This is a genomic window from Glaesserella parasuis, assembly GCF_017352235.1.
Taxonomy (GTDB): Bacteria; Pseudomonadota; Gammaproteobacteria; order Enterobacterales; family Pasteurellaceae; genus Glaesserella; species Glaesserella parasuis.
The window spans coordinates 1667500-1782842 of sequence record NZ_CP071487.1; the positions used below are offsets into that span (position 1 = coordinate 1667500).

The window sequence follows — 115343 nt, forward strand, 5'->3', positions numbered from 1 at the left end:
TGTACCGTCACCTGCTGCATCATTTGCTTTAGATGCCACTTCTTTAACCATTTGCGCACCCATATTCTCGAATTTATCTTCTAATTCGATTTCACGAGCAACGGATACACCGTCTTTAGTGATGGTTGGTGCGCCAAAGGCTTTGTCTAATACTACGTTACGACCTTTCGGGCCTAAAGTCACTTTTACTGCGTCTGCTAATATATTTACGCCCTTTAACATTTTTACACGAGCGTCGTTACCAAATTTTACGTCTTTTGCTGCCATTTTTTATTCCTTGTAGGGACACACTGCGTGTGTCCGTGATTAATTTGTAAAAATATTGAATGATTTAACCGCTTGTTGTAGTTGGACACACGCAGTGTGTCCCTACACAGTTATTCAACAATTGCCAAAATATTGTCTTCAGAAAGAATTAATACGGTTTCACCGTCAATTTTTTCTTCTTTCACACCATATTCATTGAAAATCACCACATCACCGACTTTCACATTTAATGGTAACACAGTGCCATTATCTAAAGTACGACCATTGCCAACGGCAATAACAGTACCACGAGTAGATTTAGTTGCCGCAGAACCAGTTAAAACGATACCGCCTGCAGATTTAGTTTCGATTTCTTCACGCTTTAAAATTACTTTGTCGTGTAACGGACGAATTTTCATTGAATAACTCCTCATTATTGTAATTAGAAATAACTATAGTAATAGAAAGTAATTATTAGATCTCTATCTGGAAATTTCAAGGGGGAAGAGAAAAATTTTGTTAATATAGTCTAGGAGATATTGATTGACGTACTCTCCGCTATAAAAGGCGAGAATTCCTACTAGCTCCTATTGTTCTCAATAGGCTACTTCGTATTGCTCATTTTACCAAGTCAACGCCCGATTAAACACAAAACGAGCAGAACCGCAGAACTGTTTAATTCTGCGGATTTGATGCCTGCCGCGGTAATGCGCCCATTTCGATTATTCGCCAATACATCAAGCAACAACAAACACCTGCTTAGTTAGGTTTGAAACGGCTCACACCGTTTGTGCCTTATATCTCCATCCTTCAGGACGGAGTTTGACGGCACAGTCCCGATAAATTAATAATAGCTCTAAGCCCTTTTCCACCCTTCACATTGTATACATTATCCATCGAAATATAGTAACCATGCAACTCTGCAATACGTCTTACAATCGACAAGCCTAAACCGCTCCCTTTTTCATTCTGCCCAGCAGGACGGTAAAAACGCTGCCCCAGTTTAGCAAGATCTGCCTCATCAACACCACCACCATTATCTTCCACGATAATACATTGTGGCTCTAATGTAATACGAATGGTCGTACCTTGAGGGCAATATTTCATTGCATTATCTACCAGATTTCGTAACATCAAGGAAAGAAGTAACGGCTGACCTTGTTTAACCGCAGGTACGCCTTTTTGTTCAAACTCAATTTCCATCTCTCGTTTCTGTGCTTGGAAATAAAGCTCCCCCACCAATGATGGAATTAATTTCTCCCAATGAATATCTTCTACACCTTCCAATTCCGTTAAATTATCTAAACGGGATAACGTAAGCAGTTGCTCGATTAATTGAGTTGCACGATTAATCCCTTGAGTAAGATTATGCAAGGCTTTCTCACGTAAAGCGGTATCATCTCCAGCTAATTGTGCAATTTCGGTTTGAATTTTCAGCGCGGCTAACGGACTGCGTAACTCGTGAGCAGCATCAGAAGTAAAGCGACGCTCTCTAAGCAACATTGTTGAAGTCCGATCAAAAAACTGATTTAAACTGCTGACTAGCGGTAAAATCTCTTTCGGAACATCAGTCGAAAGCGGACTATTATCATCAGGCGTTCGCTGTTGAACTTGCTCCCCCACACGTTGCAATGTCAATAGTTCACGCTTAATCACCCACACAATCAAGCCCAATAATAACGGCAAACTGGCGAACCAAATCCACATTTGGCTAAACACCATTCCTTGAACCAGATCATCTCGATAATCTTGCTCTTGACCGACCGCCACAAAAAAACGATCACCTATAGGTAGCCAAAAAATTCGCCACTCGTCTTCATCTTCGTGATTAAGTCGGGATTTGGTAAAACCACTGGCTCTTTTAAATGGAAAGTTTGCACCATTATGCCCGTCGCTCAATATCCTTTCCCCTTGGGCATTAAAGATAGCAAATGCCAGAGCATCATCATCGAAAGCGATCTTTTTAAAAGATTTTTTATGGTGTTCGCCGTTGAAAGTCCGTTGTGGCTTACGTTCCATCAATAATGTGCGTAAATCTGAAGAGGCCAAACGTTGAGCAAACAGCACCTGTTGAGCATCAAACACTTCATCAACTTCGTGACGAACTTGCACCCACGCCACTGCAGTGGATACAAGCCAAATAAGCAACGCCGTGCAAGAAATCACGATCATCAAGCGAAAACGCAAACTGGTATTTTTAAGCAACTTCATCGTTTTTTCCTAAGGCGTAGCCGACACCGTGTACGGTACGAATAAACTGTTTTCCGAGTTTCTGACGTAAATTGTAGATATGGACTTCAAGAGCGTTGCTACTGACCTCATCGTCCCAAGTATAGAGTTTCTCCTCAATGAAAGAACGGGTGAGAACACGATCTTTATTGTGCATAAATAACTCAAGCAAATTGTACTCTCGTGTGGTTAGCGTGACTTCTTGCTCCCGAAGAAACACTTTGCGTTGATTTGGATCGAACTTCACTAAACTATGTTCAATCACAGGGTTGGTATGCCCATAACGACGACGGATCAACGCCTGTAAACGAGCTACAACCTCTGCGAGAGCAAAAGGTTTACAGAGATAATCATCTGCACCACGTTGTAGCCCCATGATACGTTCATCAAGGGTATCTCTTGCAGTCAAAATAAGCACAGGCACATCTTGATTAGCCCGCCGCCAACTTTGTAACACCTCAAGTCCGTCCATTTTTGGCAGGGTGAGATCGAGAACTACGGCATCATAAGGTGCGGAACTTAACGCATCTAAGCCAGTTTTACCGTCCGTGAACCAGTCCACACTAAAGCCGGATTTACTCAACCCAAGTTTTAGCCCTTCTCCGATCAACGGATCGTCTTCAATTAATAAAATACGCATCTCAACCTCCAAATTCTAAAAGAGAAAAGTGGCATTTACTGCCACTTTCCTATTATCGCATTAATTTACCTTTTCAACACGATGAACATCAACTTCTGTACCGACTAGTGATTTATCAATTTCACCATAAAGTCTGATTTCATCATTTGGGGTAACATTTAGCCCTCTCCAAGCATCATCGTCAATATCCACCGTGATCTCACCGCTTGCGTCACGGAATGTGAAATTGTCTTTATCCAACTGCTTAACCAACTTGCCTTGTAATACGACATATTGATCATCGCTCATTGAAGATACTTGGCTGGCTTGAGTAACCGCTTGCTGACTATTAGTAAAACCACCATTTTGATAATAACCTTTGTCCGCAAATGCTGAAAGGCTAACGGTTGATAAAAGTAATGCTGAAAGTAAAGTAAGTTTTTTCATAAATTGCTCCTAGTGTTTATTAGTAAAAGCATTATTGCTTTGTTGAGTGTATTAAAACAGAGAAATCTTAAGAAAGTCTTAAGATAAAAAAATTTATTTTTAGACAAAATCTAATAAAAAAGCGGCAAGATTCGTAAATCCTACCGCTTAGATCACATTATGAAAAAATTAGAATCTATAGTTTGCCCCAATAATGTACTGACGACCAGGGTTTATATGTGAATGCAAACGTTGACTATGACTTTGATATCGTTTATTTCCAATATTATTAATAGCAAAGTCGAGACTTAAATCATCTTTGAGTAATCTCAGATTAGCATAAATATCGTGTACTCCGTAGCCAGCTTTACGAATTCTTTCATCGCCACTTCTAGTCGTAATCACAAAGGTTTTAGCTTCTGCATAACGCCCTCTATATCCTATCTCTAGATTTGGATTCTCAAATGTATAGGAAAGAGTTGTTTTCCATTGGCGACCTTTAGGTACAATATCCAAAACACCCCCCGAAAGTTTAAAGCCTTCAGGGGTAGCTCTTGAATAACTTGCTCCAACACCAACTTTTAGCCCTGCAATTTCATAAGATGCTTCAGCATCATATCCTTTAGTTCTAAGATTGCCAAGATTTGTTATAGTAGGAGCAGTAACTCCGGAGTAATAATTCGTTACTTTTTCATCAAAAAGGCTTGCTACAAGTCTAGCTCCTGAATGTTTCCATTCAAAACCGACTTCTGCTAGACGTGATTGTTCAGGTTTTAGATTACTATCAACATCTCTCCTTCCACGAACTTGTGCTAAATTTGCACGGTTATCTGTTATAGTATTAGTTGTGGCTAATGCTGGGGAACGGCTGGCATAATTCAATTTTGTCTTCAATGCCAAGTTTGAGGTGATATCCCAAATTACATTCAAGCTAGGATTCACTTTCCCCTCAGAAGCATGAATTTTAGTACTATTTGGTTTGCCTAATGTATTTAAGCTGAAATGGTCGTAGCGAACGCCTGTTGTTAAAGTAACTTTCTGAATTGCCCAAATAGCGACATTAAAACTCCTATTAGGTAAAAACCAAGTAAAACACTCAGAAACAATTATAAATAAGAATTGTTATCATTTCAAATAAAATTTAATAGAATACCGAGAAAATAATAGAAATAAAAAACCCAGCTTTCGCTGGGTTCTTAGTATAAGTAAGCAAATTATTTGATTTTGGCTTCTTTATAAACAACGTGTTTACGCACAACTGGATCAAATTTTTTGATTTCCATTTTTTCTGGCATATTACGTTTGTTTTTTGTTGTTGTGTAGAAGTGACCAGTTTCAGCAGTAGAAACTAATTTGATCTTCTCGCGATTACCTTTAGCTGCCATTTGTTAGCTCCTTAGATTTTTTCGCCACGAGCACGGATTTCAGCTAATACTGCATCGATGCCTTTTTTATCAATAATACGCATACCTTTCGCTGTTAAGCGTAAAGTTACGAAACGGTTTTCGCTCTCAACCCAGAAACGGTGAGTGTGAAGGTTTGGAAGAAAACGACGTTTAGTCGCATTCATTGCGTGTGAGCGGTTGTTACCAACTACTGGACGCTTGCCTGTTACTTGACAGACTCTAGACATTTTCAATTCTCCGATATTACTTAAGCTTAAGCTAAATGGTTCGGGCGTTCAGAAAGGCTCAACTCAATCTGACGACCTCGTCAGGTACATACACCCGACCCACAGACTATTTTAAAGACTGCGAATTATACTTGCTTTAGTTCATCTAAACAAGGGGAAAATTCGCTATTTTCTTGTTCAAACTTTTCTTCTTCGAACGAAAAATAGTCACCTTTGCCAACAATAATATGATCAACAAAGCGAATATCGACTAAATCACACGCCATTTCTATTTTTCGAGTCAAAAACCGATCTGCCTCACTTGGATTGCAGTTGCCAGATGGGTGGTTATGTGCAACTAAAATGGCGGCGGCATTACACTTCAAGGCTTCTTTAATGATTTCACGAGGGTGAACTGAGGCTTGGTTGATCGTGCCATAAAACATTTTTTCTGTTTTAATTAGCCTATTTTGGTTATCTAAAAAGATCACCATAAACACCTCTCGCTCCCAAGATTCTAATTCCGATTGAAAATACATTACCGCCAAATAGGGACTATCTACCATTTCATTGACTTTCATTTGTTGGGATAGATAGCGTTTCGTCATCTCTTTCGTAGCCTGAAGTTGAATGTACTGAATTTGCCCTAACCCTTTGATTTTACAAAAATCCTCTAATGTCGCTGACAGCAATCCTCGTAATGAGCCAAAGGCAGTTAATACACTTTCTGATAGATCCATTACAGGTATCCCTTTAATTCCTGTGCGTAAAAAGATTGCCAATAGCTCCGCATCACTTAAAGCTTCTGCCCCAAATTTTAGTAATTTTTCTCTTGGCATTAATTCATAAGAACTTTCATTCATATTTTTTGTTCAATTAGTTAAAAAGTGCAAACAGCATAAAAATCTTCCCTCCTTGATTCAAAAGGCTTTTTCTCTTTTTTCGACAAAGATCGCAAAAATAGGGCGTTGTGAGTGAGTACCTATTTGCGTAGAATAGCGAACAGAAAATCCATCATAAAGATGATTCGTTATGTTAAAAGATAAAAAAATCCTTATCGGCATTACTGGCGGTATTGCGGCTTACAAAACCATTGAGTTAATCCGTTTATTAAAAACAGCGGGGGCTGAAGTGAGAGTAGCAATGACCCCTGCGGCAGAGGCCTTTGTAACACCGCTGACTTTGCAAGCTATTTCAGGTAATGCAGTTTCAACTTCTTTACTTGATCCACAAGCAGAATTAGCAATGGGGCATATTGAATTGGCGAAATGGGCTGATTTAGTCGTGATTGCCCCTGCAACAGCTGACTTTATTGCACGGCTGCGTATTGGCATGGGCAATGATTTGCTTTCTACCATTTGTCTTGCGACCGCTTCACCAATTTTACTTGCACCAGCAATGAACCAGCAGATGTACAAGCGGTCAATTGTGCAGGAAAATTTGCAAAGTTTAATAGAGCAAGGCGTTTCGATTATTGGGCCTAACGCTGGCTTTCAAGCCTGCGGCGATATAGGCAAAGGCAGAATGTCTGAGCCGAGTGAGATTTTCCAAGCGATTGAAGATCATTTTACGCAATCGCAAGATCTTGCTGACTTAAGCGTGGTGATTACCGCAGGCCCAACGCGTGAAGCGATCGATCCTGTGCGTTATATCAGCAATCACAGTTCAGGCAAAATGGGCTTTGCGATCGCGGAAGCCTTCGCTAAACGTGGGGCAAAAGTCACCTTGATTGCAGGCCCTGTTAATTTAGCCACACCGCAAAATGTTAGCCGTATTGACGTGATTTCTGCACAACAAATGGCGGAACAAGCGGTGAGTTTGGCACAAAAAAATGCAATTTTTATCGGCTGTGCGGCGGTCGCAGATTACCGTGTGGAACAGATTGCGGAGCAAAAAATCAAAAAAACAGGCAATAATGATGAACTGACTTTAAAACTGGTAAAAAATCCCGATATTATCGCTACGGTGGCCCATCTTGCTCAAAATCGCCCTTTTGTCGTGGGCTTCGCGGCTGAAACGCAAAATGTAGCAGATTATGCGAAAGACAAGTTACAACGTAAGAATTTAGATCTAATCTGTGCCAATGATGTCTCTGGCGGACAGGTGCTCGGGCAAGATCAAAATTCACTTCATCTCTTTTGGCAAAATGGCGAGAAAATTTTACCGCTTGCAGATAAAGGAAAATTGGCGGAAGGATTAGTAGCAGAAATTGTGACAAGATATAAGGATAAAAAATGAAACAAATCGACTTAAAAATTTTAGATAAACGTATCGGCACAGAATTTCCTTTGCCAACCTATGCAACAACAGGTTCAGCAGGGTTAGATTTACGTGCATTGATTGAGCAACCTTTAACCGTAGAAGCTGGGCATACAGTGTTAATTCCAACGGGGATTTCGGTTTATATCGCTGATCCAAACTTAGCCGCGGTGATTTTGCCTCGCTCAGGGCTTGGACATAAAAACGGGATCGTATTGGGTAACTTGATTGGCTTAATCGACAGCGATTATCAAGGTCCATTAATGGTTTCCCTATGGAACCGTAGCGATAAGCCGTTTACTGTTGAAGTGGGTGATCGTATCGCACAGCTCGTGTTTGTCCCAGTGGTGCAAGCACAATTTAACATTGTAGAAGAGTTTACTGCGACAGATCGTGGTGAGGGTGGATTTGGTCATTCAGGTAAGCAATAGGATTGAAAATGACAGAACCTGTTATCAAAATGCCGAAAAAATCGGTAAAAGAACGCCAGCAACAAGTGCTAGAAGTCTTAATCGGGCTACTTAACTCGGAAGAAGGTATGCAACGTGTTACGACCGAAAGATTATCAAAAGCGGTCGGCGTATCTGAAGGGGCGTTATATCGTTACTTCCCAAGTAAAACAAAGATGTTTGAGGCTTTGATTGAACGGATTGAGATGACATTAACGAGCTATATCAATGCAAGTAAACGCCAAGAAAATACCGAATTGGCAGTAAAAGCGATTTTACAAACTATCTTAGAATTTGCACAAAAGAACCCAGGGGTGACACGCATTCTAACAGGACATGCATTAATGTTTGAAGATGAGTTACTCAAAGCTCGTGTCGCAAAATTCTTTGAAGGATTAGAACTGCAATTTATGAATTTATTGCAAATGCGTAAATTGCGTGAGGGCAGGGCTTTTGCTGATGAACGAGCATTGGCTGGTTACTTGGTGAATTTCTGTGAAGGGCAATTTTTACGCCTTGTTCGCTCAAATTTTGGCTTTAATCAACATCAACATTTTGAAAAACAGTGGCAACTGATTAAGCCATTGTTCTACTAGGAAAAAGATGATTATCCCTTGGCAAGAACTTGAAGAAAGCACCCTATATAATGTTTTAGATTCTTTTATTTTAAGAGAAGGAACAGATTATGGGGAGCGAGAACTCACGCTCGCAGAAAAACGAGAACGTTTATTAGCTCAGTTAAAAGCCGATAAAGTTGTAATTGTTTGGTCAGAATTGCACGAAAGCATTGATATTAAAGATAAAAAATCTTTCTTAGGGAATTTGTAAATTTATGCTAAAATTCTTGACGTAGTATTAAGCTATATCAACTATAAATGATTTATAGAGGTTTCTATGCAAGATGTTTCAATCTCAACCGCACAGCTTGAAGATGTCAGCCCATTACCATCCATTCACGATCCTTCGGTGGAATGGTTTTTAACTCACTGTCATATTCATCGTTATCCAGCAAAATATACTTTAATTCACGCAGGTGAAGATGCTGAATCACTGTTTTATATTGTCAGCGGAGCTGTGTCTGTCTTTATCAAGGATGAAGAAGGCAAGGAGATGTTATTAACCAATTTAGGACAAGGCGAATTTGTCGGTGAAATCAGCCTTTTTGAAGAAAAGGCTCAGCCTCGCACTGCTTGGGTAAGAACTAAAGGCAACTGTGAAATTGCTGAAATTTCTTATAAAAAATTCAAGCAATTAGTTCATCTAAATCCTGATATCTTAATGTATCTCTCAGCTCAGATGGCTCGCCGTTTACGAATGACATCAAGACAGGTTAGTAACCTTGCATTCCTTGATGTAACAGGCCGTATTGCTCAAACATTGATGAATTTAGCTAAAATGCCTGATGCGATGACTCACCCTCAGGGTATGCAAATTAAAATTACTCGTCAAGAAATTGGGCAAATGGTCGGTTGCTCACGAGAAACTGTTGGTCGTATTTTGAAAATGCTTGAGGATGAAGGGTTAATTTCTGCACATGGTAAAACTATCGTTGTGTATGGGACAAGATAACATATTAAAAATGCAAAGTGCTACGTTAGATTATCAAATCAATTAATCTAACTTAGCCTTAAAACATTAAGATTTCCCCCCAATTATTAGCCCCATAAAAACTTTTGTCTATACACCGAAAAAACCTCTCTAAACCTCCTGATTGCCTTGCTACACATCGTTCCGCTTGACTACCCCCCCTTAAAAAATACAATATATCCATTTTGGCAAACGGTTTCGGAATTCATTTTTCTTTGACAAATTAAGGTTTAACTATGCGCTCCTCTATTCCTTTATCACTCACTAATAAAACTCTTTCTGCGGCTTCAGGTAAAACTTATCATCTTGTTGATAAATCAGGAGAACCCCTTAAAGTCTTTTTCACTAAAATTGTTGATGAACAACTTGTTATTAGAAGAAATCAGGGATTGTTAGATATTATAACTTTAGTTGGGAATATGAAACGACGGAAGGTACCCGTCAATCGATTAAGGCTGATGCCCATAGGGCAGAACAAACATCCTTAGTAGTGGATGATGGTGTTACTCTACAGGTGCCATCAGGAGTGATTTCTATTGCCGCGACAGCTGTAAAAGGAAATACGAATGTTACCGCTATTGGCTCAGGTAGCTATGAATATACCATTGCAGTTGGATACAGCAAAGAAGCAGGCTTTATTCCTGATGTTGATCGATATGTGAGTATTGTTTAGCTGGTGTGTATTCCCCTCGCTAGCCCCCATCCCCCTCGCTAGCCCCCATCCCCCTCGCAAGCTCGGGGACTTCCCCCATAAATAGGGGAGGAATTTAAAATCCTTCCCCCGCAAGCGAGGAGACATCCCCCATAAATAGGGGAGGAATTTAAAATTCTTCCCCCGCAAGCGAGGATACATCCCCCATAAATAGGGGAAGAATTTAAAATTCTTCCCCCGCTTGCGGGGGAAGGTGCCCGAAGGGCGGATGGGGGACTCTTAGAAGTTTGTAAAACCATCCCTAAATAGAAATTTTCCTAACCAACTGCCGTACTAAATCAGGACCTTGATAAATCATCGCAGAATAGAGTTGTAATAAACTTGCCCCCGCGTTGATTTTTTCTTGCCCTGATTGCACCGAATGAATACCGCCACTGCCGATAATAGGCAGTTTGCCATTTAACTCTTGAAAAAGTTGCGAAATAAGTTGAGTGCTTAGTGCATTTAACGGTTTGCCACTTAGCCCCCCTTGCTGATCCGCAAAAGGCAAGCCTGCGACGCTATCTCGTGAAAGTGTCGTGTTGCCAGCAATAACACCGTCAATTTGGTGGCGGACAAGACTGTCCGCAACAGACGCGATTTCTTCGGCGGAGAGATCAGGGGCGATCTTCAAAACAAGCGGCTTGTACCCCCCAAATTTTTGCGAAAGTTGGGCTTGTTCGGCTTTAAGTGAGCGTAACAGATCGTCAAGTGCCTCGCCATATTGCAAAGAACGCAGATTTTTAGTGTTCGGCGATGAGATATTGACCGTCACATAACTGGCGTGTGGATAGACTTTGCGTAAGCAAATTTGATAATCGTCCAAGCTATGTTCAATCGGGGTGATTGCGTTTTTCCCGATATTGATCCCAAGAATGCCGTTATATTTTGCCTTTTTTACATTTTCAATCAGCACATCAACCCCAAGATTATTAAAGCCGTTACGGTTGATAATGCCTTCGGCTTCAAGAATACGGAACTGTCGTGGACGTGGATTACCGTCTTGTGCAACGGGGGTGACAGTGCCAACTTCAATAAAACCGAAACCTAATTTAGCAAAGCCATCAATCGCCTCGCCATTTTTATCCGCCCCTGCGGCTAAACCGATAGGGTTTTTGAAACGCAACCCCATTACTTCAGTCGGATTGTCGGGAAGCGAACAAGCCAAAGAAAACGGGGTTTTGCCGAATAATTTTAAAGATTGAATAGCAAATTGATGGGCGTTTTCCGCATCAAGATTAAAGAGTGCTTTTTTGATAAGTGGGTACATCATTTGTATGAATATAAAATTACAATTCTTCCCTCGTTTGAGGGAAAGAAAGAAAATTCTTCCCCCGCTTGCGGGGGAAGGTGCCCGAAGGGCGGATGGGGGAGAATTAAATATCCTTTTCCGCCCCATCCCCTTCGCTTCACGAAGGGACTTCCCCCATTTATGGGGGAAGAATTAATTTTTCTTTCTAAAAATCAATGCCATACATTAGAAATCAAAAACCCAATCTTTCGATTGGGCTTTTGATTAATGGCTGAACATTGCAGAAATAGACTCTTCGTTGCTGATACGACGAATAGCTTCTGCCAACATTCCTGATAAGGTTAATACACGCACTTTATTTAATGCACGGATCTCAGCCGAAAGTGGAATAGTGTCTGTCACAATCACTTCATCAAGCGCATCATTCGCTAAGTTTTTCGCCGCACTGCCGGAGAAAACGGCGTGTGTTGCATAAGCAAATACACGACGAGCCCCACGCTCTTTTAATGCTTCTGCGGCTTTAACCAATGTGCCGCCAGTATCGATCATATCATCAACTAAGATACAATCACGATCCGCCACATCACCGATAATGTGCATTACTTGAGCCACATTTGCTTTCGGACGACGTTTATCAATAATCGCCATATCCGCATCATTTAATAATTTTGCAATAGCCCTTGCACGCACCACACCGCCAATATCAGGTGAAACCACAATCGGATTAACTAAATCGGTTTTCTTTAAAATATCTTCGATTAACACAGGCGAACCGAAAACGTTATCCACAGGCACATCAAAGAAGCCTTGGATCTGTTCTGCGTGTAGATCGCAAGTTAATACACGATCCACCCCCACACTTGAAAGGAAATCAGCAACCACTTTAGCGGTAATCGGCACACGCGCTGAACGCACACGACGATCTTGACGAGCATAACCAAAGTAAGGAATTACGGCGGTAATACGACCTGCCGAAGCACGACGAAGTGCATCAACCATTACGATCAACTCCATTAAATTATCATTCGTTGGTGCACAGGTTGATTGCACAATAAAAATGTCCCCTCCACGCACATTTTCATTGATCTGCACTTGGATCTCACCATCGCTGAAACGACCTACTGTTGCATCACCGAGAGAAATATAAAGACGTTCAGCAATTCGTTTTGCTAATTCAGGAGTAGCGTTTCCAGCGAAGAGTTTAATATCAGGCATTTTGGATAAACCTCTAGATGTAGATTTTTAAGGATATAAATTGAGCGTTTTATGTAAAGGGGAAACATTTCTGCCTTGTGCCACAAAGCCCTCAACATTTTCAGGTTTTAACGCAAACACACGGCGAGCCTCATCTTCACAATCAAATTCAGCAAATACACAAGCACCAGTGCCTGTTAGCCGAGACGGTGCGTATTGTACCAACCAATTTAGTAGATCATCAACCTTTGAATACAGATCTCTGACAATTTTTTCGCAATCGTTTGCGAAAGGGGCATCAAGTAGCTCCGTTAAAGTACGTTTTGGCGTATCACGAGTTAAATCGGGGTGCTTAAAAATCGAAGCTGTTGCAATCGCCTCGTCGGGCTTTAACACCAAATACCACTTCTCTTTCGGCTGACAAGGCGTTAATTTCTCACCCACCCCCTCAGCAAAAGCCGCAATGCCTCGCACAAAAATCGGCACATCTGCCCCCAAGGTTAATCCCATTTCAGCAAGTTGCTCAAGGGAAAGCCCTGTTTGCCAAAGTTCATTCAACGCAACTAACACCGTCGCCGCATTTGATGAACCGCCCCCAACACCTCCGCCCATCGGCAAGCGTTTGGTTACGCCAATGTTCGCCCCTAACGAGCAAGCGGTTTTTTCTTGCAACAATTTTGCAGCACGATAAATCAGATTTTGCTCAACAGCCACACCATCAATCTGCTTGGTTAAGCAAATGGTTGGATCTTGGCGAAGTTCAATCTCAATATCATCACCAAAATCCAAAAACTGAAATAGCGTTTGCAATTCGTGATAGCCATCAGACCGCTTACCTGTAATATACAAAAAAAGATTAAGTTTCCCAGGACTTGGAAAAGTAAAAGTAGCCATATTAGTACGCCCAATGATCAATACGAATTTTCAAGGTTTGAGAACCATTTTCCAACACAATCAACTTAGGCAGATTTGGCGGGCGATCTTCGTGATATTCCACAAAACGAACTTTCCACAACGTCCCATTGACCGCATAATCAAATTGAGCCAACTGGCGTTTTTCATTGACAATATAGTTTGACTGTTGCTCAGGCTGCCCCTTCACCCAATAGGCAAATTGATCTATCGGGAACGAAACGCCGATAATTTCTTCCATTAACATAGCCACATCTGCTTCGGTACGAGAACGCCCCTCGCTGTCAGAAATCGTCATTCCATAAGCATTACGCTGTAATTTCAATGATTTGCTTGATAAATTTGAGGACATCGTTAGCCCAAAGTTCGTCGGGGTTTTATATTGCCAATCAAAATGGGAAGAAAAACGTTCCTCAGGGGAAATATAGCCAAATTGCCCTTTCGCCGAGTAGGCGTTGATTTGCGTTAATTGTGCAAGATGTTGTTGCCATTTTGCATCATTATGTGGAATTGTCACACTAGGTTGAGTGATTTCAGTCGGAGCATCCAGTACAGAATGACAACCAGCAAGGGCAAATAACAGAGTAAGGGATAGCAGTTTTGTGAGTTTTTTCATACAATCCTCAAATTTGAAAGTTATAATAGTCTCAATAATATACTATGAAACTACAATCAAATTATTTTAAGAAAATATTTGATATTTACTAAAAATGGTGTGAGATCTACCCGCTTGTTTTTAGCTTTCGCCCTGCTCCCCCGTCGGCTTTCTCCGTTTACCAATATTCTTGGTATCTTTGTGGCGGACTTTCACTTTTTTCTTCAAGCTCTCTTTTTTCTCTTCTTTCTTTTTCTTAATCCGCGCTTTCTCTTTTTTCGACACCGTATTCACCTCACCATCTTTTGGGGCTTTGGTGCGTGGTGCTAAGCCTTCAATAATACGCGGTTTTAACGGCTCTTCCGTATAGCGTTTAATTTTGCCAAGTAGCTTGTAATCGTGAGCTTCGACTAACGATACTGCGGAACCTTTCTTGCCTGCACGAGCTGTACGCCCGATACGGTGTAGATAAGTATCCGCACTATATGGCAGGTCAAAGTTAATCACAAAATCGACATCATCAATATCAATCCCACGAGCAGCCACATCCGTTGCCACCAACACATTTACCACGCCGTCTTTTAAGCGAGCAATCGCTTGATTACGTTGTGTCTGTGCCATTTCGCCTTCCAGATAAGTCGAACGAATACCACGTTTACGCAAGGTTTCGCTCAGCTCTCGCACACTTTCACGGCGACGAACAAACACAATGCTTCGCTCAATCTCAAATTCACTTATCAAACGGGCAAGTAATTTGGTTTTATGTTCAAGATTATCAGCGTGATAATACCACTGCTGAATTTTCTTACGCTCACGGCGACTTGGCTCTGCGTCAATCTGAACGGGATCATTTAAAATGCGTTCAGCAAAATCCACTAACAATTCGCCTTCCAAGGTGGCAGAAAAGAGCCAAGTATATTTACGCCAACGGGTTTCCGCTGCAATTTCTTCGGCATCTTGCCCGAACCCCATTTGCAACATACGATCCGCTTCATCAAAAATTAAAATCTCGACAGAACGGCAATCAAAATTTTCTTCTTGAATATACTGTTGCAAACGCCCAGGTGTCGCCACCACAAGATCTTGATTGGTGTTAAACACTTCGCCGTGGTTTTGATAAGCGACACCGCCTGTAATAGTGGCAATTTTCAAGTTGGTAAATTGTGCCAACTCTTCCGCTTGCTCAGCGACTTGCATCGCTAATTCACGGGTCGGCGTTAAAATTAAAATGCGTGGCGGACCAGGCTTACGGCGTGGGTGATCGAGCAAATGTTGTAACGCCGGCAGTAAAAATGCAGCGGTTTTTCCTGTGCCTGTTGGGGCAGAACCCAACACATCTCGCCCTTCCATTGCAGGCGGAATGGTTTCTTGCTGAATAGCCGTTGGGCGTTTATAGCCTTTTTTTTCCAACGCTTGCAACAGCTCAGGGCTTAAATCTAATTCTTCAAAGGTGGTTAATTCGTTCATTTTGTTCTCTTGTTAATTTTTAAGAAAATCAGACCGCTTGTTCGTTTAAAACTTGTCTGAGTAGTGTTTTGTTCATTGGCACAACACCTAGTTGTAATTCAAAGGGGCGTAACACCTGATTGATAATATCAATACTGTAATTTCCCTTATCATTTTCTAAATCAGATAACGTTTTGCGAGAAACTTTGACAATCTCCGCATAACGCTCTTGTTTCATTGCCAGTAGATGTAAACGTAGATATTTCAACGCCTGCCCTAAACTCATCTCATTGAGCAATAGCTTACGAGCAATTTCGTCTCGCACAGTCGCTCTCTGATAAATATCTAACGTTTTTTTACTTTTAGAGGCTCTCGCCTGTTTGATCTCTTCCATTATGATAATAATTGCCAACGTTTTAATTTTTCAGGTAAATAGTCCAAACTGATTGAAGGGTACGTCAAAATCGCCGTTGGAACGCCCCTTGCTTCTAAACGTGCTTTAAGTCCGACAAGCTGTTGGGCTGTTTGACGCAAAGCATCTAATAACTTGTCGGCTGGACATAAATTATCAAGCTGTTCTGCAATCAGATCAAAACGATATTCACCGCCTAATTCTAATGCAGGGTGACCTTTACTATCCCACATTGTCGTGCGAGGAATACCTTCAGGATCTGCTTTCATTGGGGCAAAATCATAAATTGGAGCAAGCCAGATACGATTTTGATTGCGTAAGAAAGCCGTATTTCGTCCGTGATTATCGCTATTTCCAAATGCGATATTCAATAAATCTCGCCTTACCCACTCGATCACAAAAGCTTGTTTATCAAAAAACATTCCTGTTTCAACCAAATGAGAGGTTTCAATTTTAGCAATCAACTGACGAATAACCTTTTCGTGATCCAGCAAAGAGCCAGCCCCTTTTTCTAACATAGCATAAACAGATTCAACGGCATAACGAGCCATTTTCCCCTGTTCATTACGATAAACATCAAAGCGAGGTAACCACAACGACGGGTAACGTTCGCCTTCTTCCAATCGCATTTTTGTCGTATCAATGGTATCAAAACCCATTGAGGCTAATTCGTGATAATAGTGAAATTCAGCTCTCAATATATCGCAATCTATTACACTACGTTTCCCACGCGGAAACTTGACTAAATAGAAATCGTCAGAAGAGGCACCTTGTTGTAGGTTATCAATCCAAACTTGCCGAGTGGCTGTTTGGCGTAGCAATAATTTCGGCGCTTCGCCACCAGCCCCCGTTGCACCGCCAGCCATTGCCCCACGCTGATTAGCATATTCCAAAAAATCAGCTTGGCGATTGATAACATCGTCTATTTCAAATAAGCGAGGGGGTTCATTTTCGATAAAAGAACTGACCGCTTGTTTAACTCGTAAATGCCCGACAGGTGCAATCGTGCCTTGTTTTAATAACAAATAGTTTTGTTGAGCCATCGGCAAATGAGCAATATCTAGTTTTTGCAACCAATAACGCCGGCTTGCCCCAGAAGGGACTATATCATCTAAAAATGCAAACCAGCCCGATACACTGCGATGCGGAAAAAATTCCACAGGGTAGTTAAATGAAACTGCCTTATCATTATCACTTAAAATTTCTGTTAAATCATGGAGATAGCTAAAATCATTGAGACTATAATCAGCCTGAAAGGTCAAAATAGCAATATCCTGCCAACGATCAGCAATGTAGGCTTGAAGTATAAGCGGTTCGATTTGCATAAAAATTCTCTACGGTAAAAAATATCACGCATTATAAACAGAAAAAGGATTTTGTGATAGTTATAAGTTACACAAAATCCATTTTTGTTACTTGGCGAGAGATATATCTCTCATTATAAATATAACGCCATCACCACCGCATTCTCTCGCCCACCGTCTTGGGTTGGGTAGTAATTTTTCCGCACCGTCACTTCATTAAAGCCTAGTGAGAAGTAAAGTTTTTGTGCTGTCGTGTTTGAAGCTCGTACTTCAAGCCATAATGTCGTGATCTGTTTTTGTTGAAGCTGAGCGATCAACGCTTGCAACAGTTGCTTACCAAAGCCTTTGCCTTGATAAGCAGGATCAACTGTAATATTAAACAGCGTGGCTTCATCAAGCACAAACTGACAAATCGCAAAGGCAACAATGCGGTTTTCAACGGATAATTTCAAATTCAAATAGCGTTCGCCTTGGCTGTTTAACAGCGTCCCTTTCGCCCAAGGCACTAAATGGGCTTGTTGTTCGATCTCAAAAAGGCGGTCGAAGTCGTTTTCTAAAATAGGTTCTATCACAGAATATCCTTAAAACATTAGTAATGTAATGAATTATGTGTTATTGGGTATCACTTTTTCACAAGCTTACCAATAACTTATTGTTGATACGATAGAAATTTGCCTCTCTATCTATTTCTGCTGTCCATTTTTCAGTGTTGTTTAGCGTTGTCTTGGCTGTTTCTATAGAGCTACAAGCGGTGGCAACGGAAATATTGCAAATAAAAGATGAATAGCAAATTTTTTCATATAAAAAAACTATTTATTGTTTAATTAAAGGATAAGGATTAACAGCCCCAGTCGGTGTATAAATACCGTAATGCAGATGAGGTGGAGTACCTTTGGCGTTACCACTATCACCAACAGTGCCAATCACAGCTCCTTGCTCAATCCATTGATGACGTTTTATATCGCCATATTCTTCCAAGTGAGCATAGTAATGTACCGTCCATCCCGTCATTACGCTGACCACTTTTCCACCCAGTTTGTTTTGTCCGCCACTTCGCATTCCGTGCCAAGTATCTGCAAACCGTTGATTGGGAACAGGATTGGGTAAGCTTTGTTCTGTTGGTGTTCCTTGCAGTAAAGTAGGAAACCAACGTGCATAAGCGTAGAAATAAGGTGGTTTGAAAAGATAAATACAGGCAATAAAGAAACTGAATAATATTCCTAAAACTGTAATATACTTAACTAATGTTTTCATTTTATTCTGCCATATCTTTACAAAACAGTTGCATCTGTTGCCAAAGCTCTCGCTTTTGTGTAGCTTGGGAAAGCATTTGCCAAGACTCACACTGCCAAGCGGTCTGATTTGCAAATTTTTTTGTAAATTGTACCGCTTGTTCTTCAGGTTGAATCAGCCAGAAAATCGGTTGATGATCGAATTGCAGACGCATTGCTTGCTCAAGGCTAATCCATTGATATTGCTCGTGATTTAATTGCAAGGCTCGTAAAACATCTTGAAATAACCCAGTCTGTTGGTGATCTTCTTCGCAAATAACTACCAGCTTTATATTGTCCGCCAAGCGAATTTGTGCATCGCCTTTGAGTACTTGCGGTTTAACAAGTATCCATTGGGGTATATTCATTTCTGTTAGAAGCAGATCTCGGCGATTCATCATTTTTCCTCATAAAAAGTTGGGGAATAGTAGCAAAAATCGGTAAAATGCAGAAATTATTTTGCATTAAATTTGGAAATTTATGTTATCAATCGAAAGTGAAGTGCTTGAACGCCATCTGAGCGTCTTTGAGCAAAAAAATGTATTGTTATTTGGCGATGTGCGTGATGATTTTTCGGGACTCATTCAGCCGATGGCAAAGTCTGTGGCGGTGTTCAGTAGCTATTTTGATTATGCTCGCCATTATAATAACGTGGAATTTGGCTTGGAATGTTATCAGCAAGCAGACTTAGCAGTCTTTTACTGGACGAAGAATAAGCAAGAGTGTCAATTTCAGTTGTTACAATGGCTGGCGACTGCGTCAGTTGGTCAAGAATTATTGGTGGTAGGTGAAAACCGTGTCGGCGTGCGTTCAGTGGAAAATTTACTTGAGCCGTTTGGTGAGATAGCCAAGATTGACTCGGCTCGTCGTTGTGGGTTGTACCATTTTAGGCTGGAAAATGTGCCTACTTTTGATAGCAAAAAATTCTGGAAATCTTACCGTTTGGGCGATCTTGATGTGTTTGCTTTGCCTGCAGTGTTTAGCTCGGCAGAACTGGATAATGGTTCTAAATTGTTGCTTTCCACCTTCAATAAAGCCGATGGATTGAAAGGGAAGGTGTTAGATCTTGGCTGTGGGGCTGGGGTGATTGGAGCGTGCTTAAAACAGCAATTCCCGAAAATCAAGCTGACGATGTCAGATATTCACGCAATGGCATTGGAATCAAGTAAGCGAACACTGGCGGAAAATCAGCTTGAAGGTGATGTGGTAGCAAGTGATGTCTTTTCCCATATTGGCGGGCGTTTTGATCTGATTGTGTCAAATCCACCTTTCCACGACGGTGTAGATACGGCATATCGTGCGGTAGAAGAGTTGATTGCCCAAGCTAAACAACATCTTAACCGTGGTGGTGAGCTACTCATTGTTGCCAATGCTTTTTTACCTTATCCCGATTTATTGGATAAGGCATTTTGTAGACATTAAGTGTTAGCGAAGTCGAGTAAGTTTAAGGTGTATTCAGCGAGAGTCTAATAAAGATTAGTTAAATTAGTTGTTAAAATTCAGCAGCTATTTTAAAGATCTAACGAAATTCAGTTATAATTCCATCAACTTTTTTCCATTGACCTAAAACAATGACCCAAACAACCTATTTCGCCACCGCAGCGCGTGGCTTTGAAGAAATGTTAAAAACCGAACTTGAGCAGATTACGCACGCACAGTGCAAAGTGGCTCAAGGCGGCGTGCATTTCACCACTGATTTAAAAGGGGCGTATCAAGCGTTATTGCATAGTCGCTTGGCTTCCCGTATTTTATTACCCTTAATCAATACGAAATTTTTCAGCGACAGCGATTTGTATGCGTCTGTGGTTGCTTACGACTGGCAGAGCATTTTCGATCCAAGAGATACCTTTTTCGTGGATTTTAACGGCACAAACCGTGAAATTCGCAACACACAATTCGGTGCAATGCGAGTGAAAGACGGCATTGTCGATTATTTTGAGCGTAAAGGTTTTGCTCGTCCGACAGTGGATAAAATCCGTCCAGATATTCGTTTACACGCCTATTTAAACCGTGAAGAATTGATTATTTCTTTGGATTTAAGCGGTGAGGCCTTGCATATGCGTGGTTATCGTGAAGAAACAGGGAAAGCACCGTTGCGTGAAACCTTGGCGGCGGCGATTGTGTTGCGTTCAGGCTGGCAAAAAGGCACGCCACTTGTCGATCCGATGTGTGGTTCGGGGACTTTGTTGATTGAAGCGGCTCAAATGCAAGCCAATATAGCCCCACAAATTAACCGTATCCATTGGGGATTTGATAGTTGGAAGGGGCATCAGATCGAACTGTGGAAAAGGGTTTGGCAGGAAGCGAAAGAGGGGGAAATCCTACCCCCCTCCGCCTTCGGCACCTCCCCCCGCGAGCAGGGGGAGGGAAGCAAAGTGCTGTTCTTCGGCTTTGACCTTGATCACCGAGTGCTACAAAAAGCTAAACAGAATGCGAAAAATGCAGGGGTGGCAGATTTAATTCAGTGGCAACAGGGCGATATGTCGGCGTTGAAAAATCCGATTGCAGAGCAGGTGGGGACGGTGATTTGTAATCCGCCTTATGGTGAGCGATTAGGTACAACCCCAGCGTTAATTGCGTTGTATTCTGTCTTTGGGCAACGGTTAAAACAGCAATTTGCAGGTTGGAATGCCTCTATTTTTAGTGGCGAACCTGAATTACTGAACTGCTTACGTCTGCGTTCAGCTCGTCAATTTAAGGCAAAGAATGGACCGCTTGAGTGTGTGCAGAAGAACTATTTGATCAGCGAAAATGCAGACAAGCGGTCAGATCTTGATGAAAATCTGCAATTTAGCCAAAACGCACAGGTTGCCCCTGATTTTGCTAATCGCTTAACCAAAAATATCAAGAAGATCGAAAAATGGGCAAAACAGCAAGGGCTTGATGCCTATCGTTTATACGATGCCGATCTACCAGAATATAATTTGGCGGTAGATAGATATGGCGATCATATCGTGGTGCAAGAGTATGCCGCACCGAAAAATATTGATGAAAACAAAGCTCGCAAGCGCTTGCTTGATGCGGTATCAGCGACCTTGTATGTCACCGGTGTTGAAACAAATAAATTAGTCTTAAAAGTTCGCCAACGTCAAAAAGGGACTAATCAGTATGAGAAACTGGCGAATAAAGGCGACTATTTCTTCGTGAATGAATATGGGGCGAGGCTATGGGTAAACTTGACGGATTACCTTGATACAGGCTTGTTCCTTGACCACCGCTTAACACGTAAGATGGTCGGCGAAATGGCGAAAGGAAAAACCTTCCTAAATCTGTTTGCCTACACGGGTTCAGCGACAGTTCACGCAGCGTTAAATGGAGCAAAATCGACCACGACAGTAGATATGTCAAACACCTATCTCAACTGGGCGGAACAAAATCTTGAGCTGAACAATATTTCACTACGAAATCACCGCTTGCATCAGGCAGATTGCTTGCAATGGTTAGCGGATTGCCGTGAGCGTTTTGAACTGATTTTCGTTGATCCGCCGACCTTTTCTAATTCAAAACGAATGGAAAACAGTTGGGACATACAACGTGATCATATTGCCTTGATGAAACAGTTGAAACGCATTTTAACGGCAAACGGCACGATTGTATTCTCGAACAACAAACGTGGCTTTAAAATGGATTTTGACAGCTTGGCTGAATTAGGATTAACGGCGGAAAACATTTCGCACAAAACATTACCGTTGGATTTTGAGCGTAATCCGCATATTCATAACTGCTGGATTGTGAAACATTCGGAATAAATTATGTTAGATATTGTGTTATATGAACCTGAAATCCCACAAAATAGTGGGAATATTATCCGTCTTTGTGCAAACTGCGGTTTCCGTTTGCATATGATTGAGCCACTTGGCTTTGCGTGGGATGATAAAAAATTACGCCGCTCTGGGCTGGATTACCACGAGTTTGTCGATATTCAAAAATATAAAGACTTTGATGATTTTCTTGAGCGAGCAAAGCCTAAACGCCTTTTTGCTTTAACCACCAAAGGCGAGCCTAATCATAGCGATGTGCAGTACGAATGGGGGGATTTTCTGATGTTCGGCCCTGAAAGCCGTGGGATACCGAAAGCGATTTTAGATAGTTTACCAATGTCACAAAAAATCCGTATCCCGATGTGTAAAGATAGCCGTAGTATGAACTTGTCTAATTCCGTTGCTGTTGTGGTGTACGAAGCGTGGCGACAGTTTGGCTATCAAAATGCAGTGCCAAGGCAAGAGATTTGAATTATCGGTGTAATAGACAAAATAGTTGCTAAAAAGTGGCTTAAAGCCCTATAGTACAAGGCCTTAAGCCCTCTTTTTTGAAATATGAACAAAAACTGCCCATTTTGCCAAAGTCTGAAAATAAAGAAACATGGAATACAAAATAAGACTCAACGTTATTTTTGTAATGAATGTCATAAAACCTTTATCTTAAAAACTAAATTAGATCCAATTAAGATTTGGACTGATTACACATCCGGAAAACAAACCTATCAACAACTTGCCGAAAAATATCATTGTTCGGTTAGAACTATTCAAAGATATATTGATAAAGCCCCTAAAACAGCTTTAAAACCACCTTTAAATCGATACCTAAACATCATTATGGATACAACGTTTTTAGGACGTTATTTTAGCGGATTCGTGTTAATGGATACGCTTTCAAATAATGTAATTTCCCATTATTTTGTACGAACCGAAAAAGATATTTACTACAAACTTACCCTGAATAGGTTAAGAGAAAAGGCTATATAATTCAATCGATTACTTGCGATGGCAGGCGTGGTTTGATGAAAGATTTTATTTGTCTACTATGCCATTTTGGCACAGTATAAAAAGCAAAAACCGCAAGCTATCTCTAACCTGCGGTTCTTCTCTTTAATAACCCCCCGACGATGCTCTACTCTCACATGGGGAATCCCCACACTACCATCGACGTTACAGCTTTTCACTTCTGAGTTCGGTATGGAATCAGGTGGGACAACTGCACTATTGTCGTCGGGAAAATCTTTTGATGATTCTCTCTATCTTCTTTTTTCTGTTCTTTAAGGGCAAATGTAATTTGCCCCTACATCTTTCCGTTCTTTAAGGGCAAATGTAATTTGCCCCTACATCTTTCTGTTCTTTAAGGGCAAATATAATTTGCCCCTACATCTTTCTGTTCTTTAAGGGCAAATGTAATTTGCCCCTACACTATTCTAATTTCGAAACAAGCTGTTCTGAGTCTCTTTGTTTTATTTTGTTTAGTTAGTTTGTTGCTTTTATTCAGCTCTCTCACGTCTACTTCAAAAACGCTTGAGGTTGTATAGTTAAGCCTCTCGGGCAATTAGTATCTGTTAGCTCAACGGCTCACACCGCTTACACACCAGACCTATCTACGTCGTAGTCTTCAACAACCCTTACTAGCTTATAGCTAGGGAGAACTCATCTTAAGGCGAGTTTCGTGCTTAGATGCTTTCAGCACTTATCTCTTCCGCATTTAGCTACCCAGCAATGCCTCTGGCGAGACAACTGGTACACCAGTGATGCGTCCACTCCGGTCCTCTCGTACTAGGAGCAGCCCCTCTCAATTCTCCAACGCCCACGGCAGATAGGGACCGAACTGTCTCACGACGTTCTAAACCCAGCTCGCGTACCACTTTAAATGGCGAACAGCCATACCCTTGGGACCTACTTCAGCCCCAGGATGTGATGAGCCGACATCGAGGTGCCAAACACCGCCGTCGATATGAACTCTTGGGCGGTATCAGCCTGTTATCCCCGGAGTACCTTTTATCCGTTGAGCGATGGCCCTTCCATTCAGAACCACCGGATCACTATGACCTGCTTTCGCACCTGCTCGACTTGTCTGTCTCGCAGTTAAGCTTGCTTATACCATTGCACTAACCTCACGATGTCCGACCGTGATTAGCAAACCTTCGTGCTCCTCCGTTACGCTTTGGGAGGAGACCGCCCCAGTCAAACTACCCACCAGACACTGTCCGAGACCACGTTTCGTAATCTTCGTTAGAACATCAAACGTTAAAGGGTGGTATTTCAAGGACGACTCCACAAGCACTGGCGTGCCTGCTTCTAAGTCTCCCACCTATCCTACACATCAAAATTCAATGTTCAGTGTCAAGCTATAGTAAAGGTTCACGGGGTCTTTCCGTCTAGCCGCGGGTACACCGCATCTTCACGGCGATTTCAATTTCACTGAGTCTCGGGTGGAGACAGCCTGGCCATCATTATGCCATTCGTGCAGGTCGGAACTTACCCGACAAGGAATTTCGCTACCTTAGGACCGTTATAGTTACGGCCGCCGTTTACTGGGGCTTCGATCAGGAGCTTCTCTTTCGATAACACCATCAATTAACCTTCCAGCACCGGGCAGGCATCACACCCTATACGTCCACTTTCGTGTTTGCAGAGTGCTGTGTTTTTAATAAACAGTTGCAGCCAGCTGGTATCTTCGACTGGTTCAGCCTTCGGAGGTATACTCTTACAACCTACGCCAGCGCACCTTCTCCCGAAGTTACGGTGCTATTTTGCCTAGTTCCTTCACCCGAGTTCTCTCAAGCGCCTGAGTATTCTCTACCTGACCACCTGTGTCGGTTTTCAGTACGGTTTAGTAAAGCCTTTCGCTTAGTGGCTTTTCCTGGAAGCGTGGTATCAGTTACTTCATTTCCGTAGAAACTCGTCATCATCTCTCAGTGTTATGGAAGTCCGGATTTGCCTAAACTTCCCACCTACCAACTTAAACAGACATCCAACAGTCTGCTAACCTAACCTTCTCCGTCCCCACATCGCAGCTTTACCAAGTACGGGAATATTAACCCGTTTCCCATCGACTACGCTTTTCAGCCTCGCCTTAGGGGCCGACTCACCCTGCCCCGATTAACGTTGGACAGGAACCCTTGGTCTTCCGGCGAACGAGTTTTTCACTCGTTTTATCGTTACTTATGTCAGCATTCGCACTTGTGATATCTCCAGCATACTTCTCAATACACCTTCATCGACTTACACAACGCTCCCCTACCCAACAGGCGTATCACAAATATTCCTCTGATTTCTATCCGCACTTTATGCCAACTCAACGTGTTGGGTGCTTGACCAACATCTTATTCCGTTTCACTTCATTCGATGTTGTTAATCGAAGGCGTATTTGTGATACGCCTGATGCCGCAGCTTCGGTGCTATATTTTAGCCCCGTTACATCTTCCGCGCAGGCCGACTCGACTAGTGAGCTATTACGCTTTCTTTAAATGGTGGCTGCTTCTAAGCCAACATCCTAGCTGTCTAAGCCTTCCCACTTCGTTTCCCACTTAATATAGACTTTGGGACCTTAGCTGGCGGTCTGGGTTGTTTCCCTCTCCACGATGGACGTTAGCACCCACTGTGTGTCTCCTATGCATTACTCTTCGGTATTCGCAGTTTGCATCGGGTTGGTAATCCGGGATGAACCCCTAGCCGAAACAGTGCTCTACCCCCGAAGGTATTCACATAAGGCTCTACCTAAATAGATTTCGGGGAGAACCAGCTATCTCCCGGTTTGATTGGCCTTTCACCCCCAGCCACAAGTCATCCGCTAATTTTTCAACATTAGTCGGTTCGGTCCTCCAGTTAGTGTTACCCAACCTTCAACCTGCCCATGGCTAGATCACCGGGTTTCGGGTCTATACCTTGCAACTCACCGCCCAGTTAAGACTCGGTTTCCCTTCGGCTCCCTTATTCAGTTAACCTCGCTACAAAATATAAGTCGCTGACCCATTATACAAAAGGTACGCAGTCACCCAAAAGGGCTCCCACTGCTTGTACGTACACGGTTTCAGGTTCTATTTCACTCCCCTCACTGGGGTTCTTTTCGCCTTTCCTTCACAGTACTGGTTCACTATCGGTCAATCAGGAGTATTTAGCCTTGGAGGATGGTCCCCCCATCTTCAAACAGGATTTCTCGTGTCCCGCCCTACTTGTTGCAAGTTTAGTACCACAACATAAACTTAAAATACGGGGCTATCACCCTGTGTCGCTTGGCTTCCCAGCCAATTCTTCTGTCTTTGCTGCTATCACTTGCTGGCTCTTTCGCTTTCGCTCGCCGCTACTGACAAAATCTCGGTTGATTTCTTTTCCTCGGGGTACTTAGATGTTTCAGTTCTCCCGGTTTGCCTCAACAGACTATGTATTCATCTATTGATAGTAGATTCTTCATCTACTGGGTTTCCCCATTCGGATATCTTGGATTAAACGCTTCTTATCAACTCATCCAAGCTTTTCGCAGATTAGCACGTCCTTCTTCGCCTCTGATTGCCTAGGCATCCACCGTGTACGCTTAGTCACTTAACCATACAACCTCAAACATTTTCACTTGAAGTTGATATTAACTACTAAACACTTGACTGCTTTTGTTCAGTCAAGATTTTTCTTACTACTCAGACTTTCTTGTTTCAGGGCAAATGTGATTTGCCCCTACAGAAAATCTCTCAGTTTTCAGCTTGTTTCCAAATTTTTAAAGAACATTCGATAATCACTTATCTTTCGACAAAAAATCATCTTTAAATGGCGTCCCCACGGGGATTCGAACCCCGGTTACCGCCGTGAAAGGGCGATGTCCTAGGCCTCTAGACGATGGGGACAACATTTAAAGATGCTTTCCTTCATCCTGTCAATTTGCAAATTTTATCGCAAATCTGACCGCTTGTGTCTGTTTTCTTGCTCTATTCCTTGTCTACAATTACCAAACAATCTGTGTGAACACTTGCAAATCTCTTCATTCAGGTAAGGAGGTGATCCAACCGCAGGTTCCCCTACGGTTACCTTGTTACGACTTCACCCCAGTCATGAATCATACCGTGGTAAACGCCCCCCCTTTCAGTTAAGCTATCTACTTCTGGTACAACCCACTCCCATGGTGTGACGGGCGGTGTGTACAAGGCCCGGGAACGTATTCACCGCGACATTCTGATTCGCGATTACTAGCGATTCCGACTTCATGGAGTCGAGTTGCAGACTCCAATCCGGACTTAGATGCACTTTCTGAGATTCACTCCACCTCGCGGCTTCGTCACCCTCTGTATGCACCATTGTAGCACGTGTGTAGCCCTACTCGTAAGGGCCATGATGACTTGACGTCATCCCCACCTTCCTCCAGTTTATCACTGGCAGTCTCCTTTGAGTTCCCGACCGAATCGCTGGCAACAAAGGATAAGGGTTGCGCTCGTTGCGGGACTTAACCCAACATTTCACAACACGAGCTGACGACAGCCATGCAGCACCTGTCTCTAAGTTCCCGAAGGCACACTCTCATCTCTGAAAGCTTCTTAGGATGTCAAGAGTAGGTAAGGTTCTTCGCGTTGCATCGAATTAAACCACATGCTCCACCGCTTGTGCGGGCCCCCGTCAATTCATTTGAGTTTTAACCTTGCGGCCGTACTCCCCAGGCGGTCGATTTATCACGTTAGCTACGGGCACCAAACATAAAGCCCAATCCCCAAATCGACAGCGTTTACAGCGTGGACTACCAGGGTATCTAATCCTGTTTGCTCCCCACGCTTTCGCACATGAGCGTCAGTATTTTCCCAAGGGGCTGCCTTCGCCTTCGGTATTCCTCCACATCTCTACGCATTTCACCGCTACACGTGGAATTCTACCCCTCCCTAAAATACTCTAGCCACCCAGTATGAAATGCAATTCCCAAGTTAAGCTCGGGGCTTTCACATCTCACTTAAGTCACCGCCTGCGTGCCCTTTACGCCCAGTCATTCCGATTAACGCTCGCACCCTCCGTATTACCGCGGCTGCTGGCACGGAGTTAGCCGGTGCTTCTTCTGTGACTAACGTCAATGTAATGCTCTATTAAAACATCACCCTTCCTCATCACCGAAAGAACTTTACAACCCGAAGGCCTTCTTCATTCACGCGGCATGGCTGCATCAGGGTTCCCCCCATTGTGCAATATTCCCCACTGCTGCCTCCCGTAGGAGTCTGGACCGTGTCTCAGTTCCAGTGTGGCTGGTCATCCTCTCAGACCAGCTAGAGATCGTCGGCTTGGTAGGCCTTTACCCCACCAACTACCTAATCCCACTTGGGCTCATCTTATGGCAGGTGGCCCGAAAGTCCCACCCTCTAGTCCTTAGACATTACGCGGTATTAGCGACAGTTTCCCGTCGTTATCCCCCTCCATAAGCCAGATCCCCAAGCATTACTCACCCGTCCGCCACTCGTCAGCAAAGAAAGCAAGCTTCCTCCCTGCTACCGTTCGACTTGCATGTGTTAAGCCTGCCGCCAGCGTTCAATCTGAGCCATGATCAAACTCTTCAATTTAAAAAGTTTAATCGCTCAATATGTACTGACTATAAAAATCACTTAATATGAATTTCAAGTTAAGCACTTATCAAGACTTCAAAATTAAAAAAATATTTTTAAACAAAGTCAATCAACAAGTGCCCACACAGATTGTCTGATAAGTTGTTAAAGAGCAAAAAAGAACGACGCACTGTCAAATTTAAACACTTCACAACAGTGCGTCGTTGTGTGGCGCACATTATAGAGAAATTCAAATCCAACGCAAGTACTTTTTTGCAAAAAAATTTGAAAAAATGTCCGCTTGTTCAAAATAAGCTCATAATGTTTATTTCAAAAACAGAGGTTGTTTATATTTTCATAGACATATTTACAAAATATCATACAAATATGCTATTAGATAACAAAAAGGATTAGATCCACTCAAATAGATCTAATCCTTATGGTATCAATTTCATATCACCAATTCACAGGTAACTTACTTGTACAACTTAAATATTTAGAAACGATAGGACAGATTGGTTCCAATAGCATTTCCCTTTAATTTTGTACCATTTCGTTTCAAATTATTTTCTGAGTATTCTAAACCTACTTCAATATCGTTAGAGATTGCATATTTTATACCAATCGCATATCCAATCCCTTTGAAACTACCAAAATCCGATATTTTACTAATACTATAATTTAATTTAACGTATGGTAATATATCTGGTAGGAGACGGTATCCTTGAGCATATCCAATACTATATTGGGATTTTTGTTTGATATCATGAAAAATATTGCTACTTCCTAATTTTGCTTTACCATCAATTATTCCAATTAAATTCCTACCATAATCTGTTGCATAGTCTAAAGTAAAGTTTATGCCTATTGCCTGCTTACCTTGCAAATCACCATTTTTATATTTTGTAGTTGTAACATCCATACCAATTCCCCCACCTGTAAAAGTTTCACCTACAGGCGCAGCTAAAGCAGAGCTTGATAACAAAGCTACTACGATAAATCTTTTCATAATAAATCTCCTATTAAGTTAGCGTAGAAAATATCATTTTATTCTAATGAGATAGATATATATCAAACCGATGTTTTTTAGTTTCCTTACAAAAATCAGGTTTCTTATTTGCTAAAAATAATGCATAGTTAGGTCTTTTTACAACCACTCTCTTTCTAGCAAGTTGCTGAGCAGGGAAAAGTAAATCATCTGAATCTAAATCACAGCCAACCAATTGTTGAAATAGTTGCATCTCCTTTTTTACTAATGCACTTTTAGTCTTAGACGGATACATAGGATCAAGATAAACAACATCCACCGAGTCAAGATCTGGATTTAAACCAGTAATAGAACTATGAGGAAGTAATACCATTCTTTCTCTCATAAAATGACCAATTTCTAAATCTTTATAAGCTCTTTGTAAACCATCTTCCAATAATGCGCCAACAATTGGATTACGTTCAATAAGTTTCACATAGCAACCTATTGATGCCAAAACAAAAGCATCTTGCCCTAAACCTGCTGTCGCATCAATAATTGTAGGAGTGTACGAACCCTTAACACCAACAGCTTTCACAATAGCCTCATTACGACCACCGCCAAACTTTCGACGATACGACATTTTTCCATCAACAAAATTTACAGCTACAGCACCTAATTTAGGCTGATTAAGTTTCCTTAATTCAAGGCGTTCATTAGTCTGTACTAATGCTAAATTAGAGCTAGGATTATGCTTCAATTTCCATTTTTCACAAATATCATAAAAGCGCTCAGTAAAATCACTTTCATTAATTAATTGAATATTCATATCATGAGGTTTAAATACAACATAGGAACAATTCTTTGTTCCCATGTTATAAAATTACTTTTTAACACGAGTGTGTAAACCTTTCTTCTCTAAGTTACGATAAATCAACCACTGTTGTGCAATCGTAATTAAGTTAGACGTTAGCCAGTAAAGTACTAAGCCTGATGGGAACCATAAGAAGAATACAGTAAACATCACAGGCATAAAGTTCATCACTTTTTGTTGTACTGGATCAGCAATTGGGGTCGGCGACATTTTTTGTAACAAGTACATTGAACCACCCATTAATAGAGGGAAAATGTAGTATGGATCTTGTGCCGATAAATCTTGAATCCAACCGAAGAATGGTGCGTGGCGTAATTCCACCGCTTCCATAAATGTCCAGTATAATGCGATGAAAATTGGCATTTGAAGAAGAATTGGTAAACAACCGCCCATTGGGTTTACTTTTTCTTCTTTATACAGTTTCATCATCTCTTGGCTCATACGCTGACGGTCGTCACCGAAACGTTCACGCATCTCTTGAATGCGAGGTTGTAACATACGCATTTTCGCCATTGAGGTATATTGAGCTTTGGTTAATGGGTATAGAATGGTTTTCACCACAATGGTTACACCGATAATAGCTAAGCCCCAGTTAGACACAATACTTTGAATGAATGTTAATAACCAGAACAACGGTTTTGCAATAAACCACGCCCAGCCATAATCGACGGTTAAATCAAAGTTATTTGCCACTTGTGCCATTGCTGCTTGATCTTTCGGTCCAGTCCATAAATGGCTTGTAATAGTTGCTTCACCGTTAGGTGCAACTTGTGTTACGGGTCCACGATAACCGATAGTGCCTACGCCATTTCCTGTGCGAGTATAAAGATTATTTTCCGCATCTTGATTTGGGATCCACGCTGATACGAAATAATGCTGTAAAACCGCTGCCCAGCCTGCTTTAGTATCTACAGATAAGTTAGCTTTTGCCATTTCATCAAAACTATATTTTTTATAGTTCACTTCAGAAGATGAATAAGCCCCCCCCGTATAGGTCGGCATTGCAAAATTGCCGGTACTTTCAACTAAAGTATGTTTAAGCTGACCGTAAGGCTGAACTTCGAGAGTTTCTGCAGTACCATTTTTGATGTGATAATTTACCGCTACATTATAGCTACCACGTTTTAGGGTAAATGTTTTGGTATAAACTACGCCATCTTTTTCAAATGTTAATGGCAGGGCAATTTCGTCTTGACCTTCTGCTAACGCAAATTTCTCTGCTGTAGCTTGATACTGAGCTCGACCTGCTGTGGTATCAATCCCGTTTTTACCAACTAACCCACTTTGTGCCACATACAGCACTTTGCCGTTATCTTGTAGCAATTCAAATGGTGTATTAGAGTCTAATTCTGCGTTATATTTTAAGAGATCAGAATCAACCACATCACCACCTAAAGTATCAACGGTTAAACGTAACACGTCCGTTTCAATAGTAATGGTTTTTCCTTTAGTTGATTGCTCATTGATAGATGCCGCATTAGATGAAGCGGGTACATCACTCGATTGATTTGCAACTTGTTGTGTTTGAGCTTGAGCCATCGCTTGTTTTTGTGCTTGGATCTCAGGGTTATAATCCTGTTGCCATTGCGTAAAAATCAAGAACGAAACAAGCAACAAACCCATAATCAGTAAACTACGGTTTGAGTTCATTTTAAGTTCTCTGTGGTTAAAGTGAAGTGGAATAGCCCACTATGGAAAATTAGACATTTTAATATAGGATAACAAACTATCCAACGCCTTTTACAAGATAGCGGTTGGATTTTTTTAGAGATTTACTAAAAAGTACGGCTTCTTGCAAACAAATGCTCACAAATCAAACAAACTTAGGATTTTCTTACTAATATTAAAGCAAAATAATGTGATGAACGCCACATTTTGAAGAATTACTTCTTTTTTATTCTTACGAAATCCGACAAAATAAGTGTCATTTAGCAAGAAAACTCGTATAATTACGACGTTTTTATTTTTTTATTCTTACAAGAGGTACACACAATGGGTGGTATTAGCATTTGGAATCTAGTCATTATCGTTTTATTAGTTGTCTTATTATTTGGCACTAAAAAATTACGTGGATTAGGCTCAGACTTAGGCGAATCTATCAAAGGCTTTAAAAAAGCGATGAATGACGACAAAGCTAAAGACGCTGAATTTGAGAAAGTAGAACAAAAAACCGCAGAATCTACTGAACAAAAAGCTAAAGAAAAAGAGCAGGCATAATCCGTGTTTGATATAGGTTTTTCTGAATTAGTTTTGGTATTTATCGTAGGCTTAGTGGTATTAGGACCGAAACGCCTGCCTATTGCTATTCGTACAGTGATGGGCTGGGTTCGCACTATTCGAGGATTGGCAGCTAACGTTCAAAATGAGCTTTCTCAAGAGCTAAAACTGCAAGAGTTGCAAGAGAGCATTAAGAAAGCAGAAGAGTTGAATTTAAGTAATTTATCTCCTGAATTGAGCAAAACCGTAGAAGAACTCAAACAATCTGCACAGAAAATGCAAGCTAACTTAGACTCAGCGAGAGGGCAAATTGAAAGTCTGACGCAAGAGCAAGTTAATGAAATTCAAAATAAAATTGAGCAAGAGAGCCAGCAACTTTCTCAACAAGCTGAACAGCAAAAAGAAACCGAAAACCCACCGCTTGAAACCGAAACGCTTTCGGCGGATCGCATTGCAGAACTTGCTGAAGCAGACGAAGAAAAATTGACGGCGTATTATCCCCCAGATGACGATCTTGCAAGTGTTGAGCCTAAAACGAAACAGGATAAATAATGTCAGTCGAAGAATCTCAACCCCTTATTAGCCATTTAATTGAGCTTCGTAACCGCTTGTTAAGAGCGGTTATTTGTATTTTAGTTGTCTTTTGTGTCCTTGTTTATTGGGCAAATGACATCTATACATTACTTTCTAGCCCACTTACTGAACGTTTACCCGAAGGGGCAACGATGATTGCCACGAATGTGGTTACACCGTTTTTCACTCCGATAAAATTAACGGCGATTGTTGCAGTATTTATTTCCGTGCCTTATATTTTGTATCAAGTCTGGGCATTTATCGCACCTGCATTATATAAACACGAAAAAAAGCTAGTTTATCCACTGTTAATCTCAAGTTCTCTGCTTTTCTATATTGGTGTGGCATTTGCGTATTATGTAGTCTTTCCGCTCATTTTTGGCTTCCTGACCCAAACAGCCCCTGAAGGTGTTGTAATGGCAACAGATATTAATAGCTATCTTGATTTCATTTTGACTATCTTTTTAGCCTTTGGTGTCTGTTTTGAAGTGCCAGTTGCGATCATTTTACTTTGTTGGTCTGGCGTAACCACAGCAGAAGATCTCAAAGAGAAGCGTCCTTACATTATTGTGGCAGCTTTCGTGATCGGAATGTTATTTACCCCACCAGATATGTTCTCTCAAACATTACTAGCTGTGCCGATGTGTCTGTTATTTGAACTAGGACTACTGGTTGCTCGTTTTTATCAGCCGAAAGATGATGAAACCGAGTCAACAGCACAATCTGAATAAATAACTATAGAGGCACAAAATGTGTCTCTATGTATTTTAGATAATGTATATTCTGCTCAATAGCCATCTGACGTAGTATTCCCGCATAGAATACCTTTAATCAACTTTTGAGAGCCAATACATTCTGAAATTGAATATTGATTCAAATATTGATAGAAATGTTCAAGGGCGTGATCTAAGACAGATTTCAGGTGACAATGCGGTTTTAAAATACACGCAGGAGAATTGCAATCTATCAATCTGGGATTGCCTTGCAAGGTTCTAATCACTTCGCCCACAGGCATGGAGAGAATGAGAGAGGAAATTCTAATACCGCCACCTTTTCCCCTTGCGGTGATTAGCCACCCTTGTTTTGCCATAAAATGCACCACTTTCACCAAATGGTTCTGCGACACTTGAAGCGATTCTGCTAACTGCGGAATAGTGCGAAGCTCATCTTGATGATGAGCAAGATACATCAATACACGAAAAGCATAATCAGTAAATTTACTTAGGTGCATAGTTCCCTCCATACTTGATAAAGTTGGGCATTAATGCCCAACTTATCTTTCCCATTACTCGTGAGAGGAGAGTAATAAATTCCCCAAGGTTTTCACCCCAATCCCCGTTGCACCTGCTGCCCATAAATCACTTGCAGTTTTGCGGAAGGTTGCAGAACAGTCAATGTGTAACCAATTTTGCTGATAATTTTCCACAAAATAGGATAAGAAGGCTGTTGCGGTACTTGCGCCTGCACCAACAGGAACAGAACCGATATTGGCAATATCTGCAAAGGAAGATGAAATTTGAGCACGGTGGAACTCTTCAAACGGTAAACGCCAGAAAGGTTCGTTTTCGGCTTTGGCTGCCTCAAATAAACGGGCAACTAATTGATCGTCCATTGATAGCACTGAATGGTAGTCATTGCCCACCGCCACTTTGGCTGCTCCCGTTAAGGTAGCACAATCGACAATAAACTGTGGCTTCTGTTTGCTGGCTTCAATTAAACCGTCGGCTAACACTAAACGCCCTTCTGCATCGGTATTTAATACTTCTGCAGTTACACCATTGCGATAAGTAATAATATCCCCTAATTTGAATGCTCGGCTACTTACCATATTTTCTGCACAGCAAAGATAGAGCTTCACACGTTGTTTTAAGCCACGCGCAATAGCAAAACCTAATGCCCCTGTGACTAAGGCGGCTCCACCCATATCGGTACGCATTGTAGACATACTGTCACTTGGTTTTAAGCTATAACCGCCCGTGTCAAAGGTAATGCCTTTACCAACTAAACAGGCTAACACAGGGGCATCTGGGTTGCCCGTTGGGTTATAATCAAGTTGTAACATCGCTGGCAAATGTGCCGAGCCTTTACCGACTGTCCAAATGCCGTGATAACCACGTTCATTTAATGCTTCACGAGCAACGATTTCAAAAGAAACCTTACCTTTGCCGACATATTTATCGGCTTGGTGTAAAATAAATTCAGCTGCTTTGTGAGCCAACACTTCGGGGGTTAAGCGGTCAGATGGTTCGTTAATAATGTCACGAGTAAAGCTGCTACACGCAAGGCGAGCATCAAATTCGGTTTGTTGTTCATTTAACGCAGGATAGGTGACTGAGCCTGCATTTTTTACACTAACAAACCCTTGATGGAACGCCCAGCACTGCTCTAATCCCCAGCCTTCGCCCGTTAAGGCAACATTTAAAATGTTCTGATTTTTTATTTTGCGAGCCGCTTGTTGAATGGTGGTTAATTCATCTTTTACCAGATGAATTGTCATACCTTGATCATTTGCGGATAAAATCGCCTTTTTTCCCCAAACTTCATAGGCAGCAGTTGATGATAACGTGATTTGCATTGAACTCATAAAGACTCCTTGATATATAGCTATATAAATACTTTTACACTTCATCCAATATAACTTTGAATATTGTCAATAAAGTATTATTGCCAATCCTACTAGACCCCCTACTAAAAGTCTATCGTTCAGTTCACTCTAAGATACATTGTGAAAAAATAAACACATATCACAGATATTATTCATTTTTTTAACATGATGTAATAATCAAAAATTAGGAATGTATCTTCAAAGCTAATAACAAGTAATGAATCAATTAATTTTGGTGATCTCTTAAGCGATCACCAAGAGCTAAGGATGAAAACGAAAGTAAAGAAGAGCAGCTCTTAAGCCTTGATTATAAGAGTTTAATCTATCTTTTACCTCTCAATCCGCCCAAACTTCCCACTTTGTACATCACGCATAGCTTGAATAATTTCTTCTCGGCTATTCATCACAAAAGGACCATAACCCACAACAGGTTCATTTAATGGTTCTCCCGTAAGAATTAACAGTTTAGAATCGTTATTCGTCTCGATCTGAACATCAGCACCGCCACGTTCAAAGGTCACTAACTCACCACGACGAGCAATGTCCTCGCCATTAATTTGTACTGTGCCATCTAACACCAAAATAATCAGATTATGGCTTTCTGGTACAGCAAAAGTATGAACTTTACCTGCATTTAGTACCACATCCCACATATTAATCGGACTAAAAGTACTAGCAACTCCCGAAGTACTTGATAGCTCTCCCGCAATAATACGAGCCATTCCAGCATTATCACCAAGTTGCACGACAGGAATATCTGCCGATTTAATCGCCTGATATTTTGGTGTTGTCATTTTGTGAGCTTTCGGCAAATTCACCCAAAGTTGCACCATCTCAAACATTCCACCTTCTCTTGAAAAACGCTCTGAGTGAAACTCTTCGTGCATTACACCTGAACCTGCCGTCATCCATTGCACATCACCTGTCCCAATAGTACCGCCACCACCATAAGAGTCCGCGTGAGCAACTTCGCCTTGATACGCAATTGTAACGGTTTCAAAACCACGATGCGGATGCTCGCCAACACCACGAAAATCCGATTTGCGTCCACCATCAAAATGGTGAGGTGGGTTGTAATCCATCAATAAGAATGGATCTAAATTTTTATCGGTATCGTTATAGCTAAACATTGATTGAACGTGGAACCCATTGCCTACCCAGTGTTTTGCAGGTGCAGTATGAACATTTGCAACTTTTTTCATTTTGTTATCCTTTGTTTATAGTTAAATGTTGCGAGTGATTTATCACATCGCTCTTGATGGGGTGCATTATAATCTTACCTGAAATTTGATAAATATAGATTTTATTGATTAACTATTTAATATAAGTAAATAATAAAAAGAAAAATCGCAAAAAAAGATAAAACCATTATAATGTCGCCTTTCACAGCGGTGCGATAATGCAAAAATATTGCAACATCGTACCGCTTATTTATTCAACCGTGGTTCGCAAACCTCCCACGCAAAAAAAACTAAGGAACACAATGAAACCTACACCTAAAGCCGTCGTAATTTTTTCAGGCGGACAAGATTCTACGACTTGTTTATTTCTTGCTATCGAAGAATTTGGCAAAGAAAATGTTGAAGTCGTCACCTTTCAATATGGACAACGCCACGCCATCGAATTAGATAAAGCCCGTTGGATTGCACAAGATCTTGGCGTTAAACAGACCTTAATTGATACATCAGTGATCAAAGCCATTACGACTAATGCCTTAATGGACGATCAAGCTGAAATTAAGCAGACAGGCAACACGCCTAACACCTTTGTGGATGGGCGTAATGCACTTTTTCTACTTTACACAGCCATTTATGCCAAAAGTCAGGGGATCCAAACCATTTATACAGGTGTATGTGAAACAGATTTTAGTGGTTATCCTGATTGTCGAGATGTATTCATTAAATCAATGAACGTAACGCTGAATTTAGCGATGGATTACAACTTCAATATCCGTACACCGTTGATGTATCTCACGAAAAAAGAAACTTGGGCGTTAGCTGATCAACTTGGGGCATTTGACTATATCCGAACCCATACTCACACTTGCTATCTTGGCGTAGAAGGCGGTTGCCATACTTGCCCAAGTTGTTTGTTAAGAGAAAAAGGGTTAAACGAATATTTAGAGGAAAAAGGCAATGTTTAAAATCGCCAAAGAATTTAGTTTTGATATGGCCCATATGTTGGACGGTCACGATGGCAAATGCAAAAATCTGCACGGGCATACCTATACCTTACAAGTAGAGATTGCTGGCGAATTACATACGGACGGTGCTAAATCAGGTATGGTGATGGATTACAGTGATCTCAAAGCGGTCGTAAAACAGCATATTCTTGACAAAATGGATCACGCCTTTATCTACGATTCGACAAGTGAGAAAGAGTGTAAAGTTGCCACATTACTTCAATCTCTCGATTCCAAAACCTTTGGTATTCCTGCTCGCACCACAGCGGAGCAGATGGCGAAATACATTTTTGACACACTCACAGCGGAAGGACTGCCTGTTAGTCTTATTCGCTTATGGGAAACCCCAACGTCTTATTGTGAGTACTGCCGATAATGAAAAATCCAGAATACCGAATTGTCGAAATCTTTGAAACCCTTCAAGGCGAAGGGTTCAATACAGGTATGCCAAGTATTTTTATCCGCTTTGGTAAATGCAATCTTGCTTGTCCTTGGTGCGATACCAATTACAACCAATACGAAACCAAAACCCTTGCAGATATTATGCAAGTGGTCAAAGGTTTTTCCGCAAAGAACATCATTATTACAGGGGGCGAACCGACAATTCAGCCCGATTTAACCTATCTGCTCGATACCTTGAAAGCAGAAGGTTATTTTATTGCAATAGAAACCAATGGCTTAAAACCCGTTCCGCCACAAATTGACTACATCGCCACTAGTCCCAAGCGGTTATATCAGAAGAATTATTTGAAACATCACATTCCCTTTGCGAATGAAGTGAGAATTGTGGTGGACGGTGATGTGCTAGCGTTTTGTGAGCAGATAGAAAGCACCATCAAAGCGGAGCGTTACTACCTTTCCCCTTGTGAAGAAAATGGGGTGATGAATATGTTAGAAACCATCACCCAACTAGGAAAACTTAACCAGCGTCCGAACAAACCCCGTTGGCAGTTAAGTATTCAGACGCATAAGATGGCTGGGATTGAGTAATACTGAAAACGCTTAATTGTTGCAATTAAACTATTCTGCTACTTTTACTTCTTTTGTCCCACAACCAAAATTAATAATCTCTTGCTCAGACATAAGAGGATAACGGCATTGCATTTTTAGATAGAGAATTCCCTCATCTGATAGAGTGTCTTGATAACCTACTCTAGCCTCTTCTGGGGATAGCCCCGAAGTGTCTTGATAACCTACTCTAGCCTCTTCTGGGGATAGCCCCGAAGATTCTTGATGTCTATTTATACTATATTGTAACGATTTAGGTTTACTAGATTTCTGAGATTCTGGCTCCTTGATATCTTGCGCCAATAATGAATTTTCATTATTGCTATCCACAACAGAAGCCTGTTCATTTTGAACTGAAATAGATTGTCTAGCTCCAGCCTTTTCATCTGATGAGGAGGCCTCTGTTATATCCTTCTTAGAATCAGGAATTTTTACTTGGGAAGCTCCCGCTTCTGAGACCTCAGATTTTAGAGATTCAACTTTTGGTGACTCAACTTTTGATGCCTCAACTTTTGATGCCTCAACTTTTGATGCCTCAACTTTTGATGCCTTAACTTTTGGCGACTCAACTTTTGAATCTTCTGCTTTTAGTCCTTCTACATCAGCTTTATCTTCTCCCTTTTCTTGAATAATATCCTTCTTAGGTTGTTCAAAGCAGGCAGTTACAGAAAATATAGCAATAAAAATTAATAATAGTTTATTCATAAAAAATATCCTTAAATAAAAATCAACGCATTGTCACAAACTCTTCCGAGCCTGTTGGGTGAATGGCGACTGTGTTATCAAAATCAGCTTTGGTTGCCCCCATTTTGATTGCAACGGCAAAACCTTGCATCATTTCATCAACACCGAAGCCAATGCCGTGTAAGCCAACAATTTTTTCTTCCTTGCCGACACAAACTAATTTCATTCGGCAAGGTTGGCGGTGTTGTGTTACGGCACTGTACATTGGGGTGAATGAAGATTTATAAACTTTCACATTTTCCGCACCGTATTGCTCAACCGCTTTTGGCTCTGTTAAACCAATAGTACCAATCGGCGGATGGCTGAAAACTACCGTTGGAACAAGGTTGTAATCCAAATGTTCATTTGGCCTATTGTTGAATAAACGCTCTGATAAACGGCGACCTGCGGCAACGGCAACAGGGGTTAATTCAATTCCGCCTTCAATAATATCGCCTACGGCATAGATGCCTTCGACGTTGGTATTCTGGAATTTATCCACCTTCACAAAGCCACGTTCATTGGTTGCCACACCTGCAGCCTCAAGGTTAATCACGTCTGTTGCTGGTTCACGGCCAATCGCCCATACCAAGCAATCTACGCTTTGTTCTTCAGCATTTTCCAATTTTAACGTTAAAGAGCCATCAGCATTTTTAACGACTTCTTGTGGAATAGCGTGAGTATGAAGTTGAATACCATCTTGGTGCATCACTTCTAATAAAGTTTCCACAATAAGTGGATCGAAAGTACGCAAAGGGGCGTGTTGGCGAACGAATAAATGGGTTTCTGCCCCTAAGCTGTTTAATACTCCTGCAAGTTCCACCGCAATGTAACCAGCCCCCACAACTGCCACACGTTTTGGTACATCATTTAAGGCAAAAACACCATCAGAATCAATGCCATATTCCGCCCCTTTAATCGCAGGACGACTTGGACGACCGCCCGTTGCAATTAAAATATGATCAGCCGTGATTTGCTCTACGCCACCGTCTGCCAAGGCAACTTCAACGGTATTCTTATTCACGAATTTTGCAAACCCACGAATAACATCAACATTGTTTCTGGCTAAAACGTTATTGTAAGAAGTATGGATACGTCCGATATAGGCTTGACGGCTTTCGACTAATTTACGGTAATCAAAACGATTGACCGTCACATCAAAGCCGTAATCTGGTGCATAGCGATTGATCGCTTCAGCAATTTGAGCCCCATAGAACATCACCTTTTTCGGGACACAGCCTACGTTTACGCAAGTTCCGCCTAAGTGTTTTGCTTCGATAATGGCACATTTTTTACCATAACTTGCCGCTCGGTTAATGGAAGCAATACCGCCGCTACCACCGCCGATAGCGATGTAGTCGTAATGTTTGGTCATAAAAGGTTCCTTAAAATTATCTTTATTTCATATCAATGACACACATTAAAAAAACATAGCCACATCCAGCCATAAAAGATATGGCTGATTTGACTATTACTTCGCAATACGCTTATATTTAATACGATGTGGTTGGGTTGCTTCTGCACCAAAGGTTTTCTTTTTCCACTCTTCGTAGTCTGAGAAGTTACCTTCGTAGAAAGTGACTTTACCTTCATCACCGTAATCTAAAATGTGGGTTGCGATACGGTCTAAGAACCAGCGGTCGTGCGAGATAACCATTGCACAGCCTGGGAATTCTAAGATCGCATTTTCTAACGCACGCAAGGTTTCTACATCAAGGTCATTGGTCGGTTCGTCTAATAATAAGACGTTTCCGCCCGCTTGTAACAATTTCGCAAGGTGTAAACGACCACGCTCACCGCCTGATAATTCGCCGACACGTTTTTGTTGATCTACGCCTTTGAAGTTAAAGCGTCCAACATAGGCACGGCTTGGGATTTCAAAGTTACCGATAGTTAAAATATCTTGTCCGTTTGACACTTCTTCCCACACGGTTTTCTTGTCGTCCATTGCATCACGGAACTGATCCACAGAGGCAAGTACCACGGTTTCACCCATTACGATTGAACCGCTATCCGGTTGTTCTTGACCTGAAAGCATACGGAATAAGGTTGATTTACCTGAACCGTTCGCCCCTATAATTCCAACGATTGCCCCTTTTGGTATGCTGAAAGATAAATCGTCTATTAAAGTACGGTCGCCGTAAGATTTAGTTAGGTTACTCACCTCAATCACTTTATCCCCTAAGCGTGGACCAGGTGGAATAAAGAGTTCGTTGGTTTCGTTACGTTTTTGATATTCGCCTGAGTTAAGCTCTTCAAAGCGTGCCATACGCGCCTTGCTTTTCGCCTGACGACCTTTCGGATTTTGGCGAACCCATTCCAACTCTTTGGCAATGGATTTTTGGCGAGCATTTTCCGCTGCTTGCTCTTGCTCTAAACGTTTCTCTTTTTGCTCTAACCAAGAAGAGTAGTTACCTTCCCAAGGAATACCTTCACCACGGTCAAGCTCTAAGATCCAACCTGCCACGTTATCTAAGAAGTAACGGTCGTGGGTAATTGCCACCACAGTGCCTTCATAGTCGTGTAAGAAACGCTCTAACCACGCCACAGACTCGGCATCTAAGTGGTTGGTTGGCTCGTCTAATAACAACATATCTGGTTTTTCGAGCAATAAACGGCAAAGAGCCACACGGCGGCGTTCGCCCCCTGAAAGATGTTCGATTTTAGCGTCCCAATCCGGTAAACGTAACGCATCTGCCGCACGTTCTAACTGGTTATCCAAATTGTGACCATCGTGAGCTTGAATAATCGCTTCTAATTGAGCTTGTTCAGCTGCAAGTTTGTCGAAGTCCGCATTTTCATCGGCATAAGCCGCATAGACTTCATCTAAACGAGTGAGTGCGTTTTTCACTTCTGAAACCGCTTCTTCAATGGCTTCACGCACGGTTTGCTGTGGCTCTAATTTTGGTTCTTGCGGAAGATAACCGATTTTGATCCCCAGTTGCGGACGAGCTTCCCCTTCGATCTCTTTATCGATCCCAGCCATAATGCGTAACAGGGTGGATTTACCTGCACCATTTAAACCTAACACCCCAATTTTTGCCCCTGGGAAGAAGCTCAGAGAGATGTCTTTTAAAATATGACGCTTCGGCGGAACGACTTTTCCGACACGGTGCATCGTGTAAACAAATTGCGTGGACATATACATTCCTTTTCTGACAAAAATTAGGGGGTATTCTACTTGAAATCAGGGACAAAATATAGCTTTGCCCCTGAATTGTTACTGATCTTTCCAATCTGCTTGAATTTTCTTATGTTCATAAGGGAAAAACAGTTGATCGATAATTTGCCCTTTACGTTCATTAGAAATCTGATTAAACCAAAACTCTGCCTGTGATAAATTTTTCTCTACGCCTGCATAACCGATTATAGAGCTTCATTGTTTGGGCTGATGTAACAGAAGTAAAAAAAGAAAAAGGGCAACAAGAATGGATTTCAACATAATGCTCTCCTAAAAAAGTTGCTGTAAAAGTAGATATATCGAAAGGCGGATTGATTTTATAAGAAATTTTACGTTTTTCCTACAAAACAAAAGATCAAACCCAAGCTCACATACGCCAATTATTTGGGGCGTAGCTAGATTAAGTTTGATCTTCTTAAATTACCCTATATTGATGTTAGAACGAGTATCTTATATTGGAATTAACAGATAAATCCGTATTATATTTTCCAAACACAGAGCCTTCTAAACTCAAGCCTATACTTAACTTATCATTAGCTCTGATATTAAGCCCCAAGTCCATCAACATTCTGGCATCTTTTTTGCTATTGCTAGCACTTATACCATCTACCAAAATTTCATTGCGTTTTGCAATATCCCATTGATAGCCAATGCCAGCCCAAGCGGTCGCTTTGCTCTGTCCAATTTCAAAAGTTTTACCTGCATTCACACCCAAACGACCAACCAGACCATTTGAGGCTTTTATGGTTAATTTATGTCCGTTATCGGCTAAATTAGCTTGGCTATTTTTGACATAAATCACTTCCGCTTGTGGTTCAATATAGCCTGAACCTAAGCTAAATCTATAACCAACTTCACCACCCAAATAGAATGAATGGGTGTGATATTGTTGAGATTTAAAATCTAACTTCATTTCTTTAAATGCGTAGTCAAATTTATGGTTATTTTTGACATATTTAGCGATGGTATCAAGATAAAAGCCGTTATCGAATAACGCTGTTGCATAAACGCCTGCACCGATAGATTTTACATCGCCGTTTGTTGAGCCGACTTTCCCTTCAATGTCTGTTGAAGTATGCGTTACCGTTACCCCAGTAAATAACTCTGCATTTGAAAGGTGGCTTTGTTTATCAAAACCTGTCTGAATATGGGTAAATTTATGCTTATAGCTATCGCTACTGCCTTTACCGCCTAATACTCTAGCCCATACGCCAGCATTGGCGTCAATGCCACGCAACTCTCCCATTCTCTTATTGAGATTGTTCATTTCAACGTGGTTAAGATCAGTATGCAATGAAGTAACTTCATTAGCTTCTTTGATCGCAGCTTGATTTGGGGATTTCGTAATGCGGATATTTCCATTCTGGCCTTGTTTGAAATCATAGATTACTAATCCCTTATTACTAACTAACGACTGTTCAGTTTTTGGATTAATCAAAGTTATGTCAACACCATCTTTTTGCACAATATAAAATGTTACATCTCCCATATTCTTAGTGATAAAACTTAGTTCTGGGTACGAATTAATTTCCTTTGTTAAAGATTCTGTCGCTTTGCTTATGATAGGATCTTTTGCGTTGCTTTCTGAACTATCAACAATAATCTTTTTAGTTCCTTGATCGTTAGGTAGACTTGATGTATTTGGTGTATTAATTACACTAACCTCATTACTACTATTTTCAACATTTGCCGAAGATACTGTCGAATTATTACCTATATCTACCCCATTACTGTTTTCGATATTTTCCGGTGTATTTACCGAATCATTATTTTCGGATGCTGAACTTACAGTATCATCTGATGCCGATGCAGCATTAATGGCTTGATTTGAATGGCCACTATTTTCAACTTTTGTTGGAAGATTTGTTGAGTTATTGCTAGTAGTAGATACATTCTCTACCTTTGTAGTATTAGTTGCTGTACTATTAATTGAACAAAAACTTTCTGACACACCAGGAGCCAAACTTAACCTACAATCCTCACGATTAGATGTATCTTTATAAGTACCATTATTTCTTGCCTCATCTATACTGAGGTAGGTAATACTATAAATATCATAAAGATCCGTTACATACATGCGACCACCGTCAACGGCATAGCTGTAAAGAAAACGGAATATATCATTTCCTTTATTGTCTTTTGCGTAATTTCCTACCACCTCAACCATTTTAAGATTTCCAGCTTTATCCTTAACAGAATCACTAATCCATCCTTTTTTTATCTTACCATCCCCATCAACTTCAATTCCCCATAAGGTTACGGTATGGTGCTGAGAAGTGAGTGCTGCAACAACGTTTCCTGTCTTAAAATTATCAATTAAAGATTTAGTGACTAATTTGGCATCCGAGTCATAACGTTCCGTCCAGAATGGACCACCACTAATTTTTGTTGGACCTCTCTCACTTTCATAATACGTTTTTTTATTATGTTCTTCGTATAATTTTACTCCTGATGCAAAACGAGAGAAAAAATACTCCATACCTCGATATGGTTGTAATCCACCCTGTATATGCGGATAAGTTTTATATATCCATCCTGAAATGGCTTTGCTATCTTTAGGAGTATCCTCGTTAAATTCTACTTGCGCTTTTACTCTACTTTTCCACCATCCGAGAGTATTTCCTGCAACAGCGCCCCAACACTGATTTGGATATTGTAAATCAGCAGTCCATCCACTATTTTGATTGACTCCACTTGCCCAATAAGTCTGAGCTTCAACTACCTGTACAGATGAAGAAAAAAGTGTCGCTATTACGATCTTCGAAAGATAAGGTTTCATTATGTTCTCCTTTAAATCATTGGATGTGTTTTTAAATTGTATTGACGAATCATTGTAAATTTTTTTAGCGCTTAACACTTTGTACCAGCGCAAGATATATCTAAGATTCCCTATATTATGTAGTATAGCTTAAAAATATTGAATCTCTTTATATTTCATATACGTTTTTTATATCTTTGAGACACTATTTTCTCGTCAAATAATCCCCTTCACACACCCATTTATAGGTCGTGAGTGCTTCTAGCCCCATAGGTCCACGGGCGTGTAGTTTTTGTGTGCTGACCGCCACTTCTGCTCCTAAGCCAAATTGTGCTCCATCGGTAAAACGAGTACTTGCGTTGATATATACCGCCGCCGCATCGACTTGTTGAACGAACTGGCGAGCCAAAGCATAGTTACTGGTTAAAATCCCTTCGGAATGTTGGCTGCCATAGGTACGAATATGCTCAATCGCTTGCTGAATACCATCTACAACTACCACGCTCAAATCCAACGACAACCACTCTTGACGTAATTTTGCTTGTTCAAGCGGTTGGATTTGCGGATTTTTCTGCAGATCTTCAGAAAAATCATCGCTATGCAATGTCACTTTCAATTTGCAAAGATGTTCGGCGAGTTTCGGTAAAAACTGATCTGCAATCGCCTTATCGACCAACAAGGTTTCTAGGGTGTTACAAGTACTTGGGCGTTGGGTTTTCGCATTGGCAATCACATTTAACGAACGCTCTAAATCCGCACTGGCTTCCACATATAGATGACACACCCCGATACCGCCGACAATCACTGGGATAGTCGAGTTTTCTTTGCAGAACTGATGTAAACCTGCTCCACCACGCGGAATAACCATATCAATGAACTGATCCAACTTGAGCAATTCGAGCAATAATGCACGATCAGGATCGGTGACGGCTTGCACGGCTAATTTCGGTAAGCCAGCCTGCTCTAAGGCAGATTGCACGACTTCAACCAAAATTGCATTGGTAAATTTCGTTTCTTTACCGCCACGTAAAATCACCGCATTGCCTGTTTTCAAACAGAGCGAAGCAACATCAATGGTCACATTCGGACGAGCTTCGTAAATAGTCAAAATTACCCCTAACGGCACTCGTTGGCGTTCGATTTTCAACCCACTATCCAACACACCGCCGTCAATCACCTGCCCGACAGGATCGGCAAGGCTCGCCACATTCCGCACATCATTTGCAATCCCACGAATACGCTCAGGTGTTAGCAACAAGCGGTCGATTATCGCCTCTGAAATCCCTTGCGACTTGGCATAATCAATATCCTTCGCATTGACCACTAAAATCTCCTCGGTACGCTGTTCCAACGCATCAGCAATGGAGAATAGGGCTTGGTTCTTTTGAACATTACCAAATTGAGCTAGCTCAAAGCTCGCTTGTTTGGCTTGTTGTGCAATTTTAATCATTGTCATAGTTGATTCTCTGTAAAAAATAATAGGGGAGATTTTAGCATAGAATGTTGGATATATGATTATAGATAGATATTAATGCTAATTCTCAATAAATAATGCTTCCTGTTCATCACTAAATCCTATACACTACGCAAACGTTTGCTTTTGCAAGCGGTCAGATCTTTAGCGATTTTTTACAGGGGAATTTCAATGAATATTTTGATTATTGGCAACGGTGGTCGTGAACACGCATTGGCGTGGAAAGTTCGTCAATCACCTTTAGCGGAAAAGGTTTTTGTAGCGCCTGGAAATGCAGGAACAGCGCTTGAAGCAGGGATTGAAAATGTGGCAATTTCTGCAACGGATCTGACCGCTTTAGTCAATTTTGCCAAAGAAAATGAGGTGGGGCTAACCATTGTCGGGCCTGAAGCACCTTTAGTTATCGGCGTTGTTGATGCATTCCGTGCCGCTGGATTAAAAATTTTTGGTCCAACTCAAGCTGCAGCCCAGTTAGAAGGGTCAAAAGCCTTTGCCAAAGACTTTTTAGCTCGCCACAACATTCCAACAGCAGAATATCAAACCTTTACTGAAATTGAACCTGCCTTAGCCTATTTATACCAGAGAAATGCTCCGATTGTGATCAAAGCCGACGGTTTAGCCGCAGGTAAAGGGGTAATTGTTGCAATGACGCTGGCGGAAGCTGAAGAAGCAGTGAAAGATATGTTTTCAGGCAATGCGTTTGGTGACGCAGGTAGCCGTGTTGTTATCGAAGAATTTTTAGCTGGCGAAGAAGCCAGTTTTATCGTGATGGTCGATGGTAAAAACGTCGAGCCAATGGCAACCAGTCAAGATCATAAACGAGTGGGTGAAGGCGATACAGGCTTAAATACAGGCGGAATGGGAGCTTATTCCCCTGCCCCTGTCGTCACTCCAGATGTTCATCAACGTGTGATGCAAGAAATTATTTATCCGACAGTGCGTGGTATGGCGAGTGAAAATAATGAATATACAGGTTTTCTCTATGCAGGCTTGATGATTATGCCAAATGGACAACCTAAGGTAATTGAATTTAACTGCCGTTTTGGTGATCCTGAAACACAACCGATTATGATGCGATTGGAGTCGGATCTTGTCGAACTCTGTCTAAAAGCCTGTGACGGCAAGCTAAACGAGATACAATCAAAATGGTGTGAACAAGCAGCGTTAGGAATTGTGCTTGCTGCCGAAGGTTATCCTGCAGATTATCGTCAAAATGATGAAATCACGGGAATTCCGACAGATTATTGTGCCGATAAAAAGGTCTTTCTCGCAGGTGTTAGCCAGCAGAATGGGAAATTAGTCACAAAAGGAGGACGTGTACTGTGTGCCACCGCATTAGGTTCCACCGTATCTGACGCACAGCAAAAAGCCTTAAAACTGGCTGAACAGATTCAGTGGCAAGGGCGTTTTTACCGTCGAGATATTGGGTATCGTGCGATACAGAGAGAGCAATGTAAAGTAGCGTGATGAAATAGGCGGTAGATAATATCGACATTTTCATAACCATATATTGAGCTTGCTCAAAGTTTTATCTGATTAAAAAGTTTACAATCACCCATCGGTGAAATTTAACTGATGGTTTTTTATATTTCTCATCGTTAATCAATGAGCTATTATAAAAGCATTCAAATTTTTCCTACCAGTATAATTTCAGTATTCTTTCCATAAATTTAAAGGAGATCATAATATGAAGCCTTATTTTTCGAAGGTCTTGATAACTGCTCTACTTTCATCCTCTGTTAATGTTTTGGCAAACGATGTCTACTGGGCAAGTGGAGTTGATAAGCAAAAAGGTTGGACTGCTGATTTTGAATCCGCTGTGTAATCATCGTCTTTGCACAAAAAACTCAAAGAATAAAGGAATAAATCCTGCTCCCAACAACAGTATGAAGAGCAGGATTTATTCTACTTCTTTCTGTTTTCTTGTAAAGTCTAGAAATAGATTTTTGTGTAAAATTTACAGAAGATCACATTTTTATAGAGAATCTACACAATTTCGGATCATTTCACAATTATATTCTATATAGCTTAATGTTACTTTTATGTCACTATGCCCTAATAACTGTTTAACATTGTATACATTGTCTACATTTTTCATTAGTTTGGTTGCTATTGTATGCCTGAAACGATGGCTAGAAATAGGGAAACCAACATTTTTTGAAATGACTTTAGTTAAATGGCTAATTTGATCCCTAGTTGTTTTTTTATGCCTACTTCTTGTATGAGATGATACGAGATTTAGGTTAAATAATTGATCTGCTTGTGTTGCATTTCTTTGACGCAATTCAAAAATAAGCCTATTTAAATAAGGTAACAGTTTTCTCGAAATCGGGATTTCATGGTAATTATGATTTTTATTGATATGAGATGAAATCTTTATGATCTTATTATCTAAATCAATATCCCCTATTGTAAGCTGAATAAGCTGACTTCGCCTCATACCTGTATATCTTAATGTTTGGATCAGTGCTAAGCTAAACCAGTTAGGTTGTAATATTTCAGGAAGCTCTCTACTATTGGATAAAAAGTCGATAATACGGATAACTTGGTCATCAGTTAATGTTTTCTTTTTAACCCTATCCTCAGTAATAAACACTTTGGAAAATGGATTCTTTTCTAGAGATAAAAATCCATTTTCTATACCAAAATTATAAACACTTCTCAGATGCCTTGCATACCCATTCCAAGTTATTGGTTTGGCTGTTTGTAAAACCTTATTTCTCCAGTTAATGACAAACTCTATTGTGACATCGTTTGGATTCACCCCTGGGTAGGTTTTTTCTAGTAGGTTGAATATCTTGCGATATCCCAATTCAGTATAAGGACGTAATTTTTTGTACAAAAAAATTTTCTAACAATTGATGGAAGGTCATTGTAAATCTCCTTGTAATTTTAACCACTGATTATTTAACAATATCTTATCTCCAATAAACAATTTCACATCTTCAATCAGATATCCATTTAAAAATGATTGTTTATTAGGACCAACAATAGAACAAGTCCAAATATTTCTGCTATCGTCACTTGTATGCTGACGTTTATGTACGCCTAAATTTTGGAATTGCTTTTGTAGTAACTCCCAAGATTTTTTATCTGTAGAATTAGCTACTTCCTTTAAATATAGCTGAAATATACTTGGAGTAACAAGAAATATATGCTTTTCTACAATATGTAATTTAGCATTTGGTCTATTGATGACCAGTCTTCCAGAAAGAACCCCTGCCTTAACCCACTGTATGAACTTCTGAGCATCTATGCTGTGTTCATTGTAAATTTTAGGACTATCTTGAGTAAGTTGAGCGACATCGCCTAAGTATTTTTGTTCTGAGGTAGTAATTTGTGTACTGTTTTCTTGAGTAATATTTACAGTTTCATTGAAAGCAGGCTCATAAATATTGGAATCCTGTAGAACTCTCTCAGTAACTGGAGAAAACATATCAAGTACATAATCTATTTCCATAGATTCATTTGATTTATGAAAATTTTCGCCACTTAATACTAAGTCATTTGATACAGTCTTTGTTGTGGTTATGAACTGTTCTTGTTCTTCATTTTGGACGACTAACTCTGATGTTTCAGTTTCTAGGGTTTCGGTTGGTTCAAACTTAAGAGCTGTGGCAGTTGTGACTTCACCTTTTTCATTAACAATATCAATTCGACCATCAAATACTTCGGGCCTATCATCTAAGTTATCCCAAATAATTTCTGGAGAAACTTTTAACAAAGTAAAAGGTTTTGGTGGAGCCCATCCAGCATTAGATATAACTCTACCATTCCAAATGGCAGTAGCATTATCTGTTTTTTGAATCAATCTATGAGTTTGTAATTCATCAAATATTTTTCCATTTTGAGCTGGAACTGATACTCCTTGTAACATTAAATATGAACGAATATTATCAGCTGTACTTTTGCTCATTAGCCATAAACCATCCTCTGTTAGCCATCCATCACAGCCCCCTTTAGGTGAATTAAGCTTAAATTTTTCCACTACATTTCTTAATGCTATGTGTAGTTGTTTCGCAAAAGATAATTTCGTTTTTTCAGATAATTTCGATGGATCACCGCCCAATGCCATGGTAACGCTAATTTGATCTGCTCTTTGTATAATTTCTGATAGAACTCCTGACTTATCAGGGTGTCCAGAAATGAAATACATTAAACTCGAAAAAGCTTGTGGAAAAGGAGCAACCCAGTCAAACGCTTCTTTAGGGATAAGATTATTTGCAAAGAAGCTGCCTAATATAGAGTGTAATGAATAGTCTCTATTTTTAATATATCGGAAATTATATGGTTGTGCAGGCTTACCTTGCCAAGGAAACCACCTTGCACCATTTTGTAGAATAATCTCAATATCTACAGCAATTTTGCCTATATCGTGTAATAATGCAGCATAAATTACAACTGCAGTCCATACGTCTCTTTGTTTCGCTTGTTCCTCGGGAGCTGAGTTCTGAGGTAAAATGTAGCTTTGTCTTAGTTTAGTTGCAATAGATATTACTTCAAGCCCGTGATCAAGCATTCCGCCTATATGAGAGTGATGATGAGATTCTGATGCTGGAAGAAGCTGAACTATTTCAGCATATTTTTCTATAGGAGTCTTATACAAAACATTGAACATTTGTGGCTCCATAGATACGTTCTGCCAAATAGTTTTTAGATACTGTTGACGTAAAGGAGACGAGAGTAATTTATTAGCAGATAAAGGCTCGTACCATCCTATAGATAATTGTTCCATTGATGTGTTTGTTGCTACTGATTTTGTTTTTTTTATAAGTGTTCTTAGAATCTTTATCATTATTTAACTTCCTTATAACTTTTAGATTATTAGAGCAATTTTTTAGAAGTGAAAAAATGATAAATTAATGAAACTATTTTATCATTTTCTTAAAATATATATTTAATCTACTATGAAGGATATACTATGATTAATTCCTCTCAATTAAAATCTAATCTCATTCAAACTCTAAAATTCTTTAAGTACCGATATGTTGAGAAAAAGGGGTTAGAAAACTACTTCAATCTTCGCCTTTCCAAGTGAATGTAAGAACGTTTTGGTTTAGGAAATAGGCACTTTTTTTTGGAAACATCTAAGTAGGCATTGTATTGAGTGGAGTTTCCGTAAAAGTCAGGGGATTCGTAGCTCTTTTGAAGGGAATGAACTTGCACAATTATTTAGTAAATTAAGTCATACACACATTTGGATACCTAACTCTAAAAAATCTCTAGAGGAAAATACAACACTATTCTCAAAATGTTGAATTTTATGTTTAATCTGTTGAGCTACTAGCATAACTATCCCATATCATAAAAAGTAATATAATTCATGCTATATTAGCATTTAAAAAATGAAATTAATTCTTTCTAGTTTTTTATAGGGAAAAAGCATTTAATATGAAGAAAATAAATGAGAATGTATGTAAAATAGCTATTAAATCGTTTTAGTATATAAGATTTATGTAAAAATATAGAATACTTTAGAACATCAATATTTACAAAGCTATAAAAATATAGAGATTTATAGGTGAATCTTTTAACTATTTTATTTAGAGAAAAATTCAATTTTAACTATAAGGAATTTACATGTTTTCTTAGCATTTCAGGATCATTATGAATATATGTTAACGTTACAGTAAGATCTTTATGCCCAAGTAATTGCTTTACTGCATAGATATCTCCAGATTGCTTTAAAACCTCTGTCGCTGTAGTATGTCGAAAGCGATGTGATGTTACTCTAAATCCTATAAATTTGGAAATATGGCGAAAAAAATGAACTAGTTGCCCTTCTGTCATATTCTTATTTCTTGATGTAGTGACTAGTGAAAAACGATTAATATTAAACAATTGCTCATCAGAAGTAACACTTCTAGCTCTTAATTCTAATATTAATCTTTTTAAATATGGGTATAATTTATCTGAAATTGGAATTTCATGGTGTTCATGATTTTTATTTGTTTCAGCTCTTATATTTATAATTTTACTTGTCATATCTATATCAGAGATTTTTAGCTGTAAGAGTTGAGATTGCCTAATAGCAGTATATCTCAAAGTGTAGATTAAGGCCTTGGTAAAATAAGCTGGTTGCAAATAATGTGGTAATTTTTCTTCATTTTCTAAAGAGATTTCTAAAAAATGAATCTGCCTCTCAGTTAATAGCTTTTTCTTTGGTTTATCAGGTCTTACCATAAGACCTTTAAATAAATTTTTAGGATACTCAAATAACTCATTATCTATAGCATAATTAAAAATGGCTTTAAGGTGTCTAACATAGCTATTCCAAGTAATTGGAGTCATTTTACCTAGACAGTGTTTTCGCCATTCTAACAAGTCAAATTTAGATAATTGTTCTGGTTCCTTGTTTGGATAAAATTTAATAATCTGTACTATTACATTTTGATAAGAGCGTCTAGTTGCAGGTCTGTGATTTCGCTCCAAGAAAAATAGACACAATAATTGCTCAAAACTCATATTACACCCCATAACTAAGTGGTCTTTAAATAACGGTAAATTTAATGTAGACTAAGGGAATATTCTTAGGTTAGACTTAATTCTTTAACTTAAATAAATCTATGTTTAAGTTAAATCAAAACAACTTTAACTTAAATGAAAGGTAAAGTCAATGAGGTAATATGAAAGAATGGTACACTCTTAAAGAGCTTTTGGCTGTTGGTGGACTCCCTTCCACTCCACAGGGTATAATCTTGTATGCTAAACGAGATAAGTGGCGTAGACGACGTGTCGCAGGAGTTAAAGGTAATATTTTTGAATACTATGTTTATGATATGCCAAAATCTGTACAATGTAGTTTAGGTGTGACCCAGGAGGCTTTATTACAGCAAGAGGTAATTGATGATATTCAAAAAGAAAATGAGAATTTCCTAAACAAAATACTCTCTGATATAAAGAATGTTTTAGTTAATAATGGGGTATCTAAAATTAGAGAGAATTCAAGTGTCACTAAAGAAGAGGAAGCTTTATTAAGTTATTATAGAAAGAGTTCAGAAAAGGATAAGACAATAATTCTTAATATGGCAGAAACAATATATAAAACATCTAACAATTAGACTTTAATTCTTTTATACCACCAAGTATAAAGTTTTTTATAGCACTAGAAGTTCTAATAGCTGTTAAGATGCTAATTTCATTTTCTGTAAGAATTATAGGGTTAGAATAACCTAGCAAGATATAGTTAATATCCACACCAATATTTTGAATCTTTAAAAGATAATCAATACGAGGTAGAGATATATTTTTTTCATACTTAAATTGAGCTTCTGCACTAATATTAATTAGTTTACTAAAATCCCGTTGAGAGAGCTTAAGTCTTAGTCTCTCAGTTTTGATACGCTCTCCTACAGTTGTCATACCCCTCCAAAAAAAATAATCTGAAATATTTAGGCTAATTTACCCGAGAGAAACAAGTGGCTCTATAAAAAACTCTTTTTAGCTTTTAGAGAAATATTTTATCTACTATGCCTACTAATTCGACAATCTTTTGTCTAAAAATTGACATTTATCAATAATAATATTATCAGCTGGTTGTGTGGTTCAACTTTTTTGAGGGGTGAATAATGTTAAAACTAACTCTCCAATGACACATTCTCCCCATTCACAGCAACCATTTTATCTCCTTGTACCAAGATTTTATCTTTAGATATAGAGATATAAGCTCCTTTTGTTTTCAATACCTTGAATTGTCAAACCAAGTGCAACGATTTTTTGAAGTAAACTTCATAAGGTGTTTTCCAACCTAAACATTTACGCGGTCGTAAATTCAGTTTATTGACCACCTGTTGAATATCAACTTCGCTCCACTGATTGATGTCTTGGTGCTTCGGAAAGTATTCACGAAGTAACCCATTTGTATTTTCATTCGTTCCCCGTGTCCATGGTTGACGTGGTTCGGGGAAGTAAAATTCTACGCCCAGTGCTTCTGTTACCAAACGATGTTGGGCAAATTCTTTACCACGGTCTGGCGTAATTGACCGCAATATATGTGAATCCAGCAATTCAATCATGGCTTTTTGGACAGCTTCGGCTTTTTTGGCAGGAATTTTCTTCACCAACTCAAAACGACTTTTGCGTTCCGTCAGCGTCAGCAAACAAGCTCCACCCGCTTTACCCAGTACGGTATCGGCTTCCCAATGTCCAAAACGACTCCGATTTTGCGCCGAAATGGGACGGTCGTTCAAATGGTTGGATATCTGAATTTTGCCACGTTTTTCATGATGATTTTTTGTATGCCGTGTTTTGCCTTTGTGGCGTAGTTTACGACTGGCTTTGCGTTCTCCTATATCAAACAGCCCTGAATAAATACCACGATAAATGGTTGAATAACTGATTGATAAATTAGATTGTTCTAATTTCAATCGTGCGCTAATTTGTTCAGGCGACCAGTTTTGCGTCAAGAACTTTTCTTGCACCAAATGGAAATATTCAGGCTGCTCTAATTTGCGCTGTGCTTTGCTGTTTTGACGATGCTTCAAATAGCTGTTTTGTGCGTTCGTTGCACTGTAGCTTTCTAGAGCGTGTCGTTTCAGCTCGCGAGAAATGGTGCTGGAGCTACGTCCAGTGCTTTGGCAATTTCTGCTTGTTTTTTGCCCTGTGCGAGTAAAATCATTATCTTTTCTCGCTCGTTTATTGTAAGATGTCGGTAGGAAGTACTCATCATTTGGAAGTGGTTTTTGTGTGGAAACAAAATTATATTCTAGTTGATGAGTACTTCTTTTTTTGTTGCACTTGGATTGTAAATTCAGCCGTAAAAAATGCCCTCTTGGGTTATCAAGAGGGTCATTATATTTCGCGGAATAACATCATTTGGTGACGAAATAACTAAGCACTTGTCTCCTGTTTACTCCCCTGAGCTTGAGGGGTTAACATGAAGGTCATCGATAGCAGGATAATAATACAGTAAAACGCTAAACCAATAATCCAAATCCAGCCATCCCAAATTGGTAGTGAATGATTATAAATAACAGCAAACAGTAATGGGCCAATAACACCGGTTGCATTGGTAAGGCTCACCAATAATCCCTGTAAAGCACCTTGCTGATGACTCTTTGTTTGGATAGACATCACTCCCTGTAATGCAGGTAAAGCGATCCCACCACCAGCCAATAAAATTAAAACAGGGAAAACTAACCAACCTTCAGATATAAACGCTAAAAAGGCAAATGCACTACTATCTGCAATAAATCCGAGCAGTACTGCCGTTTTTTCGCCCCATTTAGTGGCTATTCTTCCTGCCACAAAGGCTTGGAATACTGAGTGTAAAAGACCAAGACCCGCTAATGAAAAGCCAACCATCATGCTATTCCATCCAAAACGATTTTCGGTAAATAGCACCCACACCGTTGCGGGAATTTGGCCTATCAATTGCGCTGAAAAATAAATAATCAACAAAATGGGCATCGTTTTAAATAAAGTGATGTATACCGAATTCGATTGCGTCTCAACCCCTACTTCGGTATCTGTATTATCACGTGTATTTTTGGTTTCACGGAACCAAAACATAACCACAAGGAAAGCGACAATATTTAGCAACGCAGCGATAAAAAAGGGACTATGCGGTGAAATCTCTCCTGCAAAACCACCAATAATAGGCCCCGCTATTAAACCAAGCCCAAAACTTGCCCCTAACCAACCGAACCACTTCACGCGTTGAGAAGCTGAGGTGGTATCGGCAATGACCGATGCCGCGACAGCCCCAGTAGCTCCTGTGATCCCTGAAAGCAAACGGCCTAAATACAGCATCCAAAGCGCACTTGAAAAAGCCAGCAATAAGTAATCCAGCGATGCGCCTATTAATGACAACAACAGCACTGGGCGCCGACCAAATCGGTCAGACATTTTTCCAAGCCAAGGAGCAAAGATAACCTGCATTAACGCATAAAGTGCAAGCAATACGCCAAAGTGGTTAGCGATATCTTCCGAAGCAATAAATTCACGTAATAACGTTGGCAAGACTGGCATGATAAGGCCAATCCCCATGGCATCGAGTAACGTAATTACCAATGCGATCTTTGTCGAACTATTCATTTCACTTTTCTCTATCACTGATAGGGAGTGGTAGAATAACTCTATCAATGATAGAGTGTCAACAAAAATTAGGAATTAATGATGTCTAGATTAGATAAAAGTAAAGTGATTAACAGCGCATTAGAGCTGCTTAATGAGGTCGGAATCGAAGGTTTAACAACCCGTAAACTCGCCCAGAAGCTAGGTGTAGAGCAGCCTACATTGTATTGGCATGTAAAAAATAAGCGGGCTTTGCTCGACGCCTTAGCCATTGAGATGTTAGATAGGCACCATACTCACTTTTGCCCTTTAGAAGGGGAAAGCTGGCAAGATTTTTTACGTAATAACGCTAAAAGTTTTAGATGTGCTTTACTAAGTCATCGCGATGGAGCAAAAGTACATTTAGGTACACGGCCTACAGAAAAACAGTATGAAACTCTCGAAAATCAATTAGCCTTTTTATGCCAACAAGGTTTTTCACTAGAGAATGCATTATATGCACTCAGCGCTGTGGGGCATTTTACTTTAGGTTGCGTATTGGAAGATCAAGAGCATCAAGTCGCTAAAGAAGAAAGGGAAACACCTACTACTGATAGTATGCCGCCATTATTACGACAAGCTATCGAATTATTTGATCACCAAGGTGCAGAGCCAGCCTTCTTATTCGGCCTTGAATTGATCATATGCGGATTAGAAAAACAACTTAAATGTGAAAGTGGGTCTTAAAAGCAGCATAACCTTTTTCCGTGATGGTAACTTCACGGTAACCAAGATGTCGAGTTAACCACCCTTTAGATTCATAAAGCGAAAATAATGCGGCTCCAACGTACCCACCTAAATGGAAACGGCGTTCACTCCAATCTAAACACGCACAACAGATTTTACGTGAATGTTTGGAAGGAACGTCAATTCCCATTTCATGAAAATATTGAATACCACTTAATGTGATCATTGAACCATTTTCAGTGATCCATTGCTGTTGACAAAGGGAATCATAGATCTTAACGGCAACTTCGCCAGCTAAATGATCATAGCAAGTACGTGCTTTTCGTAAATGCACTGGCGTGGAAACTTTGGCATGTACGCCATGGTTTAAGGAGATCCCCATCATACTTTCCATCAATTCAGCAATATCTTTTCCTGCTAGCCGAAAATAACGATGCTTGCCTTGAGCTACTACTGTGATTAGCTGGCAATCTAATAATTTAGATAAATGACTGCTCGCCGTTGAAGCTGATATATTCGCCACAGAACTTAGCTCAGTGGCCGTCCAAGCTCGCCCATCCATCAAAGCACTGAGTATTTTAACTCGTGAAATGTCAGACATAGCCGCCCCTATCGCGGCTATTGAGGACTCAAAGGTAACCTCTTTTCGTATTAAATTAGCCATCGCAAGTTCACTTTATTGCCCAAGGGAGCGTAACAGATGCAGCCATACTATCATTGTCCGTTATTAATATCAGTTGGTTAGCATGGTCACTGTATTGCACTAAAATATTAATGTTATTCTCCGCCAATACTCGTGCTATTTCGCCAAGTTCCCCCGGTTTTTCCTGTTTTAACTTACGAATTAATGGTGTCCGGATCGCAAGTACTAACAGTCCAGCTTGCTCTAGCGCTATTTTAGCTTCCTTTCCTTGTTCAACAAGAAAATGAGCATGGCATTCATCACCAACCGTAAATATCCCTCCCCCTTCCAATCCAATACCTTTATTACCTAATGTTTTTCCTAGTAATGCTAATTGTCCTATTTGATTATCTAAAACAACGTGAACATCAAACATTATCCTTGTCCTTTTTAAATGAATATTCGCGAGTAATATGAGCAATACTAATTTTGTAAAAATCAAATATTGACTCTCGCCCTTCTTGTTGAGCTTTCGCATGTAAAACATGATTTTTCCATTGCAGAACTGCGTATTCGTTTTCCCACCAAGATAGCGATAACATTTTTCCTTCTGTAGCTAGACTTTGAAAACGTTCAATTGAAATAAAACCAGCTACATGACTTAATAGTGGTCTTAACTCCTCAGCTAAAGTCAAATAGCGAGTTTGTTGGTCGGGTTGTATTTGCACCTCAAATATTACAGCAATCATATTTTTCTCCGTTATTAATCAACAAACAGAGTAATCCACCCGAAAATTAACACTTCGATAAGCAACGAAATATAGAAAGGTCATGCTGCTGTTTTATGTTGTATATCACACTTCTTTAAATTGCTCGGCCTGCGCTTATCATGTTCTCCTTCTCTTATAATTTTGTTTATTATTTATACTTTTTTATTTTTTGCTATCACCGAAAATAGTGCGGATCCCGCATGGTATTTAGGTTTACCCATCATTAAATACCATTGTTGTTATTTTAATCTTTTTAATATTTCATGATTAAGATCACACTAAAATTATGACCCTATTAACTAAAAGTTATGGATACCCTAATAAAACTCATTGTTAAAGATTAGTTAACCAAAGTAACTTCATTTTTCACTATTGTTAAATTGTTATAGTGAAAATTCTGGTAAACTAATAGAGGTAAAAAAATGATCCTAGATGCCAGTTATACATTATTAGTCGCATGTATCGCGCTACTCATAGGAATGTTTGTCGTAAAATTTACCCCGTTCCTACAAAAAAACCACATACCAGAAGCCGTCGTTGGTGGCTTTATTGTTGCAATTGTTCTGTTAATTATTGATAAAACATCAGGTTATTCGTTTACTTTTGATGCTTCATTGCAAAGTTTATTAATGCTCACATTCTTTTCCTCTATCGGGCTAAGTTCTGACTTTTCTCGACTGATTAAAGGAGGAAAGCCGTTAGTTCTATTAACTATTGCAGTAACGATCCTAATCGCCATTCAAAATACTGTCGGCATGAGTATGGCTGTCATGATGAATGAAAGTCCATTTATTGGCTTAATTGCAGGTTCAATTACTCTAACAGGTGGTCATGGTAATGCCGGAGCATGGGGCCCTATTCTCGCTGATAAATATGGTGTAACAGGCGCCGTTGAATTAGCGATGGCTTGTGCAACACTTGGATTAGTGTTGGGTGGTTTAGTTGGCGGCCCTGTTGCCCGTCATCTTTTGAAAAAGGTCTCTATTCCTAAAACAACCGAGCAAGAGCGCGACACTATCGTTGAAGCTTTTGAGCAACCAAGCGTCAAAAGAAAAATCAATGCAAATAACGTTATTGAAACCATTTCAATGCTGATTATCTGTATTGTTGTTGGTGGCTATATCAGTGCATTGTTTAAAGATACTTTTCTGCAACTGCCTACTTTTGTCTGGTGTTTATTTGTCGGTATTATTATCCGTAATACACTGACTCATGTATTTAAACACGAAGTGTTTGAGCCGACCGTCGATGTATTAGGTAGCGTTGCTTTATCGCTTTTCTTGGCAATGGCGTTAATGTCATTAAAATTTGGTCAATTGGCAAGCATGGCAGGGCCAGTATTAATTATCATTGCTGTACAAACTGTTGTCATGGTGCTATTTGCCTGCTTTGTCACCTTCAAAATGATGGGCAAAGATTATGATGCTGTCGTGATCAGCGCGAGTCACTGTGGCTTTGGTATGGGAGCAACACCAACAGCAATTGCGAATATGCAAACAGTCACAAAAGCATTTGGACCATCACATAAAGCTTTCCTTGTCGTTCCTATGGTCGGTGCCTTTATTGTTGATATTTCAAACAGTATCTTAATTAAAATATTTATTGAAATTGGTACATACTTTACCTAATAGCTACACACTACTCGGCGTACTTCTCCTAACAATTTATTATAGGGCAGTATGCCGAGCCGCTTTCTTACCCCGTATATTCCCCTAGTCAATCTATTTAGCTTGCACGTTTACGAATTAATTCTCGTGACAACTAAACCAAAATTTGAATTATGACGAGTATATCTGATTATTTATACTTTATTCGTTAGAATAGTCCGTAGAAATAAATAATCAGTAGGCTACATGGAATGAAATTAAGACATCTCGATATCTTTTATGCTGTAATGACTTGTGGTTCCTTAACGCGTGCGGCTGAAGTTTTACATATTTCTCAACCCGCGGCGAGTAAAGCACTCAAACATGCTGAGCACTGAGAGATCCCCTCATAATTTCCCCAAAGCGTAACCATGTGTGAATAGATTTTGAGTAAGCAGGGTTGCAGCCACGAGTGAGTCTTCCCTTGTTATTGTGTAGCCAGAATGCCGCAAAACTTCCATGCCTAAGCGAACTGTTGAGAGTACGTTTCGATTTCTGACTGTGTTAGCCTGGAAGTGCTTGTCCCAACCTTGTTTCTGAGCATGAACGCCCGCAAGCCAACATGTTAGTTGAAGCATCAGGGCGATTAGCAGCATGATATCAAAACGCTCTGAGCTGCTCGTTCGGCTATGGCGTAGGCCTAGTCCGTAGGCAGGACTTTTCAAGTCTCGGAAGGTTTCTTCAATCTGCATTCGCTTCGAATAGATATTAACAAGTTGTTTGGGTGTTCGAATTTCAACAGGTAAGTTAGTTGCTAGAATCCATGGCTCCTTTGCCGACGCTGAGTAGATTTTAGGTGACGGGTGGTGACAATGAGTCCGTGTCGAGCGCTGATTTTTTCGGCCTTTAGAGCGAGATTTATACAATAGAATTTGGCATGAGATTGGATTGCTTTTAGTCAGCCTCTTATAGCCTAAAGTCTTTGAGTGACTAGATGACATATCATGTAAGTTGCTGATAGGTTTCCAGTTTTCCGCTCCTAGGTCTGCATATTGTACTTTTCCTCTTACTCGACTTAACCAGTACCAACCCAGCTTCTCAACGGATTTATACCATGGCACTTTAAAGCCAGCATCACTGACAATGAGCGGTGTGGTGTTACTCGGTAGAATGCTCGCAAGGTCGGCTAGAAATTGGTCATGAGCTTTCTTTGAACATTGCTCTGAAAGCGGGAACGCTTTCTCATAAAGAGTAACAGAACGACCGTGTAGTGCGACTGAAGCTCGCAATACCATAAGCCGTTTTTGCTCACGAATATCAGACCAGTCAACAAGTACAATGGGCATCGTATTGCCCGAACAGATAAAGCTAGCATGCCAACGGTATACAGCGAGTCGCTCTTTGTGGAGGTGACGATTACCTAACAATCGGTCGATTCGTTTGATGTTATGTTTTGTTCTCGCTTTGGTTGGCAGGTTACGGCCAAGTTCGGTAAGAGTGAGAGTTTTACAGTCAAGTAAGGCGTGGCAAGCCAACGTTAAGCTGTTGAGTCGTTTTAAGTGTAATTCGGGGCAGAATTGGTAAAGAGAGTCGTGTAAAATATCGAGTTCGCACATTTTGTTGTCTGATTATTGATTTTTGGCGAAACCATTTGATCATATGACAAGATGTGTATCTACCTTAACTTAATGATTTTGATAAAAATCATTAGGGGATTCATCAGCACGGAGTTACTATTCAGACCAACTTGGTGTGGGCTGGTTGGGACAAGGCTGGTCGGTACCGGGATGTCAGCGTGTTGAGCGTCAATCTCGAGGTTTTGTGTATATTGATGAACAAGGTCGAGAGATATTACTTCCTGAATTAACGGCAGGTGGTGCCGGTGTGTTTATTCAGGCAGAGCAAATGTGGGTAACGTTGTTGGCGAATGGCGAGATTGAAATCAGTGGTTTAGACCGGTCTTTGACGTTCTGTTTTAAATCGTTGCGTGGGGATTATCGCCATTTTGCCTTAGTGCGAGTGTATGACAGTCACGCCAATCAACAGCAGTTTTACTATGATGAACGAGGTTTGCCGCACAAAATTATGGATGGTAACGGTCGGGTTTTCCGATTGGTATTTGAGGCGGTATCTGAAAACCGCTTACGTCTTGTGTCGGTGGCGTGGCAGCAAGCAGAAGATACGGCATTAACGCATTTACTGGTACGTTACCGCTATAACCTTGAGGGGGATTTAATTGCTGTTGAAAATGCACAAGGCGAAAAGGTACGCCAATTTGCTTACCAACATCATTTATTAACCTCACATCAAAATGCGGCGGGTTTGGTTTCTCGTTATGAGTACGATAAATATGAGCTGGGTGGCAAGGTCATTCGCAACCGCACGAATTTAGGCGAAGATTGGCAATTCCGTTATTTCCCGAACTATACCGAAGTGACGGATAATCTAGGTCGCATTGAACAATACCACTTTGACCATCATCAAGCGTTGGTCAAACGGGTGTTTGCAGATGGTAGCACACAGCAATTTGAACGAGACAAGTTAGGGCGGCTACTGTCACAAACGGACCGTGCCGGACGAAAATCCGAATTTCGCTACAATGCACAAGGGCAGTTGGTTGAACAGATACGTTCAGACAATCAAAGACAGTATTATGGTTATGACAACCAAGGTCGCTTAATTGAGCAGATTGATATGATGGGACATACAAGCCGTTATGCTTATGACGGGCAAGGCAATCTGATAATGTTTACCAATGCAGAAGGGGAAAGTCAGCATATTGTGTATAACGAGAAAGGTTTACGCACGGCAGTGATAGACCCTTTAGGCAACCGCACGCATTTTCGCTACAACGCCCAACACCAACTGGTGGAAACGGAAGATTGCTCGGGCAATCGCACCGCTTTCCGTTACAATGAATGGGGACAGCTTACGGGCATCACGGATGCGGAAGGAGATCACACCACTTACTGTTATGACGAACGACACCAGCCGGTACAGGTCACTTACGCAGACGGTAGCACGGCACATTTTCACTACGACTTCGCCGGCAGACTGACCACTTATACGGACAGCAAGGGGAATAGCACCTACTATCGCTACAGTCTTGATGATTTCAAGTGAAATTAAAAGGGGCATAGTAGACAAAAGTGTTGGTAAAAAGTGGGCTAAAGCCTTATAGTACAAGGCTTTAAGCCCACTTTTTGAAATATGAACAAAAAACTGTCCTTTTTGCCTTAAGAACAATATCCAAAAGTATGGAAAGAAAAATAATATTCAGAGATACTTTTGTTCATCCTGTCATAAAACCTTTTCTTCCACAAATAAATTAAATCCAATAGATATTTGGACTGATTACACCATAGGAAAACAAACCTATAAACAATTAGCCGAAAAATATCGCTGTTCCATTAGAACTATTCAACGTTATATTGAAAAATCCCCCAAAGCTAAATTAATTCCTTTACAACAAACCTATCTCAAGATTATTGCAGACGTGACCTTCTTTGGTCGTGAATTTGGTGTATTAGTTTTAATAGATACCTTATCTAAAAAAGTCGTTTATCATCGTGTCGTAAAAACAGAAAAAGACCTCTATTATAAGCTCGCATTGAATATACTTCGAGAAAAAGGCTATATGATTCAATCCATTACAAATGATGGACGTAGAGGGCTATTAAAGGATTTATTTAATACACCAATTCAAATGTGCCACTTCCATATGGTCGCCATTGTGATGAGAAAATTAAGAAAAAAGCATCAATCACAAGCAGGTAAAGAATTAAAGATTATTGTAAAAACGCTAAAAGAAAGCCACAAAAATGAATTTTATTTAAGATTACATCAATGGTATTTAAAACATAAAGAGTTTTTAGATGAACGGTCTGAATATCCCAATGAGAAAGGATATTTTCCTTATAAACACCGTAATGTAAGAGAGGCTTATACCAGTTTAAAATACTATATGAAATATTTATTCACCTTTGAAGAATATGCTCACTTAAATATAGAAAAAACAACAAATAGGTTGGAAGGGTTATTTAAAGAACTGAAACAGAAATTATCGGTTCATAGCGGATTAACGAAAAAGCATAAGATTATGTTTATAAAGGATTTTTTAAATAAAAAGAGTTGGTAATAATTAGGAAAAATAATTAAAACCAACACTTTTGTCCATTAGAGGCATAGTTTGCAAAAAAACCAACACTTTTGTCTACTATGCCTTATTTTTCCAATATGACCAAAACCGTGAGCAGGAGCGTTATACCTATGATAGTTGTGGCTATCTCACCCAACAGGCACAGGCAGAATATGGTTTTACCCGAGATGAACTAAACCCTGAATACTCACAACAACGCCTTATTCAACACAATGATATTTACCAACAAGGGCATAAACTTAATCGGTTAAATCATCATTATTGCTCACAATAGAAATGTAAATTTGATTTAAGAGAATTTAAAAAACTATAAGGAGTTGCATAAAAAAATAATATCTCTATAATACTCATAGGGTGGATACAGGGACTCTTTCTACGAGTCGCACCCCGCTGCTTCAGAAATGGAGTTTGCCCAGAGCATATTTTAATAGCGACCTGCCCTATACTTGTTATCTATAAGTGTAGCTGAGCCCCGACCAGTCTAGATTGGTCGGGGCGATATTTTATCTATATCCTTCTTTAGCTCCTGAACTACTGGATTTTGGACTTTTTATAAGATCAGAAAGCAGTTTAAAAATAGTAAATGATGGAGTATTTGAGGGGATTGGATTATCTTCTGTTCCTGTTCCTTCTCTCACAAAATAGGCTGTCAGAACGTGCAATCGCAATAAACGGTTTTCTTTAAAAAAAGTCACGCATATCTTATATGGTTCAATTTTGTTAGTAAAATTATTCATTTTATGAATCGTGAAATACCGTTTTTGATCACTTTTATAAAATCTCAACTGTCCTAAAATATCTTCGGAAAATAATATATTCCTCAACTCTTTGGATGCTAAGTATCTTTCAACGTCAAATTGACGAGTATCTCCAGAAGAATCCTTTACTAATATAGGTAGTGAAAATGGTGAATCATTCTTCGTAAAACAGTGCAATCCGTAAGTAACAACGAGTTTATAATCCATTTTTTTACTATGAATGATTAGTTCGTGTGCATTAAGATGACTCATATCAAAAGAGGTATTCTCGTACTCTTGTGATTCCCACTTCTGTATGGCTTCTATATGAAATTTTTTTGTCATTCTTTTTTATAGTTCAAATATTCGCTTGATAATATTGTGTGACACTTTAGATGTTTTATCAAGCCTTTTAGCCCTTTAGCCTTTTCATAAGTAAATGAACCTTTTTGGGTAAGCCCGCTCCACTTCAGTGGAGCGGGTTGCCCTTGAAAAATTTACCCTTATTATCCCTTAGCCTTTTCCTTTTTGCCACTATTCTTCATATATATAAATTTCAAGCTCATGGTCAGTTTCATCATCTATGTTATTGTCATAAGAATCTTTATTATCTAACCGTGATCCAAAACGTAACTCAATAGCCTCCTTTTTTTGCTCGTCTGATAAAAACTGCCAATAGTTACACTGTAGTTTTCCGTCGTCCCCAAGTTCCCAAAGCCCCGCATAATTATAATTAGAGTACTCTGGTTCAGCATGACATATTTTTCCAATTCTTGGTTCAATATTTTGAGCATGAGAAAAATTTTCTAAACAGCACAGTACGGGAAATATGAGTAAATATTTCATAATAGAAAGATATGTTGTAATTTTGTTGTGACAGTCTAAAAGTTTGTCATTCTGTTTAAGAGAGAAAAGTAATCATAGATTTGGAATGATTCTTGGGGAAAACTATAAAATTTGTGTGAAGAGTTTATGCTGGTTCAGCATGTTTAAAAATATCAAAATTAATACTGTCATTTGAGTATAGTTCAAAGCTACTAGCATAAATAACTTAAATACTACCACCATATAGCAATTAAATAGAGTTAAATGGTACAGGCATAATTTATAGATCTAAATGAAGGTACATAAATGTTAACCGCACGAATTTATATGAGAGTATCCACTGATCATCAAGATTTACAACGACAAGAAAAACTTATCAAAGATACACAAGAAAAAGGATTCTATGTTGCCGCAGTTTATAGAGAAAAGATATCTGGCGTAACAGAATGGGAGCAACGCCCTGAATTATTTCGTTTGATTAATGATTTACAGCAAAATGATATTGTAGTTGCAGAGAGTATTGATCGCCTTACTCGTCTAGAACCTAAAAAGGCATTGGAATTGATTAATGCAATTAAATCTAAGGGTGCAAAAATTCAAGTTCCTGAGGTTTTTGATTTCGATACAATTTCCAAAGAGCTCAATGGAAAAAGTAGCGTTTTTGATCCGAGCTTCTTGATGTCTGATTTATTTTCGGCAATGCAAAATATGTTCTTCAAATTAGCCGTCAGCATTGCTCACGATGATTACCGAAAGCGGAAAGAACGACAAAAACAAGGTATTATTTTAGCAAAACAAAACGGTAAATACCGTGGGCGTCAGCCTAATAAAGCATTACACAAAGCTATTATAGAGCAGAGGAAAATGGGGGTATCTATAGCAAAAACAGCATTGGCTCTAAATACAAGCCAAAGTACAGTAATTAGAGTTTGGAAATTATTCAAAGTTAATAGTATCTAAAGGGATAAATATTAAGAGTATCGTGGGTAATATGGAAATAGGTTTATTATTAGCAGCTATCAAGAGTAGGAGTAATGAAATGAAAAAAGCTATTTTAGACTTTATAAAAAATAAAAAATTACAAATTCCTTTAATCTATACCGACTGTGAAGAAGTAACTTGCTATATTCGCTTTTATATTCCAAATACAAAATGGGAGTTTTATATCTATGAAATAGATGAAACTTATAATTTTGCAAATGCTCTAGTTTACTCTCCACATACGCATGATATACCCGATTACGGTTTAGTGCCATTACAAAATTTTGTAGCTGAATATACAGAAGCATTCTCTGAGGATGATTTTTCTTTAGTTGCAATTGATGAGACATTTATACCAACTAAGCTATCCATAGTGATAAATCAGCATAAAAATAGCTAATAGAATGATAAGACATAAGTGAAGTGATATGGGTAAAATGCTTCATGATATTAATGCTAATAGATATAAATGAGTAACAAGTTGATGTAGTAATCCCCTAGGGAATTACCCCTAGGGTGGACGGTTGTATTGTAAAACTACTTAATCATCACAGATGAATTCTTCATCGAATATATTTTCAGCAAATTGTTGAATTTCATCGTCATCTTTATCTAACTGATAGAAAGAACCATTCATATCAGCGATAAATTCCCCTGCGAACCACATACCAGGTTCAAAAAATGAAAGTGTAAACTCAATGAGAGGGAATGCTGTACATAATGAACTAAACCAAGCATCTGGTGGTCCCCATGGTGTATCAAATATGCAGTCAATAGAACCATCATCATTAAAAATAACCTGACAGTTATCTGGACACACATTCCATTTACACCCCCATTTCGCATTTGACCAGTCATACCAATCTTTATATCCGTATTGAGATAAATTAGAGAGGTATTGCTGACCTAGTGGCAAATTTAACCATAATGCTTTTTGTTCATCAGGACGTTTTTGTAACCAGTGATTGAAATCGCCTACGCTCCAACGATGGTGCTTAGCTTTAGCGTATATCCTATCAATTGCTGGTGAGAAAACATACTTTTTGAGTAGTGAAAGTGTTAAACGTTTGTTTGGTGAAAGTTTTAGAAAATCCATTGCCCTATCTCCGCAACTACTTGATTCAATATAGATTGATTCAGGCATTGGAACAAGTAACCCAAAATCTAAATACCACTGACCGTTTTCCGTTTGGCTAAATAGTTTAGGTCTAATTTGTTCGGCTTGTGCGTGATCGCAAGAAATTTGTAGTTTATTTTCACACCAATTTGGCATAGTGTACTCCTTAATTTTGTAGAAAAAGGAAGGGATACACTATGCCCAAGGGGATAATGTATCCCCTAATGGGTAAATTTCAGTTAGTATGCTAACTTGTGAGGTTCATATGTTCGGATTATCACTTGAAGTGTTTTCTACCTAATGATACCCAGAAAGCTAGCCAGCCAGCAAGGTTATCATTATATGATACTCCGAATTTCTTCTCGTAGAGTGCTTGTAACGATTGCTCACATGTAATAATTTGTTCTCGGATATGTGGTATCCAATCACCATTTTGATCATATGCTTGCTCGTACAATATGCAATATTTTAGGTAAATGGTATCAATTTCTTGATCCAAATTTTCCATAGCTATTCTCCTATGCTTCATAGTTAAAACGTTCATATTGTTGAACAACTTGCAATGTCTCAAACATATATTGACATGCTTCGCGAGCTTTTCCTGCTGCCTTAAAAATCGCTTTCTTATCTTCCTTCAGAAGTTTAATCCAGCTCGCAATATAACTTGCATTTTTTGGAACAGTATTAAACCCAAGATGGCTACATAAAAAGGCGGCGCCCATTTCTGCAACAAGCTCTTCAAATGCGTAGACTTTGTTACCAAACTTGGACTTACCAGAAGCTATCCCTTCTCTATTTAATCGAGTTTTATGCCCCGTCGAATGTATCATTTCGTGTAATAACACTTCATAAAAGCCCTGTTCATTTGTGAACTGCTTCATTTCTGGCATTACAATAATATCTTCATTAGGATTATAGAAAGCTCTATTACTCGGTTTCACATTTACCTGTACTTCAATCCCTTCCATTATTTGACGAATTTCTGCAAATTCTTGATAAGGAACAGAATTATTCTCAGACTTAGAAGTTGGCACAGATTCATAGAGAATGTCTGGCAATGACTCACATTGTTCAATGTTAAACACACAATGTTTATTGAGATAAGCAAAATGCTCCATCTCAACATTTCCGTCATCATCTATAAGCTGATTGCCATCGGCATCCAATTTTTCTCGTTCAATCGGACAATAGTTGACAATCACGGTTGCTTTTTCACCTTTTTTGATACGTCCACCTAATTTGTTTGCAGATTCAGCAGTTATCCATTTTGATTGTTGATAACCATTTTCTTCATTCGCCATCCATAACAATAGTATATTAACTCCGTTATAGTAGCGATCTGATACAGCATTACGTGGCAAACTAAGATTACAGTCAGGACTAGACCAAGGTTTTAACCAAGGTACAGTACCTGTTTCTAAAGCTTTTACAATACGATCTGTAACATTTTGGTAAATATCGAATTTAGGTTGTTGGGAACTAGTGTTCATAATATGTTCTCCTATAAAGTCAATGGAGAACATATCCTTTGGGGAATATATTCCCCAAAGGGTTAAATGTTCATAGATTCCGTTGTTACCCAAGGATTCCAATTTGTTAATTTTTCTCATTGTTTATTTCTTTCGAAATTACCAATGATCCATCTTCTTTTTCTGTTACAGTAAGAAATCTAAATAATAGGCCATATTTAGTTGGCAACTTATATAAGAATCTTACTGTTTTTTCAGAAGGTTGACGATTTAACCAAGCATGATATGCCTGGTTTTTTTAAGTCATCTGTAAAATTAGCTCGTTCTTTCCAATCTTTAGAAAGCCGATCTCCTACTGCTGATAGTAGAATGTGAATTTTAGATTTCTCCAGCATATTATCTCCTAGACTACAAGGGGGAAAATGCTGTTTCCGTAGGGGAAACAATTTTCCCCCATAGGTGGATATCTACTTAATTACATAGAAGAAGGTACTTACGGCACCTCCAATAAATGAAAGTACAATAAGTAAACTAGAAACAAAGAACCAACGCTTTTTGAGTCGGCGAGTTTCTTGTTCAAACTCTTCTGCTTGTTCTTCAAGGTGAGCAAAAATTTCAGCCTGAATTCGTTCGTCTTCAGCTTCAATACGCTCATTGATACCTTTGGTTACTTCAATGTATTTTTTGGTCACTGCTTTTTTTGCAGAAACAAAAACACTACCTAATTTGTTACCAAATTTATTAAAGATAGATGTAGATTTAGGCGCAAAAGGTTCAAATGCACCGATGTCGTGTGAATTGCTCATAGAGATTTCTCCAAGGTAATGTCCAAGGAGAACCTTATCCCTAGGAATAAAGTTTTCCTGGGACAGGTTAATGAAAAGTATAAGATGCATTCCTAACAACACTAGATATCGAAGAACAGTATGTTAGAGTCCTTTTCAGAATGCTGAGAACATTTGGGATATGAACCATTTTACCGCAGTAAAACGTGGCCTTATAGGTTCTAGCCACCTAACTTAGTTATCAACGATAACAAAGATAGCTTTATTATGATAACTGCTACACATCTTTCAATTTAAAACTATATTTTTCTTTTTTATAGTTTAAAAACTGTCACAAATCTAAACATACTTTTTCATTTCATTTATATCGCTAACTTCTTAATGTTACGTTGATTAAATCTTTGTGAGGATAATTATGCGTAGAATTTTACTCAGCACAGTACTGTTATTTCTATCTTATTATGGCTACACCAAAGAAAATTCTAGTGTAATGGTAACAGTATATACCACCCAAAACTACCCTATAAAAAATACTAATTTGGCCGATTACATATATCAGCTTGATGCTGTGGAGATTATTGAAGAGCAAATTAGTCAATCCTTAGGGCAAGATCCACTAATTGCAGAAAAACAAGCCAAACGTTTGATGCAAGATAAATCATGGGTGAATTTTCAAAATCAACTGATACAAGCATACCATGGTGTAACAAAAGGTTGGAAAAATGGGATCATGAAAGTTCCTGCGATTGTTTTCAATGAAGATTCACCTAATCCGTCTGTTATATATGGTGAGCAAGATGTAGCCAAAGCAATCAGTCTTTATAAGTCACATCAGTAAGGTACCTATATGAAAGCTAAAATCTTACAAACATATTTAAAACCGCTTTTAATATCTTGTTCCATAGCGACTTACTATACTCCTGCTGTACAAGCAATAGAAGCTAACACGCTGAATACCGCATCAATAATGGCATCAGGAGCATCAACGGGTTGTGCTGATTACAAAATAGTAGCAACTGTGTTTACACACAAAAAAGTTATTCAATTTTGACCCACAGATTCTGTGGATAAGTAGCGTGTAGCATCCCATTTTTCATTGCGTCTAACCAACGCATTCATAATGGTTAGCAGTTTACGCATACACGCCATAATAGCGACTTTCTTCGCTTTGCCTTTTGCAACCAATCGGGTGTAAAAGGCTTTAAAAACAGGTTCAAAGCGAATTGCCGATAGTGCTGCCATATATAAGGCATTACGAACAATCGCTCGACCACCATAGCAAAAGGATTTTCCTTTCCATTGACCGCTTTCCTGTGGATGCGGAATAACGCCAACGAGTGAGGCAATTCTTTTGCTGCTTAGCTTGCCTAATTCCGGCAGGCTTGACATCATCACGGCGACGCAATTTTTGCCAACGCCTTTGATGTCTGAGATAAGGTCAGCTTTATCACTAAAATGCTTACTTTGGTCGTCGATATCTTTATCAAGTTCGGCGATTAATTTATCAAGCATTTCAATGTGTTGTTGGATATTGTCCAACTGGGTTTCGTGGCTTTGTTGCAAACGATTTAGCTCTGCTACTCGCATATCGACAAGCTGACGACGGCGAACCACAAGGGCTTCCAGCTGTTCTTCTTGCTCAGAAAGCGGAACATACAACTGATGCTCTACTTCGCCTTTAAGCTCACAAGTGAGCCCATAGAAAGCGAGATTAACCGCATCTTTTGCATCGGTTTTGGCTCTCGTTTGAGATTTTGCAAACTCACTGGCTTTCAGTGGATTAGCAATAAATACACGATAACCTGCTCGAGCAAGGGCTTTTGCCACGGGGATTTCTAATCCACCCGTTGCTTCAAGCGTTATCAGAGCCACATTAAACTGGCTTAAATAGTCCAAGGTATGTTGAATACCTTTGGCGTTATTGGTTTCGGTTTTGGTCTTTTTCTGATGGGAAAAACCAATCACGAAATTGCGTTTAGCAACATCAATACCACAATAAATCGGAGCGTTCATCGGTAACCTGCCTTGTATTCGGGTTTATATTTCAACTGTTCGGTTTTGCTGATGAAGTTATCCACGCCTACGCTACAGAACGAGTTTTAGCTCTAGGGACACCCAAGCTGTGGATAACGTTATGGTTTATGTTGCTAGTTTACTATAATTTTAATATACAAGGGATATGCTACTGGCTACATTGTACCTACTGGAAATGTAGCGTTCGAACATCAATGAAGGTTCACCACTTTATTCCTGAAATGGTTGTATCTGTGTATAACCATAACAATCAAAGTCCTTGGAAAGAGGTTAATTTCATGAATACGGGTGTGATGGGGGGACAACATCAAACTCCAAGTAAAATGTATACTCAGTTTACTTTCAAAAATGGAGAAGCTATCGGTCATCCAGGTGGGATTGCATTGCAGATGATCAGTAGTATGGGATATTCCTGCCAAAGTCAAACAAATGCATTTCAACCATATTTCTTAAGTAGTTTAGATTTTTTTGCATGGCGTTTTGGTATGCCAGAAATGTTTTACCCTGAAGCTATCACTCCTGGAATGAGAGAGGTTAGTCAAAATGGTGATTTATGGGGAAATATTTATCCACGTGGAGGAAGCATTACACAAACCCATGATTATAAAGCCTCATCAGTTATTGCTCAGAGAATTGGGGATATTGTTAGCCGTACTGGACAACTACATGTTTACATTCCAGCGGCTAAGCGTGGTGGAGAGGGAAAATGGTATCCAAAAGAAGTCAAAGAGGGTGATAAAAAAACACATCGTTGGCAAATGTTAAGCCCTAAAACTGAACGTAGCTGCTCAGTGTTCCCAAATGGGAGTTCTGTTGCTGCACATGGAGATAAAGTATCAAATACAGAAAACTACAGTTGGGCGTTATGGAGACCTTATGCTTGTTGCAAAAAGAGAGGTCAAAAATTTTTAGGTAACAGTGATTGGATAAATACACATACACAATAGGTGATGATATGAAAACAAAGCAAAAACTTAGCGTTTTAGCACTCGCTATTTCGATTGGTATCGTATCGGAAAGTAGCCAAGCTAATACAGAATATGTGCAAGGTACTGTTTTATCCGATAAAGTTTTTTATCAAATTGGGGGTGGCTCCGCTGTTATGCCACCACCATCAAGAAAAAGACCAAATGAACTAAGCATTGGAATCGGTTGGAAATCCAATTTAACTTGCGGTAACTTTGATATTAAAACCACAATCAAAAATCAGCTAAATGGTATCACTGAAGGCTTTAAAGATTTGTATGGCAATGTTATTGAATCTGCAACAGGAGCTGTTGCAAGCTTACCCGCAATGATTATTCAACGAGCCAATCCTCAACTTTATGACATACTTAGTAATGGTATGTATCAAGCTAAATTAGATTTTGACTCATTAAAAACAAGTTGTGAGGACATGTCCAATCATTTAGCTGATTACGTTATGGATAGTAAATGGGCTAAAATGGCAGGATTGGAAAATTACAAAGAGATTGCAGCTACAGAAACAGATGCCAAAAAAGCCAAGAAAAAATCTGAACAAGAGCAAGGTAGTAAAGGTATAACTTGGATTGGTGGTGTGAAAAAAGGTGGTATGGGGCAACAAGCCATAGATGTTATTAAAGATGTTGTTGGGGCAGGGTTTAATATGTCTCTTGGTCGAGCTCCAACAGCTAAAGGATCTATCCCAAAGACTCAGTGTGATGGTATGTTATGTACGGAATGGCAATCTCCCGAGGATATGGCTGAATATGCGAAACGTATTTTAGGTGAGAAAACGATGACCACATGTGATAATTGTGGAAATAAAAAAACAAAAGCAGGTACGGGCTTAGCTCCTGAGATAGAAAATCAGACAAAGATAAAAGCAACTCAACTAGAAGAGTTACTTAATGCTGAAGCTATTTCGGCAGAAAAGTTGAATCAACTTAGCACATCAACTGTAGCGGTAACTAGGGGGCTAATCGAATCTCTAAAAGAAGATCCTGATGCATCTATTCTTGGCTTTAGATTAGCTCAAGAATTAGCAATATCCAAGGAATTGGAAAAGGCTTTAGTTCTACGCCGAGTTATTCTAACTGGAATGAAAGAGCCTAATGTTTCTAATAATGAAGGAGCTCAAGAAGAACTAGAAAAATCATTAAAAATGCTTGATAGAGAAATCGAGCAGGTTAAACTGGAAATGGAGTTGCAAAGATCGATTAGTAATAATACAGCAATTGCTATACTAAATAATAGAATGGTGGAGCAACAGAGAGCTCTTGATAGTAATACCCCTGATGACAATAAGAAATTACATAATTTATCTAAAGATTCTGGAGCAAATATACTAGATACGAGCAATAGTAATTTATTTACTTCTCTTGATAGATATATTCCAATTCCAAGTAGTGATTCGAGTGGTCTAGGAAATATCTATGCAAGCTATACTTCAAGTATCAATGGTAATACGCCATATTCACCTATAGAGGTTATTGCTGGCAGTGCAAAAGATCAAGCAATGGGATTATTGAGACAATTTGAAGGTTTTATCTCAACGGCTAAATATGATGTTAATGCTCCTAGAGTTGGATATGGTTCTGATACTATTACTAGGGCAGATGGAACAGTTGTAAAAGTAACCTCAAATACAACTACAACAAGAGAAGATGCAGAAAGGGATTTAGCTAGAAGAACCCATGAATATTCTACTCAAATACAAAGAGAAATTGGAAGTTCTACATGGAATAATCTAACTCCGAGTGCTCAAGCAGCTTTAATTTCTTACACATATAACTACGGAACTCTAAATAAAACTAAAAGTGTTATAGCAGCTGCGCAAGCTGCAGCTGAGTCTGGAGATATGGAAAAACTAGCTATTGCAATTAGAAATAGATCTGTGGACAATAATGGTGTAAATTCAAGACGTCGTAATCAAGAAGCAGATTATATTTCTAACAATTAATGATTACTAAGGAGTATTCATATGCGTAAAATTACAATCTCATTGATTTCAATGATACTTTTTTCTGGCAATGCACTGGCTAGTGATGCTAGTACTAATATTATCTACTCTTGTACAACCACTGAAAATAAACAACTTACAATTAAAAAATCTCAGTCAGATTATATTTTTTCCTATGACAACCTAATATTCAGTAACTCTATCAACGATGTAATGAAACATGAAGGGACATCCATTGATATTGGTTCGGGCTTTACATCAATTGGCATTGAATTGCATAATCAAGGTAATTCGTATATTATTGGACATGCGCATCCTAATAATAAACCTAAGGAATTAATAGAGCCTGGATTATTAATTCAAAACACAAAAGATAAGGTCGTAAAAGGAATTTTTGAGTGTAATCCTAAAAAACAGATCAAACATAATTTCGATACTAAAATTATGAGAAAAACTGGAGTTTCTCCATAAGTTTATAGTGCTATGGGAGATAAATAATGAAAAATTACTTATTAAAGTCTAGAATGGGTAAATTACTATACTATGGCGTTAGAATTTTATTTGTCGGTAGTATATTTGGAATTGTTATGTTGTTTAGTTATTTATATATACTAGTATTTAGTATGTTAAATCGTGAACTAGGGTATCCATCTGATAATTTCTCTAAGAAAAATTAAAAAGTAGGCATCATATAGATGCCTACTTTTATCAAATTATTTTGGTACTGGAAATTTATTGGAAGATGAGTTTGTTCCTCTCGTTACTGAATTAGCAATAACAGTTCCAAAACTAAACCCTGCCCAACTTAACATTCCAAACCATAATGTCGGTAATACGATAAACATTGTCCCTAATACAAATTGTAAAATCAAATCATCTTGGGTATTTTGTATTCCCGCTAGGTTCCATCTTGAGTGTGTATCACTATCATACATTGCTGATAGTATCCAGCTATCAAGCCATCTAGCTAACTCCCACCAAAATGACAAAAAGAACAATCCTACTAACATCGTAGATATTGTCATTATAGTTTTAATACTATACCCACTGAATATAGTAATAATAGGTATAGATACAATTAAAGCTAATATTATTAAGCCTTGAACCATAGGTAAAGATTGTCTAATAGAGTCAAATGCTGGAAACATTGCTACACTAGCGATAGAATTTGCTGCCGTTCCTGCAGTTCTCGCAATAGTATTAGACCAACTAGGATCGGTATTACCACCATATCCTCCATAAGCATAGCCTGATGAAACAGTAATATTCTGCGGACTAACTAATCGTCTAATTATGGAATCCTCATATTCACTAGGATTTCCCCATATTTTTTGCATCCGATTCAATAAGCTTGGCTCAAATTGAGTTAATAATCTTGCTCTTAATCCTATTCTACTATCTGCCCACCATTCTTTACATGTAGGAAATCCCCCGTTTCCTGTATTGGGTAAACCAGAATCTCTAGGTAAAGAGTAACTCCATTGAGAACGAGGCAACTTAGAACGATAATTATCGTAAAACCCAGATATATTTATAAATAAACTAGAGCCAATCCAATCTATATCACGAGCCTGTGCCTCATTTAAGAATGTTTGCTCTCGCTTTATTTTAGTTCTAGATGGAATAAAACATTGTTCTACAAAATCTTGTACTTCTTGTCTGAGTACAGGATTTGCAATCTGGGTATTTTGTACCTCGAATCTAATTTGTCTCAAATCGGCCTTACATGGAATAATAGACACGGCTCCATGAGTTAAGCCTTTCCCTACTGAATAGGTAAACGCCCACCACAATGGCAATGTCGCACTTTTACCATTCAACTCACTTGATAAACTGGATAATCCTGTATCACTCGGTTTGTATATTGAGTGACCACAAGACTTCATTCTTTCAGTATTAAACTGTAGCGTTGTGTAGGAAACATTAAATAAAGGAAGGCAAGTTAATACCATGATGATTAACGCAATATATATCTTAGTTTCAATCCAGCTTGCGAGTAAACGCCCTTTTTCTCCTTCATCATCTCCTTGCTCTCTCACTTTCAAAAAGAGTCCTATCACATGGAATAAGATTGGTGCAGCAAATATGCCAGTTTGAACAAGCAGATCCCAAATTCCATTATTAATAATCCAGCCAAGTAATGTTAGGAAATATTCAAAATAACTATCTACTGTTAATGATATGTTCATTGGCTTACCCCTGTAATAATTGAATTAAGCTGGTTAATTCGATAATTGCAACAGCAACTCCTAAAGGTCTAAATAATGATTTATATTGCTCAGATATTTTTGCAAGTTTATTGATGAAGATAATAATGATGCCATAAATAACTATCCGAAAAGCTAACCATATATACCAAGTTTTTTGTATAAAATTCGTAATTTTGTCAAACTCTACACCATAGTTTACGGCCAAATGCGCAATAGCAAGCAGCGTCAAAATGATGAATACAAACACAAAGATAAATTTCAGTAATGACCAAAACTTACTATGTGGCACAGTGTCATTATTGATGTTTTTATCTTCAGTTTGAGCCTTCATAAAAATACCCTCGTAAAATCAAATTGTTAACTTTCCGTATCTGATATTGCTATATGATTATCCACAGTTTGTGTGGATAACTCATGTTTAAGTAACTCAACTAACCAAAAAGCATCTGTTGTATCAGTCACATTGATATTTAAACGATAGGTGTTTGGCTGTTCGAGCGTAGGTAATTCCGTATAGCCTGCGAGCACCATCATTAAATCAAAAGATTCTTCCTGATTATTTTTAATTCCTATTAATCGTAGACGAATATAATTCATATTTGTTACACGGTATGGATGCGTTTTAATATATTTAAGTGTCCCTACTCTTTGTTTAATATAAGTAATCAATGCTTCGACCTGTTTTTGTTGTTGTTCGGATAGCATTTTTTTCAATTCCACAATACTGGGTTCATGTGGTGAGATAGAAAATAGTGTTTTTCTTTTCATTGTGTGATTCCTCTTGCTTTGTCAATGTTTTCTGCAACTTTAATTGCTGCATCAAGTTCACAAATACCATATTTTTGCATCAACGTAGCACGTTCGGCTTTTTCTTCTGGTTCAGTCATCGCCAGTGCAAGGTATAAACTTGGTGGCACGACTCGGAATAAGGCTTCCATCTTACTTGATAACACGACACCTTCTGTATATTTTCGGTTTTCTTTTTTAACTGATGTAACTAAGAAAATTTGTTCTGGAGTTAGTTGCTTAAATCGCCCAACTTGTTCTACTTCATCTTTCTCAAGACACAATAATTCCCACCACTCTAGCATTGAGAGCAGTTTAGACGCATCGCCAGGGAAGTCTTTCAGGTTTTGTGTGGCAAGCCATAGCCAAATACCTAGCTTACGCCACATTTTACCTGCTTTCGTCAAAAAGCGAGCTAACATTGCATTTACTGTAATGATGTGAGCTTCGTCCGTAATATTGACAATAGGGCGACCTGAAAATTGATATTTTTCCCCTAATGAATTGATATGATTAATCAAAGAGATATAAGCAATAGCTAATTGAGCTTCATAGCCTTCTCTTGCCAACGTAGCTAAATCAACAAGCGTAATATCTGCATCGGGCCAGATTTCACCTTCTCTGTTGAAAAGTTCTGCTTCAAAACTACCAGGTAAACAAAACATCCCAATAGCTTCACCCATTTCATAAGCACGTGTTCGACGTGCTTCAGGGAGAGATTCATCTTGGCTTAATTCATAAAAAGCGTCTCTAATATCCTGAGTTAATGTTGTTCGCCCATGTGAATATGTTTTTTGAGCAGCCAATAGAATTGCTTTGCGAATCATCGCTTTATCAGGTCGGGTTAGTTTTTCATCTTCCTTAACCTCTCCACCAGTAATCATTAGACGAGCGGCAATTTCCATCTCTCCTAATATATCCCGCTGATCATCTCCCTCTTCTTCATCAACAGTTTCAATAGAGGACGAATCCTCCACATGATTTCCTTGGATTTCTTTCAATAATTCTCTTTGGGTTTTCGATAATTCAGGATCTGCCACAAGTCGATGACAGTCGGCAAATAATGGTAGTGAAACACCCCCACCAGGCTTCAAAGTTACACGATTGACAGTTAATCCATAGCGTTCTGCATATTCAGACATTAATCCAAATGAATTTCCCGCTTCAATGACAAATAATCGAGGTCGATGAATTGCCATCAACTGTGCAATTTTTCCGTTTAAGGTAGCTGATTTACCCGCTCCAGTCGGACCAAGAATAAGTGCATGTCCACTTTTTGCTCGGTCATCTTTATTTAAGGGATCAAAATCTAAGGGGGCACCACCACGGTTAAAGTAGGTAATGCCAGGGTGACGAGTACCAATACCTCGTCCAAATACAGGTAATAAGTTAGCAATATGCTGTACAAAATTGAATTTAGTATAGAGTGCATGACGATCGTCTGCGGGATTGAAACACATAGGCAACCATCGAATATAGCTACTTAGTGGTGCAATTTCCATACCTTCTTTAACTGCAACTAATCCTGTTGACTGTAAGGTTGTTCGTAGACGGCGTGAGCGTTTTCGTAATTCATCAGTGGTATTAGCTCGCAGATAAAATGCCAGTGAAGAGCGATACATTTTGTGTTTGTCTTTCAAAATATCTTTAACTCGATCACAATCTTTTTTGGCATAAATAGATTCTGTATTTTCTCCTAGAGCACTATCTTTAATACTCTGTATATGGTTTTCTAGTAGGTCTTGTGGATAAACGACAACAGTTAAAACCATAATGGTATTTTCTGGTAATAGGTCAAATAAACTATTAACATTATCTCCACGTTTGACTTCCCCTGTAAGATGACCAACCTCTGGAGCTCTTCGTAAGGAATCAACCACAACTACTTCATGTGGACAATTATCAAAATACCAATAACTTCCTTCTGTTCTTGGTGTATTGACGAGTAACGTTTCTGCAAAATCATTCACTAAATACAGATCATCAGGATTATTGTTCTGTTTAATAGTGTAATGACAAGCCTTATAGAATTCTTCAGGATTATCATAGTCTTCAGGTACAGGGTTGAACCAACGTAAAAGCCACTGATGAATTGCGTTTCCGTTCAGACGCTGAGCTCGAATGCCAGCCCCCAAAAGTGCATTCGTTACACTATCACAGGTTGCATTTAAGTCTTCTAGTGCTTGATCTAGTGTAATGTGTTTTTCAACGTAGCGATAAATGACCATTCGAGTACGACGTTGTTGCCCTCGCCATTGTGTACCTGTGACCGCTTTGTCTTCGAATAGACCACCTGGTTTGGATACATCACGTAAATGTTTTCCCATAATGTTAAGCCATTGCTCTGTAAATTGAGTTCCCTGAGCATTAGGTTTTACATAGTTACGTAAAATATCTTCATATTCCATGGACATCTCATCATCTTGGCAATAAAACTGCACAACCCAAGGCGACATATCTAATTCAGGAAAACTATCTTGAATTGCATGGCAGACTTGGGTTCTTGCATTAGCCAAAAATTCCGCAGAACGACCTTCAGTACCAATCACAGTAATCTCAAAAACGGCACCAACAGAACGACCATCTTCAAGAAGTAATGTTTTATTTTCATCTAAGAACTCAACCCAAGGAAGCCTATCCACAAAGGATAGCGATGGCTTGTATTGTTCTAAATGTTCTTTTTGAGTGTAATTACCTTGTCGTCGAATGAATTCAACATGTTGGGAGACTGGTGCTTCAGGTGCATTTTCTGTACTTTCTGAAACTTGTTGTTTACGACCAAATAATCTATTTAACATGGTTTTTATCCTTTACGACTAATATTCACGTGTTCGCTCGCCTGGTTGGGCATATTGAACTCGTCCGTAAAATGGAAATACAGTTGTATAGCCTGGGATGGGAACTGGTTCTGCAGTTTGAGATAAATGCGGGAATACATACATTACAAGATCAGGATTAGGCAATCTTGGAAATAAATTTGTTGCTTCATTTGCAGCTGTGCGAGTGTAATGGGTGTATTCAGCAGCATTTGAAAAGCTACTATTAATGGGTCTTACAAACTGAAGTGCATTTCTGGCTTCTTGTAGACCACTTTGTGTTCCCCCACCATTTTGTTGCCAAATGTCTTGCATTGTTTCACTACCTGTTGGTAATAATTCATCTTGTGATGTAGAACATCCAGCTAAAATAAATGAGCTAACTAACAGTAAAACTGGGAATTTCATCTGTATCTCCTTAATCTATTTGGCTAGTTCCAGAATTTTTTGGGTATTTCACTTTACGAGCTGCAGAATCGTAATCAATATTAATTGATTGAGAAATATGAACCGCAACAGCTTGTCCTGGTGGGACATAAATAGCATCAAACATTTGCCCATAGCGTTGTCTAAACCAATTTTCCATTTCTTTTAAACCGCCTCCGAGCGCTTGCCCTAATATATATTTACCTTGACTACCTGTGACGGCACCAACAACGGAATTACCATCAACCACTGTTGTAGTTTGGCTTTGAGCCATACTTTGAGCAGTTGCTCCTGCTGCGGATAATAAAAATTGAGATGATAAATATTCTGGTGCATTTGTTTTTCTTTCACCTGGTATACATGGTAATCCATTTGGATTAGATAACCATCCTAGAGATTTTCCATTGTTACTCCCTTGGTTCTCCTGCGTGGCAATACGTCCATCACTAAATACGAATGTAATACTATCGACATTTCCTTTTACGCAAGACAATGTCCAATCTCCACTTGCAGTTCCTGAAACAATGGCACCTTCAACATCAGGAAGCTGAATACCATTTGCCATAAGGTTTTCCCGACCGATTACAACTTTAAAAGGGTAAGGATCTGTAACATTTCCATCAATAGGCACTCGTCCCAATAATGCAGTCATTGCGACAGAACCCATCAGCGTAGAATTTGCGGGTAAAGTATAAAAAGGTTTTTTTGTCTGTTTTTCACGAGAATTGGGTTGTCCGTGGAGCTCTACAGCCGCCTGACCGAGAGTTGAGTCATCTAATGCTTTAAATGGATTTGGGAAGGTTGCAACAGTTTCTCCAGTAAAGTTTGAGGATACAGGTTTACCATTACGATCCGTCAATGTTACATCTGATGGCTTAATCCATTTTACTGCAGATTGGCTTCCTTCATCTGGATAAGCATTACCCGTATTAGAATGAGAACTATTAAATTGAGATTCCCCTTCCATTCCTAAACCAATAGGAATATCGTTTGAGCTTGGGGTGTCATTAGAGAGATTTGAGAATCTATCTGTTACTTCACGAAATCTACGTTCAAAATCAGCCATTAATTCTTGTTGTTTTGTTTGAATAGCATCATCAATTTGACGAGATACATCGTAAGACTGAATTTTCAATGCCTGATTTTCTTTTTTAAGACGCTCATTCTCTTCGTTTGTTCGTTGTACTTCTGCTTTGGTTTCTTTAACTGCACCCAATAATGTTTTCAGGGTATCATGTGGCGTATCTCCCGCAGTAAGACCAAGCTCTTTCTGCTCAGTTTCAGTGAGATCGTAAACGACATCAGAGGCTTCATTTTGAGATACCTGATTATTTTGGTTGTTTTTATAGGTAACAAATAAGATAAAAGCGAAAGCAAAAACAACAATAGGGACGATAATTTTCAGTAACCCATTTGATTTAACTGTACTCATATCTATCTCCTATTTAGTTTTGGTAGATGTTGAGGATGTTTTTTTCACAATAACATTAGGTACAAAGGCTTGATTTGGAGCACCTTCAGTGACTAAATAAACTACAGTAGTATCTTCTGGCGTACCTTTTTTCCCTAACCAATTATGCTGAAAAGTGGCTGAGTAGAAATATCCCTGTAAATACCGTGGGTCTAGATTAACTTGGTAAGGAGCTAAATTCTTTAGTCTTACTGCGGTGACAACGTATCCATCAAGTCCCCAACTATCTAATGGTGTAGCTAAAATACTTAAATTTGGCATCAATGTAGGCAGGCTTTTTGGTAGTTTTGCCGCTATTCTACGTACACCAGGGAGAGGTTCTACCGTTCTTAATGGGGCATACAAGGATTGAGCTGCATATCTAGTGAGTGCTGCTGGGGGAGGTAATTGACTTTTTACTGGATTTTCCATGCTTACATCTGGGTCAGATATATCTGTTTGAGCAATACCAGTCTTATTATTAGAAACAGATTCATCGAAAATAATTCTGACGGATTCTAATTTACCTGTATTTGCTTTACTACGCACATCAAGTAGGACAATTTGCCCTGTTTCCATATCTCTTAATTGGATACGGTTTAAATCGAAAGTTTCGTTAGCTTTCAGGTAGACTGCACCACCTGTACTTTGTACTCGTAATTTACCATCTAATTCTGACGGTAAACCTACTTGAACATTTTTATCGACAAAAACGATGCGTTCTTGATTGACATTCAGATCGATAGGGAGTGGAACTCGATTCCATTGCATAAGAATTTCACTTTGTGCAGGAAGTGACAGTAACGTAGTTAGTAGTAATGTTGATTTATTGATTGTCATAAAATTACTCCCATTATTTTTTCTCTTCTTCAACCTTGATTTCAATACGTTTAGGTGTTGAGCGATAGCAATTAAGAGCAAGCCCCCAAGGGTTGGCTTCAGGATTCAGATCGTAACGAACAATATGTAATGGATAGCGAACAAGTACTCGTTTAACAGGGTTATCTAAATAATATTCATCGGTACTTAAGTCTAATGTAACATCCCAATCATCTTGGCTATTAATCGTTACTCTTGATTGACTGAATCCCCGCCCTGGAATCTCATATACACCACGAACACGATTTCGTAGTTCACCTAATAAGTTACGATTTTCATAATCTCTCAATAAAAATTGGTAGCAGTGTGGTGTCAAATAGGCTTGAAGTGCCTCAATATTTTTCTTATAGTCCACTTCGCCATCTTGTGGCCAACGGTTTAACTGCTGGAAAATATAGAATGAAAATGCGTACACCGTGGATGGTGGTACCTCCCACCATGCTCTTACAGAGCCAGAGCGTAAATCAGGTGGATTATGAATAGTTAAATATTTAGGAGATGAATACCACCCATAAGCAAAAATACCTGAAATAATTGTAAGAATGAGAATAACTAACCGTAAACTTTGAATATGAAATCTTTCGCTTGTAAGTGCATGTTTATATTTACTCATTTTTTACCCCGTTGTTTAGGTGTACGTTTGATAGACCAGTATGTATTCGTTGTAATAAATCGTGACGGACTCTTTTTGAGTTCTATGTAGCGTTCCAACCAAGTATCAGGTTTTCCACGTTTAAGGCGAGAAATATAAGCACCGCCGAATCGCATTGATAAGTAGCCAATTGCTAACATCCCCATGGGAATTGCATACCAATCAACTGGGAAAAGAAGGATCATCAACAGTCCCAATAAAGCACCAATTACTGCACCAATAAACATCACTAAAATTAATTCAATAAATGTCATCCCTCTAAATACTGCTGGGCGACGATTTAGACGTTCTGGAATAAATGCAATTGTTTCTGTTGATGCTTCTTCTTTCATACAAATATCCTTATAGAATCTTACTTGCCTCGGTAATTAGCCAAATGATAACCACAAGTAAAATGGCACCAACAAGTGCAAGCATCCCTAAATCACCCCATTTCTTACGACCTGCTTGCACTTCACCAAATTCAGAGATCAAAGAGCCTGCCACTTTCATAAATGCATAAGCACCAAGCAAGAGTCCACCTAGGATAACAGCATCATAACCATGATTTTTTATCGTTTGCATGATACCTGTACCTTCACCACGAGAAGGTGCTTGCATTTTTGGTAAATCAGCAAGTGCTTCATTAACGCTTAGGATAGTTAAAGATACGGAGGTGATAACTTGATTTCTAAATGATTTAAGAGATTTAGATGCTCTTTTGATAAATTTTTTCATAATGGATCCTTAATGAAAAATTGACCTAACTAACGCAGTAAGAAATAGGTGAGAATCACAATGACTATGGCAAATCTCACAATTAATTTTAGGAACTTGGGAATGGTTGTTTTACCTTTCACAAGTGCGTCATAATTCTTCAAGATGATGTAAGCAAAAATGAGAAATAGGGCCGAAAAAATCAAACCTAAGAGAAGATAGTTGAGTTCACCTACAGGGCTATTTGCTCCAATCTTAAAAGCTTCTACAGCAGTATTACTCATTTTTGATTCACTCTAACTTTGTCATACTCTCCCGATAACGTTCGGATTTGTCTTGGGTCACGTGGTTGAGCTCGATTACTATTTATGTAACGATCAATACCATCACGAACAATAGCAATATCTTGTTTAGCCTTTGCATAGTCAAAATACACTCTATCTTTAACTCGGATGTTACTAGCATGTTTTTGTGCTCGATACAAAGCTTGTTGAGCTGACTCTAATTGACGAATAGCCTGCTCAAGCTCGGCTTTTTCATTGGCATAAACAGGGAAAGAGAAAAATGTAGATATCAGAAGAAAAATGGTTAATTGCTTTTGCATTATGAACTCCCATCTGTTAGTTACTGCGAGAAGATAATGCAAAAAATAGGTGAATAATGTAATGTGAAACTGTACAAGGAAATCAAACAATTTCTATAAAAAAACCATCTCGGTTATGGTTTTAACGGAGATGGTTTTATGATGATAAGTCTAGTGTCAATTAGAGATATTTTTTGAAATTTGATGCAGTTAAAGCAATCATAATACCGAATAGAATAGCTGCGGGTATGAGAATTAAATTTGGATGAATAGATATAGGTATAGCAAGATAAATGATCCATGCGATAAACATAACGGGGGCTACTGATTTTTTTGCATGGTGATACTTGAATGCCGATTCTCTACCAACCCCGAAGCGGCGTAAATCTCGTTGAACAAGTCCATCAGTTAAGCCGACAATTGCGACTAATATAAATAATGGGCTAGTAAGAATAATAATTAAGAGTCGAATAATAAAAATAATAATGACATATAAAGTTGACTCAATGTACGATCTTGCATAGAACCAAATATAGGCACTAACGCCAGCGTCTTGTGGGGTATTATGTAACCAAGTCTGTAAACCTGTTTTAATAAATAACCATTCATGAATAAATACAATGGTTTGTTCAGCAAGTATGACTGGATAGCTATAAAGTAAACTTTGTTGAAATTGGGCAGAAAACCAGCCAAATTCTTCTTTCATAACATTTTTACTGTGCATAGCACCTTGTTCTGGCCACACAAAAGTAATACATAGCCATTCTATGATAATACTTAAGATGAGTGAGGCTATTAATGTTTTGGTGATCGTACAGAGAAAATTAGGTTGTTTTTGAACCACCTGTTGAGGGGTTGATTGTTGATTTTCTGTCATTAGTGCACCTTACTTTGAGACAAAATTTCACATTGAACTAAAATCTCACCTGGATATTTCTTATTAAATCGAAGCCAAAAACAGAATTCGTTATTAGAATTGGTTGCTTTACCTACATCAGGAGCTGTCCACATTTCAATATCAAATGAATTCAAATAATCAGATAGTCGATGCAAAGAGCATTGATTGTCATGCCAATATGGAAAAATGGTTTTGGCAAAAAAATCTAAAGAGCCTCTCCCACAATTTGTGTAAATACCTGTTTCTGAGATAATACATTCAGACACAGGTATTTTATTATGAACGAAAAACAACTTCACGCCTTGGCAGCGGAATTTGCCAAAAACCTAAAAACACCAGAAGACCTCAATCAATTTTCACGGATGCTCAAGAAAATCACCGTCGAGGCTGCGTTAAATGGTGAACTGACCGACCATCTTGGTTATGAAAAACATCAGCCTAGAAAAGGTAAAAATGCACGTAACGGTTACACATCTAAGACCGTCATTTGTGATGAAGGTGAGATAGAAATTGAGACGCCTCGTGACCGTGACGGCACCTTTGAACCGCAACTTATCAAGAAAAACCAAACCCGCATCACAGGAATGGATGAGCAGATTATTGCCTTATATTCCAAAGGGTTAAGTAATCAGGAAATCGTTGAAATGTTCAAAGAACTCTATGATGCGGATGTGTCAAGCAGCCTGATTTCTCGCGTTACCGACGCCGTGAAAGAACGCGTAATGGAATGGCAAAATCGCCCACTTGATGCGGTTTATCCAATTGTTTACCTAGATTGTATCGTAGTGAAAGTACGCCAAGATGGACGAATTATCAACAAATCCGTGTTTGTTGCCTTGGGTGTGAATCTTGAAGGACATAAAGAGTTATTGGGGCTTTGGATTGCTGAAAATGAAGGTGCGAAGTTCTGGGCGAATGTGCTGACAGAGCTTCAAAATCGAGGCTTAAAAGACATTTTTATTGCCTGTGTAGACGGTTTAAAAGGCTTCCCGGAAGCCATCAATGCAGTCTATCCTAAAACGAAAATTCAGCTTTGCATTGTGCATTTAGTGCGTAACAGCTTGAAATTCGTTTCGTGGAAAGATTACAAAGCCGTCACCGCAGATTTAAAGCAGGTTTATCAGGCCCCGACGGAAGCACAAGCTCGCGAAAATCTGACCGCACTTTCGCAAAAATGGCAGGCAAAATACCCGCTTGTGGCGAAAGGCTGGGAAGATAACTGGGCAAATATTGCCACATTTTTTGATTATCCGGCTGATATTCGTAAAGCGATTTATACCACGAATGCTGTGGAATCGCTTAATAGCGTGATTCGTCGCGTGATTAAAAAACGAAATGTATTCCCGACGGATGATTCAGTTTTCAAAGTGATTTGGCTTGCGATTAAAGATGCATCAAAAAAATGGACAATGCCGATTCAGAACTGGAAACTGGCGATGAATCGATTTATGATTGATTTTGGTGATCGCTTAGACGATCACCGTTAAGTTGAAATGGGTGTTTACACAGAATTTGGGATAGGGTCAATCTAAACGCTCTTGATCAAACTTCCCTGCACTAGAACAAAGAAAATTAGGGCTCTCTAAATCAATAAAGCGATCAGGAATATCAGTTATCAATACTTCTAAATGTGTTTTCATTGTTTTTCTCTTCTGGGAATAAAGTTTTACTAAGGTTTTCAAACGCTGCGACAGCATCAGAATTAGGTTGGTAGCTATTCACACCTTCCCACCATGTTTCAGTGGTTTGGTAATTGTCTTGCATATATTTTGCTAATTGCTGAAGATCTTTAGGCATTAGATCATCTTTATCTTCTACGGGTAACGGCATACGTATTTTCCATAGTTGGCTACCTTCAATTAAAGCAAAAGCTTGTCCTTTAGGTAGATTCGTAATATCTGCTGCAGATAACATTGGCTTCTGTTTCTGTGTAACACGATCGCCTGTATTCGAACCAAAATGTTTATCTGAGCCAGGATCTGAACTATCCGTAGTACTAGATAATGCCATGACTTCTAGTACAGTAACTTCATGTAAATTCTTGGTGAGTACTTCTGCTGTTGCTTGTTCTTTAACTCTTAACATCACAAGTGAGTTGAAGTTTCCAACTATTTGTCCTGCTTTAGATGCATCTCCTGTTCTTGCTTTAATATCAGAAATAGTTTGAGTATATGCAGTTACTTGAACGCCAGCACCACCGCCTTTATTGATTAATGGAATAAATTCATCACCAATCAACTCATTAAATTCATCGCAATGTACATTGATAGCAATCTTACTATTTTTATGAGTGAGAGATTGTGGAAGCCCTTCATTAATACCAAATTTATAGATATGACCAGCCATTGAAACAAGATCTGCAAACATAGAATTTCCAACTGCAGATGCAACCGTCAAATCAGATAATGCATCTAATCCTATGTAGACAATACCACGTTTACGAATAATCTCTTCCCAGTCAAATATAGGGCGTGTATCCGAGATATTAGAATAGTCTGGGGAGAGTAATTCGGCTACTTTACCTGATGTTAGTTTTTCAAGTAACGGAAGTAATGAAGCGACAATTTTATCAAAGTACGTTTTATCGTACCGCACAGCACTGCATAATCCATCTAAAACAGGATCGAATATCTTGTTATCCCGAATGTATTGGTCAACAGCGACTACCATTTCACTACGACCACGCATTGCCAGAGATAAATTTTTTTGATCTATATTTGCAGCTACTTCAGCAATTGCTAACCAGATATTTTTATCTCGTTGATCAAAATAAAATTTTGCGTAATCCAAGAATAACGAATCAATACTACGTACAAATTTTGCAATTTGTTCATAATCAGGACGTCTACCAAGCTCAACGAGAGCTCTAGCAATGATATTTACGAAACGCCATGCAAATTCTTTGAATGCGGCAGAATTCCCAGCCCCACTTAGTTGACCAGAAATACGAGAGGCAACTTCCGTAATTTTGTTGAAACGACCAACCGCATTATAACGTGCTGAAATATCGGGCCAACCTAAATGAAATACATAGAATTCATTCTCTCGACCAGCTCGTTTAGCTTCAGCATACATACGTTTTAAAATGTCAGCATCACCTTTAGGATCAAAGAAAATGACAACTTCACGCTCATTAAAGGTTTTTCCACGATGAATGTCTTGAGTAACCAATAATTCAGCTAATCGAGTTTTTCCTACACGAGTGGTTCCTAACACTAACATATGTCCTACACGACTAGCGAGAGGGATAGTTACATTTACCTCATTTAACTCAATACCATGAATAGCAGGAATCCCCTCTACTGGTGGCAAGGGTCTAAATGGGTTAAAGGGACTATCTTTGGAAGTTAACTTGGTGATGAAGCTTTCTTCATGTTTTTTCTCAAACTCTTTCACAAAGGTATAACATTTTGATGGGGCTAAATATTTTTCTCCATTTGCTTGAAAGCAATCATGCAATCGTTGAGTATGTTTTTGTGTCCATCGAAATCCTAGCCCTAAAAATAAATGTTTTTTCATAACAGGGATTTCCTTACTAGACATAGCATATCTCGGTAAACGCTTAAGATTTCTATGGTATTTGACAACTTTCCAGCCTTCAAGAGCTCGTTTTATACCTAGTACAGTAAAGCCTGCAGAAAGCCCATACCCAATACTTGGAGTTAAAGCCACTGTCCAAGGGGCAATCGCACAGAGAGCCGCCGAAGCTCCACAAACAGCAGATGTATAAAACTCAACAGGCGGTCGAAGCAATGATTCTACTAGAAATTTATTACTCATTGCGATGCTCCTTCTGATGTAATTAAAAGTGGGTAATGTGATATACCTAGCCTTTCTGCGAGGGTGTCTGCGGGTGAAGGTATCAGAGTTAATGTTGGCACAATCGCTCTCAATTCTTGCATTTGACTAACCGTTTGCACATTTATTACTAATCCCGTGGCATTTAACTCAATCAATTTTTGTTTATTTTTTTCTAGCCAACTTTGGGATGATACATCATAGCCAATTAAGAATATTGGTAGAGCACCAGGCAGATTAAATTTTCTCGTTTGTACCGTACCTATAGACCATTTATGAGAAATCACTGGTAGTAACTGTTCTTCTGAAAGTTGAGCGGGAACCGCATTTGGATGTATTGGTGCATCCTCTGTATGTACAGGCTGTATCGGTTCATAAAATCGAACAGCGCTTTCTCCACCGAAATCAGCAATGATATTTAATTCTGCAGATACGAGAGAAGGAATAAAGAAAAACAGCGAATAAAAAGAGAGCTTATATTTCATCATAATGGGTTTATCCAAATAATTTTATTAGCGGTTGTTGGTTCAATCCATCTTATTGAAGGTAAATCATTCTTTGATTTAGATATACGACTTTTTGTATTCTGTGTAATAGGTAGATTATTTATTGGAATGTTATTTGCAATGAGTGCATGCTGATAGTAACGACTTTTTTGATAAATAATAAAATCTCGTACACTCATGTTTCTCGTCATACCATTTAGTTTCATATTACGAATATCGTCTTTTGTTGACTTACCAAGTAAAGCTCGGTGATATCCGTCCAAGCCTATATTATGAGCCATATATAAATTAGCATCTGTTACTTTTATACCACGTTGATTAAATTGTTCTGTATGCCAACGAGCGAGAAGCCCTGTCGCAAGTGTATTGATATACTTATTATGGCGAGGATCTTTATGTGTCCCTCTATTTTTACTTGTAATAACACTCATACCAATTGCCTTTCCTTCAGGCATTGAAGCAAGCCAATTCCATGTTCCAACAGTAAACTGACCGACTCCAAGAGCACCTGTTGGAGATCTTTTGCCATACCATCCATCTTCAATTTTAACCAAGCCACGTAACATTTTTTCATTGACTTGATAGCGTTGAGAGGATTCTTTAATGTAGATATCAATCTCTTTACCAAAACCATAGAATGGTTTAGCAATTGATGCTGGTATCATTAGTAATGGTAAGTATATTAATAGACGAGCGACTGCCATTCCCCATCTCCTTTGATTTTAAATGCTGCAGGCATTTTTCCTTTTGCATATTTTAGCCAGTATCCACTGTCGTGATTTAACGTGATTTGTCGAGCTCTTACTTTTGCAATATCAATATTATTCTTCAATGCCCAATTTCGTATTGTTTCATCATTTTGCATACTATCTACAACGTAAATATCAAGAGGATAATTTTGAATATATTCCTGTAAACGTTTTAAGTTATCAATGCAAGGCTCGCAGTCTGTTCGGGTGAAATAAATAACTCGGTTAATTGCAGAGGTAGGTTGTCCTGAGTCATCCATTCGGAAAGGAAGTTGATTAGGATATAATCTTTCAAAAACTTGATTATATGCTATTTGGAAGGCAAACTCCTTTTCCACTCTTTGATACTCTTTTTTAGCCAATAGTTCGGCATAATGTTTTCTTTCATTGTCACTACGGGCCTCAACACCTAGCATAGTGAGGGGATCTAGATTTGGAGACCAAATTCCACGAGCCCCTTTTTTGAGTTCTTCATATCTTAGCCATTCTGTTTGCGTCAATCCCCATTCAGTCCATTTATTTTCTGAGCTTTGTGAATGCTGAATATTGAGACTTTTCTCCACACTTTGTTGTGTCGACTGGGCTTGAGAGATGGTATTTGTTACAGAGGTTTGATTTGCGAATGAGAAGGATGTGCTTAGAACTGTACCAAATAGTACAAATAAAGTGGTAATATGAAATTTCATAGTCACTCCAATATTGATAGTAAGTTGAAGTGACTATGCCAAAAAAGAAAAGTGAGTATAAGAAAAAATTCTATTGAAGTTTAAAACAGTTAATTAGTAGTCCTCAGGAACGATAGCTTCAATTTGTACTTTCGGCTCTATTGGTTTAGGTATGGAGGCTCGTCTTTCGTAACATATTTGTCGTAAAGTATCATGAACTGTTAATTCATATGCTTCACCTGCTAACATCTGTAACGCATCTCGTAATTTCATTGGACCAAATTGATAATGTACTTTAGGAAGTTGATGATTAAAGAGGCTTCTTACTTCAGGGCTAGAAATAGAACAGAGAGTATATCCTGTATCTTTTAGCGTATTCCAAATTCCTTGTTCAACGGTCAAATTATAATAGACTTTTTTCTTTTTACCGATCATATCAATATTAACTACTTGCTCAAGAAGATATTTTTGTCCACCGACAGGTGAGCTACTGACAAGGGTATATCGTCCATAACGTACTACTTCAGGGTATTGCTCAAAGTTAGAAGTATAAATATCCTCAGATACAGTTCTTGCTACTTCAATAGGTGCAGGGTTAGGATTTAAAGACGTTGGGGATGATGAATTCACATCTACAGCCAATTGGTTTTCAGGAATCGGAATGCCTGGCGCAATTACATCATTTGGGGAAGAATTATTTTGATTAGATGAGTTTGTCTGTTTTGCACACCCTGTGACAATAAAGGCACTGAGAATTGACAATAATAGTGTAGATGTTTTCATAGCGTGCTCCTTTAGTAATAAGTGACTAAAGAATACTATGCAAAAAATCGTTGCTTTTATTAAGAAAAAAACCGAATTAAAATTTCAACAATTTTAATTCGGTTTTGAATTAGGATATCTATACCTACATGAATAGGTATAGATATTATAGTTAAGACAAATCGCCAGATTCAACAAAAGAGTAAAAATCTTGTCTAGATACGATAATGTGATCGAGTAAACGGATGTCCATCAAACAACAGGCTTCTGATATCTTGCGTGTGATCATATGATCAGCATTGCTTGGTTTTATCATACCTGATGGATGATTATGAGAAATAATAATCGCAGCAGCATTACATAATAAGGCCATTTTGATAATTTCTCTCACATAGACACTAGATTCATTAATCGTACCAAAAAACAACTTTTCAGTCTTAATTTCACGATTCTGATTATCTAAAAAGATCGTTGCAAAGACTTCTCGCTCTTCAAAACCAATCAGAGCTTTTAACATTAACGCTGGGATGCAAGGGTCTGACATGGTCGCAGATTTATCGTTAGGATAAATCGCAGCCGTTTCCTGTAAAACACTTTCATATAGCATTTTGGCTTGCTCTAATTTTTGTTGCTGTTCATAAGATAATAATGCGTTCATTATGTATTCTCCTAAATAAAAGGGAAATACATCCCACTAGGAAATGTATTTCCTAGTGGGTAAAGAATGTTAATTTAACCCCAAAGAATTTGGGCTAGTTTCACTTTTTGCTCTAATTCATTGACTGATTTTTTAGCGTAAGTAAGTGAATAGGCGTGAGAGCGTTTTTCTGGGTTGTCTTTCAATTCTTTATGCGTCTCTTTGGCTTGCGCCAATTTGGCCGTAAAGTATTCAAGACTTTCTGGCATTGATAAATCAATTTTCTCAGCCATGGATTCCCAATAAGCAATTTTGCCGTCATAACTTTCGGCTTTTTTCATCTCTTCAACGGCCTTATCCATTCTACGAGCATTGCGATCAATTAAAGCTCTGTGTCGTTTCTCACTATGATGTCCAATTTTAATTGGCTCACCTAAACGAAGAAATTCACGTCCCTCATTAGCTGCTTCACAATATTTCTCGCTACGCACCATTGCACTATCCGCATATCCTTGATAGCGTTCGGCTTTCGTCGCTGCACGAGATTGGCTATTTAAGCCATCACAACGAACAAATGAATAGAAGTAAAACCCATCTTGTTGTTTGACAAGATTATGTATTTCAACCTCTGTTTCATTGCCGTATTTGCTGGTAAGTACAATGCATTCACCTTTAGCGTGAGCATCAGGACATTTAGCAATAAAAACATTAGGTGCAAATTTAGTATAAGTGTTAGTAGTCATCGTATATTCCTCAAAAAATGAAGGAAAATACGATTCCCAAAGGGAGTGTATTTCCCTTCAAGGGTTGTTAGTGTAAAATTTAGTGAATTCGATTTTGTTTGACACAGTTCCAATAATCATCGACGGTACAAATGTCCCAATCATTGATCACAAGATGAGTATCAATCGAATTGATCCAAAAGAAGATGTTTAAATCATCTATTTCTAAGCCTGTTTCATCACAGAAATGTGAAATTATTCGCTCAAGTACTAAATGTTGGTAGAAGTTACCTAGAACAGGAAGCTTTTTACTTTCTCGAGCAAATTCCCATACTTCATCATCATTAACCCAATCACTATAATGTAAAAGGATATCTTCCCAAGCAGCACATTTGGGCGAGCAATTAAGTGGTATATTGAAAAATGACATAGTGTTTCTCCTAAATAAAAAGGGGAAACACACCCGCTCGGGTAATGTTCCCCAGTGGGTGAATATGTAATCGGATTTATAAAAGTAAAGAAAGTTGTCTAATCGTCATCATCGTAATCATCGTCATATAAAGCACTATAAGCCTCACTGACTGCTTCATCCGATTTTAATCTGGCATTAGCAATAGATGAGATAGAAAGATCAAATCCTTGCTTTAATGTTGCCGAGATAAAACATTGCCTTTCTTCATTGTTTAGACGATAAGCATAATCACTTAATCGTAATAAAACGTTATAAAACCATTGTTCTAAAACCATTGATTGATACACACTATCGGTAATGCGTTGCACTAGAACATCCGCACGAATACGGTCATATATCTCTACGAGCGGAAAAGGTTTAGAATAAAAGTTGGTAATAAACATGGTAAACTCCTAGTTGAACAAAGCCCAACAGTCGTTGGGCTTTATAGGTTAAGCATTTGATTCATCTGTATCTCGTTTAGGCTCTTGGTATTTCAATTCGCCATCAATTTTAAGCATCTTAATGCGAATCAAGCGACCTTTTAAGGTCGTACCAGTATCGCCTTTTTTATGGTATTTACTATCACTTGTGTAAGTGAACGTATCGACCCAGAGATCTGCCATTACGAACGAAATAAGCACTTTCTTTTTCGCCTCTACAGCTTCTTGGCAACGTCTGATAAGTTTTTCAGTTTCAGCGCCAACGACATTCATATCGAAATAACGATATTCAGGTTCGTCAGATGAGCCAACTAATGCAGCGATACGGCAAGCTACAAATTCATTTCCTTTTTTTGGTTTTACGATACGAATATCGTTAATATAACCAATACCAGAAGTGTGTAAGTTAAAGTAGCTAGCTTTTTGAGTAGAAGTTTGAGTAGTCATAGTTTGTTTCTCCAAATGTAAAAAAAGCGGAGAAACATCCTTGCCCAACACGGGAAAAATGTTCCCCGCTAGGGTTAATTGTTTGGGACCACAAGAGATTTTTCTTATGGAAGAATATGGTTAAAGAGACATTCCTGCATAATGGAACAAAGTTCATCAAAAGCAGAATCGCTTTTCAGAATGCTGAGCGATATTTGGGAGTTTTAGTTCATCTATACACGATAGAGCGTCGCTTTTCAGGAACTATGCGACTTACTAAGTGCTATCAACGATAGCTGCTTAATGCTGATAAACATAAACCTAAGTATGTTTTTATTAAACAATAAATTGAATATTGAATTTAGATATTTAATCCGATACACAAGAGAGAAAATAAAAACCCTAGAATTTTACTTCTAGGGCTTTGATTAGGATAAGATTAAAAATCAATGATTACATACAAAGACTAAAATCCAGATAAATTTGACCATATAATACAGACTAATAAATAGCATCTGTTCTCGTCAAGACATTACTATTTGCATCTACACTATCCGATAACGATGTGGTCTTTTATCGGCATAACACGCACCAAATGGCACAAAGGGCACCCATTTTTTCACCAGTGGGCACTGGTTAAGATAAATGTGCATTGCTGCAAAGACAGAAATAGATTTTGTCAAAATCCATTTTTGTCTTTGCAACAAATAACGTAGAGATAGCGAAAGCCTAAGTAAAATAAACACTCATAAGCGAACTTATAACTCTCTTTCAGAGTGCCGAGAGTATTTTGGATTGTCATTTGATACCGACAAATGACCAAAACGGATATATCGTTTGAATTTTAGCACGCTAAAGAGCAAAGATCTATTTGGGTTTAGCTTAAGACTTTTCCCCGAAACTGATCGTCCTTTTTCGTTGTAAATTTGCGCTTTTTCTTTACTGTCCCAATATTTTCAATGCCATCACAAGATGGGTATTTTGTACAACCCCAAAAAAGTCCATTCTTACCGTTACGTTTAGTCATTGGAGAACCGCATTTAGGGCATTTTTTGATTTCAACATTACCCATATTCATACCTTGAGATAAACAGACCTTCATTAAATGACGAATAAAATCTTCCTGCTTTTTCATGAACTCAGTGAGGGTCAAAGAACCTTCTGCTATTTGGTTAAGAGCTTGTTCCCATAGTGCGGTTAAACCAGGGTTTTTCAATAAATCAGGTAAGCTATCAATAAGAGCCACAGCTTCGGCAGAAGCGAGAAGAGATTTTTTCTTTTTAAGTAAAAAACCTTTGTCGATCAAACCTTGAATTAGTCCTGCTCTTGTAGCTTCTGTCCCAAGCCCTTCTGTTTCCCGCAATCGTTGTTTTAGCCGTGGATCGGTAACAAAGCGAGCGGCATTTTTCATTGCTTCAAGCAATGTACCTTCAGTATAGTGAGCGGGAGGTTTAGTTCGCAGAGTTCGAATATCAGTTTGAGTCACTTGGCACTGCTGATGAGTATTTAATACAGGAAGTCCCTGTTTGTCGTCTCCTCCATCTTCTTCATCAGCATGTTGACCAAATAAGATACGCCATCCTGGAGTAACAATGACATTCCCTCTCGCAATCAATGTGTGCCCAGCAGACTGGAGTGTGACGATAGTTTTATCTGTTTCTAAATGAGGTAAGAACTGAGCCAAATAACGACGGCGAATTAGATCATAGACTTTCATTTCATCATCATTTAGTTTGCTAAGATCAGCTTTTTTGATAGTTGGGATAATACCGTGGTGAGCAGTGATTTTTTTATCATCCCAAGCTCTACTTTTTTGTTGTATATTTAGACGTGGCAATAAATTTTGCAAATGGGCATCTGAGCTGACTAATGCACGAATCACCATAGGGGCATCTGTAAATTGTGATTCTGGGAGATAGCCACAATCAGAGCGAGGATATGTCGTAATTTTATGTATTTCATATAAGGATTGTGCAATATCTAAGACTTGCTGTGCACCAAAACCAAACAAACGGTTACATTCTCCCTGTAAATCACTTAAAGCATAGAGCAATGGTGGGGCTTTTTTCTCTCGCTTGGTTTCGACAGAAACGACCTTAGCTGTACCTGCTTGCTTAATTTGGGTCTCAGCTTGTTGTATGACACGACTATCAAGACAAAGTCCTGATTCATCTAAATATTGCTCAGGTACTGAAAGTCCAGCGATAAATTTTTCACCAGTAGAAGTTGCCAACTGAACGGATAACGCATAATGTGATTTAGGTACAAAATTTGCAATTTCTCTGTCACGATTTACTACAAGTGCGAGCGTAGGGCTTTGTACTCGCCCAACACTCAGTGGTTTTCCTGAATATCCCTTTGACTGAGCCATCAAAGTAAACAAACGAGAAAAATTCATACCAATTAACCAATCTGAACGACTACGTCCCATGCCTGCATAATAGAGAGACTCTGTCTCTTTGCCTAGTTTGAGAGATTGTAATGCCTTGCGAATACTGGCATCATCAAGAGCAGATAGCCAGCAACGCTGAATTTGCCCACGGTATCCTGCTAAATCAAGTAGTTCACGAGCAATCATTTCACCTTCTCGGTCCGCATCGGTGGCAATGACTACTGAAGAGGCTTTCTTGATAAGTCCAATCACTACATTGAATTGTTTCTTAGATTCTTTTTTAGCTGACATTTTCCATTGAACAGGAATAATCGGGAGAGTTTCAAATGACCAGCGTTTCCATGCTTCATCGTAATTTTCTGGTTGATATAGTTCAACTAAATGACCGAATCCCCAAGTCACGACAATAGATTTATCTTGTGTTGTTAAAAGTCCATCACCATTCACCGTGGCGCCTAATACATTAGCTAGATCTCTTCCCTGAGAAGGTTTTTCACAAAGATAGAGCTTCATACGATATCTCCTGCAATACTTGAAGAATTTAATAATAGATATGCAAAAAATAGAGAACAATTATTAATTGTTTGGGAAAGGGAAATAAAAAACGGCATCCTTTCGGATGCCAAGTATGCCAACCTAGTTAGATCGTTGTGGTCTTTCTAGGGTCTATCTGTGTTGTTATAAACTCTATTCTTACAGAAAATAGTTAATAGCAATAGAATTATATGTAAATCCAATTTTTTTATTTAATAGCTTTTAGAATATCAGCTTTAATTTCAGCTGCAAAACTTTTACTCCCACGAACCTTCCAAAATATTTGGGTGCCTTTGCCATCTTTTTCTAGTGTCACATCTACATAATATTGACCTTTATTACCGAATGTTTCAGCCATACGATAGTAGACACCAGGCGTTCTTTCATGAACATATCCACCTTCAGTGATAGCAGCTTCTTTCCATTTACAGCTAATATCAACATTTGGATTACATTTCATGGCTTCTTCTTTGGTAGCGAAACCGATTTCTCGCTTAATACGCACATAGAGTGTATCTATATCTCTTTTTGAAGTAATAGAGTCTTCAGTTACCTGTCTATTTGAATTGATAGATTGATTAATGTTACCAGCCCAATCTCCAACCTTACTATTAATTTCCGAAAGTTCAGCACAGCTTGAAATTAGTAGCATAGAAATAATACATAAACTGTGTTTGATGTAACGCATGTAATTCCCCTTAAAAATGAGTACCTGAATAGATTAAATGAATATCTATGGTGGCCACTTGTTTTACTACGCTGGCCCAACGTAAGGTTGTGTTAGTTAAATTACATAAATAGAATGTTTGCTAAAACCGTGGTGAATTGGAGAAAATGGAATATCATCATCGAAATTATCCATCGGTGGTTCAGGTTGTGGAGAGTGTTTTTGTTGAGATTTTGTCTGCGACTCACCTAAAGGTGGTGGAAAATTGCTTGGTTTACTGTCTAACATCTGTAACTCAGAAGCCCAAATTTCTGTGGTATAGCGATCGACACCATTTTGATCTTGCCATTTGCGTGTTTTCAATTTTCCTTCAATGTATACTTTCGAACCTTTATGTAAGTATTGCCCTGCCACTTCAGCTTGACGGCGAAATAATACAATACGGTGCCATTCAGTGACTTCTTTCCGTTCCCCCGTATTCTTATCATTCCACACATCACTTGTAGCAACACTGAGTGTTGTTACAGCATCACCATTAGGCATAGTACGAACATCAGGATCTGTACCAAGATTACCAATAATTGTGACCTTATTCACGCCAGACATAGTCATTCTCCTTGTAAGTATAAGTAGTTGCTTTATTAGACGACATTTATCACTTAAAGAGATCAATTAATTGAACTTGTTTTGCCATGAATTTCTATCTTACTCAATTTAGTGATCGATTGATAATTCATTATCCACTTCAATACTAAATCTGGTTTTTACAATCGACATTATTACTCCGTAAGACAAAGGCTTTTTCTCGTCAAGGGTAAGGGGGCTTGCACCCTTACCCTTGAAGGCCTTTTATTACAGGCTATGCATACATGATATTTCTAGGCTATGCATACATGATATTTCTAGGCTTTGCATACATTATTTAACATACTGTTCAATTTGATTCAGCTTATCTTTACACTCTGTTAGCTGTCGAATAATGTGAGCAATAATTGCCATTTGCATATTTAATGTAATACGCTCTTTTTCAGCCTGTACCAAAGATGCCTTTAGTGATTCAGGCTGGTTAGGATCTAAAATAATACTTCTCCAAGCAAATTCTCCATTTTTAGAATTACTGATATTTCGCCATCGTAAATAGCTTGCACCTGAGCGGCTAGCATTATCCTTGATAAACAGAAGGGGCAATGTAGAGATCAGGTTCTCTGATATTCCCTTTATCATAGTGGGCTGAAGTTCAATAAAGCCCTGACGCACTTTATGAGCTTCATCAAGTAAGAGCTCATAAGTTTCTATATTTTCAATCTTACCGAATAGACTACGAATAAACCCATTCAGGTTGGTTTTCTGCGTCAACGTTTTATACATATCTTCAGGGATGAGACTGTACACATTCATGAATTTACTCCATTACTTCTGAATCGCTTGTTACATCATCAAGTTCTGAGCCAGCTTGCTGATTTTTAATGTTTGGAGCAAACATAGCTCGTTTTTCACCACTAAGGATATCTGTTGGTAATTCAAATCTGAGTCGTTTTATCGCCTCTTGGTAGCGGACATTATTATCTCGAGCATCCTGTCGAGTTATCCCTGAATTTTTATAATTATCAACGACACCAAAACATTTTCGAATAAGTCCTGCACCAGTTTCTAGCCACTCACGAGCCTGATCTTTGGTCATGATAGCAATATGCGATGCTGTCATTACAGAGCGAGCAAGCATATCGAATTCTGATAATAGATAAATTAGTTTATAACCTAATTGAGAGTTTACATAGATAGGATAAGTGACAGGTGAAATATTGGCACAGCGAGAAATATCAATACCTTCAGGAATATTATCGGCATAAATATCAACAAGATCACTGATAAGTTTTTTCATTTCAGCAGTGTATTGTAAAACTTTATCTTCAAAGTTTATCAAATACCAGTCTGCGTAAGGGTCGTCGTTACTAGCATCTTTTTGAATTTGAGAAAGAATCGAGAGACATGCAGGCATGCTAAGGATTTGTGGTTTAATGATCTTATCGCCCTCTCGAACAATTGGGCGTCCTAACCACATTTTAGTGGCATATTGAGAATGAAGTGTGAGCGTAATATTACTACGTAATGCACCTAATTCATGGTTATATTCCTGAGTCATAATTTACCCCTTTTATTTTGATTAAAAATAGCACCAACTGTCGCCAGTGGCGACACTTTGTATGTTTTTTGTATCAACTGCCACCTGGGCGGCACTTTGTGTATTTTTTGTACCAACTGCCACCTAGGGTGGCACTTTGTGTATTTTTTGTACCAACTGTCGCCTAGGGCGACACTTTGTATATTTTTTGCACCAACTGTCGCCAGCGGTAACACTTTGTATGTTTTTTGTACCAACTGCCACCTGGGGCGGCACTTTGTGTATTTTTTGTACCAACTGCCACCTAGGGTGGCACTTTGTGTATTTTTTGTACCAACTGCCACCTAGGGTGGCACTTTGTGTATTTTTTGTACCAACTGCCACCTAGGGTGGCACTTTATATATTTTTTGTACCAACTGTCGCCAGTGGTAACACTTTGTATGTTTTTTGTACCAGTTGTTACCCACAGCTGTATCGTTAGCTAGATTTCATCGACTGAGATAGATGACGAATTATCTCAAGTGATTGATTTCGTTCAGCCTCTGATGGAGAGTGAACAGTATTTGGTAGATATTTCGTAGCCCTAGAAGGGTATTTGTCATAATGTTGTTTGTTTTCCGCTTGTTGAGCTTTGTTAATCAAATATGGTTTGAATTCTCCCACAATCGCTCGCTGAACAATTTTGAAAAGATATGCCGCTGGTTTTTTGATATCACCTTTCGATATGCGTTCTTTAGCTTCAAACAAGATTGCCTTGCGAGTATCGTCGTCAAACGGCTGTAATGCCGACAAAATCGAATTTTTCTCCAATGCACTAAGTTGGAATCCATCTAAGTCATTCAAATGAGAATCGTCTCCAGTACTAGTACTGTACTTTATATTAGTACTTTTAGTACTAGTACTATGGACTTCCACATAGTTCCGATATGGAACTAAGCCTAAAATCAATGGGTTAGCTTCATGTTGGTGACAGAGTTCCATATTGGAACTCTGTGGGTTTACTGATGTTTCACCAAGTTCCCTATTATATTTGCTGAGTTCCATATCGGAACTCAGTAGTTTTTCCTGAGTTTCTTGGACGGCAATAGCTATATTTTCAGGTAATTCAGTAGCTGTTTTTTTCGATGACAACACTATCCTTATGATGCTTATAACGTTCTTTTATTACACCAATATGAGATATAAAGTGCCATAATTGGTCTTTATGTTCCAAAATTCGAGTAATTATTGCTGAGGCAATATCTCTAACTAATGGATCTTTATGTAAAGCTGCTTTTTCAACAATACGCAGATAGTCACTGTTGAGTTGAATAGCATCTGTGAGACTTAGTGGCTCATCATTCATGATGTACACATTACCTAATACTTGTCCATGAGCATTTCGAACAGTCTCACACAATGTAAGCCAACGAGTTAATCTAAGGATCAACAATGTTTGGCTCACCACCTTTCTTGAAACAGTCTTTCCTTGAAAAGCTCTATCTGATAACCATAAGCTTAATTCTTCATACGAAGGAAATACTGAGCCTTGAAACTGATATGCATTCAATTTAATAAGTTGCCAAGCTGTTTTTGCTCTAGGTGTTAAGTATTGATCTGTTAATAATCTAAGTGGTACCGTTTCATGGCGATTACCAACATATAACAAACCTTGAAAGAGATTTTTTTCAAGCTCATTTTTTTGTTCTACTTTTTCAATCAATTTTTTTCTTGCAACTTCAGTTTGAATATTTATAATTTGCTTGTTCATGTGCAGCTCCATGCGTATGGATAATGAAAAGTATCAAACCGAGATAGCCCCCTATCTCGGTTTTCTTATCTAGAGATTCCCTTTTTCCCATAAAGAAACTAAACGGGAGACTTCAGTCAAACTTACTTTGGATTCTTCAGCAATAAACATCAGTAAGTCTAAACCTTCTTCGGATTGTTCAACATTTTGAGTTAAAGAGTCCTTATGAGAATTCCACAGTTGCCAAACAAGATGCTCTTCCTCTTCTGTTGCATTACGTTTTCTGCCCATTGCTTCTTTGATACCAAGTAATTTTCTTCTTGCCGAAACTTCAGCAGAACTCCAACCAAAACGATGATTCAGCATCTCGGATGATGCACCCAATTCCAACGCTCTATCAATAATATTACGTTGGCGAGTATTCTCTCGAACTGCTTCAACGAGATTCCAAAATGTGCCATGATTTACTTGAATAGATGCAAAAGAAATATGGCTTTCACTTAAATCTTGAATCTCCTGTGTTGTTAAATTATCAATTGCTGATAATTCAGATTCATCAAAACCTAATTGGTGGCAATAATGGATTTCACCTCTTCTAATATGAGATAAAATCTCACAAATAATGGCTTGATTGAGTGTTGTATTAAGCATCTTATACTCCCATACGGACTTGTTCTTTTATATAACGGACAATACGGATAAGGCGGAAAATACGAACGAGCACTAGGTCAGAGATTTCTGGTGCATCTCGTAATGTACCAACCAATGCTGTAGCAGATAGTGTTAATAGTCGCTCTACATCTCTTTTATCTATGTTATCGGTCATCAATATAGACAGTAGAGAGTGTATAAAGACCGTTGTTTTATTTGGCTCAGTAATATCTAATGGTAATACAGTAAAACTGTAGTCTACGAGTTCATAGACCACGTGCTGAATAAGATGAGCAATACCATATTCTTCTGCAATATCTAGAGCGAGAGAAAAGGCATCCATCTTATGTGAGCGATTTGGATAAATTTTCCAAATATTAGTGACGGGTTGCTTACCTTGATTTGCGAATTCCAATCCATTTTCTATCGCTTCTTCAGCTCTCTGAGTTTCTGGATTGACACCTGGGGTTAATCCATATCCAGCAAAGTGTTGTGCGATAGCTTCAGAGAGTTCATTATCGGTATCAATACTTGGCATTGATATAGATGCTAAGTTACTAGAATCTCCGTTTGGAATATTGAATTGGTGATCGACTTCATCCACAGATTCTGGCTCATTCGATATTGTAGATACCGACATAGAATAGGGAGTAGCATCTTTAGCTTCTTTTTGTGATGTAACTGGGGTTTCAGCTGTTTCTTTATGATTCTCCTTATCTTGAATTTCATGTATACGATGCTCGCTATCCGTTGCACGTTGAATGATTTCGGGCTGCTTTTCTAGCAAACGTTGTAATTTTCGCTCTTCCAAATTGATTTCTAATTTAAGAGCTTCATAAGTAACTTGATATGCAAAGGCTTCAGAAATGTTGCCAATCAGTACATCCTCAAATTCAGAGATGGCAAAATTTTCAGGTGACTCATCAAAAGGAGAGAGTGTATTCATCCATAATTTAGAAAAATCACTATTTACAGGAAATTCTTCTTTATACTTGTCCCAAGAGTTTTGGGCGTTTCTATGGATAGTTAATAGTTTCTCTATTTGTGCTTTACCAAATCCAGATAACAGTATATTAGGAATATGGGGGTATAAATAAGTTAAACATTGCTCCATTCTGGCAATAATTTGGTTTGAGATCGGATATCCATTTTCACCAAGCTTTTCTGATAATTTACGATGAGAAAAATATTCTTTATATTTTTCTTCATATAATGCCTTAACCTCTCTAATTCCCAAGGCTTTTTCAATAAATGAAAGCTCCCCACGAATATCATTTTCCGCTAAATGCCCAATAAGCATATTGAGCTTAGAATTGATGTCATTAGCTTCACCCTCCCAAGGCTTAAAGACACATTCAATAGACCAAAAACGAGGATCTTGGGTTTCTGTAAACAACTCTTTCAAAGCTTGTAAGCGAGTATTACCGCCGTCAGCAATAGTATAAAAACTATCGCCTGGACGCTGTGTAACATTAGGTGCGTGATCGAGTCCTCTTGATTTAATAGATGCCTTAATTTCTTCATAGGCTGGATTTTTGGTTTTACGAGGATTGCCTTCATAGGGGCGTAATTTATCCAACGTAACTACAATTAAACGTTTTTTATGTTCACCTGAAACAGTATGAGCTGTAGGTGTATTATAGTCTGGTGATGTATTGTGGATTGCAGGCTGAGTTAATTGCTGCAACATACTTAGTCGTCTTTCTTCTTTTGATTTTCCATTAGCAAATGGATTTTTTCCACTACTCATAATCTGCTCCAAATTTATATTCTTCATCAGGTATATTCTCAAAGAGAGAGTATTGACCATAAAACTTCGTCATTACCGTACCGATCGGACCGTTACGTTGTTTGCCAATGATGATTTCAGCAATTCCTTTTAACTCCGAATCTGGGTAATAGACATCATCTCGATATACAAATAATAAGAGATCTGCATCTTGTTCTAAGGAGCCTGAATCTCTTAAATCTGAAGGCATTGGGCGTTTATCTGCTCGTTGTTCCAAATTTCTATTGAGTTGAGAAAGAGCTACCACAGGGCAATTGATTTCTTTCGCTAACTCTTTCAGTGACTTAGAAATATTCCCAATTTCAAGATTTCTATTTCTCCCATCTTTTGCGGTCGGATCAGACATTAGCTGAAGATAATCAATAATAATCATCGAAGGCTGACCATATTTCCGTACATTTCGGCGAACCTTTGTTTTCAGTATTTGTGGAGTTAAATAGCTACTGTCATCAATAAGCAACCTATTTACCCAATTATTATTGATATATTCAAAAGTCGTTGAAAATCTAGCCCAATCTTCGTCGTTCATGAGCATTGCTTGGCGCAACTTTTGCGATTCCACCCGAGATTTCATAGAAATAAAACGCTGCAGAATTTGATCTGCTGGCATTTCTAGACTGTAATACTGCACAGATTTATCTTTCTGAGACTCTAGAGCACCATCAGCAAATACAATAGATAAGGCTGTTTTCCCCATTGATGGTCTAGCCGCAAGAATAATTAGGTCACTATTTTGTGCTCCAGCGGTATTTGAATCCAATCGTTCAATACCAAACGATGTTCCTGTAACCACAGAATTAGTTTTACAACTAGCATCCATTTTTTGTAAAACTTGTTTAAGGACACCTGCTAGGTCAACAGTGGTTTCTTCATGAACATTTAGGGTAAGATCCGTCAGTTTTTTTTCTGTCTTTTCTAATAAAGTCTCTAGCGATTCTTGTGAATTGACCTTGATAGACTCTGTTTTGAGCTCATTACCGAGAACAAATAGCTCACGAGCTTGACTGTCACGTCTAACAATAGAAGCATAAACTGCGGTATTAGCAGAGCTAGGAGTATTTTTACTAAGCTCAATGAGATAAGAAAAATCTAATTGATCTAATAAATTTAGTTCTTTCAGTCTCCGTTCCAAAGTAATTACATCTACAGGTAAATTAGCCTCAAAAAGTTGAGACATAACCCTAAAAATGATTTTATGTGCCCCAATGTAAAAATTATGTTCATTCAACAAGAGAGAAACGTCATCCCATAATTCATTATTGATGAGTAAGCCGCCTAATACCCCCTGTTCAGCATTCATTGAGTAAACTAGTGTTGGCTGATATGTAGTAGATGATTTAGTCATACTTTCCCCCTATTACTTACATTTTGTAGTGAATTTATCCACCCATTGTGGGAAAAGTAATGAACACAAAATCCTGATATTTTCAGCTTCTTTAGAACTATGTTTGTGTACAGGTAGAGCTCTAGTAGCTGCTTCTCGATATGCGACCCGAGAAGGGATTACAAAATCAAGTAATTCAATATTTGAGTTCTCTGTATTTGCAAATAAATCTTTGAGATTAGCGATAACCTCTCTTGAATCATTAGTATGATCAACGCAGTTAATTACTGCTTTGAGTGGTGGAAGATGTATACCGTAGTCTGTAAAAATGTGTAGATTTTTATATATACCTAAGGTACCACGCATAAATTCACGAGCAGATACCAACTCTGGTCTTAGTGGAGAAAGGATAAGATCGCTAGCAAGGACTGTCATATCAACAGTTATGCCTCGTGTACCTCTAGTGTCAATGATGATTAAATCATAGCCATCAATTTTTTTAACAAGCTGATTAAATTTTAGGATACCTCCTGGTGTACTTGTAAGCTCGGTAGAGAGCTTATCTAGTGGGTCATTAGATTGGATTAAATCCAAGTTAGAAAATTCGGTCCGAGAGATAATCTCATTTAATGGAAGATCAGGGCGAGTGAAAAATTCATACAATCCAAAAGGTGCAGAATCTTCAATATGATAATAAGACGATAGGGTAGGTTGAACATCAGTGTCGATCATTAAGGTTTTAATACCATGATCAGCACAAAAAGCACCTATATTTGCGACATTAGTTGATTTTGTTACTCCACCTTTAGTGGACATTACAGTAACAATAAACGGTTTGATAGACTGTGGCATACAAATCTCTCCATTTTAATTAGTAAAGAAATTTGTCTTTTGTGCAGTCTAAGACGATGGTGCCTGAGGTCGGACTCGAACCGACACGCTTTAGGGGCGACGGATTTTGAATCCGTTGTGTCTACCGATTTCACCACTCAGGCATTGAGGTGGTATTTTTGATTTTGCCAGATTTACCGTTCATATACGCAGAAGATTTTCAATATCCTAACCAATGCTGGGGAGCTGTTGCAGGAAATATGCTTGGTTGGTGGAAAAGAGAATTAAAAACTCCTGTTTTATTTAATCCCAATACACCAAACGATAATAAGGAGATTTCAAAATGGTTAAATAAGAAATATCCAAACATACAGGGAGGATTATACCCATTTCGTGGAATGGAATATTTCTTTGAGGATTTTGCTCCCACTGTTAAGTTATATGAAATTCATAATACGAAAACTTCTTATGAGGCACAGCGTGGGCCAACAAAAATCAGTGGTGGTCCATTTTGGACTGAGCGTTACGACTCTAATGCAGCTTTAGTTACAAAATCATTGGTTGAAAACTTCAAAACTGGAAACGTTGTTGCCGCACTAACATCATGGACACATACTGTGACTTTATGGGGCATTGAGGTAGATGAAAAAACTGGCAAAATTAAAAAAGGTTATATCAGTGACTCTGTAGCAGATCAGGCAGGAAACCTTAAAATGGTTGAGGTGACAGGGGATTATGTACTTGATAATAAAGGTAATGAAATTTTTCGTTTTCTTTATAGTTACTATGTTCCAAATGGAAATAAATATGTCACCGATGTGTACGATATTTACAGCATTACTTATGTGAGTATTGATGAAACGCGAAATAATGGTACTTATAAAGACACCACTAACCGAGAGGATTGTAAATTAAGTTTAGCTCCAGGAGCTGATGCTAGTTATTGTGACATTAGTAACAGTACAACAACGACTACTGCAACTGAAAATAATAGTTCAACCAATACAGAGACAGTAGCTGAGAATATTAACGAAGCGAGTACAGTCACGACAGAACCAGCTCCAGAAGAAACAGATGTAGATGCTCAATCATCAAATACAGAGACATCGGAAACAGAGACTGTAAGTGAAGTCCCTCCAACAGAAGAAGCTGTTGCAGAAACAAGCGAGCAACCGACCGCTGTGCCAACTCCTGAAGTTGCAGAGCCAGCACCTGAGCCTACTCCAAGCGTAGCTTCAACTGAAACAGCGACTGTAAGCGAGGTTAAACCAACAGAACCAGAAACCGCAGAACATCGAGCGGTGAAATCGTTAAAAGCAGCTATTGCTAATTATCAAGAGCTAAGTTTTGTAACCTCCCGTGTCGGTGATGTAACTCGTTATCTTATTCAAAGAGAAGGTATTAATATTGCTTTAATTGATCCAAATAGCAAACAGATTTTGGTGAACAATACGGGCTTAGTGAACTATGATTTAACACAAGACCAGAATGGAAATATCCATATCACGAAATCCCCAAATCAAGCTGCGATCAAAGAAGCTAATGAAGTTACTTCATTGCATACTGATCTTAACCACGTTGAAATGAACAATCTCAATAAGAGAATGGGAGAGTTGCGTGGCATTGACGCCAATGCAGGCGTATGGGCTAGAGTATTAGGCGGTAAAGGCAGTAGCGATAGCTATAAGCATAAATTTACCCATATTCAGACAGGTTTTGATAAACAAAGCCACCTTTCAAATGCAGAGTTATTTACTGGGGTAACAGTGACGCATACTTCAACAGACATTGAAGGAAAAATCGGCTCAACAAACGGCGATGTAAAATCTATCGGTGCAGGCGTTTATGCAACAGCGTTATTTGATAACGGCTTTTATCTTGATACCATCGCTAAATATGTCAAAAATAACCATAAATTTGACTACGCATTTAAAGAAATGAAGTTAGATTTTAAATCTCAACAATATCACACCCATTCATTCTATTTGGGTGGTGAAGTTGGCTATAGATTTAACTTAGGTTCAGGCTATGTTGAACCACAAGCGGAAGTGATTTATGTCAAAAATAGCCAAGCTAATTTAGCCGATAACGGACATAAATTAACCATAAAAGCCTCAAATGGGCTGGTTGGTCGTTTGGGTGTGAATGCAGGTAAAACTTTTGAAATTGGACAGAGCAAAGCGACCGCTTGGGCTGGCATTGGCTATCAATGGGATATTGCAAAACGCAATGAAATTTTGGTAGATGGTATAAGTGCTAGCAATAGCAAAAAAGATGCCAGAATGTTGATGGACTTGGGGCTTAATATCAGAGCTAATAATAAGTTAAGTATAGGCTTGAGTTTAGAAGGCTCTGTGTTTGGAAAATATAATACGGATTTATCTGTTAATTCTAATATAAGATACTCGTTCTAACATCAATATAGGGTAATTTAAGAAGATCAAACTTAATCTAGCTACGCCCCAAATAATTGGCGTATGTGAGCTTGGGTTTGATCTTTTGTTTTTACTAAAGAGGCATTTCGAATTGACCACAGATTAAGAGAGAACTTAATACAAGCAAACAAAACCCCAACAGAATATGCCACAAGCCATTAAGCTATGCTAAACTTCCCCACCTTAAGGGGAAATAATATGAAAAATCTTATCTTCTTTTTTAAACTCTTTATCCACCGCTTTCAGCAAAACAAAATTGCGGTCTATTCAGGGTATTTGACTTATACCACCTTGCTCTCTCTCGTACCATTGATTATGGTGGTGTTTTCGGTGTTTACGCTATTACCGATTTTTGAACAAGCGACCGCACAGTTAAAAGAGCTGGTGTACGATAACTTTGCCCCAAGTGCAGGGGATATGGTTCAGCAATATCTTGAGATGTTTGTCGATAACTCAAAGAAAATGGGGATCATCAGTATCATCGGCTTAGTCGTGGTGGCGGTGATGTTGATTTCGAGCATTGATAATGCCCTTAACGAAATTTGGCATAATACGAAAAAACGTTCAGTGATACTCTCTTTCGTTGTCTATTTAGCTGTGCTGATTTTTGCCCCGATTTTTGCTGGAGCGAGCATTGCCATCAGCTCTTATATTTTCTCGTTGGAAATGTTTAGCCAAGACGGGCTGTTTTCTTTTAGCCACCACCTGCTTAAATTTATTCCTTTTGTCTTAACTTGGTTGCTGTTTGCCTTGGTTTATCTTATTGTACCTAACACCCAAGTGAAGTTTAGACACGCTGCGGTGGGGGCTTTATTTGCTGGAGTTTTCTTTACGCTGGGTAAACAAATTTTCATCTGGTATATCACCACTTTCCCATCATATCAGGCAATTTATGGTGCGTTAGCCACGATTCCGATTATGATTGTTTGGATCCACCTAAGCTGGCGAGTGGTATTATTAGGAGGGCAGTTTGCTTCTGTATTAAAAGATATGGAAATGATCAAGGCTGGCGAATTAGCAAATCCATTAACGGAGGACAGAGAATGATCGGATTAATTCAACGAGTAAAATGGGCGAAAGTGGAAGTAGATAACCAGACTGTCGGCGAAATTTCAACGGGACTATTAGTATTATTAGGTGTTGAGCAAGGTGACGATCAGGCTAAGGCAGATCGCTTACTGGAAAAAGTCTTGAACTATCGCATCTTTGCCGATGAACAAGGCAAAATGAACCTAAACGTTCAGCAAGCAGGGGGAAGTTTATTAGTCGTTTCCCAATTTACCCTTGCCGCCGATACCCAAAAAGGCCTACGCCCTAGCTTCTCTCGTGGGGCAACCCCAGCACTTGCTCAAGCACTTTACGACTATTTTCATCAGCAAGCGGCACTCAAAATCCATACCCAAACAGGACGGTTCGCCGCCGATATGCAGGTCAGCTTACAGAATGATGGGCCTGTCACCTTTTGGCTACAAGTATAGGCACGGCAATGTACCAACAGTTCCAGCAACAACTTGCAAAGCATTGCCCTAATCAGACCGCTTTCTTCATCGGTTTAAGCGGTGGGGTGGACTCGGTAGTCTTACTGCATCTGTTCGCACAGGCTCGACAAGCCCTTAACCTTAAACTCAGGGCAATTCATATCCATCACGGCTTAAACCCAAATGCAGATAGCTGGGCAACATTCTGTGAACAGCTTTGTGAACAGTGGGCAATTCCTTTCACTGTCTGCAAGGTTCAAGTACAAGGCAAGCAAGGGCTGGAAGCCAATGCTCGAACAGCACGCTATCAAGCCATTCAACAGCATATTCAACGGAATGAAATATTGGCAACCGCACATCATCTTGACGATCAAGTTGAAACCTTTTTCCTTGCATTAAAAAGAGGAAGTGGTATTCAAGGACTAGGGGCAATGCAAGCGGTCAGTTTTTTGCAAAATATTGCGATTTTCCGACCGCTTCTCAGCTTCAATAAAACCGACATTCTCGCTTATGCTGAACAACATCAACTGGAATGGATTGAAGATGAAAGCAACTTCAACACTGATTTTGACCGCAATTTCCTACGTCAAACGGCGTTACCTTTGCTCAATCAACGTTGGCAACAGTTTAATCAAATGGTGGCACGCTCAAGCCAGCATTGTGCCGAGCAACAACAACTGATTGAAGAATTGCTACACCCCGAACTGGCTAGTCGGCTACAAAATGGCGGTTTAGACATCACAGGCTTTGAGCATTTTTCTTTGTTAAAGCAACAACAGCTTGTCCGTTTGTGGCTGGCACAGGCTCATCTTGCAATGCCAAGCGTGGCTCAACTAGAACAGATTATCCAACATCTCATTTTGGCAAAAGCCGATAAAAATCCGCAGGTCAAACTTGAACAACATCTTATTCGCCGTTATCAACAGCAGATCTTCATTACCCCTATTCAAGCAGAGACAGATGATTTTGAGTTGGAACTGCCACCACAAAGTGAAGAAATTCAACTGCCCACCTCTATTGGCATTGTTCAACGCAACGGCACAGAGATTATTTACAAAATATCAGGCAAATCTCACCGCTTGTTATTGCCAGAAACGTTACAACAAACCCCACTTCGCCTGACCAACCGCTCTCCAAGCAAAGTGCAGTATTACGGCAAAAACCATCGAGAAGAGATGAAAAAGATTTGGCAGGAAAATCGTATCCCCGTGTGGTTACGGGGACGTGTGCCAATTATCTTTTATAAACAAGTATTAATAGCAATTTTAAAAATCTAGTGCATTCTCCACAAAATAGTTACAAAAATAGGATTGCTCGAAGAATCATATCCAACGGCCACAACAATCCTTGAATCTTTTCCCAGATCGACAAATACACAATTTTTTCATAGCAGGCATAGGAACTGTTGGATCAAAAAAATACCAACGATCATCTACATTTACAAAAAGAGAACATTCATGATGAATTTGCACACCATCTTCTGTATTAAAGTAAACCCTAAATTCAACAATACTATGAATTTTAGTCACATTTTCTTGGTTAGAAATAATATCAAGACCTATCCACTGAGTCTTTTGACTCCAATCTCTTATTGCTTTTAGGTCAAGCAATGATTGCTGAGCAGGGAGTGTCGTTCTAACTATATAGTCAATATTAACTTTGGTGTAAGCAGAATAACGAGAACGCATCAATTCTTCGGCTGTAATAGGCAGTTTTTGAGCAAAATGAAATGGTTTACAGCATTCATCATATGCTAGTTTTGATTGGCAAGGACAAACATAAAACATAACAAAATCTTTAAAAAGCTCTCTATCTAACTTAATATCTTTATTTATAGGAAAACATTATGAGTAACTGTTATTACTAAAACTCATACACCATATTAATATACGGAATTCAATAGCTAACAACGGCACACTCACCCACAACGGCAACATTTCAAACTTCCAAAACGTACCCGCAATCGCTATGCCTAAAATCATCAAACGGGAAAAGCCCGTGTTATTACGTTGTGCTTTCAGGCTTTGATTGATTTCATTTAAACGGAAATTAATCTGTTTTTGTTGTTGCAAGGCTTGGAACATCGCTTCAGGAAACTCGGCAAAATGCTCTCTAAATTGCGGAGCTCGCTGTTTTAGATCTCGCCACATAGCCTTAAAGCCCACTTGTTCATTCAACCAATCTTGCAAAAACGGCTTAGCGGTTTGCCATAAATCTAACTGGGGATAAACCTGTCTGCCTAATCCTTCAATATAAAGCAATGTTTTTTGCAATAACACCAACTGTGGCTGTACTTCCATATTGAATTTACGAGCAACGGTAAACAAATTCAACAAAACGTGTCCAAACGAAATTTCCGAAAGGGGTTTAGCAAAAATCGGTTCGCAGACTTCTCGAAAGGCTTCTTCAAAAGCATTAATATCGGTATCTGCTGGTGTCCAGCCTGACTCAACGTGCATTAACGCAACTCGGCGATAATCACGATTGAAAAAGGCAACAAAACTTTCGGCAAGGTAGCGTTTATCGTTCTGATTTAAGGTGCCGACAATACCGCAATCAATCCCAATATATTGTGGATTTTCGGGGTGATTTGGGTTCACAAAAATGTTACCCGGGTGCATATCGGCGTGGAAAAAGCTATCACGGAAAACCTGAGTAAAAAACACCTGCACACCACGTTCGGCAAGCAGTTTCATATCAGTGCCGTTAGCTTTTAGATCATCAATATTTGTCACAGGAATACCATAGATC

General features: G+C 38.9%; 120 protein-coding genes, 2 tRNA genes, 3 rRNA genes, 2 pseudogenes and 1 riboswitch (2 of these 128 only partly in view). Of the genes and pseudogenes, 37 read left to right on the forward strand and 90 right to left on the reverse strand.

What is annotated here, in order from left to right; genetic code table 11:
- The 10 genes and pseudogenes from groL to radC (J1G47_RS08530) form a co-directional block, all read right to left on the reverse strand.
- Positions 1-267 carry the 5' portion of a chaperonin GroEL gene (gene groL, locus J1G47_RS08485; protein WP_160416785.1) on the reverse strand. Its footprint begins 1377 nt before the window's first position, so 267 of the gene's 1644 nt are visible here — the first part of the coding sequence; the start codon lies at positions 265-267; the stop codon falls past the left edge of the window.
- 110 nt (positions 268-377) lie between these two features.
- A complete protein-coding gene (locus tag J1G47_RS08490) occupies positions 378-665 on the reverse strand; it encodes a co-chaperone GroES (protein ID WP_005713186.1) in 288 nt (95 codons plus the stop codon).
- A gap of 207 nt (positions 666-872) precedes the next feature.
- Positions 873-935: pseudogene (locus J1G47_RS12140) on the reverse strand (RNA-guided endonuclease InsQ/TnpB family protein); the annotation flags it as partial.
- 121 nt (positions 936-1056) lie between these two features.
- Complete coding sequence (gene qseC / locus J1G47_RS08500) at positions 1057-2457, reverse strand: quorum sensing histidine kinase QseC (protein WP_207326575.1); 1401 nt, start codon at positions 2455-2457, stop codon at positions 1057-1059.
- Entirely contained in the window at positions 2444-3115 is a 672-nt protein-coding gene (locus tag J1G47_RS08505) for a response regulator (protein WP_010787266.1), read from the reverse strand. The genes qseC and J1G47_RS08505 overlap by 14 nt, the downstream gene beginning before the upstream one ends.
- A 60-nt stretch (positions 3116-3175) precedes the next feature.
- The gene (locus tag J1G47_RS08510) at positions 3176-3541 is read right to left on the reverse strand and encodes a YgiW/YdeI family stress tolerance OB fold protein (RefSeq protein ID WP_005713180.1); all 366 of its coding nucleotides are present in this window, start codon (positions 3539-3541) and stop codon (positions 3176-3178) included.
- Between the two features lie 168 nt (positions 3542-3709).
- Positions 3710-4630: a TonB-dependent receptor gene (locus J1G47_RS08515; protein WP_207326857.1), complete on the reverse strand. Its 921-nt coding sequence runs from the start codon at positions 4628-4630 to the stop codon at positions 3710-3712.
- Between the two features lie 104 nt (positions 4631-4734).
- The gene (gene rpmG, locus J1G47_RS08520) at positions 4735-4905 is read right to left on the reverse strand and encodes a 50S ribosomal protein L33 (RefSeq protein WP_005624479.1); all 171 of its coding nucleotides are present in this window, start codon (positions 4903-4905) and stop codon (positions 4735-4737) included.
- Between the two features lie 11 nt (positions 4906-4916).
- A complete protein-coding gene (rpmB, locus tag J1G47_RS08525; protein ID WP_005713177.1) occupies positions 4917-5153 on the reverse strand; it encodes a 50S ribosomal protein L28 in 237 nt (78 codons plus the stop codon).
- 125 nt (positions 5154-5278) lie between these two features.
- Positions 5279-5995, reverse strand: a complete 717-nt coding sequence (gene radC, locus J1G47_RS08530) for a RadC family protein (RefSeq protein ID WP_207326576.1) — start codon at positions 5993-5995, stop codon at positions 5279-5281.
- 169 nt (positions 5996-6164) lie between these two features.
- Here radC (J1G47_RS08530) and coaBC point away from each other — a divergent pair, with 169 nt between their 5' ends.
- The 7 genes from coaBC (at position 6165) to J1G47_RS08565 (ending at position 10100) form a co-directional block, all read left to right on the forward strand.
- Positions 6165-7370, forward strand: a complete 1206-nt coding sequence (gene coaBC, locus J1G47_RS08535; protein ID WP_021113200.1) for a bifunctional phosphopantothenoylcysteine decarboxylase/phosphopantothenate--cysteine ligase CoaBC — start codon at positions 6165-6167, stop codon at positions 7368-7370.
- Positions 7367-7822 carry a dUTP diphosphatase gene (gene dut, locus J1G47_RS08540; RefSeq protein ID WP_005713171.1) on the forward strand — a complete coding sequence of 152 codons (456 nt, stop codon included), beginning with the start codon at positions 7367-7369 and terminating at the stop codon, positions 7820-7822. The genes coaBC and dut overlap by 4 nt, the downstream gene beginning before the upstream one ends.
- A gap of 8 nt (positions 7823-7830) precedes the next feature.
- A complete protein-coding gene (slmA, locus tag J1G47_RS08545; protein WP_005713169.1) occupies positions 7831-8436 on the forward strand; it encodes a nucleoid occlusion factor SlmA in 606 nt (201 codons plus the stop codon).
- A 7-nt stretch (positions 8437-8443) separates the two neighbouring features.
- Positions 8444-8668, forward strand: a complete 225-nt coding sequence (locus J1G47_RS08550; RefSeq protein ID WP_005713165.1) for a YheU family protein — start codon at positions 8444-8446, stop codon at positions 8666-8668.
- A gap of 66 nt (positions 8669-8734) precedes the next feature.
- Positions 8735-9409: a cAMP-activated global transcriptional regulator CRP gene (gene crp / locus J1G47_RS08555; RefSeq protein ID WP_010787261.1), complete on the forward strand. Its 675-nt coding sequence runs from the start codon at positions 8735-8737 to the stop codon at positions 9407-9409.
- Positions 9410-9663: 254 nt separating this feature from the next.
- Positions 9664-9915, forward strand: coding sequence for a hypothetical protein (locus tag J1G47_RS08560; RefSeq protein ID WP_223300025.1), 252 nt, complete (start codon positions 9664-9666; stop codon positions 9913-9915).
- 38 nt (positions 9916-9953) lie between these two features.
- Positions 9954-10100: a hypothetical protein gene (locus J1G47_RS08565; RefSeq protein WP_021110348.1), complete on the forward strand. Its 147-nt coding sequence runs from the start codon at positions 9954-9956 to the stop codon at positions 10098-10100.
- Between the two features lie 280 nt (positions 10101-10380).
- On the opposite strand, the gene pyrD is transcribed toward J1G47_RS08565, so the two are convergent.
- The 10 genes from pyrD to J1G47_RS08615 form a co-directional block, all read right to left on the reverse strand.
- Complete coding sequence (gene pyrD, locus J1G47_RS08570; RefSeq protein WP_160586013.1) at positions 10381-11388, reverse strand: quinone-dependent dihydroorotate dehydrogenase; 1008 nt, start codon at positions 11386-11388, stop codon at positions 10381-10383.
- Between the two features lie 246 nt (positions 11389-11634).
- The gene (locus J1G47_RS08575; protein WP_005713153.1) at positions 11635-12585 is read right to left on the reverse strand and encodes a ribose-phosphate pyrophosphokinase; all 951 of its coding nucleotides are present in this window, start codon (positions 12583-12585) and stop codon (positions 11635-11637) included.
- A 27-nt stretch (positions 12586-12612) separates the two neighbouring features.
- Positions 12613-13458, reverse strand: coding sequence for a 4-(cytidine 5'-diphospho)-2-C-methyl-D-erythritol kinase (ispE, locus tag J1G47_RS08580; protein ID WP_207326577.1), 846 nt, complete (start codon positions 13456-13458; stop codon positions 12613-12615).
- 1 nt (position 13459) lies between these two features.
- Complete coding sequence (lolB, locus tag J1G47_RS08585; protein WP_005713149.1) at positions 13460-14092, reverse strand: lipoprotein insertase outer membrane protein LolB; 633 nt, start codon at positions 14090-14092, stop codon at positions 13460-13462.
- A 120-nt stretch (positions 14093-14212) separates the two neighbouring features.
- Positions 14213-15538, reverse strand: a complete 1326-nt coding sequence (gene srmB / locus J1G47_RS08590; protein ID WP_207326578.1) for an ATP-dependent RNA helicase SrmB — start codon at positions 15536-15538, stop codon at positions 14213-14215.
- A 28-nt stretch (positions 15539-15566) separates the two neighbouring features.
- Entirely contained in the window at positions 15567-15929 is a 363-nt protein-coding gene (locus J1G47_RS08595; RefSeq protein WP_223300026.1) for a helix-turn-helix transcriptional regulator, read from the reverse strand.
- Positions 15911-17254, reverse strand: a complete 1344-nt coding sequence (locus J1G47_RS08600; RefSeq protein WP_160416009.1) for a type II toxin-antitoxin system HipA family toxin — start codon at positions 17252-17254, stop codon at positions 15911-15913. The genes J1G47_RS08595 and J1G47_RS08600 overlap by 19 nt, the downstream gene beginning before the upstream one ends.
- Positions 17255-17367: 113 nt before the next feature.
- Positions 17368-17805 (reverse strand): ribosomal protein S18-alanine N-acetyltransferase, encoded by a 438-nt coding sequence (rimI, locus tag J1G47_RS08605; protein WP_015940033.1) that lies wholly within the window; start codon positions 17803-17805, stop codon positions 17368-17370.
- Between the two features lie 241 nt (positions 17806-18046).
- Complete coding sequence (locus J1G47_RS08610; protein WP_015940032.1) at positions 18047-18487, reverse strand: M23 family metallopeptidase; 441 nt, start codon at positions 18485-18487, stop codon at positions 18047-18049.
- Between the two features lies 1 nt (position 18488).
- Positions 18489-18902, reverse strand: a complete 414-nt coding sequence (locus tag J1G47_RS08615) for a DNA polymerase III subunit psi (protein ID WP_005713136.1) — start codon at positions 18900-18902, stop codon at positions 18489-18491.
- Between the two features lie 82 nt (positions 18903-18984).
- On the opposite strand from J1G47_RS08615, the gene rsmC reads away from it, so the two are divergent.
- The 4 genes from rsmC to J1G47_RS11915 all read left to right on the forward strand — a co-directional run bounded on the left by rsmC (position 18985) and on the right by J1G47_RS11915 (position 23249).
- Complete coding sequence (gene rsmC / locus J1G47_RS08620; protein ID WP_207326579.1) at positions 18985-19926, forward strand: 16S rRNA (guanine(1207)-N(2))-methyltransferase RsmC; 942 nt, start codon at positions 18985-18987, stop codon at positions 19924-19926.
- 149 nt (positions 19927-20075) lie between these two features.
- On the forward strand, positions 20076-22253 hold the full coding sequence (gene rlmKL, locus J1G47_RS08625; protein WP_160416360.1) for a bifunctional 23S rRNA (guanine(2069)-N(7))-methyltransferase RlmK/23S rRNA (guanine(2445)-N(2))-methyltransferase RlmL: 2178 nt from the start codon (positions 20076-20078) through the stop codon (positions 22251-22253).
- Between the two features lie 3 nt (positions 22254-22256).
- Positions 22257-22736 (forward strand): tRNA (uridine(34)/cytosine(34)/5-carboxymethylaminomethyluridine(34)-2'-O)-methyltransferase TrmL, encoded by a 480-nt coding sequence (gene trmL, locus J1G47_RS08630; RefSeq protein WP_160428316.1) that lies wholly within the window; start codon positions 22257-22259, stop codon positions 22734-22736.
- A gap of 84 nt (positions 22737-22820) precedes the next feature.
- Positions 22821-23249 carry an IS1/IS1595 family N-terminal zinc-binding domain-containing protein gene (locus J1G47_RS11915; protein ID WP_021110340.1) on the forward strand — a complete coding sequence of 143 codons (429 nt, stop codon included), beginning with the start codon at positions 22821-22823 and terminating at the stop codon, positions 23247-23249.
- A 132-nt stretch (positions 23250-23381) separates the two neighbouring features.
- Here the strand turns inward: J1G47_RS11915 and rrf are convergent.
- The 7 genes from rrf to yidC form a co-directional block, all read right to left on the reverse strand.
- Positions 23382-23497, reverse strand: a 5S ribosomal RNA gene (gene rrf / locus J1G47_RS08640).
- A gap of 302 nt (positions 23498-23799) precedes the next feature.
- Positions 23800-26816 (reverse strand): 23S ribosomal RNA (locus J1G47_RS08645).
- A gap of 214 nt (positions 26817-27030) precedes the next feature.
- Positions 27031-27106 (reverse strand) — tRNA-Glu (locus tag J1G47_RS08650).
- 143 nt (positions 27107-27249) lie between these two features.
- Positions 27250-28792, reverse strand: a 16S ribosomal RNA gene (locus tag J1G47_RS08655).
- Together the 16S, 23S and 5S rRNA genes with 1 tRNA gene alongside form the textbook arrangement of a ribosomal RNA operon.
- A gap of 478 nt (positions 28793-29270) precedes the next feature.
- Positions 29271-29783 (reverse strand): porin family protein, encoded by a 513-nt coding sequence (locus tag J1G47_RS08660; RefSeq protein ID WP_010787112.1) that lies wholly within the window; start codon positions 29781-29783, stop codon positions 29271-29273.
- 43 nt (positions 29784-29826) lie between these two features.
- A complete protein-coding gene (locus J1G47_RS08665; protein WP_016528343.1) occupies positions 29827-30570 on the reverse strand; it encodes a class I SAM-dependent methyltransferase in 744 nt (247 codons plus the stop codon).
- 54 nt (positions 30571-30624) lie between these two features.
- Positions 30625-32265 carry a membrane protein insertase YidC gene (gene yidC / locus J1G47_RS08670; protein ID WP_010787114.1) on the reverse strand — a complete coding sequence of 547 codons (1641 nt, stop codon included), beginning with the start codon at positions 32263-32265 and terminating at the stop codon, positions 30625-30627.
- 342 nt (positions 32266-32607) lie between these two features.
- On the opposite strand from yidC, the gene tatA reads away from it, so the two are divergent.
- The 3 genes from tatA to tatC are packed head-to-tail and all read left to right on the forward strand — an operon-like array spanning position 32608 to position 34136.
- Positions 32608-32832: a Sec-independent protein translocase subunit TatA gene (gene tatA / locus J1G47_RS08675; protein WP_010787115.1), complete on the forward strand. Its 225-nt coding sequence runs from the start codon at positions 32608-32610 to the stop codon at positions 32830-32832.
- Between the two features lie 3 nt (positions 32833-32835).
- On the forward strand, positions 32836-33384 hold the full coding sequence (gene tatB, locus J1G47_RS08680) for a Sec-independent protein translocase protein TatB (RefSeq protein ID WP_015939768.1): 549 nt from the start codon (positions 32836-32838) through the stop codon (positions 33382-33384).
- A complete protein-coding gene (gene tatC, locus J1G47_RS08685) occupies positions 33384-34136 on the forward strand; it encodes a twin-arginine translocase subunit TatC (protein ID WP_010787117.1) in 753 nt (250 codons plus the stop codon). The genes tatB and tatC overlap by 1 nt, the downstream gene beginning before the upstream one ends.
- A gap of 56 nt (positions 34137-34192) precedes the next feature.
- Here the strand turns inward: tatC and J1G47_RS08690 are convergent, their stop codons facing one another.
- The 3 genes from J1G47_RS08690 to J1G47_RS08700 form a co-directional block, all read right to left on the reverse strand.
- Positions 34193-34636: an RrF2 family transcriptional regulator gene (locus tag J1G47_RS08690; protein ID WP_015939766.1), complete on the reverse strand. Its 444-nt coding sequence runs from the start codon at positions 34634-34636 to the stop codon at positions 34193-34195.
- 54 nt (positions 34637-34690) lie between these two features.
- On the reverse strand, positions 34691-35980 hold the full coding sequence (gene pepB, locus J1G47_RS08695) for an aminopeptidase PepB (protein WP_207326858.1): 1290 nt from the start codon (positions 35978-35980) through the stop codon (positions 34691-34693).
- A gap of 359 nt (positions 35981-36339) precedes the next feature.
- The gene (locus tag J1G47_RS08700; RefSeq protein WP_160415312.1) at positions 36340-37212 is read right to left on the reverse strand and encodes a pirin family protein; all 873 of its coding nucleotides are present in this window, start codon (positions 37210-37212) and stop codon (positions 36340-36342) included.
- A gap of 233 nt (positions 37213-37445) precedes the next feature.
- Positions 37446-37491, forward strand: a riboswitch (PreQ1 riboswitch).
- A gap of 2 nt (positions 37492-37493) precedes the next feature.
- On the opposite strand from J1G47_RS08700, the gene queC reads away from it, so the two are divergent.
- Genes queC through J1G47_RS08715 form a run of 3 tightly spaced genes read left to right on the forward strand, consistent with a single transcriptional unit; the run spans position 37494 to position 39182 of the window.
- Positions 37494-38153 (forward strand): 7-cyano-7-deazaguanine synthase QueC, encoded by a 660-nt coding sequence (queC, locus tag J1G47_RS08705; protein WP_159179807.1) that lies wholly within the window; start codon positions 37494-37496, stop codon positions 38151-38153.
- Positions 38146-38568, forward strand: a complete 423-nt coding sequence (gene queD, locus J1G47_RS08710) for a 6-carboxytetrahydropterin synthase QueD (RefSeq protein ID WP_015939762.1) — start codon at positions 38146-38148, stop codon at positions 38566-38568. The genes queC and queD overlap by 8 nt, the downstream gene beginning before the upstream one ends.
- Positions 38568-39182, forward strand: a complete 615-nt coding sequence (locus J1G47_RS08715) for a 7-carboxy-7-deazaguanine synthase QueE (RefSeq protein WP_015939761.1) — start codon at positions 38568-38570, stop codon at positions 39180-39182. The genes queD and J1G47_RS08715 overlap by 1 nt, the downstream gene beginning before the upstream one ends.
- Before the next feature lie 30 nt (positions 39183-39212).
- On the opposite strand, the gene J1G47_RS08720 is transcribed toward J1G47_RS08715, so the two are convergent.
- From J1G47_RS08720 to proA, 5 genes are all read right to left on the reverse strand, one after another.
- The gene (locus J1G47_RS08720; RefSeq protein ID WP_112063099.1) at positions 39213-39905 is read right to left on the reverse strand and encodes a hypothetical protein; all 693 of its coding nucleotides are present in this window, start codon (positions 39903-39905) and stop codon (positions 39213-39215) included.
- 22 nt (positions 39906-39927) lie between these two features.
- Positions 39928-41298: a glutathione-disulfide reductase gene (gene gorA / locus J1G47_RS08725; RefSeq protein ID WP_005714083.1), complete on the reverse strand. Its 1371-nt coding sequence runs from the start codon at positions 41296-41298 to the stop codon at positions 39928-39930.
- 96 nt (positions 41299-41394) lie between these two features.
- On the reverse strand, positions 41395-43065 hold the full coding sequence (gene ettA / locus J1G47_RS08730) for an energy-dependent translational throttle protein EttA (RefSeq protein WP_207326580.1): 1671 nt from the start codon (positions 43063-43065) through the stop codon (positions 41395-41397).
- 475 nt (positions 43066-43540) lie between these two features.
- Positions 43541-45883, reverse strand: a complete 2343-nt coding sequence (locus tag J1G47_RS08735; RefSeq protein ID WP_207326581.1) for an IdeS/Mac family cysteine endopeptidase — start codon at positions 45881-45883, stop codon at positions 43541-43543.
- Positions 45884-46067: 184 nt separating this feature from the next.
- Positions 46068-47318: a glutamate-5-semialdehyde dehydrogenase gene (gene proA / locus J1G47_RS08740; protein WP_015939757.1), complete on the reverse strand. Its 1251-nt coding sequence runs from the start codon at positions 47316-47318 to the stop codon at positions 46068-46070.
- 189 nt (positions 47319-47507) lie between these two features.
- Here proA and purD point away from each other — a divergent pair, with 189 nt between their 5' ends.
- A complete protein-coding gene (purD, locus tag J1G47_RS08745) occupies positions 47508-48803 on the forward strand; it encodes a phosphoribosylamine--glycine ligase (RefSeq protein WP_207326582.1) in 1296 nt (431 codons plus the stop codon).
- Positions 48804-49311: 508 nt separating this feature from the next.
- On the opposite strand, the gene J1G47_RS08750 is transcribed toward purD, so the two are convergent.
- The 3 genes from J1G47_RS08750 to J1G47_RS08760 form a co-directional block, all read right to left on the reverse strand.
- A complete protein-coding gene (locus tag J1G47_RS08750) occupies positions 49312-50178 on the reverse strand; it encodes a tyrosine-type recombinase/integrase (RefSeq protein ID WP_021112578.1) in 867 nt (288 codons plus the stop codon).
- Between the two features lie 27 nt (positions 50179-50205).
- Positions 50206-52131 (reverse strand): MobH family relaxase, encoded by a 1926-nt coding sequence (gene mobH, locus J1G47_RS08755; protein ID WP_021112557.1) that lies wholly within the window; start codon positions 52129-52131, stop codon positions 50206-50208.
- Positions 52132-52901: 770 nt separating this feature from the next.
- Entirely contained in the window at positions 52902-53801 is a 900-nt protein-coding gene (locus J1G47_RS08760; RefSeq protein ID WP_021112548.1) for a tyrosine-type recombinase/integrase, read from the reverse strand.
- A 161-nt stretch (positions 53802-53962) separates the two neighbouring features.
- Between J1G47_RS08760 and J1G47_RS08765 the strand changes: the two genes are divergently transcribed.
- On the forward strand, positions 53963-54397 hold the full coding sequence (locus tag J1G47_RS08765; protein ID WP_042905715.1) for a DNA-binding protein: 435 nt from the start codon (positions 53963-53965) through the stop codon (positions 54395-54397).
- On the opposite strand, the gene J1G47_RS08770 is transcribed toward J1G47_RS08765, so the two are convergent.
- From J1G47_RS08770 to tet(B), 3 genes and pseudogenes are all read right to left on the reverse strand, one after another.
- Positions 54387-54698: a helix-turn-helix domain-containing protein gene (locus tag J1G47_RS08770; RefSeq protein ID WP_052157455.1), complete on the reverse strand. Its 312-nt coding sequence runs from the start codon at positions 54696-54698 to the stop codon at positions 54387-54389. The genes J1G47_RS08765 and J1G47_RS08770 overlap by 11 nt on opposite strands.
- 332 nt (positions 54699-55030) lie before the next feature.
- Positions 55031-56004, reverse strand: a pseudogene (locus J1G47_RS08775) (IS30 family transposase).
- Between the two features lie 161 nt (positions 56005-56165).
- Complete coding sequence (gene tet(B) / locus J1G47_RS08780) at positions 56166-57371, reverse strand: tetracycline efflux MFS transporter Tet(B) (protein ID WP_001089068.1); 1206 nt, start codon at positions 57369-57371, stop codon at positions 56166-56168.
- A gap of 81 nt (positions 57372-57452) precedes the next feature.
- Between tet(B) and tetR(B) the strand changes: the two genes are divergently transcribed.
- Complete coding sequence (gene tetR(B) / locus J1G47_RS08785) at positions 57453-58076, forward strand: tetracycline resistance transcriptional repressor TetR(B) (protein WP_000088605.1); 624 nt, start codon at positions 57453-57455, stop codon at positions 58074-58076.
- Here tetR(B) and J1G47_RS08790 read toward each other — a convergent pair.
- The 3 genes from J1G47_RS08790 to J1G47_RS08800 all read right to left on the reverse strand — a co-directional run bounded on the left by J1G47_RS08790 (position 58054) and on the right by J1G47_RS08800 (position 59447).
- Entirely contained in the window at positions 58054-58677 is a 624-nt protein-coding gene (locus J1G47_RS08790; protein ID WP_001280391.1) for an ArsR/SmtB family transcription factor, read from the reverse strand. The two genes, tetR(B) and J1G47_RS08790, sit on opposite strands and share 23 nt — an antisense overlap.
- A 70-nt stretch (positions 58678-58747) precedes the next feature.
- Positions 58748-59134 (reverse strand): hypothetical protein, encoded by a 387-nt coding sequence (locus tag J1G47_RS08795; protein WP_000460651.1) that lies wholly within the window; start codon positions 59132-59134, stop codon positions 58748-58750.
- Positions 59127-59447 (reverse strand): antibiotic biosynthesis monooxygenase family protein, encoded by a 321-nt coding sequence (locus J1G47_RS08800; RefSeq protein ID WP_000562370.1) that lies wholly within the window; start codon positions 59445-59447, stop codon positions 59127-59129. Before J1G47_RS08800 ends, J1G47_RS08795 begins: the two co-directional genes overlap by 8 nt.
- Positions 59448-59890: 443 nt before the next feature.
- On the opposite strand from J1G47_RS08800, the gene gltS reads away from it, so the two are divergent.
- Both gltS and J1G47_RS12220 read left to right on the forward strand, forming a co-directional pair.
- Positions 59891-61096, forward strand: a complete 1206-nt coding sequence (gene gltS, locus J1G47_RS08805; RefSeq protein WP_207326583.1) for a sodium/glutamate symporter — start codon at positions 59891-59893, stop codon at positions 61094-61096.
- A 266-nt stretch (positions 61097-61362) separates the two neighbouring features.
- Positions 61363-61452: a helix-turn-helix domain-containing protein gene (locus J1G47_RS12220; protein WP_052894307.1), complete on the forward strand. Its 90-nt coding sequence runs from the start codon at positions 61363-61365 to the stop codon at positions 61450-61452.
- 9 nt (positions 61453-61461) lie between these two features.
- On the opposite strand, the gene J1G47_RS08815 is transcribed toward J1G47_RS12220, so the two are convergent.
- Entirely contained in the window at positions 61462-62670 is a 1209-nt protein-coding gene (locus J1G47_RS08815) for an IS4-like element ISVsa5 family transposase (RefSeq protein ID WP_021112574.1), read from the reverse strand.
- A gap of 136 nt (positions 62671-62806) precedes the next feature.
- On the opposite strand from J1G47_RS08815, the gene J1G47_RS08820 reads away from it, so the two are divergent.
- From J1G47_RS08820 to J1G47_RS08830, 3 genes are all read left to right on the forward strand, one after another.
- Positions 62807-64177 (forward strand): RHS repeat protein, encoded by a 1371-nt coding sequence (locus tag J1G47_RS08820; RefSeq protein ID WP_075605835.1) that lies wholly within the window; start codon positions 62807-62809, stop codon positions 64175-64177.
- Positions 64178-64301: 124 nt separating this feature from the next.
- On the forward strand, positions 64302-65192 hold the full coding sequence (locus J1G47_RS08825) for an IS256 family transposase, variant Zn-binding type (RefSeq protein ID WP_416118546.1): 891 nt from the start codon (positions 64302-64304) through the stop codon (positions 65190-65192).
- A 31-nt stretch (positions 65193-65223) separates the two neighbouring features.
- A complete protein-coding gene (locus J1G47_RS08830) occupies positions 65224-65487 on the forward strand; it encodes a hypothetical protein (RefSeq protein WP_042905580.1) in 264 nt (87 codons plus the stop codon).
- Positions 65488-65716: 229 nt separating this feature from the next.
- Here the strand turns inward: J1G47_RS08830 and J1G47_RS08835 are convergent, their stop codons facing one another.
- A complete protein-coding gene (locus J1G47_RS08835; RefSeq protein ID WP_021112589.1) occupies positions 65717-66295 on the reverse strand; it encodes a hypothetical protein in 579 nt (192 codons plus the stop codon).
- A 189-nt stretch (positions 66296-66484) separates the two neighbouring features.
- On the reverse strand, positions 66485-66796 hold the full coding sequence (locus J1G47_RS08840; protein WP_052157437.1) for a hypothetical protein: 312 nt from the start codon (positions 66794-66796) through the stop codon (positions 66485-66487).
- 285 nt (positions 66797-67081) lie between these two features.
- Here J1G47_RS08840 and J1G47_RS08845 point away from each other — a divergent pair, with 285 nt between their 5' ends.
- Together J1G47_RS08845 and J1G47_RS08850 are read left to right on the forward strand one after the other, a co-directional pair.
- Complete coding sequence (locus J1G47_RS08845) at positions 67082-67735, forward strand: recombinase family protein (protein ID WP_021112555.1); 654 nt, start codon at positions 67082-67084, stop codon at positions 67733-67735.
- A gap of 79 nt (positions 67736-67814) precedes the next feature.
- The gene (locus tag J1G47_RS08850) at positions 67815-68156 is read left to right on the forward strand and encodes a hypothetical protein (RefSeq protein WP_021112541.1); all 342 of its coding nucleotides are present in this window, start codon (positions 67815-67817) and stop codon (positions 68154-68156) included.
- A 141-nt stretch (positions 68157-68297) separates the two neighbouring features.
- Here the strand turns inward: J1G47_RS08850 and J1G47_RS08855 are convergent, their stop codons facing one another.
- The 4 genes from J1G47_RS08855 to J1G47_RS08870 form a co-directional block, all read right to left on the reverse strand.
- Entirely contained in the window at positions 68298-69029 is a 732-nt protein-coding gene (locus J1G47_RS08855) for a DUF1281 family ferredoxin-like fold protein (protein ID WP_021112532.1), read from the reverse strand.
- 121 nt (positions 69030-69150) lie between these two features.
- Complete coding sequence (locus J1G47_RS08860) at positions 69151-69381, reverse strand: hypothetical protein (RefSeq protein WP_042905579.1); 231 nt, start codon at positions 69379-69381, stop codon at positions 69151-69153.
- A 10-nt stretch (positions 69382-69391) separates the two neighbouring features.
- Positions 69392-70363, reverse strand: a complete 972-nt coding sequence (locus J1G47_RS08865; protein WP_021112562.1) for an ArdC family protein — start codon at positions 70361-70363, stop codon at positions 69392-69394.
- Positions 70364-70809: 446 nt separating this feature from the next.
- Positions 70810-71148 (reverse strand): hypothetical protein, encoded by a 339-nt coding sequence (locus J1G47_RS08870; protein WP_021112514.1) that lies wholly within the window; start codon positions 71146-71148, stop codon positions 70810-70812.
- A 394-nt stretch (positions 71149-71542) separates the two neighbouring features.
- On the opposite strand from J1G47_RS08870, the gene J1G47_RS08875 reads away from it, so the two are divergent.
- Together J1G47_RS08875 and J1G47_RS08880 are read left to right on the forward strand one after the other, a co-directional pair.
- Positions 71543-71965 (forward strand): TIGR03757 family integrating conjugative element protein, encoded by a 423-nt coding sequence (locus J1G47_RS08875; protein WP_021112581.1) that lies wholly within the window; start codon positions 71543-71545, stop codon positions 71963-71965.
- A 9-nt stretch (positions 71966-71974) separates the two neighbouring features.
- Complete coding sequence (locus J1G47_RS08880; protein ID WP_160415358.1) at positions 71975-72178, forward strand: hypothetical protein; 204 nt, start codon at positions 71975-71977, stop codon at positions 72176-72178.
- Here J1G47_RS08880 and J1G47_RS08885 read toward each other — a convergent pair.
- Entirely contained in the window at positions 72169-73140 is a 972-nt protein-coding gene (locus J1G47_RS08885; RefSeq protein ID WP_012621529.1) for an IS110 family transposase, read from the reverse strand. The two genes, J1G47_RS08880 and J1G47_RS08885, sit on opposite strands and share 10 nt — an antisense overlap.
- A gap of 128 nt (positions 73141-73268) precedes the next feature.
- Here J1G47_RS08885 and J1G47_RS08890 point away from each other — a divergent pair, with 128 nt between their 5' ends.
- From J1G47_RS08890 to J1G47_RS08900, 3 genes are read left to right on the forward strand one after another with little or no spacing between them, the layout of a single operon-like run.
- Entirely contained in the window at positions 73269-74108 is an 840-nt protein-coding gene (locus J1G47_RS08890) for a TIGR03756 family integrating conjugative element protein (RefSeq protein WP_207326584.1), read from the forward strand.
- Between the two features lie 8 nt (positions 74109-74116).
- The gene (locus J1G47_RS08895; RefSeq protein ID WP_021112554.1) at positions 74117-76084 is read left to right on the forward strand and encodes an integrating conjugative element protein; all 1968 of its coding nucleotides are present in this window, start codon (positions 74117-74119) and stop codon (positions 76082-76084) included.
- A 21-nt stretch (positions 76085-76105) separates the two neighbouring features.
- On the forward strand, positions 76106-76555 hold the full coding sequence (locus J1G47_RS08900) for a hypothetical protein (RefSeq protein WP_021112573.1): 450 nt from the start codon (positions 76106-76108) through the stop codon (positions 76553-76555).
- A 242-nt stretch (positions 76556-76797) separates the two neighbouring features.
- Here J1G47_RS08900 and J1G47_RS08905 read toward each other — a convergent pair whose 3' ends face one another.
- From J1G47_RS08905 to J1G47_RS08970, 14 genes are all read right to left on the reverse strand, one after another.
- Positions 76798-78273, reverse strand: coding sequence for a conjugal transfer protein TraG N-terminal domain-containing protein (locus J1G47_RS08905; protein WP_021112587.1), 1476 nt, complete (start codon positions 78271-78273; stop codon positions 76798-76800).
- Between the two features lie 4 nt (positions 78274-78277).
- Positions 78278-78625: a hypothetical protein gene (locus J1G47_RS08910; RefSeq protein WP_021112583.1), complete on the reverse strand. Its 348-nt coding sequence runs from the start codon at positions 78623-78625 to the stop codon at positions 78278-78280.
- Positions 78626-78651: 26 nt separating this feature from the next.
- Entirely contained in the window at positions 78652-79062 is a 411-nt protein-coding gene (locus J1G47_RS08915) for a hypothetical protein (protein ID WP_021112513.1), read from the reverse strand.
- Positions 79059-81878, reverse strand: coding sequence for a conjugative transfer ATPase (locus J1G47_RS08920; protein ID WP_021112560.1), 2820 nt, complete (start codon positions 81876-81878; stop codon positions 79059-79061). Before J1G47_RS08920 ends, J1G47_RS08915 begins: the two co-directional genes overlap by 4 nt.
- Before the next feature lie 18 nt (positions 81879-81896).
- Positions 81897-82304: a TIGR03751 family conjugal transfer lipoprotein gene (locus J1G47_RS08925; RefSeq protein WP_021112563.1), complete on the reverse strand. Its 408-nt coding sequence runs from the start codon at positions 82302-82304 to the stop codon at positions 81897-81899.
- Positions 82305-82314: 10 nt separating this feature from the next.
- Positions 82315-83754, reverse strand: a complete 1440-nt coding sequence (locus J1G47_RS08930) for a TIGR03752 family integrating conjugative element protein (protein WP_021112571.1) — start codon at positions 83752-83754, stop codon at positions 82315-82317.
- A gap of 9 nt (positions 83755-83763) precedes the next feature.
- Positions 83764-84606: a TIGR03749 family integrating conjugative element protein gene (locus tag J1G47_RS08935; RefSeq protein ID WP_042905584.1), complete on the reverse strand. Its 843-nt coding sequence runs from the start codon at positions 84604-84606 to the stop codon at positions 83764-83766.
- 19 nt (positions 84607-84625) lie between these two features.
- A complete protein-coding gene (locus tag J1G47_RS08940; RefSeq protein WP_021112553.1) occupies positions 84626-85264 on the reverse strand; it encodes a PFL_4703 family integrating conjugative element protein in 639 nt (212 codons plus the stop codon).
- Positions 85261-85635 carry a TIGR03750 family conjugal transfer protein gene (locus J1G47_RS08945; RefSeq protein WP_021112591.1) on the reverse strand — a complete coding sequence of 125 codons (375 nt, stop codon included), beginning with the start codon at positions 85633-85635 and terminating at the stop codon, positions 85261-85263. Before J1G47_RS08945 ends, J1G47_RS08940 begins: the two co-directional genes overlap by 4 nt.
- Before the next feature lie 10 nt (positions 85636-85645).
- Positions 85646-86020 carry a TIGR03745 family integrating conjugative element membrane protein gene (locus J1G47_RS08950; protein WP_021112521.1) on the reverse strand — a complete coding sequence of 125 codons (375 nt, stop codon included), beginning with the start codon at positions 86018-86020 and terminating at the stop codon, positions 85646-85648.
- 29 nt (positions 86021-86049) lie between these two features.
- Entirely contained in the window at positions 86050-86283 is a 234-nt protein-coding gene (locus J1G47_RS12225; RefSeq protein WP_042905578.1) for a DUF3262 family protein, read from the reverse strand.
- A complete protein-coding gene (locus tag J1G47_RS08960) occupies positions 86280-86603 on the reverse strand; it encodes an integrative conjugative element protein, RAQPRD family (protein WP_021112558.1) in 324 nt (107 codons plus the stop codon). Before J1G47_RS08960 ends, J1G47_RS12225 begins: the two co-directional genes overlap by 4 nt.
- A 160-nt stretch (positions 86604-86763) precedes the next feature.
- Positions 86764-87459: a TIGR03747 family integrating conjugative element membrane protein gene (locus J1G47_RS08965; protein WP_021112543.1), complete on the reverse strand. Its 696-nt coding sequence runs from the start codon at positions 87457-87459 to the stop codon at positions 86764-86766.
- Positions 87459-87746: a hypothetical protein gene (locus J1G47_RS08970; protein ID WP_207326585.1), complete on the reverse strand. Its 288-nt coding sequence runs from the start codon at positions 87744-87746 to the stop codon at positions 87459-87461. Before J1G47_RS08970 ends, J1G47_RS08965 begins: the two co-directional genes overlap by 1 nt.
- A 12-nt stretch (positions 87747-87758) precedes the next feature.
- On the opposite strand from J1G47_RS08970, the gene J1G47_RS08975 reads away from it, so the two are divergent.
- A complete protein-coding gene (locus J1G47_RS08975) occupies positions 87759-88967 on the forward strand; it encodes an IS256 family transposase (RefSeq protein WP_016527735.1) in 1209 nt (402 codons plus the stop codon).
- A 121-nt stretch (positions 88968-89088) separates the two neighbouring features.
- Here J1G47_RS08975 and traD read toward each other — a convergent pair whose 3' ends face one another.
- From traD to J1G47_RS09085, 22 genes are all read right to left on the reverse strand, one after another.
- Positions 89089-91260, reverse strand: a complete 2172-nt coding sequence (gene traD / locus J1G47_RS08980) for a type IV conjugative transfer system coupling protein TraD (RefSeq protein ID WP_021112508.1) — start codon at positions 91258-91260, stop codon at positions 89089-89091.
- On the reverse strand, positions 91257-91766 hold the full coding sequence (locus J1G47_RS08985) for an integrating conjugative element protein (protein ID WP_021112528.1): 510 nt from the start codon (positions 91764-91766) through the stop codon (positions 91257-91259). The genes traD and J1G47_RS08985 overlap by 4 nt, the downstream gene beginning before the upstream one ends.
- Positions 91763-92488: a murein transglycosylase gene (locus J1G47_RS08990; RefSeq protein WP_021112547.1), complete on the reverse strand. Its 726-nt coding sequence runs from the start codon at positions 92486-92488 to the stop codon at positions 91763-91765. Before J1G47_RS08990 ends, J1G47_RS08985 begins: the two co-directional genes overlap by 4 nt.
- Positions 92467-93219, reverse strand: coding sequence for a TIGR03759 family integrating conjugative element protein (locus J1G47_RS08995; RefSeq protein WP_021112582.1), 753 nt, complete (start codon positions 93217-93219; stop codon positions 92467-92469). Before J1G47_RS08995 ends, J1G47_RS08990 begins: the two co-directional genes overlap by 22 nt.
- A 93-nt stretch (positions 93220-93312) precedes the next feature.
- Positions 93313-93981: a PFGI-1 class ICE element type IV pilus protein PilL2 gene (gene pilL2, locus J1G47_RS09000; protein WP_042906592.1), complete on the reverse strand. Its 669-nt coding sequence runs from the start codon at positions 93979-93981 to the stop codon at positions 93313-93315.
- Between the two features lie 151 nt (positions 93982-94132).
- Entirely contained in the window at positions 94133-94618 is a 486-nt protein-coding gene (radC, locus tag J1G47_RS09005) for a RadC family protein (protein WP_021112539.1), read from the reverse strand.
- A 74-nt stretch (positions 94619-94692) separates the two neighbouring features.
- A complete protein-coding gene (locus J1G47_RS09010) occupies positions 94693-95340 on the reverse strand; it encodes a DUF3560 domain-containing protein (protein WP_021112518.1) in 648 nt (215 codons plus the stop codon).
- Positions 95341-95419: 79 nt separating this feature from the next.
- Complete coding sequence (locus tag J1G47_RS09015) at positions 95420-95749, reverse strand: hypothetical protein (RefSeq protein WP_021112552.1); 330 nt, start codon at positions 95747-95749, stop codon at positions 95420-95422.
- Between the two features lie 98 nt (positions 95750-95847).
- Complete coding sequence (locus tag J1G47_RS09020) at positions 95848-96174, reverse strand: hypothetical protein (protein ID WP_075605528.1); 327 nt, start codon at positions 96172-96174, stop codon at positions 95848-95850.
- A 48-nt stretch (positions 96175-96222) separates the two neighbouring features.
- The gene (locus J1G47_RS09025; protein ID WP_021112535.1) at positions 96223-96660 is read right to left on the reverse strand and encodes an STY4534 family ICE replication protein; all 438 of its coding nucleotides are present in this window, start codon (positions 96658-96660) and stop codon (positions 96223-96225) included.
- Between the two features lie 856 nt (positions 96661-97516).
- Entirely contained in the window at positions 97517-99544 is a 2028-nt protein-coding gene (locus J1G47_RS09030; protein ID WP_021112534.1) for a DNA topoisomerase III, read from the reverse strand.
- Between the two features lie 229 nt (positions 99545-99773).
- Positions 99774-100253 (reverse strand): hypothetical protein, encoded by a 480-nt coding sequence (locus tag J1G47_RS09035; RefSeq protein WP_021112590.1) that lies wholly within the window; start codon positions 100251-100253, stop codon positions 99774-99776.
- 96 nt (positions 100254-100349) lie between these two features.
- On the reverse strand, positions 100350-100838 hold the full coding sequence (gene ssb / locus J1G47_RS09040; protein WP_021112584.1) for a single-stranded DNA-binding protein: 489 nt from the start codon (positions 100836-100838) through the stop codon (positions 100350-100352).
- Positions 100839-101150: 312 nt separating this feature from the next.
- On the reverse strand, positions 101151-101630 hold the full coding sequence (locus tag J1G47_RS09045; protein ID WP_021112594.1) for a DUF3158 family protein: 480 nt from the start codon (positions 101628-101630) through the stop codon (positions 101151-101153).
- 4 nt (positions 101631-101634) lie between these two features.
- On the reverse strand, positions 101635-102375 hold the full coding sequence (locus J1G47_RS09050) for a PFL_4669 family integrating conjugative element protein (protein WP_021112564.1): 741 nt from the start codon (positions 102373-102375) through the stop codon (positions 101635-101637).
- A 457-nt stretch (positions 102376-102832) separates the two neighbouring features.
- On the reverse strand, positions 102833-103336 hold the full coding sequence (locus J1G47_RS09055) for a hypothetical protein (RefSeq protein ID WP_207326586.1): 504 nt from the start codon (positions 103334-103336) through the stop codon (positions 102833-102835).
- Between the two features lie 124 nt (positions 103337-103460).
- Positions 103461-104105, reverse strand: a complete 645-nt coding sequence (locus J1G47_RS09060) for an STY4528 family pathogenicity island replication protein (protein ID WP_207326587.1) — start codon at positions 104103-104105, stop codon at positions 103461-103463.
- A 69-nt stretch (positions 104106-104174) separates the two neighbouring features.
- A complete protein-coding gene (locus J1G47_RS09065; RefSeq protein WP_021112531.1) occupies positions 104175-104735 on the reverse strand; it encodes a DUF2857 domain-containing protein in 561 nt (186 codons plus the stop codon).
- 1 nt (position 104736) lies between these two features.
- Positions 104737-106485, reverse strand: coding sequence for a ParB family protein (locus J1G47_RS09070; protein WP_021112550.1), 1749 nt, complete (start codon positions 106483-106485; stop codon positions 104737-104739).
- Positions 106478-107869 carry a replicative DNA helicase gene (gene dnaB, locus J1G47_RS09075; RefSeq protein ID WP_021112585.1) on the reverse strand — a complete coding sequence of 464 codons (1392 nt, stop codon included), beginning with the start codon at positions 107867-107869 and terminating at the stop codon, positions 106478-106480. Before dnaB ends, J1G47_RS09070 begins: the two co-directional genes overlap by 8 nt.
- A 12-nt stretch (positions 107870-107881) precedes the next feature.
- Positions 107882-108700 (reverse strand): ParA family protein, encoded by an 819-nt coding sequence (locus tag J1G47_RS09080; protein ID WP_021112517.1) that lies wholly within the window; start codon positions 108698-108700, stop codon positions 107882-107884.
- Between the two features lie 57 nt (positions 108701-108757).
- Positions 108758-108843: transfer RNA gene (locus tag J1G47_RS09085), tRNA-Leu, on the reverse strand.
- Positions 108844-108849: 6 nt separating this feature from the next.
- On the opposite strand from J1G47_RS09085, the gene J1G47_RS09090 reads away from it, so the two are divergent.
- The 4 genes from J1G47_RS09090 to tilS all read left to right on the forward strand — a co-directional run bounded on the left by J1G47_RS09090 (position 108850) and on the right by tilS (position 113869).
- Entirely contained in the window at positions 108850-111093 is a 2244-nt protein-coding gene (locus J1G47_RS09090; RefSeq protein WP_234924158.1) for an IdeS/Mac family cysteine endopeptidase, read from the forward strand.
- A 219-nt stretch (positions 111094-111312) separates the two neighbouring features.
- A complete protein-coding gene (locus J1G47_RS09095) occupies positions 111313-112161 on the forward strand; it encodes a virulence factor BrkB family protein (RefSeq protein ID WP_005713895.1) in 849 nt (282 codons plus the stop codon).
- Complete coding sequence (dtd, locus tag J1G47_RS09100) at positions 112158-112592, forward strand: D-aminoacyl-tRNA deacylase (RefSeq protein WP_075592428.1); 435 nt, start codon at positions 112158-112160, stop codon at positions 112590-112592. The genes J1G47_RS09095 and dtd overlap by 4 nt, the downstream gene beginning before the upstream one ends.
- 8 nt (positions 112593-112600) lie before the next feature.
- On the forward strand, positions 112601-113869 hold the full coding sequence (gene tilS / locus J1G47_RS09105; RefSeq protein WP_026916971.1) for a tRNA lysidine(34) synthetase TilS: 1269 nt from the start codon (positions 112601-112603) through the stop codon (positions 113867-113869).
- A 45-nt stretch (positions 113870-113914) separates the two neighbouring features.
- Here tilS and J1G47_RS09110 read toward each other — a convergent pair whose 3' ends face one another.
- Together J1G47_RS09110 and ubiB are read right to left on the reverse strand one after the other, a co-directional pair.
- On the reverse strand, positions 113915-114379 hold the full coding sequence (locus J1G47_RS09110; protein WP_071610551.1) for a YchJ family protein: 465 nt from the start codon (positions 114377-114379) through the stop codon (positions 113915-113917).
- Between the two features lie 57 nt (positions 114380-114436).
- A protein-coding gene (ubiB, locus tag J1G47_RS09115) for a ubiquinone biosynthesis regulatory protein kinase UbiB (RefSeq protein WP_207326588.1) crosses the window boundary here: on the reverse strand, positions 114437-115343 show its 3' portion. Its footprint extends 743 nt past the window's final position; 907 of the gene's 1650 nt are visible here — the last part of the coding sequence; its start codon lies beyond the right edge, outside the window; the stop codon is at positions 114437-114439.

Bases quoted from the DNA above. Each gene is read 5' to 3' on its own strand.
- J1G47_RS08490 (WP_005713186.1), bottom strand. From the start codon at position 665: ATGAAAATTCGTCCGTTACACGACAAAGTAATTTTAAAGCGTGAAGAA.
- qseC (WP_207326575.1), bottom strand. From the start codon at position 2,457: ATGAAGTTGCTTAAAAATACCAGTTTGCGTTTTCGCTTGATGATCGTG.
- J1G47_RS08505 (WP_010787266.1), bottom strand. From the start codon at position 3,115: ATGCGTATTTTATTAATTGAAGACGATCCGTTGATCGGAGAAGGGCTA.
- J1G47_RS08510 (WP_005713180.1), bottom strand. From the start codon at position 3,541: ATGAAAAAACTTACTTTACTTTCAGCATTACTTTTATCAACCGTTAGC.
- rpmG (WP_005624479.1), bottom strand. From the start codon at position 4,905: ATGGCAGCTAAAGGTAATCGCGAGAAGATCAAATTAGTTTCTACTGCT.
- rpmB (WP_005713177.1), bottom strand. From the start codon at position 5,153: ATGTCTAGAGTCTGTCAAGTAACAGGCAAGCGTCCAGTAGTTGGTAAC.
- radC (WP_207326576.1), bottom strand. From the start codon at position 5,995: ATGAATGAAAGTTCTTATGAATTAATGCCAAGAGAAAAATTACTAAAA.
- coaBC (WP_021113200.1), top strand. From the start codon at position 6,165: ATGTTAAAAGATAAAAAAATCCTTATCGGCATTACTGGCGGTATTGCG.
- dut (WP_005713171.1), top strand. From the start codon at position 7,367: ATGAAACAAATCGACTTAAAAATTTTAGATAAACGTATCGGCACAGAA.
- slmA (WP_005713169.1), top strand. From the start codon at position 7,831: ATGACAGAACCTGTTATCAAAATGCCGAAAAAATCGGTAAAAGAACGC.
- J1G47_RS08550 (WP_005713165.1), top strand. From the start codon at position 8,444: ATGATTATCCCTTGGCAAGAACTTGAAGAAAGCACCCTATATAATGTT.
- crp (WP_010787261.1), top strand. From the start codon at position 8,735: ATGCAAGATGTTTCAATCTCAACCGCACAGCTTGAAGATGTCAGCCCA.
- J1G47_RS08560 (WP_223300025.1), top strand. From the start codon at position 9,664: ATGCGCTCCTCTATTCCTTTATCACTCACTAATAAAACTCTTTCTGCG.
- pyrD (WP_160586013.1), bottom strand. From the start codon at position 11,388: ATGTACCCACTTATCAAAAAAGCACTCTTTAATCTTGATGCGGAAAAC.
- J1G47_RS08575 (WP_005713153.1), bottom strand. From the start codon at position 12,585: ATGCCTGATATTAAACTCTTCGCTGGAAACGCTACTCCTGAATTAGCA.
- ispE (WP_207326577.1), bottom strand. From the start codon at position 13,458: ATGGCTACTTTTACTTTTCCAAGTCCTGGGAAACTTAATCTTTTTTTG.
- lolB (WP_005713149.1), bottom strand. From the start codon at position 14,092: ATGAAAAAACTCACAAAACTGCTATCCCTTACTCTGTTATTTGCCCTT.
- srmB (WP_207326578.1), bottom strand. From the start codon at position 15,538: ATGAACGAATTAACCACCTTTGAAGAATTAGATTTAAGCCCTGAGCTG.
- J1G47_RS08600 (WP_160416009.1), bottom strand. From the start codon at position 17,254: ATGCAAATCGAACCGCTTATACTTCAAGCCTACATTGCTGATCGTTGG.
- J1G47_RS08610 (WP_015940032.1), bottom strand. From the start codon at position 18,487: ATGAAAACATTAGTTAAGTATATTACAGTTTTAGGAATATTATTCAGT.
- J1G47_RS08615 (WP_005713136.1), bottom strand. From the start codon at position 18,902: ATGAATCGCCGAGATCTGCTTCTAACAGAAATGAATATACCCCAATGG.
- rsmC (WP_207326579.1), top strand. From the start codon at position 18,985: ATGTTATCAATCGAAAGTGAAGTGCTTGAACGCCATCTGAGCGTCTTT.
- rlmKL (WP_160416360.1), top strand. From the start codon at position 20,076: ATGACCCAAACAACCTATTTCGCCACCGCAGCGCGTGGCTTTGAAGAA.
- trmL (WP_160428316.1), top strand. From the start codon at position 22,257: ATGTTAGATATTGTGTTATATGAACCTGAAATCCCACAAAATAGTGGG.
- J1G47_RS11915 (WP_021110340.1), top strand. From the start codon at position 22,821: ATGAACAAAAACTGCCCATTTTGCCAAAGTCTGAAAATAAAGAAACAT.
- J1G47_RS08660 (WP_010787112.1), bottom strand. From the start codon at position 29,783: ATGAAAAGATTTATCGTAGTAGCTTTGTTATCAAGCTCTGCTTTAGCT.
- J1G47_RS08665 (WP_016528343.1), bottom strand. From the start codon at position 30,570: ATGAATATTCAATTAATTAATGAAAGTGATTTTACTGAGCGCTTTTAT.
- yidC (WP_010787114.1), bottom strand. From the start codon at position 32,265: ATGAACTCAAACCGTAGTTTACTGATTATGGGTTTGTTGCTTGTTTCG.
- tatA (WP_010787115.1), top strand. From the start codon at position 32,608: ATGGGTGGTATTAGCATTTGGAATCTAGTCATTATCGTTTTATTAGTT.
- tatC (WP_010787117.1), top strand. From the start codon at position 33,384: ATGTCAGTCGAAGAATCTCAACCCCTTATTAGCCATTTAATTGAGCTT.
- J1G47_RS08690 (WP_015939766.1), bottom strand. From the start codon at position 34,636: ATGCACCTAAGTAAATTTACTGATTATGCTTTTCGTGTATTGATGTAT.
- pepB (WP_207326858.1), bottom strand. From the start codon at position 35,980: ATGCAAATCACGTTATCATCAACTGCTGCCTATGAAGTTTGGGGAAAA.
- J1G47_RS08700 (WP_160415312.1), bottom strand. From the start codon at position 37,212: ATGAAAAAAGTTGCAAATGTTCATACTGCACCTGCAAAACACTGGGTA.
- queC (WP_159179807.1), top strand. From the start codon at position 37,494: ATGAAACCTACACCTAAAGCCGTCGTAATTTTTTCAGGCGGACAAGAT.
- queD (WP_015939762.1), top strand. From the start codon at position 38,146: ATGTTTAAAATCGCCAAAGAATTTAGTTTTGATATGGCCCATATGTTG.
- J1G47_RS08715 (WP_015939761.1), top strand. From the start codon at position 38,568: ATGAAAAATCCAGAATACCGAATTGTCGAAATCTTTGAAACCCTTCAA.
- J1G47_RS08720 (WP_112063099.1), bottom strand. From the start codon at position 39,905: ATGAATAAACTATTATTAATTTTTATTGCTATATTTTCTGTAACTGCC.
- gorA (WP_005714083.1), bottom strand. From the start codon at position 41,298: ATGACCAAACATTACGACTACATCGCTATCGGCGGTGGTAGCGGCGGT.
- ettA (WP_207326580.1), bottom strand. From the start codon at position 43,065: ATGTCCACGCAATTTGTTTACACGATGCACCGTGTCGGAAAAGTCGTT.
- J1G47_RS08735 (WP_207326581.1), bottom strand. From the start codon at position 45,883: ATGAAACCTTATCTTTCGAAGATCGTAATAGCGACACTTTTTTCTTCA.
- proA (WP_015939757.1), bottom strand. From the start codon at position 47,318: ATGACAATGATTAAAATTGCACAACAAGCCAAACAAGCGAGCTTTGAG.
- purD (WP_207326582.1), top strand. From the start codon at position 47,508: ATGAATATTTTGATTATTGGCAACGGTGGTCGTGAACACGCATTGGCG.
- mobH (WP_021112557.1), bottom strand. From the start codon at position 52,131: ATGATAAAGATTCTAAGAACACTTATAAAAAAAACAAAATCAGTAGCA.
- J1G47_RS08760 (WP_021112548.1), bottom strand. From the start codon at position 53,801: ATGAGTTTTGAGCAATTATTGTGTCTATTTTTCTTGGAGCGAAATCAC.
- J1G47_RS08765 (WP_042905715.1), top strand. From the start codon at position 53,963: ATGAAAGAATGGTACACTCTTAAAGAGCTTTTGGCTGTTGGTGGACTC.
- J1G47_RS08770 (WP_052157455.1), bottom strand. From the start codon at position 54,698: ATGACAACTGTAGGAGAGCGTATCAAAACTGAGAGACTAAGACTTAAG.
- J1G47_RS08790 (WP_001280391.1), bottom strand. From the start codon at position 58,677: ATGTCTGACATTTCACGAGTTAAAATACTCAGTGCTTTGATGGATGGG.
- J1G47_RS08795 (WP_000460651.1), bottom strand. From the start codon at position 59,134: ATGTTTGATGTTCACGTTGTTTTAGATAATCAAATAGGACAATTAGCA.
- J1G47_RS08800 (WP_000562370.1), bottom strand. From the start codon at position 59,447: ATGATTGCTGTAATATTTGAGGTGCAAATACAACCCGACCAACAAACT.
- gltS (WP_207326583.1), top strand. From the start codon at position 59,891: ATGATCCTAGATGCCAGTTATACATTATTAGTCGCATGTATCGCGCTA.
- J1G47_RS12220 (WP_052894307.1), top strand. From the start codon at position 61,363: ATGACTTGTGGTTCCTTAACGCGTGCGGCTGAAGTTTTACATATTTCT.
- J1G47_RS08815 (WP_021112574.1), bottom strand. From the start codon at position 62,670: ATGTGCGAACTCGATATTTTACACGACTCTCTTTACCAATTCTGCCCC.
- J1G47_RS08835 (WP_021112589.1), bottom strand. From the start codon at position 66,295: ATGACAAAAAAATTTCATATAGAAGCCATACAGAAGTGGGAATCACAA.
- J1G47_RS08840 (WP_052157437.1), bottom strand. From the start codon at position 66,796: ATGAAATATTTACTCATATTTCCCGTACTGTGCTGTTTAGAAAATTTT.
- J1G47_RS08845 (WP_021112555.1), top strand. From the start codon at position 67,082: ATGTTAACCGCACGAATTTATATGAGAGTATCCACTGATCATCAAGAT.
- J1G47_RS08850 (WP_021112541.1), top strand. From the start codon at position 67,815: ATGAAAAAAGCTATTTTAGACTTTATAAAAAATAAAAAATTACAAATT.
- J1G47_RS08855 (WP_021112532.1), bottom strand. From the start codon at position 69,029: ATGCCAAATTGGTGTGAAAATAAACTACAAATTTCTTGCGATCACGCA.
- J1G47_RS08860 (WP_042905579.1), bottom strand. From the start codon at position 69,381: ATGGAAAATTTGGATCAAGAAATTGATACCATTTACCTAAAATATTGC.
- J1G47_RS08865 (WP_021112562.1), bottom strand. From the start codon at position 70,363: ATGAACACTAGTTCCCAACAACCTAAATTCGATATTTACCAAAATGTT.
- J1G47_RS08870 (WP_021112514.1), bottom strand. From the start codon at position 71,148: ATGAGCAATTCACACGACATCGGTGCATTTGAACCTTTTGCGCCTAAA.
- J1G47_RS08875 (WP_021112581.1), top strand. From the start codon at position 71,543: ATGCGTAGAATTTTACTCAGCACAGTACTGTTATTTCTATCTTATTAT.
- J1G47_RS08880 (WP_160415358.1), top strand. From the start codon at position 71,975: ATGAAAGCTAAAATCTTACAAACATATTTAAAACCGCTTTTAATATCT.
- J1G47_RS08885 (WP_012621529.1), bottom strand. From the start codon at position 73,140: ATGAACGCTCCGATTTATTGTGGTATTGATGTTGCTAAACGCAATTTC.
- J1G47_RS08890 (WP_207326584.1), top strand. From the start codon at position 73,269: ATGTTGCTAGTTTACTATAATTTTAATATACAAGGGATATGCTACTGG.
- J1G47_RS08895 (WP_021112554.1), top strand. From the start codon at position 74,117: ATGAAAACAAAGCAAAAACTTAGCGTTTTAGCACTCGCTATTTCGATT.
- J1G47_RS08900 (WP_021112573.1), top strand. From the start codon at position 76,106: ATGCGTAAAATTACAATCTCATTGATTTCAATGATACTTTTTTCTGGC.
- J1G47_RS08905 (WP_021112587.1), bottom strand. From the start codon at position 78,273: ATGAACATATCATTAACAGTAGATAGTTATTTTGAATATTTCCTAACA.
- J1G47_RS08910 (WP_021112583.1), bottom strand. From the start codon at position 78,625: ATGAAGGCTCAAACTGAAGATAAAAACATCAATAATGACACTGTGCCA.
- J1G47_RS08915 (WP_021112513.1), bottom strand. From the start codon at position 79,062: ATGAAAAGAAAAACACTATTTTCTATCTCACCACATGAACCCAGTATT.
- J1G47_RS08920 (WP_021112560.1), bottom strand. From the start codon at position 81,878: ATGTTAAATAGATTATTTGGTCGTAAACAACAAGTTTCAGAAAGTACA.
- J1G47_RS08925 (WP_021112563.1), bottom strand. From the start codon at position 82,304: ATGAAATTCCCAGTTTTACTGTTAGTTAGCTCATTTATTTTAGCTGGA.
- J1G47_RS08930 (WP_021112571.1), bottom strand. From the start codon at position 83,754: ATGAGTACAGTTAAATCAAATGGGTTACTGAAAATTATCGTCCCTATT.
- J1G47_RS08940 (WP_021112553.1), bottom strand. From the start codon at position 85,264: ATGAGTAAATATAAACATGCACTTACAAGCGAAAGATTTCATATTCAA.
- J1G47_RS08945 (WP_021112591.1), bottom strand. From the start codon at position 85,635: ATGAAAGAAGAAGCATCAACAGAAACAATTGCATTTATTCCAGAACGT.
- J1G47_RS08950 (WP_021112521.1), bottom strand. From the start codon at position 86,020: ATGAAAAAATTTATCAAAAGAGCATCTAAATCTCTTAAATCATTTAGA.
- J1G47_RS12225 (WP_042905578.1), bottom strand. From the start codon at position 86,283: ATGAGTAATACTGCTGTAGAAGCTTTTAAGATTGGAGCAAATAGCCCT.
- J1G47_RS08960 (WP_021112558.1), bottom strand. From the start codon at position 86,603: ATGCAAAAGCAATTAACCATTTTTCTTCTGATATCTACATTTTTCTCT.
- J1G47_RS08965 (WP_021112543.1), bottom strand. From the start codon at position 87,459: ATGACAGAAAATCAACAATCAACCCCTCAACAGGTGGTTCAAAAACAA.
- J1G47_RS08975 (WP_016527735.1), top strand. From the start codon at position 87,759: ATGAACGAAAAACAACTTCACGCCTTGGCAGCGGAATTTGCCAAAAAC.
- traD (WP_021112508.1), bottom strand. From the start codon at position 91,260: ATGAGTAATAAATTTCTAGTAGAATCATTGCTTCGACCGCCTGTTGAG.
- J1G47_RS08985 (WP_021112528.1), bottom strand. From the start codon at position 91,766: ATGATGAAATATAAGCTCTCTTTTTATTCGCTGTTTTTCTTTATTCCT.
- J1G47_RS08990 (WP_021112547.1), bottom strand. From the start codon at position 92,488: ATGGCAGTCGCTCGTCTATTAATATACTTACCATTACTAATGATACCA.
- J1G47_RS08995 (WP_021112582.1), bottom strand. From the start codon at position 93,219: ATGAAATTTCATATTACCACTTTATTTGTACTATTTGGTACAGTTCTA.
- pilL2 (WP_042906592.1), bottom strand. From the start codon at position 93,981: ATGAAAACATCTACACTATTATTGTCAATTCTCAGTGCCTTTATTGTC.
- radC (WP_021112539.1), bottom strand. From the start codon at position 94,618: ATGAACGCATTATTATCTTATGAACAGCAACAAAAATTAGAGCAAGCC.
- J1G47_RS09010 (WP_021112518.1), bottom strand. From the start codon at position 95,340: ATGACTACTAACACTTATACTAAATTTGCACCTAATGTTTTTATTGCT.
- J1G47_RS09015 (WP_021112552.1), bottom strand. From the start codon at position 95,749: ATGTCATTTTTCAATATACCACTTAATTGCTCGCCCAAATGTGCTGCT.
- J1G47_RS09020 (WP_075605528.1), bottom strand. From the start codon at position 96,174: ATGTTTATTACCAACTTTTATTCTAAACCTTTTCCGCTCGTAGAGATA.
- J1G47_RS09025 (WP_021112535.1), bottom strand. From the start codon at position 96,660: ATGACTACTCAAACTTCTACTCAAAAAGCTAGCTACTTTAACTTACAC.
- J1G47_RS09030 (WP_021112534.1), bottom strand. From the start codon at position 99,544: ATGAAGCTCTATCTTTGTGAAAAACCTTCTCAGGGAAGAGATCTAGCT.
- J1G47_RS09035 (WP_021112590.1), bottom strand. From the start codon at position 100,253: ATGCGTTACATCAAACACAGTTTATGTATTATTTCTATGCTACTAATT.
- ssb (WP_021112584.1), bottom strand. From the start codon at position 100,838: ATGTCTGGCGTGAATAAGGTCACAATTATTGGTAATCTTGGTACAGAT.
- J1G47_RS09045 (WP_021112594.1), bottom strand. From the start codon at position 101,630: ATGAATGTGTACAGTCTCATCCCTGAAGATATGTATAAAACGTTGACG.
- J1G47_RS09050 (WP_021112564.1), bottom strand. From the start codon at position 102,375: ATGACTCAGGAATATAACCATGAATTAGGTGCATTACGTAGTAATATT.
- J1G47_RS09055 (WP_207326586.1), bottom strand. From the start codon at position 103,336: ATGGAACTCTGTCACCAACATGAAGCTAACCCATTGATTTTAGGCTTA.
- J1G47_RS09060 (WP_207326587.1), bottom strand. From the start codon at position 104,105: ATGAACAAGCAAATTATAAATATTCAAACTGAAGTTGCAAGAAAAAAA.
- J1G47_RS09065 (WP_021112531.1), bottom strand. From the start codon at position 104,735: ATGCTTAATACAACACTCAATCAAGCCATTATTTGTGAGATTTTATCT.
- J1G47_RS09070 (WP_021112550.1), bottom strand. From the start codon at position 106,485: ATGAGTAGTGGAAAAAATCCATTTGCTAATGGAAAATCAAAAGAAGAA.
- dnaB (WP_021112585.1), bottom strand. From the start codon at position 107,869: ATGACTAAATCATCTACTACATATCAGCCAACACTAGTTTACTCAATG.
- J1G47_RS09080 (WP_021112517.1), bottom strand. From the start codon at position 108,700: ATGCCACAGTCTATCAAACCGTTTATTGTTACTGTAATGTCCACTAAA.
- J1G47_RS09095 (WP_005713895.1), top strand. From the start codon at position 111,313: ATGAAAAATCTTATCTTCTTTTTTAAACTCTTTATCCACCGCTTTCAG.
- dtd (WP_075592428.1), top strand. From the start codon at position 112,158: ATGATCGGATTAATTCAACGAGTAAAATGGGCGAAAGTGGAAGTAGAT.
- tilS (WP_026916971.1), top strand. From the start codon at position 112,601: ATGTACCAACAGTTCCAGCAACAACTTGCAAAGCATTGCCCTAATCAG.
- J1G47_RS09110 (WP_071610551.1), bottom strand. From the start codon at position 114,379: ATGTTTTATGTTTGTCCTTGCCAATCAAAACTAGCATATGATGAATGC.